Source organism: Pacificimonas sp. ICDLI1SI03 (assembly GCF_054740865.1).
This window is the reverse complement of record NZ_JBSQAU010000002.1, coordinates 565,166-678,123: the sequence shown is the minus strand read 5'-3', so window position 1 is coordinate 678,123 and position 112,958 is coordinate 565,166. Positions and strand designations below refer to the sequence as shown.

At 62.7% G+C, this 112,958-nt stretch carries 115 protein-coding genes, 1 tRNA gene and 1 other RNA gene (2 of these 117 running past the window's edge); 67 read left to right on the top strand and 50 right to left on the bottom strand.

From position 1 onward, the window contains the following. The 11 genes from lysA to ACSMXM_RS15180 all read left to right on the top strand — a co-directional run. Positions 1–1,189: the 3' portion of a diaminopimelate decarboxylase gene (gene lysA, locus ACSMXM_RS15230; protein WP_460317277.1), read on the top strand. It extends 80 nt beyond the left edge of the window; only the last 1,189 of its 1,269 coding nucleotides appear in the window; its start codon lies beyond the left edge, outside the window; the stop codon is at positions 1,187–1,189. After that, the gene (locus ACSMXM_RS15225; protein WP_460317276.1) at positions 1,186–3,552 is read left to right on the top strand and encodes a DUF4175 family protein; all 2,367 of its coding nucleotides are present in this window, start codon (positions 1,186–1,188) and stop codon (positions 3,550–3,552) included. The genes lysA and ACSMXM_RS15225 overlap by 4 nt, the downstream gene beginning before the upstream one ends. After that, positions 3,552–4,424, top strand: a complete 873-nt coding sequence (gene galU, locus ACSMXM_RS15220) for a UTP--glucose-1-phosphate uridylyltransferase GalU (protein WP_460317275.1) — start codon at positions 3,552–3,554, stop codon at positions 4,422–4,424. Before ACSMXM_RS15225 ends, galU begins: the two co-directional genes overlap by 1 nt. Before the next feature lie 7 nt (positions 4,425–4,431). Then, the gene (locus ACSMXM_RS15215; protein ID WP_460317274.1) at positions 4,432–5,184 is read left to right on the top strand and encodes an esterase/lipase family protein; all 753 of its coding nucleotides are present in this window, start codon (positions 4,432–4,434) and stop codon (positions 5,182–5,184) included. Between the two features lie 69 nt (positions 5,185–5,253). Beyond that, positions 5,254–6,519, top strand: coding sequence for a phosphoribosylamine--glycine ligase (gene purD, locus ACSMXM_RS15210; protein WP_460317273.1), 1,266 nt, complete (start codon positions 5,254–5,256; stop codon positions 6,517–6,519). Then, a complete protein-coding gene (locus ACSMXM_RS15205) occupies positions 6,516–8,606 on the top strand; it encodes a S9 family peptidase (protein ID WP_460317272.1) in 2,091 nt (696 codons plus the stop codon). Before purD ends, ACSMXM_RS15205 begins: the two co-directional genes overlap by 4 nt. Before the next feature lie 19 nt (positions 8,607–8,625). Continuing rightward, positions 8,626–9,009 (top strand): acyl-CoA thioesterase, encoded by a 384-nt coding sequence (locus ACSMXM_RS15200; protein WP_460317271.1) that lies wholly within the window; start codon positions 8,626–8,628, stop codon positions 9,007–9,009. 98 nt (positions 9,010–9,107) lie between these two features. Beyond that, the gene (locus ACSMXM_RS15195; RefSeq protein WP_460317270.1) at positions 9,108–10,655 is read left to right on the top strand and encodes a CpaF family protein; all 1,548 of its coding nucleotides are present in this window, start codon (positions 9,108–9,110) and stop codon (positions 10,653–10,655) included. After that, complete coding sequence (locus ACSMXM_RS15190; protein WP_460317269.1) at positions 10,655–10,972, top strand: hypothetical protein; 318 nt, start codon at positions 10,655–10,657, stop codon at positions 10,970–10,972. The genes ACSMXM_RS15195 and ACSMXM_RS15190 overlap by 1 nt, the downstream gene beginning before the upstream one ends. 69 nt (positions 10,973–11,041) lie before the next feature. Next, positions 11,042–11,605, top strand: coding sequence for a hypothetical protein (locus ACSMXM_RS15185; protein ID WP_460317267.1), 564 nt, complete (start codon positions 11,042–11,044; stop codon positions 11,603–11,605). Continuing rightward, on the top strand, positions 11,584–12,504 hold the full coding sequence (locus ACSMXM_RS15180) for a tyrosine recombinase XerC (RefSeq protein WP_460317265.1): 921 nt from the start codon (positions 11,584–11,586) through the stop codon (positions 12,502–12,504). Before ACSMXM_RS15185 ends, ACSMXM_RS15180 begins: the two co-directional genes overlap by 22 nt. A 29-nt stretch (positions 12,505–12,533) precedes the next feature. On the opposite strand, the gene ACSMXM_RS15175 is transcribed toward ACSMXM_RS15180, so the two are convergent. Next, the gene (locus ACSMXM_RS15175) at positions 12,534–13,055 is read right to left on the bottom strand and encodes an SH3 domain-containing protein (RefSeq protein WP_460317263.1); all 522 of its coding nucleotides are present in this window, start codon (positions 13,053–13,055) and stop codon (positions 12,534–12,536) included. Positions 13,056–13,134: 79 nt separating this feature from the next. Between ACSMXM_RS15175 and ACSMXM_RS15170 the strand changes: the two genes are divergently transcribed. The 10 genes from ACSMXM_RS15170 to ACSMXM_RS15125 all read left to right on the top strand — a co-directional run bounded on the left by ACSMXM_RS15170 (position 13,135) and on the right by ACSMXM_RS15125 (position 21,533). Beyond that, positions 13,135–14,130 (top strand): 2-hydroxyacid dehydrogenase, encoded by a 996-nt coding sequence (locus tag ACSMXM_RS15170; protein ID WP_460317621.1) that lies wholly within the window; start codon positions 13,135–13,137, stop codon positions 14,128–14,130. A gap of 159 nt (positions 14,131–14,289) precedes the next feature. Beyond that, positions 14,290–14,622 carry an ArsR/SmtB family transcription factor gene (locus ACSMXM_RS15165; RefSeq protein ID WP_460317262.1) on the top strand — a complete coding sequence of 111 codons (333 nt, stop codon included), beginning with the start codon at positions 14,290–14,292 and terminating at the stop codon, positions 14,620–14,622. Positions 14,623–14,634: 12 nt separating this feature from the next. Next, the gene (arsC, locus tag ACSMXM_RS15160; protein WP_460317261.1) at positions 14,635–15,063 is read left to right on the top strand and encodes an arsenate reductase (glutaredoxin); all 429 of its coding nucleotides are present in this window, start codon (positions 14,635–14,637) and stop codon (positions 15,061–15,063) included. Then, complete coding sequence (locus tag ACSMXM_RS15155; RefSeq protein ID WP_460317260.1) at positions 15,063–16,349, top strand: arsenic transporter; 1,287 nt, start codon at positions 15,063–15,065, stop codon at positions 16,347–16,349. The genes arsC and ACSMXM_RS15155 overlap by 1 nt, the downstream gene beginning before the upstream one ends. Next, positions 16,346–16,669, top strand: a complete 324-nt coding sequence (locus ACSMXM_RS15150) for a YnfA family protein (RefSeq protein ID WP_460317259.1) — start codon at positions 16,346–16,348, stop codon at positions 16,667–16,669. Before ACSMXM_RS15155 ends, ACSMXM_RS15150 begins: the two co-directional genes overlap by 4 nt. 33 nt (positions 16,670–16,702) lie before the next feature. Beyond that, positions 16,703–17,449, top strand: a complete 747-nt coding sequence (arsH, locus tag ACSMXM_RS15145) for an arsenical resistance protein ArsH (protein ID WP_460317258.1) — start codon at positions 16,703–16,705, stop codon at positions 17,447–17,449. 263 nt (positions 17,450–17,712) lie between these two features. Then, complete coding sequence (locus ACSMXM_RS15140; RefSeq protein ID WP_460317257.1) at positions 17,713–18,495, top strand: SDR family NAD(P)-dependent oxidoreductase; 783 nt, start codon at positions 17,713–17,715, stop codon at positions 18,493–18,495. A gap of 243 nt (positions 18,496–18,738) precedes the next feature. Continuing rightward, a complete protein-coding gene (locus ACSMXM_RS15135) occupies positions 18,739–19,308 on the top strand; it encodes a CarD family transcriptional regulator (RefSeq protein WP_460317256.1) in 570 nt (189 codons plus the stop codon). Between the two features lie 209 nt (positions 19,309–19,517). Further along, a tRNA-Leu gene (locus ACSMXM_RS15130) sits at positions 19,518–19,604 on the top strand. Positions 19,605–19,808: 204 nt separating this feature from the next. Further along, on the top strand, positions 19,809–21,533 hold the full coding sequence (locus ACSMXM_RS15125) for an N-acyl-D-amino-acid deacylase family protein (protein ID WP_460317255.1): 1,725 nt from the start codon (positions 19,809–19,811) through the stop codon (positions 21,531–21,533). Positions 21,534–21,568: 35 nt separating this feature from the next. Here the strand turns inward: ACSMXM_RS15125 and ACSMXM_RS15120 are convergent, their stop codons facing one another. Continuing rightward, entirely contained in the window at positions 21,569–22,204 is a 636-nt protein-coding gene (locus ACSMXM_RS15120; protein ID WP_460317254.1) for a TetR/AcrR family transcriptional regulator, read from the bottom strand. 134 nt (positions 22,205–22,338) lie between these two features. Between ACSMXM_RS15120 and ACSMXM_RS15115 the strand changes: the two genes are divergently transcribed. Genes ACSMXM_RS15115 through ACSMXM_RS15100 form a run of 4 tightly spaced genes read left to right on the top strand, consistent with a single transcriptional unit; the run spans position 22,339 to position 27,456 of the window. Continuing rightward, positions 22,339–24,480 (top strand): TonB-dependent receptor, encoded by a 2,142-nt coding sequence (locus ACSMXM_RS15115; protein ID WP_460317253.1) that lies wholly within the window; start codon positions 22,339–22,341, stop codon positions 24,478–24,480. 40 nt (positions 24,481–24,520) lie between these two features. Next, positions 24,521–25,561, top strand: coding sequence for a metallophosphoesterase family protein (locus tag ACSMXM_RS15110; RefSeq protein WP_460317251.1), 1,041 nt, complete (start codon positions 24,521–24,523; stop codon positions 25,559–25,561). A 53-nt stretch (positions 25,562–25,614) separates the two neighbouring features. Then, a complete protein-coding gene (locus tag ACSMXM_RS15105; protein WP_460317250.1) occupies positions 25,615–26,406 on the top strand; it encodes an SDR family NAD(P)-dependent oxidoreductase in 792 nt (263 codons plus the stop codon). Between the two features lie 45 nt (positions 26,407–26,451). Further along, the gene (locus tag ACSMXM_RS15100; RefSeq protein ID WP_460317249.1) at positions 26,452–27,456 is read left to right on the top strand and encodes a 5'/3'-nucleotidase SurE; all 1,005 of its coding nucleotides are present in this window, start codon (positions 26,452–26,454) and stop codon (positions 27,454–27,456) included. Here the strand turns inward: ACSMXM_RS15100 and ACSMXM_RS15095 are convergent. From ACSMXM_RS15095 to ACSMXM_RS15060, 8 genes are all read right to left on the bottom strand, one after another. After that, a complete protein-coding gene (locus ACSMXM_RS15095; protein ID WP_460317247.1) occupies positions 27,449–28,117 on the bottom strand; it encodes a phosphatase PAP2 family protein in 669 nt (222 codons plus the stop codon). The genes ACSMXM_RS15100 and ACSMXM_RS15095 overlap by 8 nt on opposite strands. A 119-nt stretch (positions 28,118–28,236) precedes the next feature. Then, positions 28,237–28,590: a HesB/IscA family protein gene (locus ACSMXM_RS15090; protein ID WP_460317245.1), complete on the bottom strand. Its 354-nt coding sequence runs from the start codon at positions 28,588–28,590 to the stop codon at positions 28,237–28,239. A 38-nt stretch (positions 28,591–28,628) separates the two neighbouring features. Then, entirely contained in the window at positions 28,629–29,168 is a 540-nt protein-coding gene (locus ACSMXM_RS15085) for a DUF59 domain-containing protein (RefSeq protein ID WP_460317243.1), read from the bottom strand. After that, a complete protein-coding gene (locus ACSMXM_RS15080; RefSeq protein WP_460317241.1) occupies positions 29,165–30,388 on the bottom strand; it encodes a cysteine desulfurase in 1,224 nt (407 codons plus the stop codon). Before ACSMXM_RS15080 ends, ACSMXM_RS15085 begins: the two co-directional genes overlap by 4 nt. Further along, positions 30,385–31,497 (bottom strand): SufD family Fe-S cluster assembly protein, encoded by a 1,113-nt coding sequence (locus tag ACSMXM_RS15075; protein WP_460317239.1) that lies wholly within the window; start codon positions 31,495–31,497, stop codon positions 30,385–30,387. Before ACSMXM_RS15075 ends, ACSMXM_RS15080 begins: the two co-directional genes overlap by 4 nt. Then, positions 31,494–32,234, bottom strand: coding sequence for a Fe-S cluster assembly ATPase SufC (gene sufC, locus ACSMXM_RS15070; protein ID WP_460317236.1), 741 nt, complete (start codon positions 32,232–32,234; stop codon positions 31,494–31,496). The genes ACSMXM_RS15075 and sufC overlap by 4 nt, the downstream gene beginning before the upstream one ends. A gap of 51 nt (positions 32,235–32,285) precedes the next feature. Beyond that, a complete protein-coding gene (sufB, locus tag ACSMXM_RS15065; RefSeq protein WP_460317235.1) occupies positions 32,286–33,749 on the bottom strand; it encodes a Fe-S cluster assembly protein SufB in 1,464 nt (487 codons plus the stop codon). Next, entirely contained in the window at positions 33,749–34,195 is a 447-nt protein-coding gene (locus ACSMXM_RS15060) for an SUF system Fe-S cluster assembly regulator (RefSeq protein WP_460317234.1), read from the bottom strand. Before ACSMXM_RS15060 ends, sufB begins: the two co-directional genes overlap by 1 nt. 400 nt (positions 34,196–34,595) lie before the next feature. On the opposite strand from ACSMXM_RS15060, the gene ACSMXM_RS15055 reads away from it, so the two are divergent. From ACSMXM_RS15055 to ACSMXM_RS15045, 3 genes are read left to right on the top strand one after another with little or no spacing between them, the layout of a single operon-like run. Next, positions 34,596–35,465, top strand: a complete 870-nt coding sequence (locus ACSMXM_RS15055; RefSeq protein ID WP_460317233.1) for an AraC family transcriptional regulator — start codon at positions 34,596–34,598, stop codon at positions 35,463–35,465. A 41-nt stretch (positions 35,466–35,506) separates the two neighbouring features. Then, the gene (locus tag ACSMXM_RS15050; RefSeq protein ID WP_460317232.1) at positions 35,507–35,977 is read left to right on the top strand and encodes an acyl-CoA thioesterase; all 471 of its coding nucleotides are present in this window, start codon (positions 35,507–35,509) and stop codon (positions 35,975–35,977) included. A 2-nt stretch (positions 35,978–35,979) separates the two neighbouring features. Further along, complete coding sequence (locus ACSMXM_RS15045) at positions 35,980–36,396, top strand: VOC family protein (RefSeq protein WP_460317620.1); 417 nt, start codon at positions 35,980–35,982, stop codon at positions 36,394–36,396. 13 nt (positions 36,397–36,409) lie between these two features. Here ACSMXM_RS15045 and ACSMXM_RS15040 read toward each other — a convergent pair whose 3' ends face one another. Next, positions 36,410–38,083 (bottom strand): sensor domain-containing diguanylate cyclase, encoded by a 1,674-nt coding sequence (locus tag ACSMXM_RS15040; protein ID WP_460317230.1) that lies wholly within the window; start codon positions 38,081–38,083, stop codon positions 36,410–36,412. Between the two features lie 130 nt (positions 38,084–38,213). Here ACSMXM_RS15040 and gloB point away from each other — a divergent pair, with 130 nt between their 5' ends. From gloB to ACSMXM_RS14990, 10 genes are all read left to right on the top strand, one after another. Beyond that, the gene (gene gloB, locus ACSMXM_RS15035) at positions 38,214–38,942 is read left to right on the top strand and encodes a hydroxyacylglutathione hydrolase (protein WP_460317228.1); all 729 of its coding nucleotides are present in this window, start codon (positions 38,214–38,216) and stop codon (positions 38,940–38,942) included. A 64-nt stretch (positions 38,943–39,006) separates the two neighbouring features. Further along, a complete protein-coding gene (locus tag ACSMXM_RS15030) occupies positions 39,007–40,302 on the top strand; it encodes a sensor domain-containing diguanylate cyclase (protein WP_460317226.1) in 1,296 nt (431 codons plus the stop codon). Between the two features lie 66 nt (positions 40,303–40,368). Then, positions 40,369–42,189: a gamma-glutamyltransferase family protein gene (locus ACSMXM_RS15025; RefSeq protein WP_460317224.1), complete on the top strand. Its 1,821-nt coding sequence runs from the start codon at positions 40,369–40,371 to the stop codon at positions 42,187–42,189. 58 nt (positions 42,190–42,247) lie between these two features. Next, positions 42,248–42,631: a DUF6491 family protein gene (locus ACSMXM_RS15020; protein WP_460317223.1), complete on the top strand. Its 384-nt coding sequence runs from the start codon at positions 42,248–42,250 to the stop codon at positions 42,629–42,631. 52 nt (positions 42,632–42,683) lie between these two features. Continuing rightward, positions 42,684–43,970, top strand: coding sequence for an ActS/PrrB/RegB family redox-sensitive histidine kinase (locus ACSMXM_RS15015; RefSeq protein ID WP_460317221.1), 1,287 nt, complete (start codon positions 42,684–42,686; stop codon positions 43,968–43,970). After that, positions 43,967–44,503 carry an ActR/PrrA/RegA family redox response regulator transcription factor gene (locus ACSMXM_RS15010; RefSeq protein WP_460317220.1) on the top strand — a complete coding sequence of 179 codons (537 nt, stop codon included), beginning with the start codon at positions 43,967–43,969 and terminating at the stop codon, positions 44,501–44,503. Before ACSMXM_RS15015 ends, ACSMXM_RS15010 begins: the two co-directional genes overlap by 4 nt. Positions 44,504–44,564: 61 nt before the next feature. Beyond that, positions 44,565–45,935 (top strand): MATE family efflux transporter, encoded by a 1,371-nt coding sequence (locus tag ACSMXM_RS15005; protein ID WP_460317219.1) that lies wholly within the window; start codon positions 44,565–44,567, stop codon positions 45,933–45,935. Next, positions 45,932–46,417 (top strand): RNA pyrophosphohydrolase, encoded by a 486-nt coding sequence (locus tag ACSMXM_RS15000; protein WP_460317217.1) that lies wholly within the window; start codon positions 45,932–45,934, stop codon positions 46,415–46,417. The genes ACSMXM_RS15005 and ACSMXM_RS15000 overlap by 4 nt, the downstream gene beginning before the upstream one ends. Positions 46,418–46,603: 186 nt before the next feature. Then, the gene (locus tag ACSMXM_RS14995) at positions 46,604–47,932 is read left to right on the top strand and encodes a TrkH family potassium uptake protein (RefSeq protein WP_460317215.1); all 1,329 of its coding nucleotides are present in this window, start codon (positions 46,604–46,606) and stop codon (positions 47,930–47,932) included. Next, complete coding sequence (locus ACSMXM_RS14990; RefSeq protein WP_460317214.1) at positions 47,922–48,581, top strand: potassium channel family protein; 660 nt, start codon at positions 47,922–47,924, stop codon at positions 48,579–48,581. The genes ACSMXM_RS14995 and ACSMXM_RS14990 overlap by 11 nt, the downstream gene beginning before the upstream one ends. Positions 48,582–48,711: 130 nt before the next feature. Here ACSMXM_RS14990 and ACSMXM_RS14985 read toward each other — a convergent pair whose 3' ends face one another. The 14 genes from ACSMXM_RS14985 to ACSMXM_RS14920 all read right to left on the bottom strand — a co-directional run bounded on the left by ACSMXM_RS14985 (position 48,712) and on the right by ACSMXM_RS14920 (position 59,412). Continuing rightward, entirely contained in the window at positions 48,712–49,344 is a 633-nt protein-coding gene (locus ACSMXM_RS14985; protein WP_460317212.1) for a glutathione S-transferase, read from the bottom strand. Further along, a complete protein-coding gene (gene trhO, locus ACSMXM_RS14980) occupies positions 49,337–50,299 on the bottom strand; it encodes an oxygen-dependent tRNA uridine(34) hydroxylase TrhO (RefSeq protein ID WP_460317619.1) in 963 nt (320 codons plus the stop codon). The genes ACSMXM_RS14985 and trhO overlap by 8 nt, the downstream gene beginning before the upstream one ends. 40 nt (positions 50,300–50,339) lie before the next feature. Next, positions 50,340–51,137: a DUF502 domain-containing protein gene (locus tag ACSMXM_RS14975; RefSeq protein ID WP_460317210.1), complete on the bottom strand. Its 798-nt coding sequence runs from the start codon at positions 51,135–51,137 to the stop codon at positions 50,340–50,342. Continuing rightward, positions 51,134–52,189 carry a 3-isopropylmalate dehydrogenase gene (gene leuB / locus ACSMXM_RS14970; RefSeq protein ID WP_460317208.1) on the bottom strand — a complete coding sequence of 352 codons (1,056 nt, stop codon included), beginning with the start codon at positions 52,187–52,189 and terminating at the stop codon, positions 51,134–51,136. Before leuB ends, ACSMXM_RS14975 begins: the two co-directional genes overlap by 4 nt. Next, a complete protein-coding gene (gene leuD, locus ACSMXM_RS14965) occupies positions 52,186–52,791 on the bottom strand; it encodes a 3-isopropylmalate dehydratase small subunit (protein WP_460317206.1) in 606 nt (201 codons plus the stop codon). Before leuD ends, leuB begins: the two co-directional genes overlap by 4 nt. Further along, positions 52,788–54,203 (bottom strand): 3-isopropylmalate dehydratase large subunit, encoded by a 1,416-nt coding sequence (leuC, locus tag ACSMXM_RS14960; RefSeq protein WP_460317204.1) that lies wholly within the window; start codon positions 54,201–54,203, stop codon positions 52,788–52,790. The genes leuD and leuC overlap by 4 nt, the downstream gene beginning before the upstream one ends. A 184-nt stretch (positions 54,204–54,387) precedes the next feature. Next, a complete protein-coding gene (gene rplS, locus ACSMXM_RS14955) occupies positions 54,388–54,786 on the bottom strand; it encodes a 50S ribosomal protein L19 (RefSeq protein WP_460317202.1) in 399 nt (132 codons plus the stop codon). Between the two features lies 1 nt (position 54,787). Further along, complete coding sequence (gene trmD, locus ACSMXM_RS14950) at positions 54,788–55,528, bottom strand: tRNA (guanosine(37)-N1)-methyltransferase TrmD (RefSeq protein WP_460317618.1); 741 nt, start codon at positions 55,526–55,528, stop codon at positions 54,788–54,790. Next, the gene (locus ACSMXM_RS14945) at positions 55,525–55,914 is read right to left on the bottom strand and encodes a PIN domain-containing protein (protein ID WP_460317201.1); all 390 of its coding nucleotides are present in this window, start codon (positions 55,912–55,914) and stop codon (positions 55,525–55,527) included. Before ACSMXM_RS14945 ends, trmD begins: the two co-directional genes overlap by 4 nt. After that, a complete protein-coding gene (locus tag ACSMXM_RS14940) occupies positions 55,904–56,161 on the bottom strand; it encodes an AbrB/MazE/SpoVT family DNA-binding domain-containing protein (protein ID WP_460317200.1) in 258 nt (85 codons plus the stop codon). The genes ACSMXM_RS14945 and ACSMXM_RS14940 overlap by 11 nt, the downstream gene beginning before the upstream one ends. 67 nt (positions 56,162–56,228) lie before the next feature. Beyond that, positions 56,229–57,134 carry a 30S ribosomal protein S6--L-glutamate ligase gene (rimK, locus tag ACSMXM_RS14935; protein ID WP_460317199.1) on the bottom strand — a complete coding sequence of 302 codons (906 nt, stop codon included), beginning with the start codon at positions 57,132–57,134 and terminating at the stop codon, positions 56,229–56,231. After that, positions 57,131–57,595, bottom strand: coding sequence for an ATP-dependent zinc protease family protein (locus ACSMXM_RS14930; protein ID WP_460317197.1), 465 nt, complete (start codon positions 57,593–57,595; stop codon positions 57,131–57,133). Before ACSMXM_RS14930 ends, rimK begins: the two co-directional genes overlap by 4 nt. Positions 57,596–57,637: 42 nt before the next feature. After that, positions 57,638–59,050 (bottom strand): diguanylate cyclase, encoded by a 1,413-nt coding sequence (locus tag ACSMXM_RS14925; protein WP_460317196.1) that lies wholly within the window; start codon positions 59,048–59,050, stop codon positions 57,638–57,640. Next, on the bottom strand, positions 59,050–59,412 hold the full coding sequence (locus tag ACSMXM_RS14920; RefSeq protein ID WP_460317195.1) for a response regulator: 363 nt from the start codon (positions 59,410–59,412) through the stop codon (positions 59,050–59,052). Before ACSMXM_RS14920 ends, ACSMXM_RS14925 begins: the two co-directional genes overlap by 1 nt. A gap of 100 nt (positions 59,413–59,512) precedes the next feature. Here ACSMXM_RS14920 and ACSMXM_RS14915 point away from each other — a divergent pair, with 100 nt between their 5' ends. From ACSMXM_RS14915 to nudC, 7 genes are all read left to right on the top strand, one after another. Further along, positions 59,513–59,803 carry a DUF3572 family protein gene (locus ACSMXM_RS14915; protein WP_460317194.1) on the top strand — a complete coding sequence of 97 codons (291 nt, stop codon included), beginning with the start codon at positions 59,513–59,515 and terminating at the stop codon, positions 59,801–59,803. Next, positions 59,800–60,411 carry an HAD family hydrolase gene (locus ACSMXM_RS14910; RefSeq protein ID WP_460317193.1) on the top strand — a complete coding sequence of 204 codons (612 nt, stop codon included), beginning with the start codon at positions 59,800–59,802 and terminating at the stop codon, positions 60,409–60,411. Before ACSMXM_RS14915 ends, ACSMXM_RS14910 begins: the two co-directional genes overlap by 4 nt. 92 nt (positions 60,412–60,503) lie before the next feature. Further along, the gene (locus ACSMXM_RS14905) at positions 60,504–61,610 is read left to right on the top strand and encodes an S-(hydroxymethyl)glutathione dehydrogenase/class III alcohol dehydrogenase (RefSeq protein ID WP_460317192.1); all 1,107 of its coding nucleotides are present in this window, start codon (positions 60,504–60,506) and stop codon (positions 61,608–61,610) included. 72 nt (positions 61,611–61,682) lie between these two features. Continuing rightward, a complete protein-coding gene (locus ACSMXM_RS14900) occupies positions 61,683–62,060 on the top strand; it encodes a VOC family protein (RefSeq protein WP_460317191.1) in 378 nt (125 codons plus the stop codon). After that, on the top strand, positions 62,039–62,920 hold the full coding sequence (gene purU, locus ACSMXM_RS14895; RefSeq protein WP_460317190.1) for a formyltetrahydrofolate deformylase: 882 nt from the start codon (positions 62,039–62,041) through the stop codon (positions 62,918–62,920). The genes ACSMXM_RS14900 and purU overlap by 22 nt, the downstream gene beginning before the upstream one ends. Before the next feature lie 36 nt (positions 62,921–62,956). After that, on the top strand, positions 62,957–63,790 hold the full coding sequence (gene fghA / locus ACSMXM_RS14890; RefSeq protein ID WP_460317189.1) for an S-formylglutathione hydrolase: 834 nt from the start codon (positions 62,957–62,959) through the stop codon (positions 63,788–63,790). Positions 63,791–63,800: 10 nt separating this feature from the next. Continuing rightward, positions 63,801–64,724, top strand: coding sequence for an NAD(+) diphosphatase (gene nudC, locus ACSMXM_RS14885; RefSeq protein ID WP_460317188.1), 924 nt, complete (start codon positions 63,801–63,803; stop codon positions 64,722–64,724). Between the two features lie 21 nt (positions 64,725–64,745). On the opposite strand, the gene mutS is transcribed toward nudC, so the two are convergent. Then, positions 64,746–67,370 (bottom strand): DNA mismatch repair protein MutS, encoded by a 2,625-nt coding sequence (gene mutS / locus ACSMXM_RS14880; protein ID WP_460317186.1) that lies wholly within the window; start codon positions 67,368–67,370, stop codon positions 64,746–64,748. Between the two features lie 154 nt (positions 67,371–67,524). On the opposite strand from mutS, the gene ACSMXM_RS14875 reads away from it, so the two are divergent. Then, complete coding sequence (locus tag ACSMXM_RS14875) at positions 67,525–68,028, top strand: PepSY domain-containing protein (protein WP_460317185.1); 504 nt, start codon at positions 67,525–67,527, stop codon at positions 68,026–68,028. Positions 68,029–68,128: 100 nt separating this feature from the next. On the opposite strand, the gene ACSMXM_RS14870 is transcribed toward ACSMXM_RS14875, so the two are convergent. Beyond that, entirely contained in the window at positions 68,129–68,416 is a 288-nt protein-coding gene (locus tag ACSMXM_RS14870) for a hypothetical protein (RefSeq protein ID WP_460317184.1), read from the bottom strand. Between the two features lie 126 nt (positions 68,417–68,542). Then, positions 68,543–69,172: a class I SAM-dependent methyltransferase gene (locus ACSMXM_RS14865; RefSeq protein ID WP_460317183.1), complete on the bottom strand. Its 630-nt coding sequence runs from the start codon at positions 69,170–69,172 to the stop codon at positions 68,543–68,545. Positions 69,173–69,541: 369 nt separating this feature from the next. Between ACSMXM_RS14865 and ACSMXM_RS14860 the strand changes: the two genes are divergently transcribed. After that, positions 69,542–71,839: an NADP-dependent malic enzyme gene (locus ACSMXM_RS14860; RefSeq protein WP_460317182.1), complete on the top strand. Its 2,298-nt coding sequence runs from the start codon at positions 69,542–69,544 to the stop codon at positions 71,837–71,839. Positions 71,840–71,966: 127 nt separating this feature from the next. Further along, positions 71,967–72,749, top strand: a complete 783-nt coding sequence (locus ACSMXM_RS14855; protein ID WP_460317181.1) for an alpha/beta hydrolase — start codon at positions 71,967–71,969, stop codon at positions 72,747–72,749. Between the two features lie 4 nt (positions 72,750–72,753). Here ACSMXM_RS14855 and ACSMXM_RS14850 read toward each other — a convergent pair whose 3' ends face one another. Both ACSMXM_RS14850 and ACSMXM_RS14845 read right to left on the bottom strand, forming a co-directional pair. Further along, entirely contained in the window at positions 72,754–73,539 is a 786-nt protein-coding gene (locus ACSMXM_RS14850) for an enoyl-CoA hydratase-related protein (RefSeq protein WP_460317180.1), read from the bottom strand. Positions 73,540–73,560: 21 nt separating this feature from the next. After that, positions 73,561–74,379 (bottom strand): HpcH/HpaI aldolase/citrate lyase family protein, encoded by an 819-nt coding sequence (locus ACSMXM_RS14845; protein WP_460317179.1) that lies wholly within the window; start codon positions 74,377–74,379, stop codon positions 73,561–73,563. Positions 74,380–74,553: 174 nt separating this feature from the next. On the opposite strand from ACSMXM_RS14845, the gene ACSMXM_RS14840 reads away from it, so the two are divergent. Beyond that, positions 74,554–75,531 carry an NAD(P)H-dependent flavin oxidoreductase gene (locus tag ACSMXM_RS14840; RefSeq protein WP_460317178.1) on the top strand — a complete coding sequence of 326 codons (978 nt, stop codon included), beginning with the start codon at positions 74,554–74,556 and terminating at the stop codon, positions 75,529–75,531. A gap of 105 nt (positions 75,532–75,636) precedes the next feature. Here the strand turns inward: ACSMXM_RS14840 and ACSMXM_RS14835 are convergent, their stop codons facing one another. The 4 genes from ACSMXM_RS14835 to ACSMXM_RS14820 form a co-directional block, all read right to left on the bottom strand. Next, on the bottom strand, positions 75,637–76,413 hold the full coding sequence (locus ACSMXM_RS14835; protein ID WP_460317177.1) for an enoyl-CoA hydratase-related protein: 777 nt from the start codon (positions 76,411–76,413) through the stop codon (positions 75,637–75,639). A 38-nt stretch (positions 76,414–76,451) separates the two neighbouring features. Further along, positions 76,452–77,594 carry an acyl-CoA dehydrogenase family protein gene (locus tag ACSMXM_RS14830; RefSeq protein ID WP_460317175.1) on the bottom strand — a complete coding sequence of 381 codons (1,143 nt, stop codon included), beginning with the start codon at positions 77,592–77,594 and terminating at the stop codon, positions 76,452–76,454. A gap of 102 nt (positions 77,595–77,696) precedes the next feature. Then, positions 77,697–79,196, bottom strand: a complete 1,500-nt coding sequence (locus tag ACSMXM_RS14825; protein ID WP_460317174.1) for a CoA-acylating methylmalonate-semialdehyde dehydrogenase — start codon at positions 79,194–79,196, stop codon at positions 77,697–77,699. Between the two features lie 200 nt (positions 79,197–79,396). Further along, positions 79,397–79,867 carry a DoxX family protein gene (locus ACSMXM_RS14820; RefSeq protein ID WP_460317173.1) on the bottom strand — a complete coding sequence of 157 codons (471 nt, stop codon included), beginning with the start codon at positions 79,865–79,867 and terminating at the stop codon, positions 79,397–79,399. A gap of 140 nt (positions 79,868–80,007) precedes the next feature. On the opposite strand from ACSMXM_RS14820, the gene ACSMXM_RS14815 reads away from it, so the two are divergent. The 4 genes from ACSMXM_RS14815 (at position 80,008) to ACSMXM_RS14800 (ending at position 85,350) form a co-directional block, all read left to right on the top strand. Next, the gene (locus ACSMXM_RS14815) at positions 80,008–81,660 is read left to right on the top strand and encodes an EAL domain-containing protein (RefSeq protein WP_460317171.1); all 1,653 of its coding nucleotides are present in this window, start codon (positions 80,008–80,010) and stop codon (positions 81,658–81,660) included. Positions 81,661–81,890: 230 nt separating this feature from the next. Then, positions 81,891–82,316, top strand: coding sequence for a hypothetical protein (locus ACSMXM_RS14810; protein ID WP_460317169.1), 426 nt, complete (start codon positions 81,891–81,893; stop codon positions 82,314–82,316). A gap of 196 nt (positions 82,317–82,512) precedes the next feature. Beyond that, entirely contained in the window at positions 82,513–84,924 is a 2,412-nt protein-coding gene (locus ACSMXM_RS14805) for a tetratricopeptide repeat-containing sensor histidine kinase (protein ID WP_460317167.1), read from the top strand. Positions 84,925–84,969: 45 nt separating this feature from the next. Beyond that, positions 84,970–85,350 (top strand): response regulator, encoded by a 381-nt coding sequence (locus tag ACSMXM_RS14800; RefSeq protein WP_460317165.1) that lies wholly within the window; start codon positions 84,970–84,972, stop codon positions 85,348–85,350. 127 nt (positions 85,351–85,477) lie between these two features. Here the strand turns inward: ACSMXM_RS14800 and ftsH are convergent, their stop codons facing one another. The 4 genes from ftsH to ACSMXM_RS14780 form a co-directional block, all read right to left on the bottom strand. Further along, positions 85,478–87,439 carry an ATP-dependent zinc metalloprotease FtsH gene (ftsH, locus tag ACSMXM_RS14795; protein WP_460317164.1) on the bottom strand — a complete coding sequence of 654 codons (1,962 nt, stop codon included), beginning with the start codon at positions 87,437–87,439 and terminating at the stop codon, positions 85,478–85,480. Between the two features lie 70 nt (positions 87,440–87,509). Further along, on the bottom strand, positions 87,510–88,496 hold the full coding sequence (gene tilS / locus ACSMXM_RS14790; RefSeq protein ID WP_460317163.1) for a tRNA lysidine(34) synthetase TilS: 987 nt from the start codon (positions 88,494–88,496) through the stop codon (positions 87,510–87,512). Further along, a complete protein-coding gene (gene bamD, locus ACSMXM_RS14785; RefSeq protein WP_460317162.1) occupies positions 88,426–89,244 on the bottom strand; it encodes an outer membrane protein assembly factor BamD in 819 nt (272 codons plus the stop codon). The genes tilS and bamD overlap by 71 nt, the downstream gene beginning before the upstream one ends. A 105-nt stretch (positions 89,245–89,349) precedes the next feature. Continuing rightward, the gene (locus ACSMXM_RS14780; RefSeq protein WP_460317161.1) at positions 89,350–90,228 is read right to left on the bottom strand and encodes a helix-turn-helix domain-containing protein; all 879 of its coding nucleotides are present in this window, start codon (positions 90,226–90,228) and stop codon (positions 89,350–89,352) included. Positions 90,229–90,377: 149 nt separating this feature from the next. Here ACSMXM_RS14780 and ACSMXM_RS14775 point away from each other — a divergent pair, with 149 nt between their 5' ends. Genes ACSMXM_RS14775 through tatC form a run of 3 tightly spaced genes read left to right on the top strand, consistent with a single transcriptional unit; the run spans position 90,378 to position 91,930 of the window. Further along, complete coding sequence (locus tag ACSMXM_RS14775; protein WP_460317160.1) at positions 90,378–90,611, top strand: twin-arginine translocase TatA/TatE family subunit; 234 nt, start codon at positions 90,378–90,380, stop codon at positions 90,609–90,611. Between the two features lie 12 nt (positions 90,612–90,623). Beyond that, a complete protein-coding gene (tatB, locus tag ACSMXM_RS14770) occupies positions 90,624–91,133 on the top strand; it encodes a Sec-independent protein translocase protein TatB (RefSeq protein ID WP_460317159.1) in 510 nt (169 codons plus the stop codon). After that, positions 91,130–91,930: a twin-arginine translocase subunit TatC gene (tatC, locus tag ACSMXM_RS14765; protein WP_460317158.1), complete on the top strand. Its 801-nt coding sequence runs from the start codon at positions 91,130–91,132 to the stop codon at positions 91,928–91,930. The genes tatB and tatC overlap by 4 nt, the downstream gene beginning before the upstream one ends. 16 nt (positions 91,931–91,946) lie before the next feature. Here tatC and ccmE read toward each other — a convergent pair whose 3' ends face one another. Beyond that, positions 91,947–92,405, bottom strand: coding sequence for a cytochrome c maturation protein CcmE (ccmE, locus tag ACSMXM_RS14760; protein ID WP_460317157.1), 459 nt, complete (start codon positions 92,403–92,405; stop codon positions 91,947–91,949). A 100-nt stretch (positions 92,406–92,505) separates the two neighbouring features. Next, positions 92,506–93,225 carry a heme ABC transporter permease gene (locus ACSMXM_RS14755; RefSeq protein ID WP_460317156.1) on the bottom strand — a complete coding sequence of 240 codons (720 nt, stop codon included), beginning with the start codon at positions 93,223–93,225 and terminating at the stop codon, positions 92,506–92,508. A gap of 108 nt (positions 93,226–93,333) precedes the next feature. Here ACSMXM_RS14755 and ACSMXM_RS14750 point away from each other — a divergent pair, with 108 nt between their 5' ends. Beyond that, entirely contained in the window at positions 93,334–95,547 is a 2,214-nt protein-coding gene (locus ACSMXM_RS14750) for a M3 family metallopeptidase (RefSeq protein ID WP_460317155.1), read from the top strand. Positions 95,548–95,623: 76 nt separating this feature from the next. Here the strand turns inward: ACSMXM_RS14750 and rnpB are convergent. The 8 genes from rnpB to ACSMXM_RS14710 form a co-directional block, all read right to left on the bottom strand. Further along, positions 95,624–95,983, bottom strand: an RNA gene (rnpB, locus tag ACSMXM_RS14745) — RNase P RNA component class A. Positions 95,984–95,993: 10 nt separating this feature from the next. Beyond that, entirely contained in the window at positions 95,994–96,707 is a 714-nt protein-coding gene (locus tag ACSMXM_RS14740) for an N-acetylmuramoyl-L-alanine amidase (RefSeq protein WP_460317154.1), read from the bottom strand. 1 nt (position 96,708) lies between these two features. Further along, positions 96,709–97,605 (bottom strand): DMT family transporter, encoded by an 897-nt coding sequence (locus ACSMXM_RS14735; protein WP_460317153.1) that lies wholly within the window; start codon positions 97,603–97,605, stop codon positions 96,709–96,711. Positions 97,606–97,700: 95 nt separating this feature from the next. Continuing rightward, complete coding sequence (locus ACSMXM_RS14730) at positions 97,701–98,633, bottom strand: CheR family methyltransferase (RefSeq protein ID WP_460317152.1); 933 nt, start codon at positions 98,631–98,633, stop codon at positions 97,701–97,703. Then, entirely contained in the window at positions 98,630–99,721 is a 1,092-nt protein-coding gene (locus ACSMXM_RS14725; protein ID WP_460317151.1) for a protein-glutamate methylesterase/protein-glutamine glutaminase, read from the bottom strand. Before ACSMXM_RS14725 ends, ACSMXM_RS14730 begins: the two co-directional genes overlap by 4 nt. A gap of 34 nt (positions 99,722–99,755) precedes the next feature. Further along, positions 99,756–100,121, bottom strand: a complete 366-nt coding sequence (locus tag ACSMXM_RS14720) for a response regulator (RefSeq protein WP_460317150.1) — start codon at positions 100,119–100,121, stop codon at positions 99,756–99,758. A 59-nt stretch (positions 100,122–100,180) separates the two neighbouring features. Continuing rightward, positions 100,181–100,618 carry a chemotaxis protein CheW gene (locus tag ACSMXM_RS14715; RefSeq protein ID WP_460317149.1) on the bottom strand — a complete coding sequence of 146 codons (438 nt, stop codon included), beginning with the start codon at positions 100,616–100,618 and terminating at the stop codon, positions 100,181–100,183. After that, a complete protein-coding gene (locus tag ACSMXM_RS14710; protein ID WP_460317147.1) occupies positions 100,615–103,080 on the bottom strand; it encodes a hybrid sensor histidine kinase/response regulator in 2,466 nt (821 codons plus the stop codon). The genes ACSMXM_RS14715 and ACSMXM_RS14710 overlap by 4 nt, the downstream gene beginning before the upstream one ends. Before the next feature lie 138 nt (positions 103,081–103,218). On the opposite strand from ACSMXM_RS14710, the gene ACSMXM_RS14705 reads away from it, so the two are divergent. The 5 genes from ACSMXM_RS14705 to ACSMXM_RS14685 all read left to right on the top strand — a co-directional run bounded on the left by ACSMXM_RS14705 (position 103,219) and on the right by ACSMXM_RS14685 (position 108,591). Further along, on the top strand, positions 103,219–104,337 hold the full coding sequence (locus ACSMXM_RS14705) for an ATP phosphoribosyltransferase regulatory subunit (RefSeq protein ID WP_460317146.1): 1,119 nt from the start codon (positions 103,219–103,221) through the stop codon (positions 104,335–104,337). Then, a complete protein-coding gene (locus ACSMXM_RS14700; protein ID WP_460317145.1) occupies positions 104,334–104,465 on the top strand; it encodes a hypothetical protein in 132 nt (43 codons plus the stop codon). Before ACSMXM_RS14705 ends, ACSMXM_RS14700 begins: the two co-directional genes overlap by 4 nt. A gap of 111 nt (positions 104,466–104,576) precedes the next feature. Further along, on the top strand, positions 104,577–105,866 hold the full coding sequence (locus ACSMXM_RS14695; RefSeq protein WP_460317144.1) for an adenylosuccinate synthase: 1,290 nt from the start codon (positions 104,577–104,579) through the stop codon (positions 105,864–105,866). A gap of 110 nt (positions 105,867–105,976) precedes the next feature. Beyond that, positions 105,977–108,199 carry a catalase/peroxidase HPI gene (gene katG, locus ACSMXM_RS14690; RefSeq protein WP_460317143.1) on the top strand — a complete coding sequence of 741 codons (2,223 nt, stop codon included), beginning with the start codon at positions 105,977–105,979 and terminating at the stop codon, positions 108,197–108,199. 104 nt (positions 108,200–108,303) lie between these two features. Continuing rightward, on the top strand, positions 108,304–108,591 hold the full coding sequence (locus ACSMXM_RS14685) for a hypothetical protein (protein WP_460317142.1): 288 nt from the start codon (positions 108,304–108,306) through the stop codon (positions 108,589–108,591). A 37-nt stretch (positions 108,592–108,628) separates the two neighbouring features. Here the strand turns inward: ACSMXM_RS14685 and ACSMXM_RS14680 are convergent, their stop codons facing one another. Further along, on the bottom strand, positions 108,629–109,120 hold the full coding sequence (locus ACSMXM_RS14680; RefSeq protein WP_460317141.1) for an NAD(P)H-dependent oxidoreductase: 492 nt from the start codon (positions 109,118–109,120) through the stop codon (positions 108,629–108,631). A 151-nt stretch (positions 109,121–109,271) separates the two neighbouring features. Between ACSMXM_RS14680 and ACSMXM_RS14675 the strand changes: the two genes are divergently transcribed. After that, positions 109,272–109,895, top strand: coding sequence for a YbhB/YbcL family Raf kinase inhibitor-like protein (locus tag ACSMXM_RS14675; protein ID WP_460317140.1), 624 nt, complete (start codon positions 109,272–109,274; stop codon positions 109,893–109,895). A 149-nt stretch (positions 109,896–110,044) separates the two neighbouring features. Then, complete coding sequence (locus tag ACSMXM_RS14670) at positions 110,045–110,929, top strand: diacylglycerol/lipid kinase family protein (protein ID WP_460317617.1); 885 nt, start codon at positions 110,045–110,047, stop codon at positions 110,927–110,929. 6 nt (positions 110,930–110,935) lie between these two features. On the opposite strand, the gene ACSMXM_RS14665 is transcribed toward ACSMXM_RS14670, so the two are convergent. Continuing rightward, positions 110,936–111,097 carry a hypothetical protein gene (locus ACSMXM_RS14665; RefSeq protein ID WP_460317139.1) on the bottom strand — a complete coding sequence of 54 codons (162 nt, stop codon included), beginning with the start codon at positions 111,095–111,097 and terminating at the stop codon, positions 110,936–110,938. Between the two features lie 335 nt (positions 111,098–111,432). On the opposite strand from ACSMXM_RS14665, the gene ACSMXM_RS14660 reads away from it, so the two are divergent. The 3 genes from ACSMXM_RS14660 to ACSMXM_RS14650 form a co-directional block, all read left to right on the top strand. Then, positions 111,433–111,558 carry an entericidin A/B family lipoprotein gene (locus tag ACSMXM_RS14660; RefSeq protein WP_460317138.1) on the top strand — a complete coding sequence of 42 codons (126 nt, stop codon included), beginning with the start codon at positions 111,433–111,435 and terminating at the stop codon, positions 111,556–111,558. A gap of 162 nt (positions 111,559–111,720) precedes the next feature. Continuing rightward, the gene (gene mmsB, locus ACSMXM_RS14655) at positions 111,721–112,611 is read left to right on the top strand and encodes a 3-hydroxyisobutyrate dehydrogenase (protein ID WP_460317137.1); all 891 of its coding nucleotides are present in this window, start codon (positions 111,721–111,723) and stop codon (positions 112,609–112,611) included. A gap of 108 nt (positions 112,612–112,719) precedes the next feature. Further along, positions 112,720–112,958: the beginning of a heme lyase CcmF/NrfE family subunit gene (locus ACSMXM_RS14650; RefSeq protein ID WP_460317136.1), read on the top strand. 1,669 nt of this gene lie beyond the right edge of the window; the window shows 239 of its 1,908 coding nt (coding positions 1–239); it begins with the start codon at positions 112,720–112,722; its stop codon lies beyond the right edge, outside the window.

The following is a 112,958-nucleotide window of genomic DNA, read 5'->3' as shown; positions in this document are numbered from 1 at the left end:
CCCCTTCTACTGCTATTCGACGGCAACGCTGCTGCGCCATTATCAGGTGTTTACCTCGGCTCTCGGCGCGCTTCCCGATCCGCTGGTCGCCTATGCCGTGAAGGCGAATCCAAACCAGGCCGTCATTCGCACGCTCGCGCGGGCGGGCGCGGGCGCCGATGTGGTCTCTATCGGCGAGTTGAAGCGTGCGCTGGCCGCAGGCGTTCCAGCGGACCGGATCGTCTTTTCCGGTGTGGGCAAAACAGCAGAGGAAATGCGCGCCGCAATCGATGCGGGCATTTACCAGTTCAACGTCGAATCCCTGCCAGAGGCTGAGCTACTGAGTTCGGTGGCCGTGGAAATGGGCCGGGTGGTGCCCATCGTCTTCCGCGTGAATCCCGATGTCGATGCGATGACGCATGCGAAGATTTCCACCGGCCGGGCGGAAAACAAATTCGGCATCGCCATCGATACCGCCCCGGCTGCATTCGATCTCGCGCGTTCCCTGCCGGGCATCGATGCCCTGGGTGTGGCCGTTCATATCGGCAGCCAGCTGACCAGCCTTGAGCCGCTGGAGCGGGCGTTCGAACGCGTCGGAGAATTGATCGCCCAGCTGCGGGCCGAGGGGCATGACATCAGCCGCGCCGATCTGGGCGGCGGCCTGGGCGTGCCCTATCTGTCGGACCAGCCGGAACCGCCAAGCCCCGCCGAATATGGTGGCATGGTCGCACGCATCACGCGCGACTGGAACGTTCGCCTGACCTTCGAGCCGGGTCGGCTGATCGCCGGCAATGCCGGCATATTGGTCAGCCGGGTCGTCCGGCTGAAGGGCGGGCGGGAGCGTAATTTCCTGATCATCGACGCGGCGATGAACGACCTGATGCGGCCCAGCCTGTACGATGCCTGGCACGATATTCAGGCGGTACGCCAGCCGCAGGGCGATCCGATGGTCGCCGATGTCGTCGGTCCGGTGTGCGAGACGGGCGATACGTTCGCATCGCAACGGACGCTGCCCCAGCTCGACACCGGCGATCTGATGGTGTTCCGAACGGCGGGCGCCTATGGTGCGGCCATGGCCAACAGCTATAATTCCCGCCTGCTGACACCCGAAGTCATGGTCTCCGGCGACCGCTGGGCGATCGTGCGCGAGCGGCCAAGTTACGAGGATCTGATCGGGCAAGACCAACTGCCGGAGTGGCTCTCCGGATGACGGCGGAGGCCCCTCGGGACGGGCCTATCTCTGCGGGACTGTCACCGGCAGCCGCAAGGCGCCTTCCCCTTGCCGGCGCGCTCATCTGGCTGGAGCGGGGGCTGGCGGCCGAATTGGGATGGATCGTCGCGGCGTGGATCGGTTTCGCCGCACTCGCCCTTTTCGGTGCGGCTTCCTGGCTGCCCGGCGAAATGCGTCTGGCTATCGTGGGCGCGTTGATCGTCGGGTCGGTCGGGGGCGCCATTCGATATGCGGCGCGCACGCCGCTGCCGGCGCGGAGCGTCATGCTGGCGCGCCTCGATACCGGCGGGGCCCTGCCACGCGGCACAGTCAGTTTTACAGACTCCGCACCGGTGGGGCTGTCCGACCGGATTGCGGAACAGCTATGGCGCCGTGCGCGCCGCGACGCACTTGCGCGGCAGCCGCGCATCGGCCTGCCGCGCATTCAATTGCCGCCCTATCTGAAATGGTCGCTGATCGGGGCGGCCCTGATTTTGCTGGCGGGTCTGCTGGCGGCCAACCGGACAGCGCCACAGCGGCTCTCGGCGGCCTTCTCGCCCTATGCGGTTCCCGCCACGGACTATGCTTTTCGCGTGGAAATTACGCCACCTGAATATGCTGTCCTGCCTGTGCGCCAGATTGCCCTGCAGGGCGGCGCGACGCGCGAGCTGAGATTGCTGACCGACAGCCAGATCGACGTCTCCTCGACGGGCGCGGCAGCGGAGTGGCAGCTGGTGGACCCGGCCGGCGAATTCATGTCGCTTCCCGCCTCCGTGACGCGTGGCGGACAATGGCGTATCGCGGCCCATGGGCGGACGCTGGCAACGCTGAACGTGGGACTGGCGGCGGACGATGTCCCCGATATCAGGTTCAACGGCTCTCCCGTCAAAACCGCGTCCGGGGCGCTGCGCCTGGGATACAGGCTGGCCGATGATCACGGTCTTTCCGCCCTGTCGCTGCTGGTAGAGGGCGGGGCTGCCGATCCGGTGGTCACCGACCTAAACATGTCCGTCGCGCCGGGAGAGGGGCAATTATTCGCGGATCTGACATCCGACCCGCGCGCGGGCGAACAGGCGCGCCTGACCCTGTTGGCGCGGGATGGCGCGGGCAATGTTGGCCGCTCCCCCGTCATGCTGCTGACGCTGCCGGTACGCAGCTTCGTCGACGAGGTGGCCGCAGAGATCATCGCCGTCCGCAAGGATCTGCTGGAGGGCGCCGACCGCCGGGAGGTTGTCCGACGGCTGACGCGCATCGCGACGCAGCCCGAACGGTTCGACCAGCGCCTCGACACATTCGTCGCGCTGCGGGCGGCGACGTGGCGCCTGCTGCGCGACAGACGCAAATCCGCACGGACGGAAGTCGCCCAGATCCTGTGGGACACGGCGGTCGACCTGGAGGATGGCGGCACCAGCCGCGCCATGAACGACCTCAGGACCGCAATGGAACAGTTGATGAAGCAGGCGGGCACCGCCGACGATTCGACACTCGCCGCACTGACCGAAAGGCTGGAAAGCGCCATGGGCGAATATCTCGCGCGCCAGATCGAGGCGGCCATGGCAGCGGGCGAAACCCCGTCGGCAGAGGCGTTGCAATCCATGGCCGGGATGGCATCCAGCATGGACGCAGGGTTCCTGGATGCGATGATGCAGGATCTGAAGGACCGGCTGGCCGCTGGCGATACAGAGGGGGCGATGCAGGCGCTTTCCAACCTGCGCGGCCTGATGGAATCGATCCAGTTCGGCAGCAGCCCGCCCGACCCGGAGGCGATGGAACGCGCGCAGGCGACAAATGAGCTCGCACAGCAATTGCGCGACGTCGAATCGCAGCAGTCCGCCCTTCGCGAGGAGACCATTGCGGAGGCGGTTCGGCAGATGATCCGTGACGATCCGCAGGCGATGCAGGCGATGGGCACGCGGCAACAAGAGCTGGGAGAGTCCCTCGACCAGATTTCGGGCGCCTTCGCGGAAACAGGCGCGGAGAGCCCGGCAGAGCTTAACGAAGCACGGCAAGCCATGCAGGCGGCGGCGGATGCGCTGGCGGCAGGCGATGCTGCCTCTGCCGCCACCGCGCAAACGCTGGCGCTCGACAAGCTGGCGCAGGCGGGGGAGCAGGCCTCGGCCGCCGCACAGGCCATGGCGCAAGCCGCCGCAGGTGGCCAGATGCAGCCGGGCGGAGACGGCAGCGGCCTCGATCCGCTCGGCCGCCCCGGGCGCGGCTTTGGACAGGGGGAGGTCGACCTGCCGGATGAAAATGCCCTGCGACGTGTGCAGGAAATTCGCGAAATCATCGAGGAACGCGCCGCCGATCCCGCGCGTACCCCTACTGAACGTGCTTATTATCTTAGGCTTTTGAAGAGGTTTTGATGACGTCTCCTCGTCCCGTCCGTACCGCAGTCTTTCCCGTTGCCGGCCTCGGCACCCGCTTCCTTCCCGCCACCAAGGCAATTCCCAAGGAAATGCTGCCGATCGTCGACCGACCGCTGATCCAATATGCCGTGGACGAAGCGCTGGAGGCAGGGATCGAGCAGCTGGTGTTCGTCACCGGACGCGGCAAATCCGCCATCGAGGACCATTTCGACATGGCCTACGAGCTGGAGGATACCATGGAGGCGCGTCAGAAGGACAAGGCGGCACTGGAGGGGACGCGGCTTGCACCTGGTCAGATCGCCTATGTGCGCCAGCAGGAGCCGCTGGGCCTGGGGCACGCCGTCTGGTGCGCACGCAGCGTCGTCGGCAATGAACCCTTCGCCGTCATCCTGCCGGACGAGCTTCTGATCGGCACACCCGGCTGCATGTCGCAGATGATGTCGGCCTATGAAAAGGTCGGCGGCAACATCGTTTGCGCGTTGGAGGTGGCGCGGGAGGAAACGCGCAAATATGGCATCGTCGATCCCGGTAAGACTGACGGCGCGCTGACCGAAGTCAGGGGCCTCGTGGAAAAACCCGATCCGGCTGATGCCCCCTCCAACCTGATGCTGCCGGGTCGCTACATCCTGCAGCCGCAGGTGATGGACATCTTGAAGACGCAGGGCGTCGGTGCGGGCGGCGAGATTCAACTGACCGACGCCATGGCCTCCATGATCGGCACGCAACCCTTCCACGCCTTCACCTTCGACGGGGTGCGCCACGATTGCGGCGACAAGGCGGGCTTCGTGAACGCAACAATAGATCTCGCGCTACAGCGTGAGGATATCGCGCCCGTTATTCGTAGCTTTCTTGCAAAGCTTAATATATGACTCTTTGATGACTGTTGCCCAGCAAATCGTCCGCAAGCGAAAGATCGCTCCTCCCTCGCGGACGCAATATCTGAAAGAAGTCCGCGCGATCGGGGAGTTCGCGCAGTTCCTGCTGAACAACCGCACCGCCAGCCTGCCGCGTGGCGATGGCCATGCGGTGATCGTTTATCCGGGCTTTCTGGCGGCCGACACCACCACCTTCCTTCTGCGCCGCCGCCTGGCGACGCTCGGCTATGACGTGCATGGCTGGGGTCAGGGCCAGAATCTGGGCCTGCGCCGCGACACCCTGCCGGAAATGCGATCGCACCTGATCCGCGTCGCGGAGAGAAGCGGCGGCCCGGTCAGCCTGGTTGGCTGGTCACTCGGTGGCCTTTATGCGCGCGAAGTGGCCAAGCGCCGCCCCGACTGCGTCCGTCTGGTCGTCACGGCCGGCACCCCCTGCATCGGCGACATGCGCGGCAATCACGCCTGGCGGCTGTATGAACGGCTGAACGACCATTGGGTCAACAGCCCGCCCTTGCCGAACGACCTTGAAGAACTGCCGCCCGTGCCGCTGACCAGCATATATACGGACGGTGACGGCATCGTTGCGCCGCAATGCGCCAATATCGGCAATGGCGAGCGGCACGAATCGGTCTGCGTCCGCTCCAGCCATGTCGGCCTTGCCTGGAATCACGAGGTTCTGGCGGTCACCGCCAACCGGCTGGCTCAGCCAAAGGGCAGCTGGACGCCCTATGCGCAAGGGGCGGCCAACGCCTGACGGGCCATCGCGCCCTCTCCTTCTTGCGCCGGGATGACGCGCCCGGCGAACGCAGCTAGAACCCCGCGCATGAACATTCTTTTGATCGGCGGCGGCGGGCGCGAACATGCGCTGGCCTGGAAGCTCGCCCAATCGCCTCTTCTCGACACGCTTTATGCCGCGCCCGGCAATCCCGGTATCGCGGCGGAGGGCGCGCGCTGCGTGGCGCTGGATACGGGCGACCATGATGCCGTTCTCGCCTTCGTGGCAGAACATGATATCGGCCTGACGGTCATTGGCCCGGAACAGCCTCTCGTCGACGGGCTTGCCGACACGCTGCGCAAAACGGGGCGAAAGGTTTTCGGCCCGTCCGCCAGCGCGGCACGGCTGGAGGGGTCGAAGGGCTTCACGAAGGATCTTTGCTCCAAATACGATATCCCGACCGCCGCCTATGGCCGTTTTCGCGCCGCAGCGGAGGCGAAGGATTTCCTGGAACGGCTGACGCCCCCCTACGTCATAAAGGCGGACGGCCTCGCCGCAGGCAAGGGCGTCGTCATCGCCGAAACCCGCGCCGATGCCGACGCCGCCATCGACGACATGCTGGGCGGCCGTTTCGGAGAGGCGGGCGCCGAACTGGTGATCGAGGAATTCCTGGCGGGTGAGGAGGCCAGCTTCTTCGCGCTCTGCGATGGCAAGACCGTCCTTCCCCTTGCGGGCGCGCAGGATCACAAGCGCGTCGGCGACGGCGACACCGGCCCCAATACAGGCGGCATGGGCGCCTATTCGCCCGCCCCGATATTGGACGAGGCGATGCAGGCCCGCGTTCTGGCGGAAATCGTCGAGCCGACGGCCCGCGCCATGGCGGCGGAGGGATCGCCCTTTGTCGGCGTCCTTTATGCCGGCCTGATGATCGGCGCGGACGGACCAAAGCTGATCGAATATAATGCCCGCTTCGGCGACCCGGAATGCCAGGTGCTGATGATGCGGATGAAGTCCGACCTGCTGCCCGCGCTGCTGGCGACCGCCGAGGGACAGCTGGATCATTTCGCCCTGCAATGGTCGGACAATCATGCGATGACCGTCGTGATGGCCGCAGAGGGGTATCCCGGCACGCCGAAGAAGGGCGGCACCATTGCCGGGCTGGATGCGGCAGAGGCGGACGGAGCCAAAATCTTCCATGCCGGTACGACCCTCGGCGATGACGGCGCATTGACGGCAAGCGGCGGCCGCGTCCTCAACATCACGGCGATGGCGCCTACGCTGCGCGCGGCGGCGGACACGGCCTATGCCGCCATCGACCGGATCGAGTGGCAGGATGGCTTCTGGCGCCGTGACATCGGCAAGGCTGCACTATGACCAGCACACCCACCCCGCCCGTCGCGGATCAGCGCCCGCACAGCTTCACTGCTCACGGCATTACCGTCGAGGATCCCTATTTCTGGCTGAAAGATCCGCGCTACCCCAGCGTCGAGGATGCGGATGTGCTCGCCTATCTGAAGGCCGAGAACGAATATTTTGAGGCGGTGATGGCGCCGCACCAGCCCCTGGTCGATGAACTGTTCGCAGAGCTGAAAGCGCGCGTGAAGGAGGATGATTCCTCCGTGCCGCAACGGGACGGCGACTATGAATATTGGTGGGCGTTCGAGGAGGGCGGCCAATATCGCAAATGGTACCGACGCCCGGCGGACGGTGGCGACGCCGCGATCATCCTCGATGAACCCGCACTGGCAGAGGACAAGGAATATTTCCGCCTCGGCGGCCTCGACATCAGCCCGGATGGCCGCCTGATGGCCTATGCAACCGACACCAATGGGTCCGAACGCTACACGCTCAGGGTCCGCGATCTGGTGACCGGCGAGGATCTGCCCGAAATCATCGAAAATTGGCGCTACGGCTTGGTCTGGGCGACCGATTCCGCGTCTTTCCTTTATACCGACGCAGACGAGAACTGGCGTTCCAAGACGGTCTGGCATCACCGGCTGGGCGATGCGCAGAGCACCGACCGCATCGTCTACCGCGAAGAGGACGAGGAATTCGGCGTCGGGCTTGGCCGCAGCCAGAGCCGCGCCTTCGCGATCCTCTCGACCGGCACCAACACGACCAGCGAGATCCGGCTGCTGCCGACCACCGACCTGATGGCGGAACCGGCGCTGGTTTCCGCCCGGCAGGCAGGCCGCGAATATGATCTGGACGAGCGCGGGGGCACGCTGTTCATCCGGGTCAATGACACGCATACGAATTTCCGTATCGTCACCGCGCCCGTCGCCGCCCCCGGTAACTGGACTGAACTGATCGCGGGATCGGACGCGCACTATCTTCGCAGCGTCACCAGTTTCGAAAATCTGCTGGTGATCGAGGAACGTATCGACGGGCTCAGCCAGATTCGCTTGCGCGACTATGATCAGGGGCAGGAACGCCACATCGCCTTTCCAGAGGCGAGCTATGACGCCGGTCTGGGCAACAATCCGGAATATCATGTCGACAGGTTGCGGCTGTCCTATGACAGCATGATCACCCCCGCGACCGTCTATGATTACGACATTGCCGACGGGACGCTGGACGCTCTCAAAACCCAGGAAATCCCCTCCGGTTACGACGCGTCGCAATACCGCACCGAACGGTTGATGGCGCCGGCACGCGATGGCACGCTGGTGCCCGTATCCGTCGTCTATCGTCATGATTTTCCGCGCGATGGCAGTCGTCCGCTGCACCTTTATGCCTATGGTGCCTATGGCTATGCGGTCCCGCCGGGCTTCGCCGCCAGCCGCCTCAGCCTGCTGGACCGGGGCTATGCCTTTGCCATAGCCCACATCCGCGGCGGCGACGATCTCGGCTATCAATGGTATCTGGATGGCAAGCTGAACGAGCGCACCAACAGCTTCAACGATTTCGTCGATGTCGGGCGCTTTCTGGCGAAAGAGGGCTACAGTTCAGCGGGCAGGATCGTCGCGTCGGGCGGCAGCGCTGGGGGCGAGCTGATGGGCGCCGTCATCAACCAGGCGCCCGAACTGTTCGGCGCGGTCGCAGCGCATGTTCCCTTCGTCGACGTGCTCAACACCATGCTGGACGCCGATCTGCCGCTGACGCCCGGCGAATGGCAGGAATGGGGAAATCCGATCGAGGATGCGGAGGCGTTCCGCCTGATCCAGTCCTATTCGCCCTATGATCAGGTAAGGGCACAGGATTATCCGCCCCTACTGGTGACGGCCGGCCTCAACGACCCGCGCGTGACCTATTGGGAGCCTGCGAAATGGGTCGCAAAGCTGCGCGAGGTGAAAACCGACGACAATATCCTGTTGCTGAAAACCAATATGGGCGCCGGCCATGGCGGCAAGTCAGGGCGCTTCGAATCCTTGCGTGAAAAGGCAGAGGAGATCGCGTTTTTCCTGACATTCAACCGCGGTGAGAAGGAAGAATTCCGCTCCGGCGCGGCCAGTTCCTAGTCGCATGGCCACCTTCACCATGACAAGGACCGCGGAACCCGTCGATATTGACGAGTTGGGCCACGTGAACAATGCGGTCTACGTTCGCTGGATCCAGGATGTCGCCACCGCGCACTGGTTCAGCGCGGCGCCTGCCGAAATCGCCGAGAAATATGTGTGGGTCGTCGTCCGGCACGAGATCGACTATCGCGCCCCGACCGTCGCCGGGGAAACCGTGACCCTGGCCACCTGGGTCGGCAGCCCAAAGGGCGCGCGCTTCGACCGCTTCGTTGAGGTCAGGGGCGCGGATGCAAGGGTTCGCGTTGCGGCGCGCACTTTCTGGGCAATGCTGGACCGCAATAACATGCGCCCGCTCCGCATCGGGCCGGACATCACCCGGCATTTTGGCGACGGTGCGATCTGATGGGGGGGCGCCCCTGATTAGGGTTTCGGCAACTTCGCCACGTTAGGGGCAAAATCTCCACCGGTACGCACGGGGCGTGTCGCTGACGGGGATTGGGCATGAGCGGATTCGGCAAGAGGTCGGGATCGATTGGCGCCGGCATAGGGGCAGGCCGCAAGGGCAATTTCGGTCAGGCCGCCCCCATGCACAGTCATGGCAATGCCGCCCTGAAGATGGAGCCGGAGGACGATCCGGAATTCGAAGAAGCGCCGGTGCCTGAACCTGCGCCCGCCGCCACAGTTCCGCAGACAGATATGGCCGTCAATCCCGTCCATCAGGCGATGGAACGGCTGGAGGCTCGTGGCCGCGCGCCCGCCGACAATGCGCGCAGCACGCAGGGCGGTTTCGAACAGGCAATCTACCGCATCAAGGAACAGGTCATGCCGCGCCTTCTGGAGCGCATCGACCCAGAGGCGGCGGCAGCACTTTCAAAGGCTGAATTGTCGGACGAATTCACACCGATCACGACCGAAGTGCTGGCGGAACTCAGATTGACGCTCAACCGGCGCGAACAGATCGCGCTGGAGAAGGTGCTGATCGACGAATTGCTGGGCCTTGGCCCGCTGGAAGAGTTGCTGGCCGATTCAAAGGTGACCGACATCATGGTCAACGGTCCGGACCAGACCTATGTCGAGCGCGATGGCAAGCTGACCCTCGCCCCCATTTCCTTCCGCGACGAGGAACATCTGCATCAGATTGCCCAGCGCATCGTCAACCGCGTGGGACGCCGCGTCGACCAGACGACACCGCTGGCGGATGCGCGGCTGGAGGATGGCTCGCGCGTCAACGTGATCCTTCCCCCGCTCAGCCTGAAGGGCACGGCGATTTCCATCCGGAAATTTTCCGAAAAGCCGATCACTCTGGAAAATCTGCGCGACTGGGGCGCGATGAGCGATGCCATGTGCACCGTGTTGAAGGTCATGGCGGCCAGCCGCTTCAACATCATCATTTCGGGCGGCACGGGGTCGGGCAAGACCACCATGCTGAACGCATTGTCGAAAATGATCGATCCCGGCGAACGTGTCATCACGATCGAGGATGCTGCGGAGCTGCGGCTTCAGCAGCCGCACGTCCTGCCTCTGGAAACGCGGCCAGCGAACCTTGAGGGGAAGGGCGCGATCACCATTCGCGACCTTGTCATCAACTCCCTGCGTATGCGCCCCGACCGCGTCATCCTGGGCGAAATTCGCGGGCAGGAATGCTTCGACCTGCTCGCCGCCATGAACACCGGCCATGACGGTTCCATGTGTACGATCCACGCCAACAGCCCGCGTGAATGCCTCGGCCGCATGGAAAACATGGTTTTGATGAGCGATATCAAGATCCCCAAGGAAGCGATTACGCGGCAGATCGCCGATTCCGTCGACGTGGTGGTGCAGGTGAAGCGCCTGCGCGACGGCTCCCGCCGCTGTACCTCAATAACAGAGGTGTGCGGCATGGAAGGGCCAGTCATCGTGACGCAGGAATTGTTCCGTTTTCACTATCTGGACGAGGACGATAATGGCCGCATCATCGGCGAATATCGCTCCTCCGGATTGCGGCCACACGCGACCGAAAAGGCAAAGGCCTTCGGTTTCGAAAAACCCCTTTTGGAGGCATGCCTGTAATGGATATCCAAAGCGAAGATGCCCGCGTCGCCACCGCCGACGCTTTTGACGAAATGACAATGCCCACCATAATCGCGGAAAGCGTCGGCGCACCAAAGACGCTGCGCAAACGGCCCATCCGCACCAAGAAAAAGGAAGAGGTCGAATTCGTCTTGGAGGACGGCACCAACCTGACCGGCTTTATCTTCCTTAGCCTGGACGAGCGCGTGCTGGATTGCCTCAACGACAGCAGGCCTTTCTTTCCCTTCCTGACGGAGGATGGCGAAATGCTGCTGCTGGCAAAGAACCGCATCGCGGTCTGCCGTCCGCTCAGCTAATATCATTTAATCAAGCGGTAAGCCTGTTCGCTCGCAAGCCCTTAAATCTGTCATGGCAGAAGGGGACGCATGAACATCATCGATTTCAACAGCCACGCCCGCCGCATCATCGCCGACAGGTCGGCCACCTTGGTCCAGACGAACCAGGCACTTTACGAATATGCGACCGGCGCACTCGGCGTGCAGGAGGCGGCGCAGGCCGCATCCCTGTCGCTCATATCCGCGCCCGACCTCGCTGGCGTTATCCGCACCGTAACGCAGCAATGGCCGTCGGAACTCGATATCGACATGGTCGGCCTCGCCCTCGTCGCGCATGACGAGGCATTCCGCGCAGGACCGGAGGGCATACAGCGTTTGCCCGCGCGCCGCGTACGCGCCTGGGCACAGGGCGGAGAAGGCGTCCACCTGCGCGCGGTCGAGGGGGCGACACAGCTTTTCGGCGATACGGGCGAGGGCGTAAAGACGGTTGGCGTCGCGCCGCTCACCCTGCCCCGCCCCCTGGGTCTTGGCATTCTTGCCTTCGGTTCGCTGCGCGCCTCACCGCCCTCGGCCATGGACGATTCCGGCTTATTGGACTTTCTCGCGGCGGCTGTTTCGCGCAAGCTCACCTCATGTCTGACACAGGTGCATTAGCGACAAGCGCAAAGGAACTGGTGGTGGACTGGTGCGCCGCGCTGGAACATGCCGAGCGGCGCTCACCGCACACGCTGCGCGCCTATCGCGCAACGCTGTTGCGGTTCCTGTCCTTCCTGACCGGGCATTTCGGGGCGCCGGTGACGGGGTCTACATTGGCAGGTGTCGAGCTTTCCGATCTGCGCGCCTATCTGTCGCATCGGCGGGCGCACGCGCTCTCCAATCGAAGTGCCGCGCGAGAGGTGGCGGCGCTGCGCTCCTTCTTTCGCTGGACAAAACGCGCGCGCGGTATCCAGTGCGCCGCCATTTCGGGCCTTTCGACGCCCAAGGCGAAGCAGCGCGTTCCGCGGCCCGTGGCGCCAGCAGAGGCGAAGGACCTTGCCGCCGTACCCGACGACGCCTCCTGGACGCAGAAGCGGGATGCTGCGGTTCTCATGCTGCTTTACGGGGCCGGCCTGCGTATCGCGGAGGCGCTGTCACTTACCCCCGCCGCCCTGGGGGGCGAGACAATCCGCATCACCGGCAAACGGCAAAAGGTGCGGCAAGTGCCGCTGCTGGCGCAGGTGGCGGACGCAATCGCCCTTTATCGCGAATCCTGCCCCTTCACCCTGTCGCCGCATGATCCCCTGTTTCGCGGCACGCGCGGCGGGGCGCTTTCGCCCGGGGTGGTGCGAAAGAACATGCGAAGCGCGCGCATTGCTCTCGGCCTGCCGGACACGGCGACGCCGCATGCCCTTCGGCACAGCTTTGCTACCCACCTGCTCGCCCGCGGCGCGGACCTGCGCGCCATTCAGGAACTGCTGGGACATGCCAGCCTGTCCTCCACGCAGGTCTATACAGAGGTCGACGCCGCGCACCTGCTGGACGTTTATCGCAATGCCCACCCCCGCGCCGAATGATCGCGCGGGCGTGGGGCAGCACAGCGCGGTCAGTTGATTTCCTCGTCCTTATAGACGCCCCACAGGTCCAGATTCTTGACGAATCCCGCGCGCCCGTCGACCTGCACCCGGCACCAGCCTGATTCGCACAACTGTACCCTGACGATCACCCCCGGCTCCGCCCGCCAGACCGGCGGCGCATCCAGCTCGGGTCGCGCCCGCGCCGTCGTGACCTTGCCGACGATCATGCCGGTGCGCGCACCTGACAGCAGCGCCTTGTCCATCCAGCCTTCCTGGCCATCCGGATCGCGAACCTTTCGGTGGATACCCCATTCGTCGACCACCTCCAGCGGCAGCCCTTCGCGCACGTACATCCATTTCGCCGGATAGTCGCGGCCCGGCCCGGCGCGCATGCGCGCCTCATTTGTTCCCAGCGATACAAAACGCGGGATGGGCAGCCCGGATCGTCCCCGTTCGGCCTCCACCGACTGGCCAAAGGCAGGGGCGGGGTCGACGGGCAACAGCGAGAGGAGCAGCAAAGCGGCCAGCGAATATTTCAGCATGCCGCGCATTGTGGATTTCTGTGCGAGTGCCCGCAAGGGGGAAAGCCGTGCGCTTGACCGGCGGCAGGCTGCGACGTACCCGTTCCCCATGCCAGCACAGCGTCCCGCCCGCCCCAAACTGTTCGTTACACGCCGCCTGCCGGATGCGACGGAATCCCGCATGAACGAGCTGTTCGAGGCGGTACTGCGCGACCAAGACACCCCTCTATCGCGAGAAGAAATGGTCGCCGGCCTGCACGATTGCGACGTATTTGTCCCCACCGTGACGGACGAGATCGATGCAGACCTGATCGCCGCGGCGGGCGACCGGGTGAAGCTGATTGCGAATTTTGGCGTCGGCGTCGATCATATCGACCTGGCCGCCGCGCACGCCCGCGGCATTCCCGTCACCAATACGCCGGGCGTTTTGACCGACGATACCGCCGACATGACCATGGCCCTGCTGCTTGCGACCGTCCGCCGCATGCGCGTGGGCGAGGCAAGCCTGCGCGATGGCTCCTGGAGCGGCTGGGCGCCCACGTCGCTGCGCGGCACGCGTATCGGTGGAAAGTCGCTGGGCATCGTCGGCATGGGCCGCATCGGGCGTGCCGTCGCGCTGAGGGCACGAACCTTTGGCATGAAGGTGCATTACCACAATCGCCACCGCCTTCCCGATACGGTGGAGGGCCAGCTTGGCGCGACCTGGTGGGACGACCTCGACGCCATGCTTCCTGAAGTCGACATTGTTTCCATCCATTGTCCGCTGACGCCGGAAACGGATGGCCTGTTCGATGCGACGCGGCTCGCGCGGCTGCGGGAACATGTCTATCTGATCAACACCGCGCGCGGAGAGATTGTCGACGAAGCGGCCCTCGCCGCCGCTCTAGCTTCGGGCAAGCTGGCAGGCGCAGGCCTGGATGTATTCGCCGACGAACCGAACGTGCCCGACGCGCTGAAGGCGCTGGATAGCGTCACCCTGCTGCCGCACATGGGCTCCGCCACGTTCGAGGGACGACAGCAAATGGGCGAGAAGGTCATCACCAATATCCGCGCCTGGTCCGACGGCCACCGCCCACCCGATCAGGTTCTGGAGGGCTGGGCCTAAGCCGCCGCAGGTAGATCGCGGCAAACAGGCACCACCGCGCCGGGGCAATTGCCACCTGACGTCCCTGGCCCGCCCCGCCTCCACAAAAGCCTCACCTGCACACAAGCCTCGCCTCCACAAAGACCTCGCCTCACATCACATATCCGTTATGCTGGATATATGGAAACCGAATCGGCCATTTCCGCCCTCGCGGCGCTGGCGCAGGCGACTCGCCTCGATACATTCCGTTTGCTTGTGCGCCACGAACCGGATGGCCTGGCCGCAGGGGAAATCGCGCGCCAGCTCGACGTGCCGCAGAACACCATGTCGTCGCACCTCGGCATCCTTGCCCGTGCCGGTCTGGTACTGTCCGAGCGCCACAGCCGCTCCATCGTCTATCGCGCCGACATTGACGGGCTGCGCGCGCTCACCCTGTTTCTCGTAAAGGATTGCTGCGCCGGATCGCCGGATCTGTGCGCGCCCCTTCTCGCCGAACTCGCCCCCTCCTGTTGATAAGGATGCATCATGGCCGTCGATATCGTTATCTATCACAACCCGGAATGCGGCACGTCCCGCAATACGCTGGCACTGATCCGCAATGCAGGGATCGAGCCCCATGTCGTCGAATATCTGAAAACGCCGCCCGCGCGCGCCCTGCTGGTTGACTTGATGGCCCGTGCAGAGATCTCGCCCCGCCACCTGCTGCGGGAAAAGGGGACACCCTATGCCGAACTGGGCCTCGATGACGCCTCCCTGTCCGACGATGCCTTGGTCGACGCCATGATGGCGCACCCGATCCTGATCAATCGCCCTCTTGTCGTATCCCCTCTCGGCGTGGCGCTTTGCCGCCCGTCAGAGGCTGTGCTGGACCTGCTGCCCACGGGCCAGCTCGGCGCCTTTACGAAGGAGGACGGCGAGCTGGTCGTGGATGATTCTGGCCAGCGCGTCGCCTGATGCTGCTCGCGCTCGCGATCTTCATTGCCACGATCACGCTCGTCATATGGCAGCCTCGCGGTCTGGGCATCGGATGGAGCGCACTTGGCGGCGCCGGCCTGGCGTTGCTTCTGGATGTTGTTTCCCTGTCCGACATCCCCGTGGTGTGGGATATCGTCTGGAATGCAACGGGCGCGTTCATCGCGATCATCGTGATCAGCCTTGTTCTGGACAAGGCGGGATTCTTCGAATGGGCCGCCCTGCATGTCGCCCGCTGGGGGCGCGGCAATGGGCGCGCCCTGTTCGTGTTGGTCGTTCTCCTGGGCGCCGCCGTCTCGGCCCTGTTCGCCAATGACGGTGCCGCCCTCATTCTGACGCCCATCGTCATCGCCATGCTGCGGGCGCTGGGCTATGATCAGAAGGGGACGCTGGCCTTTGTCATGGCCGCCGGCTTCATCGCCGACACCGCCAGCCTGCCGCTCGTCGTTTCCAATTTGGTCAATATCGTGTCCGCCGATTTCTTCGATATCGGCTTCGGCGAATATGCATTGGTTATGGTGCCGGTCGATCTGGTCTCCATTGTCGCCACGCTGGGCATGTTGATGCTGCTTTTCCGGCGCGACATTCCGGGGGCCTATGATGCCGGACGGCTTCCCGCTCCGCGGGAGGCAATCAAGGACATCGCCACCTTCCGCGCCGGCTGGGTCGTCCTCGGCTTGCTGCTTGCGGGCTTTTTCCTACTGGAACCTGTCGGCGTCCCGGTCAGCGCGGTTGCCGCGGTCGGCGCCATCCTGTTGCTGATCATCGCTTCGCGCGGCCATGTCGTGCAACCGGCCAGGGTGCTGCGCGGCGCACCGTGGCAGATCGTGCTGTTTTCGCTCGGCATGTATCTGGTCGTCTATGGCCTGCGAAATGCGGGAATGACGGACCAATTGGCCGTCCTTCTCGACCTCACTGCCCGGGGCGGGGTATGGGGCGCGGCCTTGGGAACGGGCTTCATCTCTGCCATCCTTTCCTCGGTCATGAACAATTTGCCGACCGTTCTGGTGGGCGCACTTTCCATTGAGGGCGCGCATGCCACGGGCGCGGTCAGGGACGCGATGATCTATGCCAATGTCATCGGCTGCGACCTCGGCCCGAAAATGACACCGATCGGATCGCTCGCTACCCTGTTGTGGCTCCACGTTCTCCGCGAAAAGGGGATACGAATTGGCTGGGGCTATTATTTCAAGGTGGGGGTGACGTTGACGATCCCCGTTCTCCTCACGACGCTGGCAGCGCTTGCCCTCAGGATATCGCTCGGATGACGGCGCTTCTCTACATTGGCGCGGCACTTGCCGAAATCGCCGGCTGTTTCGCCTTCTGGGCGTGGCTGCGTCTTGGGAAGTCGGTCCTCTGGCTGATCCCCGGAATCGCCTCCCTCATCCTCTTCGCCTGGCTGCTGGCGCGCGTGGACAGCGCTGCGGCGGGCCGCGCCTACGCCGCCTATGGTGGGGTTTATATCTGCGCGTCGCTGCTGTGGCTGTGGAGCGTGGAGGGGGTGCGCCCCGATCGCTGGGACGTGGCCGGCGCTGCCCTGTGCCTGATCGGCGCCAGCGTCATCCTGCTGGGGCCTCGAACCGCCTGACGTACATTATTCGATCTGCACTGGACGCCCTTCATGCCTCTCCGCGACCTTCCCGATCCGGCCCATCTGCCGGCGCTCGACCCCGCTTTCGTGCACCGGCGACCGGCGCTGGACCTGGGATCGGACCAGCACCCCCCGCGCATCCTGTTGCTGTATGGCTCGCTGAGGGAGCGGTCCTTTTCCCGCCTTGCGGTAGAGGAGGCCGCCCGCCTGTTGCAGCTGTTCGGGGCGGAGACGCGGATATTCGACCCCTCCACCCTACCCCTGCCCGATCAGGTCGCCGGTGACGATCATCCCGCCGTTCATGAACTGCGCGATCTTTCCATGTGGTCGGAGGGGCAGGTCTGGTGCAGCCCCGAACGCCATGGCCAGATAACCGGCATCATGAAGACCCAGATCGACCATTTGCCGTTGGAAATGCGCGGCATGCGCCCGACGCAGGGGCGCACGCTGGCCGTCATGCAGGTGTCTGGCGGGTCGCAGTCGTTCAACGCCGTCAACACGTTGCGCCTGCTCGGTCGCTGGATGCGGATGTTCACCATCCCCAACCAGTCCTCCGTTGCGATGGCCTATAAGGAATTTGACGAGGATGGCCGCATGGCACCGTCCAGCTATTATGACCGGATCGTCGATGTGATGGAGGAACTGGTGCGCTTCACCGTCCTGCTGCGTCCGCACGCGGGACAGTTGGTCGACCGCTATTCCGAACGCAAACAGGCTGGAATTCTCGTGGATCGCGACACCGATTTGTCCAGCATTGCGATTGCCCCGCAGGGCTGAACAGCTCCGCGATGTGCGGATCGCACTTGCACAATAGGATTCGCCATGAGACAAACCGTATCTCGAAATTATATAATGATTCCTCGCGCACGGGCGCGCGCATGCGCGCTGTGTGTATGTTTCCGTCCGGTTCGCCGGTGTCCGGTTTGGGTTGCCGGCCCCCGCCAGACCTCTAGGACGAACGCGCCTATTGAAATGTCGAAGGGGCGCAATGCGGCGCCTCCGTCTAATGGTCGCGCCAGACCGAATTGCAGGAGAAGATTATGAAGCTGGAAGGTTTGTCCGCCGTTGTCACTGGTGGGGCATCGGGCCTTGGCCTCGCCACGGCCACACTGCTCGCCCAGAACGGCGTGAAGGTCGCCATTTTCGACATGAACGAAGAAACCGGGCAGGCCGCCGCGTCCGAACACGGCTTCACCTTCTGCAATGTCAACGTAACCTCTGACGACAGCGTCGATGCGGGCTTTGAGCAGGCGCGCGCGGCCAATGGCCAGGAACGTATCCTCGTAAACTGCGCCGGTACGGCGAACGGCATCAAGACGGCCAGCCGGTCAAAGACGGACGGCGCGATCAAGCATTTCCCGCTCGATGCGTTCAATACCATCATCCAGATCAACCTGATCGGCACGTTCCGCTGCATCGCGAAGTCCGCCGCCGGCATGATGACGCTCGACCCGATGGGCGAACACGGCGAGCGCGGCGCGATCGTCAATACGGCGTCAGTGGCGGCAGAGGACGGCCAGATGGGCCAGGCCGCCTATTCCGCATCGAAGGGCGGCGTCGTCGGCATGACACTGCCCATCGCGCGCGACCTGATGGGGGAGGGTATTCGCGTCAACACGATCCTGCCCGGCATTTTCAACACGCCGTTGATGCAGGGCATGCCCCAGCATGTGAACGACGCGCTCGCCGCCTCGGTCCCGTTTCCGAAACGCCTCGGCGATCCGCAGGAATATGCCAGCCTGGCAGTGGAAATGTGCCGCAACTCCTACTTCAACGGCGAGGATGTACGCCTGGACGGTGCGATCCGCATGGCACCGCGATAAAGCGACGGCCTGCGACGACGCATCATTGGCGGCATAGTAGCGCGCGGCGCAAATTTATGTTATAATCCTGACACAATCGGGGCTTCCCGTACGTAACTCAGATATATGGTCCCCTCTGCCGCAGCCTGCGCGGCAGTCGAGACATTGTGACAATCAGAGCAGGCATCTCGCATGTGAGCCCCTGCCATTGGCGCCCCCTGTTCGGGACGCCGGCGCAGATTCGGCCCTGCGACAGGAGTGAACATGGCAGCTAAAAAATCCTCGTCTCTCAACTTTTCCTCTGGCGATTTCGTCGTCTATCCAAAACACGGCGTGGGCCGTGTCATGGAAATACAAAGGACGGAAATCGCAGGCGAAGCGCTGGAACTCTACGTTCTGCGGTTCGAAAAGGAGAAAATGACCCTTCGCGTTCCCACGCTGAAGGCGGAAACCGTCGGCATGCGCAAATTGTCCAGCCAGGCGACGCTCGCCGATGCCATGACCACGCTGAAGGGCAAGCCCAAGGTGAAGCGTACCATGTGGTCGCGGCGCGCGCAGGAATATGAGGCGAAGATCAATTCGGGCGACCTCGTGTCCATCGCCGAGGTTGTGCGCGACCTGCACCGTGCGGAGGATCAGCCGGAACAATCCTATTCCGAACGGCAAATCTTCGAGGCTGCCATCGGCCGTCTCGCCCGCGAACTCGCCGCGCTCGAAGGCACGAACGAGGACGAGGCACAGGAAAAGATCGTCGGCGTCCTGGTGAAAAAGGCCGCTGCCGCGGCAAAGGTCGCCAAGACAGCGCAGATAGAGGATCAGGCAGAAGCTGCCTGATCGACACCCACTGGGCGGTTGACAGCAGGGGCAAATGCCCTGCCCCGACCTGCCGCCCAGTGACCGCGCACCTGCGGTTTTGATTTATGCCTATAAATCAAGGATTTGCCGCTTTCGTAATTTCGCACGCACCATGCTTGCGGGGTAGCGGCATGGCTGCTAAGTGGCGGCGCTTCGGATGGCCTTCGGCGCCATCCGCCATCACGCGTGCGGTCGTGGCGGAATTGGTAGACGCGCAACGTTGAGGTCGTTGTGGGCGAAAGCCCGTGGAAGTTCGAGTCTTCTCGACCGCACCACATGGATGTCTTTGGCTCGCCTGAACTGCCGTGAGCCATCTTTCAATCAGGCAGCGATATCCAGGCCGGGGGAAATTGCCCCCGCTAATGACCTCGCGCCCGGTGCCCCCCAGCAATTTTGGGATATTTGCAGTCAACAGCGGCGGCGCCTATCCTTCACATATCAGCGGACCCTAGAGCCCGCGTGTCAGGGGAGAGAGAGCATTGTCCGAGTTCGACTTGGTGCTGCGTGGCGGAACGATCGTGGACGGCAGCGGCGAGCGGCCCTTCATTGGCGACGTCGCAATCCTGGCCGGTCGTATTGCCGCCATTGGCGTTGTGGAAGGGACCGGCACACGCGAAATCGATGCCGCCCGACGGCTGGTGACCCCCGGCTTCGTCGACGTTCACACGCATTATGACGGACAGGCGATCTGGTCCGACCGGCTGAACCCTTCGTCTGCCCATGGCGTGACCACGGTGGTCACGGGCAATTGTGGCGTGGGCTTCGCCCCCTGCCGCCCGCAGGATCACGATCTGCTGATCAACGTGATGGAGGGTGTCGAGGACATTCCCGGTGTCGTGATGGCAGAGGGGCTGAAGTGGGACTGGGAGACATTTCCCGAATTCCTCGATGCGCTCGACGGTCGCAGTCGCGACATCGACATGGCGGTCTATCTGCCGCACAGTCCGCTGCGCGTTTATGTGATGGGCGACCGCGGGGCGCGGCGGGAGGCGGCGACTCCCGACGATCTGTCGCGAATGCGGATGATCGCGAGGGAAGCGATAGAGGCCGGCGCGCTGGGCTTCGCGACGTCGCGTACCTTTTTCCATCGGACCGCAGCCGGCGATGCCATTCCCAGCTTCGACTCTTCACAGGCGGAACTAGAGGAGATTGCGATGGGAATGGCCGATGCCGGTGGCGGCGTCATGCAGGCAGTGCTCGATGTTCCCAACCATAGCTGGGTCGAGGAACTGAAAGGTATTCAGGCCATCATCGAGAAGTCCGGTAGACCCGCGACGTTTACCCTTGCCGCACCGAATTCCGGGCCGCCCATGTGGCTGCCGGTCATGGACATTCTGGACCAGGCGCAGGCAAGTGGGCAGCCGCTGACGGCTCAGGTTTTCCCGCGGCCCATCGGCATGATCGCCGGACTGGCTCTTTCCACGAATCCGTTCAGCTTTTGCCCCAGCTTTCGCCCGCTCGATGGGCTCCCGCTCGACCAAAAAGTGGCTGCGATGCGCGATCCCGCCACGCGCGCGGCGATCATCGGAGAGGCGCCGGTGGACGGCCACCCCTTAGGTGCAATGGCCCGGAACTGGGACTGGATTTTTCCGCTGCGCGACCCGCCGGAATATGAACCCTCGGCAGACGAAAGCGTGGCCGCGCGTGCGAAGGCAGCGGGCATTACGCCCCAGGAAATCGCCTATGACATGCTGCTGGAGGATGACGGCAGGGCCATGCTCTATATCGCGCTTGGCAATTTCCACGACAACAGGCTGGATGTCGTCAAGACGATGATGGACCATCCCAATGCCATTCTGGGACTTGGCGACGGCGGCGCGCATTATGGTGTGATTTGCGACGCCAGCTATCCCACCTTCATGCTCTCCTATTGGGCGCGGGATCGGCAGGGTGAGCAAGTGCCGATCGAACGTGCCGTCAAGATGCTGGCCCGCGATCCTGCCCATGCTGTGGGGCTGCTCGACCGGGGTTTGATTTCCGTAGGGTTAAAGGGCGACCTGAACGTCATCGATCTTGAGCGGATGCAACTTCACAAGCCGGAAATCCGCCATGACCTACCCGCCGGAGGGCGCAGACTGGATCAGCGCGCAACGGGATATGACTATACCATCGTGTCCGGCGAGGTGATCGCTGAGCATGACCAGCCAACCAATGCCCGCCCGGGGAAACTGGTGCGCGGCGCACAGCAGGCGCCGACCGCATAGACTGGCGCGGGGGCAGGGCCGCCCTCCGCTCAGGATCAACGGCGAACAGCGGCAAGGGTCAACGCACGAAGCAGGTCGCGAAAGTCCGACAGTTCTTTTGGATCGGCGCAATCATAGCGGCGCGACGCGCCAAACTGGTTGGCGTTGCAGACGTAGTAGAGAATGCTGCTGCCGACAGTGTTGAGCAAATGCACCGGCGGGATCGCACGGAATTGCCCTGCCGCAATTCCCTCGCTCACGATCCTCTCGATATCCAGCAGTGTCGTCTCGGAAAACTCAACCGGGTCTTGGGCGCGGGGTGCGATATCGGCGACATTCCGTTGAATGATGCGCGCTGCCGTCGGCCGGTCGACCATGAAATCGAGCCAGCAATCAAAGAGCGCCAATAGCTGCGCGAGCGGGTCGTCGGCAGGCGCCACCCTGTCAATTGTGGCTTCGTGGAGCGCCGAGAAGATGCTCGCCTCGACTTCGTCGTACAGCACCTGCTTGCTGGGAAAATAATAGACGATGGACGGGCGGCGGATGCCGACCGCAAGGGCGACATCCTCCAGACGCGCACTCGCAAAACCCACCTCGGCAAACAGGGTTTCCGCCGCCGCCAGGATCGACCGGCGCGTGGCCTCCCCGCGTTCCTGCCGTGCCGGAGGCCGTTCTGCATCTGCCACACCCATTGGCCATCCTTTCGATCATCGCGCCGTCACGAGCCACTATAGCAAAACAAAAAACTTGAAAACTACCGTCATGTAGGTAGAATTAGAATCAGCAGGGGACGGGAGATCCCTTCGACATCTTGAGGGGGACGCTAATGCGCTCGACGAATTTCACACTCACATCAGTAAGTTTGCTCCTGTGTTCGGCCGGGACGGCCATAGTCGCCGCTTCCCCCGCCATGGCGCAGGCGCAGCCGGTAACATCCACCGCCTCACCCGGAACGGAGGGGCTGACGGAAATCGTGGTGACCGCCCAGCGGCGCGAAGAATCGCTTCAGGATGCCGAGGTTTCCGTTCTTGCCTTCGATGAAGACGATATTGAGGCGAAGGGTCTCTATGACATCACGGACCTGGACAATTTCGCACCCGCGCTGGAGGTCACGCCACATCCGAACAGTACCGGGACCGCGCAGATTTTCATTCGCGGCGTGGGTCTGAACGAGGATCAGATCACACAAGACCCGAGTGTCGCGACCTATCTGGACGGGGTCTATCTCGGCCGTTCGCAGGGCCTCGCCAACGATCTCGCCGATATTGCCCGTATCGAGGTTCTGCGCGGGCCGCAGGGCACGCTTTACGGTCGCAACGCCACTGGCGGCGCGGTGAATTTCATTACCGTGGCACCAGAACTGGAAGAGCTTGGCGTTCGCCAGCAGGTCACATTGGGCAGCCGCGATCTCCTCCGCCTGAAGACATCGGTCAATATTCCCCTCGGGCAGACCGCGGCAGCGCGTCTCACCTATCTGAAGGTCGAGCAGGACGGCTTCATCGATAATGTCGGCACGGGAGTAGAGCGTTTCGGTGATCGCGATCGGCAGGGTTGGCGGGCGGACCTTTTGTGGGAGCCGACGCCCGACCTCAGCCTGCGTTATTCCTATGACCACTCAGAGCTGGACGACACGCCGGGATTCATCGGCCGTGTTCCCCTTTATCCGGAAACTGCCCCCCTTCCTGAGGAAGGAAGCGAATTCGTTTCCGGTCTTCAGCGGAACAAGGTGCGGGCCGATGGCCACACGCTGCTAGCAGAGTGGAGCATCAACCCCTCGACCACCTTCAAGTCCATCACTTCATTCCGTGATCTGGAGACATTCCAGAACCAGAATTATCTGGCGGGTGTCCTCGGACCATTCCCTCTCTTCGTCACGGCGGACGACGTAAACCAAGAGCAGTTCAGCCAAGAACTTCAAATTCTTGGGGATTTCGGTCCCGCGTTCGAATATGTCGTCGGCGCCTATTATTTCGAAGAGCAGGCGGAAAATGTCGATAATCTGGAAGATCAGCTGCAGGAGACTGACAATAGCTCCTACGCGCTTTTTGCCCAGGGCACGTACACGCCGCCAATCCTCGACGAACGTCTTCACCTGACGCTGGGACTGCGCTGGTCACAGGATGATCGTTATGCCTTTCTGAGCGAGGACGGCGTTTCGGCAGACGGGGATGAGAGTTTTTCAAATCTAAGCCCCACATTTATCGCTGCCTACGATGTGACGGATGACGTAAATCTCTACGGCAAGATCGCCGCTGGATATAAAACAGGTGGATTCAACACTCGCGCCAGCTCGCTTGCGCGCTTTTCCGACGGTTTCGATGAAGAGACGCTCACCGCGTATGAAATCGGATTGAAATCGGAATTCTGGGATCGGCGCGCGCGGTTCAACCTTGCCGCATTCTATTCGGATTATACTGATATTCAGGTCAATGTTCAGTCGGTCGCCAACGACCCGACCGTGACCGACGTGCTGAATGCGGGCAAGGCCAGGATCAAGGGGGTCGAGGCCGACCTGACGCTGGCGCCCGGGGCCGGACTGGAGGCGAGCCTCAGCTATGCCTATCTCGACCCCGAATATGTTGAGATCATCGATGCGGCCGGCGTCGATGTCTCGTCGGGGTTTCGCTTCATCAATAGCCCGGCGCACAGCTTCAGCGGCAACATCAGCTATACGCTGCCGCCCACGCCGATCGGCGATCTGCGTGCAGACCTAACTTATTCCTGGCGGGATGAGCAGTTTGCGAGCAGCACGGTCAATCGCGGCGAACTGATCATCGACAATTACGGCCTGCTCGGCGCGCGCCTGTCTCTTTCGGAAATACCGGGCCTCAATGGCGTTCGTGCGGCGCTCTGGGGACGCAACCTGACCGATGAAGTCTATTATCTGGCTCATTTCAGCCTTGGCGTTCCCGCCGCATATTTCGGCGAGCCGCGTACATTCGGGGTGGACCTGTTCTTCGACTTCTAGGGGGCTGCAGATCTTACACCGGATGAAGGGACTCAGGCCCATGCAAAGACGCATCGGTTTCATCTCGCTCGGCGCCGTCTTGCTTGCCCTGCCAGGATGCGCCGCGGGTGGCACGCCGGAAGGGAGCGGCCTGGCCACACATCTGGTCGCCGGCAACGACCTTCCCGTGACCGAGACACCGCTGGTCCAGGATGACGGGCGGCTTCGCTTCGTTATCGTGGGCGATCGCACGGGGGGCCATCGGCCCGGCATATTCAGTCGCGCCATGCAGCAGATCAATCTGCTGCAACCCGAATTCGTGATCAGTGTCGGCGATCATATCGAAGGCTACACGGAAGACACGGCGGAGATCGATCGCCGATGGGACGAGGTCGAGGCGTCCATCGACACGCTCGAAATGCCTTTCTTTCACGTCGTCGGCAATCACGATATCAGCAATCCGCCGATGCAGGAGATATGGCGCCGCCGCCTGGGGCGGCACTATTACCACTTCCTCTACAAGGGCGTGCTGTTCATCGCCCTCAATACCGAAGACCCCCCGCCCTCCGGCAATGAGCGGCGAAAGCTGGCCAGCATGGCGGACCCGGAGGATCTGAAGCGGGTCTTTGCCGCGATGCAGGGCGACCCTGACGCCGCCGCGGCGCTCTTCTCCGGCGAGCCCCGTCTGGGGGAGCTTGCAAAGAAACTTGCCGGCTCCGAACGCATAGGCATCAGCCAGGCGCAATTGGATTATGTCGCAGAGGCGTTGGCGCAAAACCCCGACCCCCGATGGACGTTCGTCCTGATGCATCGTCCGGCATGGCGGACCAATTCGCCTGAGTTCGCTAGGATCGAGGCCATGCTTGAGGGGCGGCCTTACACCGTGCTGGCGGGCCATTATCATTCCTACGCCTACGAGCAACGGCTGGGGCGCGATTACATCATAACCGGAACTACCGGTGGCACACAGCAGGCCAATCCGGACAGCTCCGGCACAATGGATCACGTCATACAGGTGACGATGACCGAAGATGGCCCACGCATGGCCAACATCACACTTGACGGACTTTCCGGCAAGGAGGGTCCGCAGCAGACGGAATAAGCCCAGGGTGCCCCGCGCCCAACTCCCATTCAATTTCCATGAAAGACACGCCATTGCCCCCCATTTCCACCGACCTCCGCCCGCATCTTGCATCGCCGTCGACTGCAGTCATCGTCACGGGCGCAGCGTCCGGCATCGGACTCGCCTCTGCGCGGGCGGTGGCGGCGGTCGGGCGGCCGGTGGCATTATGGGACATTAACGGCACGGCCGCCGAGGCCGCCGCTTCGGAAATAGCGAAAGAATTCGGAGTGCCCACCTGCGTCGCAACTGTCGATCTGCGGGATGTAGCGGCCATTGGCCCGGCGCTGGAGCAAGCGCGGCAGGCGCTGCCGGCGATCGGCGGCCTGGTGCACGCGGCGGGCGTCGTCGATACCGGGTCGCTTGAGGGGATCACGGCGGACAATTGGGACGCGGGGATCAACGTGCACCTGCGGGCGCTGGCCCTCCTCGTACAGGCCATGTTGCCGGACCTGTCGGCCAATCCCGGTTCGGCGGTCGTGGCCATCGCGTCGATAAATGCCACGCTGGGGAATGCGACCAATCCCATCTACTCTGCGGCAAAGGGCGGTATGCTCTCGCTCGTGCGGTCGCTGGCCGACCGGCTGGCGCATGATGGTGTGCGCATAAATTCCCTTTCGCCGGGCATGATCGCGACGCCCATGATGCAGCCGACGCTCGACCATTTGCCAAAGGGGCAATTGGAGCGCCGCGTGCTGATGGAACGCATGGGGGAGCCGGAGGAGATTGGTCGCGTCTCGCGCTTCCTGCTATCCGACGAAGCGAGCTTTATCACCGCGGCGGAAATCGTCGTCGACGGCGGCAATATCTCGTCGCAGCGCCAATAGTCCGGCATGATCAGACACGCGACCCCCAGCTAAAGGAAATCGACAATGCGCATTCCCGGCATCGCAATGGCCGCCACCGTGGCCCTCCTCGTCCTGCAACCCTCGGCGGCGGCGGCGCGGAATATCATCCTTACCAATGACGATGGCCTGACGGGCAATGTCGTTGCGCTCTATCGCGCCTTGAAGGATCAGGGGCATGACGTGATCGTGTCCGTTCCCTGCAAGAACCAGAGCGGCATGGGTGCGGCGCTGCATATCGGCCGGGCGCTTGCCCCGCTGCAGGAGGACTGCCGCAACCAGGCCGCCCGTGCAGGTGACCCCGGTGCGGGTCCGGTGACGCACGCCGACTATGCGGGCGGTGATTTCTACTATGTGGACGGGACGCCTGTCATGGCCCTGCTCTACGGCCTCGATGTCGTGGCGGACCGGCGCTGGGACGCTCAGCCCCACCTGGTCCTTTCAGGCCCCAATGAGGGGCAGAATGTCGGCGCGATCGTCCTGAGTTCCGGCACGGTCAGCAATGCCCAGTTCGCAGCGATGCGCGGATTGCCCGCCATTGCCCTCAGCGGCGGCGCCGAAAGCCCCGGCGCGCAGGATCTGGTGACGCCACATTCTGAGGAGGTTGCGCGCCATTCGGTCAAATTGCTTCAGGCGCTTGAGGTCAATGCGGGCAGCGGTCCTTTGATGCCAACGGGCATCGCTCTCAATGTGAATTTTCCGGATGATCTGACAGATGCCGAATGGAAGCTCACGCGTCTCGGCACCTATAACGCCTATAATGTTGGCTTCACCGACAATCTGGCAGAGGCGGCATCGCCGACGATGGTGGAGATGGCCCGCGAGCGCGGCATCGAGGTGCCCCCGCTTCCGGGTGTCAGCTTCGAATTCAACGATACGGAGCCCGCGTCGGACCAGCTTGACGACGAATCCATCGTGTACCGCCAGAATGTCGCCATCAGTCCGATGCAGGCGGGTTATGCCCTATCGCCCGACGGCGAAACATGGCTCCGCTGGCAATTGGGCGACCTGCTGGCCAAGGATCTCAATTAGCAGCGGATGCCGCCCCGACGGCCCCTCTGCCGGATTCAACTTCGGGTATCGCGGCAGTGACCGCCCGGCCGGTCATCTTAACGACGGCCTCGGCCACTACGCCGATCATCAGTCCCGCGGCTACGTCCGATGGATAGTGGGAGCAGCGGGGGATCTGGGCGAGCGCAACTGCGCCAGCTGTAGATATGGCAAGGGTCTCATATTCGGGGTATTCCGTCGACAGCGCGCGCGCGACGGCGATTGACCCTGCGCTGTGTCCGGATGGAAAACTGGACCTTGCCTTACTGGTGTCTCGCCCGGCGTAGGGCTTATGATCCTTCTCCGTCGCAGCACTGTTTGGGCGGGATCGTATGATCCTGTGCTTGATAAAGGTTTTCGCATGCGTGGCGACTTCGTGGGCGATCAACATGCGCACACCGGCACGCAGCATGCGGCGATCACCGCGTATCAGGCCCAAAACGGCAGTTCCGCCCGACAAGATCCGTAATTGGGGCTGGTCGCCGATCTGGCTGCACCAGGCCAGAGCCTTTACGGGCGCGCTGCTGCGATAGGGCAAGGCAAGTTCGCATACCCTCCTGTCGATTTCCAGCAGTGGCTCCGCTACGTCCTGAAGGTCTTTATCTTCAAGATCTTTGCCTTCAGTGTCTTTGTCATCGCTCATGTTCGATAGAACGGCGATCCGGCGGAATTGTGCCACTGAAAGCAGAACATTGGCTAGGATATGGGCCGGGGCGGAACTGCTCGCTGCCCGGCGGCTGACCCGGCAAATTTATGCGGCGTTTATACCGTGAAGCTTTCCCCGCACCCGCACATGCCCTTCGCATTTGGATTTTCGAACGTGAAGCCGGCGGTGAAATCATCCTCCTGCCAGTCCATGCGGCTGCCGATCAGGTACAGGAGCGATGGACCGTCCACATACAGTACGCCGGCGGGTGTCTCGACCTTCTCGTCGGCAGGCTCAGGCGTTTCGACATAATCGATGGAATAGGCGAGGCCGGAACAGCCGCGACGCGGCGTCGACAGACGCACGCCGGAAGTACCCTCCGGGGCGTCCTTCATCAATTCCTCGATGCGCGCCACCGCACCCTCTGTCAGGGTGATGGGGGCGGGACGTTCGCGAACCTTAGTGGCCATAATTTCCTCCTCGGTCGAAGCATCGCTTCGGTCGACCGTTAAAGCATTCCCAGTTCGAGCTTTGCCTCGTCCGACATCTTTGCCGGATCCCAGGGCGGATCCCAGACCAGATTGACCTCTGCACTACCGACGCCGGGAACGGCGCCCGTGCGGATTTCGACTTCTGCAGGCATCGACTCTGCCACCGGGCAATGCGGGGTGGTCAGCGTCATGGTGACGACGGCGTGATCGTCGACGATTTCAATGCCGTAGATCAGACCCAGATCGTAGATGTTGACGGGAATTTCGGGATCGTAGATCTCGCGCAGCGTTTCGACGACCGCTTCGTAAAGCTCGCCGCCGGGCGCGCCCTTCACCGGGGTATTGGGCTGCGATTTCAGGAAACCGTCCAGATAATCCTTGCCGCGCTCACCGTCCTTGTCGCCGTCCTTGTCCTTGTCCTTGTCCTTGCCCCGATCCGGGCCGTCGAACATGGGACTGGCGGCACGGTTCGTGGATTGCAGCGCCGGGTCCATGAAATCGTCCATCGGTCCAGGCGCCATGGGACGCTCGCGATCCTTCTGCTGCTGTTCACTCATCCGAAAATCCTTTGTACGCGCTCCAGGCCGGCCACGAGCTTCTCGACATCTTCCGGCCCCGAATAAATGCCGAAACTGGCGCGGGCCGTGGCGGGTACGCCCAGCACGCGCATCAGGGGCTGGCAACAATGATGCCCGGCACGGATCGCCACCTGTTCCTCGTCCAATATGGTGGCGATGTCGTGCGGATGAACCCCCTGCATGGTAAAACTGACAATGCCGGTGCCGTCTTCGGGACCGTGGAGCGTCAGCGAATTGATCGCGCGCAGCGCCTCCCTTGCCTGCATGGCAAGCGACCGCTCGTGCGCGTCGATGACATCCAGGCCGATGGAGTCGACATAATCGATGGCCGCATGCAGTCCGACGGCGCCGACGATATGCGGCGTGCCCGCCTCGAACCGACCGGGCGGCGGGGCAAAGGTGGACCCTTCGAAGGTCACCTCCTCGATCATCGATCCGCCGCCCTGATAGGGGGGCATGGTCTGCAATATGTCGCCCCGCGCCCACAGCACGCCGATTCCCGTGGGGCCGTACAGCTTGTGGCCGGAGAAGGTGTAGAAATCTGCGTCCAGCGCCTGCACATCCACCGGCAGGCGCGGTGCCGCCTGGCACCCGTCCACCAGCAGCTTTGCACCCACCGCATGGGCGGCGTCAGCTATTGGTTTCAGGTCGGTGATGCCGCCCAGCACGTTCGACACATGGGTTACGGCCACGATCTTCGTCCGGTCGGTAAGCAGATCGGCCAGGGCGTCCGTGTCGATGCGCCGGTCCGCCGTCAGCGGCGCCACATCGATGTGGGCGCCAACCCGCTCCGCCAGCAATTGCCACGGCACGATGTTGGAATGATGTTCCAGCGCGGAAATCAGGATGCGGTCGCCCCGCCCCACATTGGCGCTGCCCCAGCTATAGGCGACCAGATTGATCGCCTCCGTCGCGCCGCGCACAAAAACGCACTCGCTGGCAGTGGGGGCATTGATGAAGCGGGCCACGCGCTCCCGCGCCGCCTCATACCGCTCCGTCATGGTGGCGGACCGGGCATAGACGCCGCGGTGAACGGTGGCATATTCCTCGCCATAGGCACGGGTAATCGCGTCGATGACGATACCCGGCTTTTGCGCCGTCGCGGCCGAATCGAGATAGGACCAGCCCGGCGCCAGGCCGGGAAAATCGGCGCGATGGCTGCCACCCGTCGCAGGCGCTATGGCGGCGACGGGTGTCACTTCACGCGTCCCAGCGCCGCGCGGGCATCCGCGCCAAGCACCTCCCGCAACTCCGCATTTTCAACGGCTTCAAACGCGTCCGCGACAAAGGCTTCGGTCAACAGGTTACGCGCCTCGCTGGACGGAATGCCCCGACTGGCAAGATAGAACAGCGCATTCTTGTCCAACTCGCCGACGGTGGCGCCATGGGCACATTTCACGTCATCGGCGAAAATTTCCAATTCCGGCTTTGCGTTCACCGTCGCCGTCCTGTCCAGCAGCAGGGCCTTCACATCTTCATTGGCGTCGGTCTGCTGCGCGCCCCGCGCGACCTCTATGCGCCCGGCAAAGCTGGCCTGTGCCCGGTCGCCCGCCACCGTACGCCAGGTCTGGCCGCTCGTGCCGCCAACGCCCTCGTGGCGAATGCGGCCGACAATGTCGAACACCTGCTTGCCGCCGGCAACCATCGTGCCATCGACATGGGCATCGGCCTCGTCGCCCAGGGTCAGTGCATATTCGCTGCGGACGGAGGCGGCATTGGCGATCATGCTGATTGATCCGTAATGCGCCGCCGTTTCCAGCGCGCCCGTCACGCTTTCCGTCCAGACGCCGCCCTGTTGCAGGACACGAACCGCACGCCTGACCCTGCCGCGCATGCCGACATTCGCTGTGACGGCGACATTGGTCCAGCAATCCCCGCCGCCGACATAGGTCTCGACAACGCGAATCGCCTCGCCCGCCGGACAGTCATAATGCAGGTCCAGATGCGCCTGACCGCCGCTTGCGAAGTGAATCAGATGCACACGCTCTCCGGGCCGAGCGGTTACGCGGACGGCGCTGTGCCGCGCGGCAAGCGCGCCCAGCGGCCCGCGTTCGGGCGCGTGCGCTTCGGCCTCGGTCGTGACATGACCCGGCGTCGACCCCTGATCGATGAAATGGCCATCGACGAAGATCAGCAAGGGGCCGTCATGGTCCGGGATCAGGTAGGGCGCGGCATCGGGCACCGCATCATTGGCGGCATCGCGCGGGGATGCGTCCAGCGCAGCCTGAATCGCGCTCAGATCGGACCAGCGCCAATCCTCGTGCCGCTTCGGAAAGCCAAGCTCTTCAAGGCGTACGGGCAGGCTCAAGCTGCAATCCCCACATAGCCTTCGCGCTCCAGTTCGGCGGCAAGTTCCGGCCCGCCGGAACGGGTGATGCGGCCGTCCTGCAGCACATGGATGCGGTCGGGCTTCACATAGTCCAGCAGACGCTGATAATGCGTGATCAGCAGGAACGACCGGCGCGGATCGCGCATACGGTTGATGCCGTTCGCCACCACACGCAGCGCGTCGATGTCCAGACCTGAATCCGTCTCATCCAGCAGCGCCAGTTTCGGCTGCAGCAGCGCCATCTGCACCATTTCGTTGCGCTTCTTCTCGCCGCCGGAAAAGCCGACGTTCACGCCGCGCTTCATGTGATCCATGCTCAGGTCGAAGGCTTCCGCCTCGTCCCGCGCGGTCCGCATGAAATCGCCCGCCGAAACGGTATCTTCACCTCGGCTGGTGCGCTGCGCGTTCAGGGCGGTACGCAGGAAATTCAGATTGGAAACACCCGGAATCTCGACAGGATATTGCAGGCCCAGGAACAGCCCGGCCGCCGCGCGCTCGTGCGGGTCCATTGTGAACAGATCCCTGCCGTCCAGGGTGGCGGTGCCGTCCGTCACCTCATATCCGGCGCGTCCCGCCAGAACATAGGACAGGGTCGATTTCCCCGACCCGTTCGGCCCCATAATGGCGTGAACCTCCCCATCGGGCAGGTCGAGCGAAAGCCCCTTGATGATCGGCTTGTCGCCGACGGAGGCGTAGAGATTGTCTATCTTAAGCATATCAGTTCCTGCTCCCCTCCGCGTGGAGGGCATCATATAAATTCGTGACGATCACCCCACGGCCCCTTCCAGGGAAATCCCCAGCAGCTTCTGGGCTTCAACGGCGAATTCCATGGGCAGCTGCTGCAGCACTTCCTTGGCAAAGCCATTGACGATCAGGGCCACGGCCTCTTCCTCGTCCAGACCGCGCGACTGGGCGTAGAACATCTGATCGTCGCTGATCTTGCTGGTCGTCGCCTCGTGCTCAATCTGCGCTGAGGGGTTCTTCACCTCGATATAGGGCACGGTGTGGGCGCCGCTGTCCGACCCCAGCAGCAGGCTGTCGCACTGCGTGAAGTTGCGGACATTCTCGGCGGACGGTCCCACGCGGACCAGGCCGCGATAGGTATTGTCGCTCTTTCCCGCGCTGATGCCCTTCGAGATGATGGTGGAGCGGGTGTTCGCCCCCAGGTGGATCATCTTCGTGCCGGTATCCGCCTGCTGGTAATTATTGGTCAGTGCGACGGAATAGAATTCGCCGACCGACGATTCGCCGGACAGGACGCAGCTGGGATATTTCCAGGTAACAGCACTGCCGGTTTCGACCTGCGTCCATGAAATCTTCGACCGGTCGCCTTTGCAATGGCCGCGCTTCGTGACGAAATTATAGATGCCGCCCTTGCCGTTCTCGTCGCCCGGATACCAGTTCTGGACGGTGGAATATTTGATCTCAGCATCGTCGAAGGCGACCAGTTCCACGACCGCCGCATGCAGCTGGTTTTCGTCGCGCATCGGCGCGGTGCACCCCTCAAGGTAGGAGACATAGCTGCCCTTGTCGGCGACGATCAGCGTGCGTTCGAACTGGCCGGTATTTTCCGCATTGATGCGGAAATAGGTGCTCAGCTCCATGGGACAGCGCACCCCCTCCGGGATGTAAACGAATGTGCCGTCGGAAAAGACCGCGCAGTTCAACGTGGCGAAGTAATTGTCGCGCTGCGGCACGACCGATCCCAGATATTTGCGTACCAGATCAGGGTATTCGCGGATCGCCTCCGATATCGACAGGAAGATGACGCCCGCCTTCGACAATTCCTCGCGGAACGTGGTGGCGACGGAAACACTGTCGAACACGGCATCGACGGCAACCTTGCGCGCGCCCTCGACATTGGCGAGCACCTTCTGTTCCTCGATGGGAATGCCCAGCTTCTCATATGTGTCGCGGATCGCCGGATCCAGATCGTCTAGACTGTCCAGCTTTGGCCGAGCTTTCGGCTCGGCATAATAATAGGCATCCTGATAATCGATGGGATCCATCTTCAGCTTGGCCCAGTCGGGGGTCTCCATCTTCTCCCACATGCGAAAGGCCTTCAGCCGCCAGTCCAGCATCCACTGCGGCTCGCCCTTCTTCAGGGAGATGTAGCGGACGGTATCTTCGCTGAGGCCCTTGGGCGCCATTTCGGATTCGACGTCGCTGGAGAAGCCCCATTTATATTTTGAGGCGTCCTTGGCGAGGGCGATGGTTTCGGCATCTGCCATCAGGCGGGTTCCTTGAGTCTGGATTCATGCGCCGTCACCGGCGCGGGAAGCTGGGCGAGGTCGGCAAGGCTGACGTCGCTGAGCGCGCCCCTTACCTTCCGGTTGATCAGCGTCCAGTGCGGCTTCATCCGGCACTGGGATCCGATTGCGCAATCGTCCGCACCTTCGTGCAGACACTGCGTCAGGCCGATGGGACCATCGACTGCCTCAACGATCTCGGTCAGCCGGATGGCACCTGGCGGTCGCGAAAGGCTGACGCCGCCCAGGGCGCCACGGGCCGACGCCAGCAATCCCGCGCGCGCCAGCAGAACCGTCAGCTTTGCGGCGGTCGGGGCGGGAATGCCCGTATCGGCGGCAAGAGCCGCGGCGCTGACACGCGTCTCGCTTTCGGCCAGCCGCACCATGGCGACGACCGCATAATCGGCGAGATTTGACAGGCGTAACATCAATTCGGACCTTTCCGGTCCTCTTTATATTGGAGCCGCCGTGACGCTTTCAACCCGCGCTCCGAACAGCCCCGCTGCATGTGACGCGCTTGCCCGGCAAGGCAGGGGGTGGGAACAGTAGAAAATTGCGAACAAGGTCGAAAAATTGTCGGTTTTGTACAATTAGGACGGCCGTGGAAAGACTATGTATCGCTGGGACTGGATCGTTGGCGGGTACGCTGGTACGCAACTCGCACGTCACGCAAGCCAACAAGAACGCACGCCTGCGATCCACGAAGCGTACGGGATGATATGTCGGCAGCTCCCGCATCTCATCCCGTACTGACTTCGTGACGCCTCCTTTATGAATTAGGCGACTCGCCAGCGCAAGGGCGCCACCTTATACGGCACGGCATCGTCCATGCGGCCGGGGGGGTCTGTTCTGTCGATCATCGACATGCGCTTTTACGAGCCCGCGCCGGACCTGCGCGGGCTAATATCGAAATACTACGTCCTGGATTTCGACGTCCCGCGTCTGTCGGACATTATTCAGACGGAGGCGACCAATATTCGCTTCGCGCTGGGCGGCAGCTATCGCATGGCGCTGGCGGGTGCGGACATCGCCTGTAGCGGCGCGACGATGTTCGGTCCGCGCACGCAGCCGCTCAGCATGACCGCAACGGGCCCGGGTCGCGCGCTGGGCGTCGGCGTCCTTCCCATGGGCATGCAGGCCATTGCCGGGTTTTCCGCGCGCGAACTGACGGACAAGATTATCCCGCTTGCAGATGTGCTGGGCGCCGCCGCGGTCGAGGCGCAGGATCGAATGCTTCACGCCCCCGACGACCAGACCCTGATCCGGATTGCCGACGCCTTCTTCCGCGCCGCCTGGCGCCGCCGACCCGACCGCGCCGCCCTGTTCCAGCAGGCAGTAGCAGCATGGCTGAAGGATTGCGACGATCCCCAGATCGACGATCTGGTATCCACGTGTGACCTCAGCGCGCGGCAGGTGGAACGGCTGACGGCACGCTATTTCGGCATGTCGCCAAAGCTTCTTGCGCGGCAGGGGCGGGTCCTGCGCGCGGCCGCGAAATTGCGCCTCGCGCCGGATCTGTCGTGGACCGACGCGGCGGGGGCAGGCTTTTTCGATCAGTCCCACTTCATTCGCGATTTCCGGGCATTTGTCGGCATGACCCCCACTGAGTTCCGCCAGAACAAGGCACCCGCAACCAGCGCCGGCCTAAGGGCGCGCACGCGCGAGCGGCTGATCTCTCCCCTGTCGCTGCTCAGCTAGCCCGCCATGACAAGGCGGGGGCGATAGGATACACGCCCGGCATGGCCCGCTCCGACTTCCGTTTCAGATTTCCGCTGCGCGTTCGCTATGCCGAATGCGATATGCAGGGCATCGTCTTCAATTCGCGCTACCTGGAATATCTCGATGTCGGCGTGACCGAATATTGGCGCGCCGTCGGCGCCACTGCGGAAAATTGGGGCGCGGAGGATTGGCGCAATTTCGATTTCCATGTGGCACGCAACCTCATCGACTACCGCAAGCCGCTATTGCTGGACGAGACGTTCGATATCTGTTTGCGGGCGGACAGGATCGGTACCACATCAATGTCTCTGACCTGGGAAATCCACGGGCATGCAGAGGGCGACGATCAGGACGATCTGAGGGTTGAGGGCGCGCAGGTGTGCGTCCATGTAGCCACGGCCCGCGGCGCACCGGCGCCGGTGCCCGCCCAGGTGATAGAGATGTTTTCAGCCTATGAAGGGCGCGAACTGCAACGAAAGGCGGCAGCATGAGCATGAAATATCTGCACACCATGGTCCGCGTGTCCGATCTGGACGCGTCGATCCGCTTCTACGAACTGCTGGGATTGAAGGAGATGCGGCGCAAGGATGTGCCGCAGGGCCGCTTCACGCTCGTCTTCATGGCCGCCCCGGACGATGCGGGTGGAGAGGTCGAGCTGACCTATAATTGGGACCCCGAAACCTATGATGGCGGCCGTAATTTCGGCCATCTCGCCTATGCCGTCGACGATATTTACGACAGCTGCCAGCGCCTGATGGATGCGGGTGTCACCATCAACCGACCACCGCACGACGGCCGCATGGCATTTGTTCGATCACCCGACGGAATTTCCGTGGAACTGCTGCAGGCCGGCAACGCCCTTCCCCCGAAGGAACCCTGGGCGTCGATGCCAAACACTGGCAGCTGGTAGCCGGTCGCGGCGCTCAGGCCGCCATCGCCTGCTCCTTGGCGGAGGAGACGTTTTCTTCCGCCATGCAAGACCGGTCCCTGCCCTCCCGCTTCGCGCGGTAAAGAGCCACGTCCGCGCGGGCGAGAATGGCCGACAATGGCTCCTGATTCGCCGCGGCAATGCCGGCGCTGACGGTCAGGCGATTCTTCAATTCCGGCACAGCCAGATCGGCGCCGCGCGAGATCCTTTCGCGCAGCCGGTCGACTTGCTCCTTCGCTGCGCCCGGGCTGGCGCCCCGTAGCGCGAGCGCGAACTCCTCTCCACCCAGGCGACAGGCAATCAACCGGCGCCCGGCGGCGGCGCGCAATATTCCCGCAACGGCGGTCAGTGCGTCATCCCCGACCCTGTGCCCGTACGTGTCGTTCACTGCCTTGAAATGGTCGATGTCCAGAATGACGACAATGTCCGGCCCCCATCTGGCGCATTCACGCTCAAAGGCGCGGCGGTTCATCAGGCCAGTCAGACCATCCGTATGGGCCAGATGGTCCAGTTGCGCTTCGCGTGCCTCTGCCTTGTCCCTCTGCCGGCGCATCGTCAGGAACCGGTCCGCAACCCCCAGAGACGTCACGACCGCCTCTATGACCAAAGCGAAATACAGCCCCATCTCGGCGTCGGCGCTCTGTTCCACATGGCCGGTATATCTCAGCAGCCGCTCTAGGCTGGTCAGGACGATCCCGAGACTGGACAGGAAAATGAACTGTGCGGCGCGACTGCCGCGCCACAACGCGATACCGATCGTCACAACGTAAAGCGCCAGCCATGGGACGAAGGAATAATACCACCAGATGCGGCCCGTCACGCGCGCCCAGTCGCCGGTGTGCAGGGTTACAATGGTCGCGATGCACAATAGCGGCAAGATAATCTGCAGAAGCCGGCATACCCATTGCGGGATTTTTCCAGCCTCCGTGAAGTGGATCGCGAACATGCTGGCGCTGGCGACACCCAGAACGAACGCCCAATTGTTCAAATGCCATCGCGTCAGCAGCGGCAGATCGGGAAAGATCATGAAAATCAGGCCGCTTGAGGAGAGCGCATAGGTCGCGACGCTTACCACCATCAGGCCGTGCCAGATGATAAAACGCTCTCGCAGCACCGTAAAGAAGGCGCCATTGAAAAGCAGTGGCAATACGATCAGCCCCAGAATGAAAGCCAGGGCCATTCCCCGCTTGAAGCGCAGATCGGCAAGGTCGGTTCTGCCCTGCAGCGAGCCGGCGGAAAATATCGTCAGGGAGCGGGGGCGCTCCACCCCGACGACCAGACCGGTCAGCGGCGCGTCGTGCGGCGGCAACGCAAACGCCATCCTGACGGCGGGAACCCAGCTGCTGGCGGCGACATCAGGGCCATAGCTGATCGTTCGCCTCGTTCCGTCCGCATAGCTGGCGATCAGCGTCAATTCGTCGAACGCGCTCGGGTCGGTGACGTAGAACAGCTCATCATCCGGCAAGGAATCGAACGCGCCGGTCGCATTGGCCCAGACCATTGGCGACTGGTCGGTAAACCGGTCCGCGCCGCAATTGGCGCCGCCGCTTCCCCTGCCATCGTCGCGGCCTTGCCACCGTTCAGGGGCGGGGGGCGGCGCATCCGCCGACAGGCCGATCGTGCAGAATTCCAATTGCACGCCCTCTTGCGCGGCGGCAGGCGCAGACACGGCGGCAAGGAATGCAAGAATGAAGGCGACGAACGTACGAATTAGTAGGAATTCCCCAAGCCCGTCCGCTATTCCATAAGGCCGTTTCGGAACGGTTAACGGGGCCGCGCGAACCTGCTATGCTGCGGCCATGCTAGATATCGTCCAGATCCCCGTACTCAATGATAATTATGTCTACCTGGTCCATGATCCGGACAGTGGCGAGACAGCCGTCATCGACCCGGCGGTTGCCGGTCCCGTCCTGACGGAGGCGGAGCGGCGCGGCTGGCGGATCACCCAGATTCTCAATACGCACTGGCATCCCGACCATGTCGGCGGCAATCAGGAGATAAAGGACGCCACCGGCTGCCATATCACCGGCCCCCGGGGCGAGCAGGAAAAGATTACCGGCATCGACCGCGCCGTGGTCGAGGGGGAAGAGGTCAGCATCGGCAAGCATCTGGGCTGCGTTATAGATGTGCCCGGCCACACTGCCGGCCATAACGCCTATTATTTCGCGGATGAGGGTGTCCTGTTCTGCGGTGACACGCTGTTCGCCATGGGCTGCGGTAAATTGTTCGAGGGCACACCCGCCGACATGTTCGACAGTCTGCGCAAGTTTGCCGCCCTGCCCCCCGCGACGCAGGTCTATTGCGCGCATGAATATACCGAAGCGAACGGGCGCTTTGCGCTGACCGCAGAACCCGGCAATGATGCGCTGGCGCGCCGCCAGTCAGAAGTGGTCGCACAGCGCGAAAAGGGGATTCCCACCGTCCCTTCGACCATCGAGGCAGAGCTGAAGACCAATCCGTTCTTGCGGGCACGTTCTGCGAAGGAGCTGGGCGAACGCCGTGCGGCCAAGGACGCCTTCGCCGGTTGACGCGGTAATAAATTCCTAAGCCCTGCATATTAGGCTGAGCCTATCGCAGTTTGGGTTCAGCTATTTGAAAATCCTGGTTTACATGGTGGCGCTTCTCCACCTGATCGGCCTTGTGGGCGATCCGGCGTCTGCCGCTGCCTTGTCGAATCACGTCCACGCCGCAAGCTGGGGCGCGATTCTGACGGGGATGCTGTGGGGGATCGTCATCATCCCGATTTTCTATGCGATGAGCTTCTATGTCGTCCTCAGGGAGCGGTTTTTGCTGCTGCTCAGCGCCCGGGCGTTCAGCAATATCGTCTTCATCTTCGGGATGTCCGCATTCGTCATAGACGGATTGCCGGCCCCGGACAGCCCGGCGCGATATTGGGCGACCCTTTGGGGTTTTAACATTCTCGTCGCCCTCGCCGGCCCGTTCCTGAAGGCATATCTGGAGCCGGGATGCGTCGACCGCTGGGTTAATTGGGCGCTCTGCCTCATCTTTCCCTTCGTCATCGCAAAGACGATCGTTCAGCCGCTCTGGACGCCGGGCAGCACAGCGGCAGCGCTCTCCTCGCTTCTTTACGTTCCGGTACTTGGGGTCATTGTGTTCGCGCTTGGGCAGGCCTTTCGGCGCGGCAGCCGCGCGGCAACTTTCCAAATCGTTGGCTGGGCCCCGCTGATCCTCGTCTGTACCGAGATTTTGCTGCGCGGAATCTTTGGATTTGCCAGGCCGCCCGGAATCGATATCGCCATATTGGGTGCCACGGCCTTTGAATTCTGCGTCGGCGCCGTCGGCGTCGCCGATCGCTTTTACCGCCTGCGGCAGGAACGCGACGAGGCGCACGAGCGTGCGGACGCTGCCGACCGTTTGGCACGAACCGATCCGTTAACGGGCATCGCGAACCGCCGCGCGCTCGAACAGCGCTATGCCTGGGCGCTTGAGCAAAACGAAACGGTGGCGGCCGTCGCCGTCTTCGACCTGGATTATTTCAAGCGGATCAATGACCGCCATGGGCACGATGTCGGCGATGATGTTTTGCGAACCGTAGCACGTACGCTGGGGGAAGAGGGCGGACTAACGGCCAGAATGGGAGGGGAGGAGTTTGCCCTGCTGGTCTTTACCGGGGACCCCGAGGTGACGGCGGAGGCCGCACGTCAGCGCATTCCTGTTCGCGTTGCCGAAAAAGTACCCGGGCTCTCCCTGCCCGTTACGGCAAGTCTGGGCCTGGCACGCGTCGTTCGCGGCGAACCCCTGCGCGAGGCGCTGCGCCGTGCGGACGAACATCTTTATATCGCGAAGCGTGAAGGCCGTAATTGCGGTCGCTGGTCGACCCCGCCCATACCACAGCAGGTGGCAGCGGCAGTCCGCGCCGCCGCCTGAACCCTTCCCCGCAGCCACACTCTCCCTTAGGGGTGTGTGGATCTGAAATTGGGGGAGTTCCAAATCATGCGTCCCGTCGCCGCCGTGCTTGCCGCCATTCTTGCCACCGCATCGCCGGCACTGGCGCAGCCCACACCGCCGCAGCGCGCGTCGGAGGATCCGTCCGTACAGCCGCCCCGGAAAGACCAGGGCGATCGCAATACCGGGCATGAGGGGAAGACACGGTCCGCCGTTCTGGGTCGGCATGGCATGGCCGCAACCAGCCAGCCGCTGGCGACGCAGATCGCGCTCGACGTTCTGAAGCAGGGTGGCAGTGCCGCCGATGCGGCGATTGCCGCCAACGCGGCGCTGGGCCTGATGGAACCGACCGGAAACGGCATGGGCGGCGATCTGTTCGCCATCGTCTGGTCGCCCACCGAGAAAAAGCTCTATGGCCTGAACGCGTCCGGTCGCGCGCCCCTTGGGCAGACGCTGGAACAGCTTCGCGCCGCCTCCGCACAGGCAGGCGATGCGAACGATATTCCCGATTGGGGATGGCGCAGCGTCACAATTCCCGGCGCCGTATCCGGCTGGGGCATGCTGCACGAAAAGTTCGGCAAATTGCCGCTGGCGGACGATCTGGCCCCCGCCATTCGCTATGCCGAGGAGGGTTTCCCGGTTTCAGAGCTGATCTCCTACTATTGGCGCTCGACCATGGAGCAGTTTCAGCGGCTCAGCGACGAGGGCATCGTCGAGGATGGCGAGAATTGGAAAACGCTCTACGCGGTGAACGGCGTCGGCCCGCAGGAGGGGGAGATTTTCCGCAATCCCGACCTCGCCCGCACCCTCCGCACAATTGCTGAGGAAGGCACCGACGCATTCTACAAGGGCGAACTCGCCGAGGACATGGCCGCCTATCTGGAACGGATCGGTGGTCCGCATCGCAAGGTCGACTTCGAACGCCACACCGCCAATTGGGTCGAGCCGGTCAGCGTCAATTATCGCGGCTATGATGTGTGGGAACTGCCACCCAATGGTCAGGGCATCGCCGCACTGCAGATGCTGAACCTCCTGGAACCCTATGATCTTGCCTCCATGGGGCGGGATTCCGACGAATTCTGGCACCTGATGATCGAGGCTAAGAAACTCGCCTTTGCCGACCGGGCGAAATATTATGCCGATCCCGATTTTGCGCAGACCCCCGTCGAATGGCTGCTGTCCGATGAATATGCGGAGGAGCGTGGCAAGCTGATCGGTGCGCGTGCCGCCGAATCCGTCGAAGGCGGTCGCCTGCCCGGCGATCTGGAGGCGGCGGACACCATCTATATGACAGTCGCCGACAGTGACGGCATGATGGTCAGCCTGATCCAGTCCAATTATCGCGGCATGGGGTCTGGCCTCGTGCCGGATGACGGAGAGGGGAATACTCTGGGCTTCATGTTTCAGGACCGCGGCACGCAATTCGCGCTCGATCCTGAACATCCCAATGCCTATGCGCCGGGCAAGCGCCCGTTCCACACGATCATCCCGGCCTTTCTGACGAAAGATGGCGAGCCGCTAATGTCGTTCGGCCTGATGGGCGGCGCGATGCAACCGCAGGGGCATGCGCAGATCGTCGTCAACATGATCGACATGGGTCTGGACGTGCAGGCTGCGGGCGATGTGGCGCGCTTTCAGCATATTGGCGGTCTGGAACCCACCGGCCTTGGCGACCTCAACGACGACGTGGTTGAGGTCGAATCCGGCATATCGCAGGAGGTCGTGCGGGCCCTCCAGGCGCGTGGCCATCAGGTAAAATATGCCGTCGGCGAATTTGGCGGCTATCAGGCCATTTGGCGCGACCCGGAAACCGGCGTTTATTGGGGCGCCAGCGAAATGCGCAAGGATGGCCACGCGGCGGGATATTGAAACCAGGGGGCGCTGTCGTACGTACAGTCAGGGGGGAGCCTGATCAGGGAGAGTTACCATGAAACTGCCCGTTATCACTGCAATTGCTACCCTTGCTCTGGCCGGCTGCGCCGCCAGCACCCCTTCCGCCGATTCCGAACCACAGGATCCGCGCCTCACCGCCGCCGCGACGGGGGAGCCAATCAACTGCGTCAATCTTCGCGATATCGACCGGACAGAGCCGCTGGACGCGCGCAACATCCTGTTCGTCATGCGGGGCAGCAGGGTCTATCGCAACGAACTGCCCACCAGTTGCCCGCCCTCCGCGCGGGACGATGCGTTCAGCTATCGCACCCCCAGCAACCAGATCTGTTCCGGGGAAATTCTTACCTTCTTCGAACCGGCAAATAATTTTCCCACCGGCTCCTGCGCGCTCGGCCAGTTCACGCCGATAGAGGAATGATGCGCCATGCCTAACCGCACGGGCGGCGGGTCGGCCGGCACCGAATAGCGGCGTGATACACCGCACGCCTCTGTCCGTTCCCGAAACCCTTGGACGGCCCGGCATCCGGGTAAGGACGCTGATCGTCATTCGTTGGATGGCGATTGGCGGACAGGTCCTGACGATGCTGATTGTCGCGGCAGGGCTTGGGTTCGAATTTTCCTATCTGGGTGCGGCGGCGGCGGTGCTGGCCTCGGTCATCCTCAATCTCAGCCTCTATGCCCTCTATTCGCGAAAGGCGCGGCTGGTGGGGACGGAGGCGCTCGCCCACCTAGGCTTCGATCTCGTTCAACTTGGTGTGCTGCTGTTCCTGACCGGCGGCATCGGCAATCCGTTCGCGGTCCTGATGATCGTACCGGTCGTTATTTCCGCGACCCTGTTGTCCCCCCGCGCCACGGGCATCCTGACTGCGATTGCCGTGGCCATCCTGGTCGTGGAGTGGAAATGGGCACGTCCCCTCCCGTGGAACGGGGCGCCACCGGAAATGCCGGGGCTACTGCAGGCCGCGACTTTCTCCGCGCTCGCCTTCACCATCATGTTTATCGCCCTTTATGTCCTGCGGGTCTCGCTGGAGGCGCGCCGCTGGCAACAGGCATTGGTGACGACCCAGGCCGTTCTGGAGCGGGAAACAAAAATGTCCGCGCTGGGCGCGCTTGCGGCGGCCGCCGCGCATGAACTTGGCGGCCCCCTCGGCACGATCACGCTCATTGCAAAGGATCTGGATAATGAACTGTCCGGCGACCCCGATTTCGGCGCCGACATCGCCCTTCTGGTGCGAGAGGCGGAGCGCTGTCGCAGCATCCTGACCGGCATCGCACAAAGATCTGAGGCGGAGGCGCCCTTTCCAGAGCTTCCGCTCGGCACCCTGCTGCACGAGGTCGCGCACGGCTTTGCGGACGCGCGTGTGCCCGTCCGGGTTGCCCGTGCAGCCACGCCTCTGCCTACCGTCGAAAGGTCGTCCGAACTGCTGCACGGCCTTTTGAACCTGGTGGATAATGCAGTACGCTTCGCCCGCGCAGAGGTCGTATTGGCGGCCACGGCGGACACGGAAAGGCTGGCGATCCACATAGAAGATGACGGTCCGGGGTTTCCGGCCGACATATTGCCGCATCTGGGCGAACCTTATCCCGGTCCGTCGCGTTCCAGAAGCGGGGGCACGGGGCTGGGTATCTTTATTGCCACGACGCTTCTGGAGCGGACCGGCGCGCGGGTACGGTTCTGGAATCGGGCGCGGGGCGGCGGCCGCGTCGAAATCAGCTGGCCGACGGTCGAGCCACAGGAATTGGAGACGATCACATGACGGAAACCCAGAACGGCACCCTGCTGCTGGTCGATGATGACAATAGCTTCCGTCAGCGGCTGGAGCTGACCTTGTCGAGGCGCGGCTATGAGGTTCTGTCCGCCGCGGGCATTGCCGAGGCGCGCGCGCTCGCCGCCCGTAATCGTCCCACCCATGCCGTTCTCGACATGCGGCTACAGGATGGCAGCGGCCTGGATCTGGTCAGCGAATTGCGCGCGGCAAATCCGACGATCCGCATCGTCATGCTGACGGGATATGGCAATCTCGCGACCGCTGTTGCGGCGGTAAAGGCGGGCGCGGTCGATTATCTCGCAAAGCCCGCCGATCCCGACGACATCATAAAGGCGCTGGCCGCCAATTCCGGCGACAAGCCCGCCCCGCCAGAGGATCCCATGTCCGCCGACCGGGTGCGGTGGGAACATATTCAGCGCGTGTACGAGCTGTGCGACCGCAACGTGTCGGAAACCGCCCGCAGGCTGAAAATGCACCGGCGCACGCTGCAGCGCATCCTCGCCAAACGCTCCCCGCAATAATCTTCGCGGGGGACGCGGGGAGGTTGCACAGGCGCGCCCTTCGGGGTCATGAGGCATCCCGATGACTACGCCCGCCGCCGATCCCGCCCCCAGCTCCGCCGGGCCGACCGTCTATCGGGTTGACGCGCGCCCGATCTGGGCGATCGCATTGCCGGCGATGGCAACCAATGTCGCCACCGCCCTGATCGGCATTGGCGACATGTGGATCGTCGGACGGCTGCAGGATGTCGCCGCACAAGGCGCCGTCGACGTTGGCGCAAAGCTGTTTGCGCTGCTGTTCACGGTCATGAACTTTCTAAAAACGGGCACGACCGGCCTCGTTGCGCAGGACCGGGGCGCAGACCCCGGACAGGCCGCGACGCTGATCCGCGCCCTGATCGTCGGCCTGGTGCTGGCGGTCGTCCTGCTGCTGTTGAAACCGTTGGTTGTACCGTTCGGCATCAGCGCGCTGGGGGCAGAGGGCGCGGTCGCGCGCGCGGCGCGGATCTATATCGACATCCGCTATTGGTCGGCACCCGCCTTCTTCGCCAATCTGGCGCTGCTGGGGCTGCTGGTCGGGCGGCGGCAGGTGCGTGCCGCGCTCGTCATAGAGGTGCTCTATAATCTCACGAATATCGGCCTTGGCCTGCTCTTCGTGCTGGCGCTCGATCTTGGTATCGCGGGCATCGCCTGGTCCAGCCTGATTGCAGAATATGGCAAGTTCATCGGCACGGCCCTGTTTGTCATGCGCGGGGAAACCGTCCGCCATCTGGCATCCACCTTCACGGCGGGCGGCGCACTCGCCTGGGCGCGCTTCCGGCCGCTACTGGCGCTGAACGGCGACCTGTTCCTGCGCTCGCTGATCCTTGCCGTCGCCATGGCGGCGCTGACCCGCGCGGGCGCGGGCATCGGGCCGGTGGCGCTGGCGGCGAACGGCATCATCTTTCAGCTGTTCATATTTTCCGCCCTGCTGATCGACGGATTCGAAAATGCCGCGCAGGTGCTGAATGGCGAAGCGTTCGGCGCCCGCGACCGGCAGGGGTTCTTCACGACCATGCGCGCGATCCTGTGGCGCGGCCTGGGCGTCGCGGCCCTTTTGTCGCTGGCATTCCTCGTCCTCGCCAACCCCATCCTGGCCAGCTTTGCCGCCACCCCCGCCGTGGCACGGTTCGCGCAGGACCATGCCATCTGGCTGGCAGTGATCCCGCTGGCCGGTGTCGTCAGCTTTACGCTGGACGGGGTGTTCGTCGGCGCAAGTTGGACCCGCGCGATGATGGTGGGGATGATCGGCGCCGCCATCTGCTATGCGCTGGCGCTGTGGCTGACGCAGCCGCTGGGCAATCATGGTCTATGGCTGTCCTTCACCCTGTTCCTGCTGGCGCGGGCGGCATTTCAGGCGTTGCAGATTCCATGGCTTGCGAGGCGCAGCTTCGCGGCTAGTGTCGCGCCATGAACGATCCCCAACATCCCAGCGGCCTGCCCTATCGCCCCTGCGTCGGCATCATGTTGCTGAACGCCGACAATCAGGTCTTCACCGCAAAGCGCATCGATAACCCCGCCGATTACTGGCAAATGCCACAGGGCGGCATTGACGAGGGCGAGGATGCCCGCACCGCCGCCCTGCGAGAGCTGGAGGAGGAAACCGGCATCGCCCCCACCTCCGTCGAGATCATGGCCAAAAGCGCGGGCGTGCTGCACTATAATTTGCCGGACGAGCTGGTCGGCAAGATGTGGAAGGGGCGCTATTGCGGCCAGCGGCAGACATGGTTCGCCATGCGTTTCCTGGGCAGCGACGAAGAGATCGACATCGCCACGGCACATCCCGAATTTTCCCACTGGCGCTGGGCAGACCCAGCCACCCTGCCGCACAAGATCGTCCCCTTCAAAACAGACCTGTACCGCGCCGTCCTGCAGGAGTTTTCCGGGCTTTTGTAGGTGCGTACGTCCCGGTGATGACAAGCTCGCGTTGAGATAAGCGGGGACGCGGGCGCCCTATCCCGCGGTTTATAACTGCATTCGGATACGGTGCTTAGATATAGCCCGCACGACCAAAATCGGGACGCCATTGCTCCCTAATAGGGTGTCCTTGCTCATTCCCGACTCACAAGGCATTAGGCGTCCATGAAGGCCCTGCGCAATCCTATCAGACTCATTCCGGTCCTTTTTCTTCTAGCAATCGCCATCGGAACGGCTGTCCTCAGCCTGCCCTTTGCAACTGCTGATGGCACAGTAGCGCCATTCCCCACCACCCTGTTCACTGCGGCTTCTGCAGTGTCGGTCACCGGGTTGATCGTCGTCGATACTCCGACCTATTGGTCGGCTTTTGGGCAAGCGGCTATCTTGCCGATGTTCCAGATCGGCGGGCTGGGAATCATGACTGCCGCAACCCTGTTCGGTCTGATGGCCGGGCGCGGCTTTGGGCTGCGGGACCGGATGGCTACCCAAGTCGAACGAAACAGACTTGAGACTGGGGATGCACTCTCGGTTCTTAAACTGGTGTTCCTTATCACCATGGTCGCAGAGGCGGTGGTCGCCGCCATCCTCGCCATACGCATGGCCAGCTTCTATGAAATGCCTTGGGGAAACGCAGTCTGGCACGGCGTCTTTCACTCGGTCAGCGCGTTCAACAATGCTGGCTTCTCAAGTCATTCGGACAGCGTCATGGGGTATCAAGCGGACCCGTTGATCCTTTGGCCAATCATGCTGTCGGTCATTCTCACCGCTTTGGGTTTTCCCGTGATGCAGGATCTGAGGGACAAGCGCTTTCGCTGGCACCGCTGGTCGCTGCACACGAAGATCACGATCAGCGGCACCGCCGCTTTGTTGCTGATCGGGTTTGTCGCCATACTTGCTATGGAGTGGAGCAACGCTGCGACGCTCGGCCCAATGCCGTTGGGGACAAAAATCCTCAACGCCGCATTTCATTCGGTCATGCCGCGCACCGCCGGATTTAACAGCATGAATGTGGGCGCGTTTCGCGATCAGACTCTGATGCTCAATTATCTGCTAATGTTTGTCGGCGGCGGCAGCGCTGGCACCGCTGGCGGCATCAAGATCACCTCCTTCGTGGTTCTGTTTGCTATCGTCTTGTCTGAGGTGCTCAACCGCCGCGATGCGGGTCTGTTCAATCGTCGGTTCGGTAGTGAAATTGAACGTCAGGCACTGTCGGTTACCGTGCTGGCAGCAACGCTGATCTTTACCGCCACCATCTTCATCGCATCTGTCAGCGCGCTGCCGCTGGTTGAAATCCTGTTCGAATGCATTTCCGCTTTCGCCACGGTCGGCCTCTCAACTGGCATTACTGCCGAACTGCCACCCAGTGCACAGATTGTGCTGGTCATCCTGATGTTCGTTGGCCGGGTCGGAACCATTACTGTCGCGACCGCCCTCGCCACTGGACGGCCGCAGCGCGCCTATCGCCATCCCAAGGAGAATGTCATTGTCGGCTAAAAAACGGAAACCCGTTCTCGTTGTAGGGCTTGGCCGCTTTGGCGGTGCCGTTGCGCGCACGCTAGAGAATATGGGGCACGAGGTTCTGGGCGCTGATTGCGATCCTAAGCTTGTGCAGGAGTATGTCGCGGATTTGACGAAGGTGGTGCAGGCCGATTGCACAGATAGTGCAACCCTACGGCAGCTCGGCGCGGCTGAATTCGAAGCGGCTGTTGTAGCCATCGGCACCGATATCGAAGCGAGCGTGCTGACCGTTCTGGCTTTGGCCGATCTCGGACTTACCAATATCTGGGCCAAGGCGACCAACGAGAAGCACGCCCGTATCCTTGAGCGCATCGGCGCGGCCCACGTCGTTTTCCCCGAACAGAGAATGGGCGAACGCGTGGCCCATCTGCTCAACGAACGCTTGCTCGACTTTATTGCCTTTGGCGACGAGTTCGCCATCGCACGGCTTGTCGCACCGGAACCGATCGTGGGCCTGCCCCTGATCACCAGCGAATGCCGCAAGCGCTTTGACGTGACCGTGGTAGGGGTAAAGCGCGCCGGAGAGGCCTTCATTCACGCCGTTCCCGACACGCTGATCTTCCCCGATGACGAGTTGGTCGTCTCCGGTCGGATCAATGATATTGAACGTTTTGCTGCATTCTAACGATGTACTTTCGACGGCGCTTTCCGAGCGGAAGTGCAAAAAGGCGCACGGCAGGTCGTTTCATCCAAATAGCCTTGAAGAGGGCTCGACATTCACCCTGTTGCGCGTTGGATTAAATACCCGCCGTACTCTAGCTTCCGGGAAAAATCACCCGTTCGTCACCGGGCGCCCATTGCGGGTGTTTTACCATTGCGCGCTTGAACAGGTCGGAGGCGAGGTGGCGGGCTAGCCATGCCTGTACGCGTGGAATGGGCTGGGCGGCGAACCAGTCGCGGTCGGTATGGGCGAATTGGCGGATGAAGGGGAACAGCGCCACGTCGGTCATCCGCACCGCATCGCCGTGCAGATTGCCTTGCCCCTCCAGCCGGCGTTCCAGAACCTTGAGCAGGGACAGCCCCGCCGCCCGGTGTTCCTGGGGGTCGCTGTCATGGCGATTGGGGTATTTATAGCGGTCCAGATGATGCTTGAACGGGCCGTCATTGGCGGCGATCAGCTCTGCATCATTGCCGGACAGCCAGTCATCCGGATCATTCTGCGCCAGCGCATGATGCATGATGGCCAGGCTTTCATCGACCACCTGCCCCCCGGCAAGGACCAGCGTCGGCACGGTCCCCTTGGCAGAGGCCTGCAGCATGGCCTCCGGCTTGTCGCTCAGCTTCACTTCTCGCAATTCGCTAACGATGCCGGCCACCAGCAGCGCCATACGCGCGCGCATGGCATAGGGGCAGCGGCGAAAACTGTAGAGGACGGGCAGGTCACTCATCGGCGGCGTGCTCCACCCGGCCAACATGCGCCTCGCCGCGCGCCCGCGCCAGCTTCACCTGCCGCTCCCGCTCCCGATATGCCTGCCGCTGCGCCTCTGTACGGGTGGCGTGGCAGTGCGCGCAGCTGACCCCCTCCTCGTACAGGGGCGATTCCAGATCCCGCGGCGCCAGTGGCAAGCGGCAGGCGCGGCACAGGCTGTGCGTGCCGGGCGACAGGCCATGGCCGACGGCGACACGTTCGTCGAACACGAAACATTCGCCCTGCCAGCGGCTCTCCTCCTCGGGCACGTCCTCCAGATATTTCAGGATGCCGCCGTCCAGATGATAGACCTCTTCGACGCCCTCCGCCTTCAGGAACGCCGTCGCCTTTTCACAGCGGATGCCGCCGGTGCAGAACATGGCGATCTTCGGCGTGCCTTCGCCCAGCAGGCCGTCCCGCTGTGCGCGAAACCATTCGGGAAAATCGCGAAAGCTGGCCGTCTGCGGATCGACCGCCCCGGCAAAACTGCCGATCCGCACTTCATAATCGTTGCGCGTGTCGATCAGGATCGTATCCGGCTGGGCGATCAGGGCGTTCCAGTCGCGCGCCGAGACATAGGTGCCGGCACCGGTCAGCGGATCGATCCCCGGCTGGCCCATGGTGACAATTTCCTGCTTCACCCTGACCTTCATGCGGTGAAACGGCATCTCCGCCGCCGTCGACATCTTGATATTGGCGGCCGCGCATCCGGGCAGCGCGCGAATATGATCGAGCACGCGGTCGATGGCTGCCGCCCGCCCCGCAATGGTGCCGTTGACCCCCTCCGCCGCCAGCAAGATGGTCCCGCGCACTCCCTCTTCCCGGCACATCGAGGCCAGGGGATCGCGCAGCGCCGCCGGATCGGCAAAGGGCGCAAAGCAGTAAAGCGCGGCGACGGCGATCGCGGCGTCGGTTTCCGAAGCGGGTTGCGGCATCATCCGGTCCATCTTGGCCCTGCAGGCCGCCTTGGCAAGGTCAGGCGTTCGGGTTCGTCGGCGCGGGTGGCGCATTGGGTGACGCATTGGGTGACGGCGAAGGCGCAGATGGCGCACCGGCAAGACCCGCTGGGGGCGATGCAGGCGGAATCTTCAGTTCAGCAGGCATGACCGTCCCGACCGAAATATAGAATTTCAGCAGGTCGTCGACCGCCAGACCCTCTACCTCGATAATGCTCTCACGGGGAACGAGTGTCAGAAAGCCCGTCATCGGCAGGGGCGCTGACGGGATATAGACCAGCCGGCGTTCTTCCCCACCGACCCACACCGGCTCCGATGTCGGCAACAGCGCCAGCGCATCCGTGCCATTGGGGCCACCAAAGCGCACCGCCACGGGACGCATATCGGCCAGTTCGTTCTCCTCGCGCAGGCCGATCATGCGGGTGATACGGCTGATCGGGCGATAAATGCCGCCGATCACGGGCACGCGGTCCATCCAGCCGTCGATACGTTCCTGCATGCTTTTCTTCGCGCGCGTCTGAAACAGCCGTCCGATCGCCCATATGCCCACCACGACCAGCGCCAGCAGAACCCAGATGCCAAACGCCGTCTCGCCAAAGATCAGGCTGGATCCGCCGGTCAACGCGGACCCGAAAATGCTCTCCTCACCGAACAGGGCGGCGATCTGGCGGATCAGCCAGTCGAGAATGACCAGCGTCAGAATGAAGGGGGCAAGAAACAGCAAACCCGTCAGGAATGTGCCGAGCGCCTTGTCGAATATCCGCTTCCAGCGCTCCATGTCGGGATTGCCGGGCGAAGGGGGGACCTTATCGTTCACAATGACTGAACGATGGCCGCTCCCATTTGTGCCGTCGTGGCGGTGCCGCCGATGTCCGCCGTGCGGGTGCCGCTGTCGATGGCACTCTCCACCGCCTTCTCGATCCGCGTCGCCATTGCCTCATCGTCCAGACTATAGCGGAATGCCATCGCCAGGCTCAGGATCGCGGCAGAGGGATTGGCCAGGCCCTGTCCGGCAATATCGGGTGCGCTGCCATGGATCGGTTCGTAAAGGCCCGGCTTCCCCGCCTCGCCCAGCGCCGCGGACGGCAGAAGGCCCAGCGATCCCGTCAGCATCGCGGCCTCGTCGGACAGCAGATCGCCGAACAGATTGTCCGTCAGGATGGTGTCGAACTGCTTCGGATTTTTCACCAATTGCATGGCGCAATTGTCGGCCAGCATGTGGCTCAGTTCTATATCGGAATAATCCTCCGCATGCAGGCGCGTCACTTCCTCGCGCCACAGCAGTCCCGCCTCCATGACGTTAGACTTCTCGACGGAACAGACGCGGCCGCCCCGCTGGCGCGCCGTTTCGAACGCGGTGCGCGCCACCCGGCGGATTTCCTCCGTCGTATAGACATGGCTGTTGAGCCCGCGCCGCCCGCCATCCGGCAGATCCTCGATCCCGCGCGGCTGGCCGAAATAGACGCCGCCGACCAGTTCGCGCACGAACATGATGTCCAGCCCCTCGACCAGTTCGCGCTTCAGACTGCTTGCATCGGCCAGTGCCGGGAAACAGCGTGCGGGGCGCAGATTGGCATAGACGTTCATGGCCGCGCGTAGCTTCAGCAGGCCCGCCTCAGGCCGGGTATCGAAGGATTGCGCGGCCCATTGCGGCCCGCCGACCGCACCCATCAGAACGGCATCGGCTGCCTGAGCGCGCACCAGCGTCTCGTCGCTGACCGGTACGCCTTCTGTATCGATGCCGATACCGCCGAACAAAGCCTCCGACACGTCGATGTCCAGCGCCAGTGCGTCCAGCACCTTATGGACCTCGCCAATGACTTCAGGACCGATTCCATCTCCGGGAAGGAGGAGAAGTGTTTTGGTCATGCGGCTACTCCGGCTGCCCCGCCGATCCAGGGCTGATGTTCGGTCAGGCGCGCCTCATAGCTGTCGATGGAGGGCGCCATGGCCTCTGTCAGGCCGATTTCGTCCAGGCCATTCAGCAGGCAATGTTTGCGAAAGGGGTCCACCTCGAACGTAAAGCGGTCCTGAAAAGGGGTCGTGACCGTCTGCGTTTCCAGGTCGATGGTGATTTCGTCCGTCTCCGCCACTTCCATCAGGCGGTCGACCTGATCCTGCGGCAATTCGACCAGCAGCATGCCGTTCTTGAAGGCATTGCCGGAAAAAATATCGGCGAAACTGGGCGCGATAACGGCGCGAAACCCCATATCGCCGAGTGCCCAGGGCGCATGTTCGCGGCTGGAACCGCAACCGAAATTGTCGCCCGCGATCAGGATTGGCGCGCGGGCATAGCGCGGCTGATCGAAAATATTGTCCGGGTCGTTCGCCCGAATGCTTTCGAAAGCGCCGGCCCCCAGCCCCGTGCGCGTTACGGATTTCAGGAACTTCGCCGGGATGATGACGTCGGTATCGACATTCTCGACACCGAATGGGACGGCAACGCCCGTCAACATGGTGAAAGGGGTCATCGCATCATCTCCCTGACGTCGGTGATCCTGCCCGTCACCGCCGCCGCGGCCGCCATGGCGGGTGACATCAGATGCGTGCGCGCGCCAGGCCCCTGCCTGCCGACGAAATTGCGGTTGCTGGTAGAGGCACATCGTTCGCCCGGCGGTACCTTGTCCGGGTTCATGCCCAGGCAGGCGGAACAGCCCGGCTCCCGCCATTCAAATCCCGCCTCCAGGAATATGCGGTCCAGCCCCTCTTCCTCTGCCTGCGCCTTCACCCGGCCGGAACCGGGAACGACCATCACCTGTACGACACCCTCCGCCTTGCGCTTGCCGCGCACCACCTCTGCGGCCGCGCGCAGATCCTCAATACGGCCATTGGTGCAACTGCCCAGAAACACATGCTGGATGGGAATATCGGCCAGGCGCGTGCCCGGCGTCAGGCCCAGATAGTCCAGCGACTTCGCAGCAGCGGTGCGCTTACCGGCATCGGCGAAACTGGCAGGATCGGGAATGGCGTCCGTCACCGCCAGCACGTCCTCCGGGCTGGTACCCCACGTCACCTGCGGCGCGATGTCGTCGGCGTGTAGCACGATTTCCCTGTCGAAGTGCGCGCCCTCATCCGTGGGCAGGGTGCGCCAATAGGCGAGCGCGCGGTCCCAATCATCGCCCTTCGGCGCGCGGTCGCGACCCTCTACATAGGCAAAGGTCGTTTCGTCGGGCGCCACCAGACCGGCACGTGCGCCGCCTTCTATCGCCATGTTGCAGACCGTCATCCGGCCCTCCATCGACATGTCGCGGAACACGGAACCACGATATTCGATGACATGGCCAGTGCCGCCGCCTGTGCCCGTCCGGCCGATAATGGCCAGCGTCACATCCTTAGGCGTTACCCCGAAGCCCAGCGTTCCCTCGACGGTCACGCTCATGGTTTTCGGCTGACGCAGCAACAGGGTTTGCGTCGCCAGCACATGTTCCACCTCGCTGGTGCCGATGCCAAAGGCCAGCGCGCCGAACGCGCCATGCGTCGCCGTGTGGCTGTCGCCGCAAACCACCGTGGTGCCGGGCAGGGTAAAGCCCTGTTCGGGACCGATGATATGCACGATGCCCTGGTCGCGCGCTGTCATTTCAATATGTTCGATGCCGAATTGCGCGCAATTTTCTTTCAGCAGGGCGACCTGTTTCGCACTGGCCGGATCGGCGATGGGGCCTGAGCGGTCGGTGGTCGGGACGTTATGATCGGGCACCGCCAGCGTCAGGTCGGGCCGCCGGACGCCACGGCCCGCCAGCCTCAGGCTTTCGAATGCCTGCGGCGTCGTCACCTCGTGGATCAGATGCCGGTCGATATAGATGAGACAGGTGCCGTCGTCCCGGCGTTCGACGGTGTGGGCGTCCCAGATCTTCTCAAAGAGCGTGCGCGGTTTTGATGCCATGCGCCGCTAGTGACGAATCCGCGAGGGCGAATCAAGAATGGACAGCGGAAAAACACCCGGCCACTCGGAGTATTGCTCCGCTGAAATAATTTAAGGCCTGGTAATCGGTTGATTACCAGGCCTTAATTCAGAACCAAAATGGTTTTGCAGCAACTCTTCTGGCGGCTGCAAACTTTTCGATGGCTTAATCTTGCGCTTCTGCCGCGCTGCCCGGCTTCTTCTGATCCAGGCGGCGCTCCGCGATACGCGCGGACTTACCGCTGCGGCCACGCAGATAGTACAGCTTCGCACGGCGCACGATGCCGCGGCGCTTTACCTCGATGGAATCGATATTCGGGCTGTAAAGCGGGAAAACGCGCTCGACGCCTTCGCCGAACGACACTTTGCGCATGGTGAAATTGGAATTGATGCCGCGATTCGAACGCGCGATCACGACGCCCTCGAAATACTGGATACGGCGGCGTTCGCCCTCGACGACGCGCACACCCACGCGCAGCGTGTCGCCGGACTTGAAATCGGGGATTTCGCGGGCCGCAGCCATTTTCGCGACCTGCTCGGCATTGATCTGTTGGATGAGATTCATCTCATTCGTCTTTCTTCTCACGCCGCACACCAGAGGGCGATCGAACCCGAACGTCCGGATGACGCTCCCAAAGGTCCGGCCGCCTTAGCCGTGTCAATTCGCGGGCAGCATCATTGCGCCACGCCGCGATGCGCGCATGATCCCCCGATCGCAGCACTTCAGGGATCGTGCGCCCTTCCCACTCCTGTGGTCGGGTATAGTGCGGATATTCGAGGAGACCGTTTTCGAACGATTCGTCCTCGCCGCTCAAGGCCGCGCCCATTACGCCGGGGATCAGGCGAATGCAAGCATCCAGCAGCACCATGGCGCCCAGTTCACCGCCGGACAATATATAGTCGCCAATGCTGATTTCCTCGATCTCGCGCGCATCGAGCAAGCGCTGGTCCACCCCCTCGAAACGACCGCACAGGATGGTGGCACCGGGGCCAGCGGCCAGATCGCGCACCCGCGCCTGCGTCAGCGGAGCGCCGCGCGGCGACATATAGATCAGCGGCGCATCCGGCTGCTGTGCGCGGGCATGGTCGACCGCGCGGCCCAGCACATCCGCCCGTAGCACCATGCCCGCGCCGCCGCCTGCCGGGGTATCGTCGACACTGCGATGCCTGTCCTCGGCGAAGTCGCGTATCTGGACAGTATCTAACGACCACCGCCCCTCGTCCAGCGCCCGCCCCGCCAGGGACGTGCCCAGCGGCCCGGGAAACATCTCCGGGTAGAGGGTCAGGATTTGAGCTTGAAAAATCAGACGGTCCAATCTTCAAGAAGCAACTCGTCGCTTCGAAAAAAATCCCTGCTGTTCTTGGAAATCAATGTCGCCTCCTCGGCTAGGGCGTGCGCAGCAATCAGGTGATCGAGCGTTCCGCGCTTCAGCGGCAGGCGAGCATAGGCATGGGCGACATCGACACCAATCGAGCGGACGGGCACTTGCCGAATGAAACGATCGAGCATCTCCATCGGAGGTCCCTTTCCCTGCCGGACCCCGTAAAGAATTTCCGCATAAACCGCCGCAGAAATACCAATCTGAAAGGGCTGGCATTGCTGAACCCGGTTTGCCAAGGCCGGAAATTCGTTTCGGAATAGATAGATGCAGCTATTGGTGTCGAGGTGGAATTTGGGCCGTTCAAAACTCATCCGGTTCGTCCCAGGCTCTCGGCTGCTTCAGCAAGGGGCGGTCTTCGGGACGTACGGGCCGCATATCCGGCGCGCATCCAACGATGCCGGTTAGATCGATATTCTTCGCAAGCTCGACAATGTGGATGCCCTTGTCGTCCTTGATGATCTGAATCTGAGTATCCGGCTCGATGCCAAGCGCCTTTGGAAGTCGAACAGCCGTGGAATTGCCGGACTTAAAGGTCTTGCTGTTGATATGAAGCGTCATTTGCCTGTCGCCAATGAAAGTATGCACACCATGTATATACCTTCACGCGCCCGCCGACAATATAAACCTACCCCTTCCCCTTGGTACGCGTCTTTCCGGCCTTCGCATTAGCGGCGATGTAATCGATGATCATGCCGGCAATATCCTTGCCGGTCGCGCCCTCGATCCCCTCCAGACCCGGGGAGGAATTCACCTCCATGATGACCGGCCCATGGTTCGACCGCAGCATGTCGACGCCGCAGACGTTCAGGCCCATTTTCGCCGCCGCCCGCACGGCGGTGGAGCGTTCCTCTGGCGTGATCTTCACGGTCGCAGCGCTGCCGCCCCTATGCAGGTTGGAGCGGAAATCCCCCTCTGCGCCTGTGCGCTTCATTGATCCCACGACCTTGCCGCCGACGACAAAGGCGCGGATGTCGGTGGAGCCGGCCTCCTTGATGAATTCCTGTACCAGGATGTTGACGTTGGCGCCGCGGAATGCCTCGATGACGGAGCGGGCGGAACGGTCGGTGTCGCCCAGAACAACGCCGATACCCTGGGTCCCTTCGAGCAGCTTGATGACGACGGGCGCACCGCCTGCGATCTTCAGCACCTCCTCCGTCGCCTTCGGATCGTGGGCGAAGGCGGTCACGGGCAGGCCCAGCCCCGCGCGCGCCAATATCTGCATGGAACGCAGCTTGTCGCGGCTGCGGCCGATGGCGACGCTTTCGTTCAGCGGCCAGACGCCCATCATTTCGAACTGACGCAGAACGGCCAGGCCATATTGCGTGATGGACGCGCCGATGCGGGGAATGACGGCGTCATAACCGGTCAGTTTCTCGCCATTATAGAACGCCTCCGGCCGGTGGGAGGTGATGTTCATATAAACGCGCAGCGTATTGACGATGTCGAGCGTATGGCCGCGCTTTTCCGCCGCCTCCACCAATCGCCTGTGCGAGTAGAGGTTCGGATTGCGGGCGAGCATCAGCAGTTTCACGAGACCGGATCCTTTGGAGGACGCTGGCCCTGCAGCCAGGATTTGGAGACATCGACATTAAATCGACGCAGCAGCGCGGTCCGGCCGACCAGCATCGCATAACCCATTTGCGACCGATTCGAGAGTGTTACTTCTGCAGAGAACGTCTTTTCTCCAATCCGCAGGCGCGTATGGATGAAAAAGCGCTTCTGCGTTTCGCCGTTCGAGCTGGTCACGCTTTTCACACCGGCAAGGGGGGCCTCAACCCGGTGTGCCGGGCGCCCCTTTCGCGCGGGAACCGTGAAGCGCACCCAATCCTCTCCATTGACTTCGTAATGGTGCAGGCGGGTCGCGTGTAAAGAGGATGTCCGTGCGCCGGTATCCACCTTCGCGCGGACGAACGGAATGCCAAGGTCGGGGAAGGCGACATATTCGCGCCAGCCCACGAGCGGCCGGGTCTTCAAAGGGAGCGTCATTGTCATGGATCCGCGCTTACTACCGAAGCGTGGCCGGGGATATCGGCTTTACCGTTCGTTTGCCAGGTGGAAGCCCGCCCCCATGTCTCCGCTCCAGCCGGCGTCACCATCACCGTCCCGGTCTGTCTCCGTCCTGTTTCGCCCGGCATATTTCGCAGCATAAAGTGCGCGGTCGGCGCGCGCGATCAGGCTGTTCAGGTCGCCGCCCGGCGTCAGGGTGGCCACGCCGGCACTGGTTGTCATCCTGACGCACTGGCCGTTTGCGTCGATTTCCGCTTTCTCGATCAGGCGGCGGATGCGCTCTGCGGCCTGCCAAGCCTCTTCCGGGCCGATGGAAGGCAGGATGATGGCGAATTCCTCGCCGCCAAATCGCGCGGCGACGTCGACGCCGCGCACGTTCGCCGCGATCATATCGGCAATCCGGCGCAGGACGATGTCGCCCGCAGTGTGGCCGTAATCGTCATTCACCCGCTTGAACCTGTCCAGGTCCAGCAGGATCAATGACAGAGGCGTGCCGTCGGCCGCTGCCGTCATGCACATCGTTTCCAGCTGGCTGGTCAGATAATGGCGGTTGAACAGGCCCGTGACGGCATCGGTGGTCGCCAGTCGCAGCGACAGATGGACATTGCCGCGCAGTCGTTCGGCAAACATCCGCCGCCGCAACAGCGTGCGGACACGTGCCTCGATCTCACGGTGGCTGGCGGGCAAGCGGACACAGTCGCCCGCACCCAAGTCGAACGCACGCACGATCGGGGCGACCCGGTCCTCGGTCGCGGCGGCCAGGATCGGGATGTCGCGTGTCGCCGGATTTCCGCGCAGCCGCGCCAGCAGCTCCAGACCGCCGCGTTCCTGGGCAGAGATCGGCAGCGCCACCAGGTCGATATGCATCTTGCATATGGTGTCGAGCGCGTCGTCCATCGGCAATGTCCGTACTTCGCCAAATGTCACCAGTTGCGCCTTCAAAGCCGTCAGCAGCGCGGAGCCATTGTCGATCAATGCGACGGTCCGGTCCCGCTCGCCGCTCAGTTGCGCTGCAAATGGCACGACGGAACCGGACACGTCTTCCGGGCCGGACAATTCGTCAAACATGAATTTCTGCCGCAGGACGGATCGGACGCGCGCGATCAGCTCGGCGGCGTTGATCGGCTTCGTGATGAAATCGTCGGCGCCTGCGGCCAGCCCCTCCGCCCTCGCCTCAGGGTCGGAAATCGCGGTGACGAGAATTACCGGCAACAGCCGCGTCTCGCTCAGCGCCTTCAGGCGGCGGCACACGCAATAGCCGTTCTGATCCGGCATCATGATGTCCAGCAGCACCAGATCGAACTGTTCGCGCGCGGCAAGCTCCAGGGCTTCCTCGCCGCTACCCGCCGTCACGACGTCATAAAACTCCTCCTCCAGGATCGCCTGGAGCAGCATGATATTTGTCGGCATATCGTCGACGATCAGGATTCGTGCAGTCATTAGGTATAAGTACGAACGATATCTATGAAACGACCCACGGAAATGGGTTTTGCGATGTAAGCTTCACACCCGCCCGCCTTCATCCGCTCCTCATCGCCCTTCATGGCAAAGGCGGTGACGGCGACAACGGGAATGTCGGACAGCGCCGAATCGGCCTTCAGCCACCCGGTCACTTCCAGTCCGGAAACTTCCGGCAGTTGAATATCCATCAGGATCAGATCGGGACGGCGTTCGCGCACCATGTCCAGCACGCGGCGTCCGTCACGTGTCTGCATGGTATCATAGCCGTGCGCGCCCAACAGGTCGCAAAACAGCTTCATGTTGAGATCATTATCCTCGACGACCAGGACTGTTTTTGTCATTTATCCTATCGCCCTTCCTGTGGACTTTCCTATACGACATTTCACTAAGGCGCGCACCGCCTTTCGCAGAAACTTCATCACCATTAGCAGGCCGACCTGAATGAACCCCTTCCCCGACGTTCAGACTGAAGCCAGCCACGGGCGCGTTCAAGCTGCGGAGATGCTTGCTATCGCCGCTATAACACATATCGCCGCGAATGAGGCGCTGTTGGGACGCTTCATCGATTTGTCGGGAATTTCCATCCCGCAATTGAAGGCGGGTCTGGACAAGGCGCCGGTGCAACGCGCTGCTCTCGATTTCCTTGCGAATCACGAACCCGACCTGATTGCGTGCGCCGAATCGATGGATGTGACCCCGGCGCAGCTTATTTCCGCGCGGGACCGGCTGTGAAACCGCTGCTGATCTCCGACTGCGACGAAGTTCTGGTCGGCTTCCTGGCGCCGTTCACCGAACATCTGGACGAGGTCCACGCCATGTCGCTGGAACTGAACAGCTTCGCCCTTTCCGGCAATATCCGCCGAAAGCACGACGAGAGCGTCGTTGCGGACGAGCATGTGGGGCACCTGCTGAACGATTTCTTTCAGGATGGCATGCACCGCCAGCTGGAGGCACCCGGCGCGGCAGAGGCACTCAGCGCGCTGTCATCTCTCTACGATATCGTCATCCTCACCAATATCGAGGACAGCTTTCAAGCGGCGCGGCGCGAACAGCTGCGTACACTCGGCATGGATTACGAGGTTTATTGCAACCGGGGGCCGAAGGGTCCGGCGCTGAAACGGCTACTGGAACAGCACGGCAATCCTCCGGCGGTGTTTATCGACGATCTGCCGCCGCACCATGAAAGCGTGAAGGCGGAGGTGCCGCACGTTCACTGCATTCACATGGTCGCGGATGCGCGGCTGCAGCAGCTATTGCCGCCTGCAAAGGCCGCCGATGCCCGCATCGACAATTGGCCGGAGGCGCGTCGCTATCTTGAGGATCTCGCGCCACGGCTTTAGCTTCCCTTCGGGGTCTTGCGATGGTTACCGGCACACCATAGGTTCGCCATTCTCCGACGCCGTAAACGCCATAATTCAGGAGCAGTCTTGCTGTGAAATCACGCGCCGCCGTCGCATTCGAAGCTAAAAAACCCCTCGAAATCGTGGAAATCGACCTTGAGGGGCCCAAAGCGGGCGAAGTCCTCGTCGAACTGAAGGCGACCGGCCTTTGCCATACCGACGCCTACACGCTGGACGGGCTCGATTCCGAAGGAAAGTTTCCCGTCGTTCTCGGGCATGAGGGCGCGGGCATCGTGCGAGAGGTTGGCCCCGGCGTCACCTCCGTCGCTCCCGACGACCATGTCATCCCGCTCTATACGCCGGAATGCGGTCGTTGCCGCGAATGCACCAGCGGCAAGACGAACCTCTGCTCCGCGATTCGCGCTACCCAGGGGAAGGGCGTCATGCCCGACGGCACAAGCCGCATGTCGTATAAGGGTGAAACGCTCTACCACTATATGGGCTGCTCGACCTTTTCGAACTTCATCGTCCTGCCTGAAATCTCGGTCGCGAAGATGCGCTCCGACGCCCCCTTCGACACCAGCTGTTATGTCGGCTGCGGCGTAACCACCGGCGTCGGCGCGGTCGTCAACACCGCGAAGGTCGAACCTGGCTCTTCCGTCGTCGTCTTTGGCCTCGGCGGCATTGGTCTCAACGTCATCCAGGGCGCCCGGCTGGCGGGCGCCAGCCGCATTGTCGGCGTCGACCTCAATCCCGACAGAGAGGAATGGGGCCGCAAATTCGGCATGACCGATTTCGTCAATCCAAAGGATGTCGGCGATGTCACCGCCCATCTGGTCGAAATGCTGGACGGCGGCGCGGACTACAGCTTTGAATGCATCGGCAATGTCGATGTGATGCGACAGGCGCTGGAATGCTGCCATCGCGGATGGGGCACCAGCGTCATCATTGGCGTGGCCCCGGCCGGCGCGGAAATTTCCACGCGCCCGTTCCAGCTTGTGACCGGCCGCAACTGGATCGGCACGGCGTTCGGCGGCGCCAAGGGCCGCACCGACGTGCCGAAGATCGTCGACTGGTACATGAACGGCCAGATCGAAATCGATCCGATGATCACCCACCGGCTCAGCCTGGAGGACATTAATAAGGGCTTCGACATGATGCACGCCGGCGAAAGCATCAGGAGCGTGGTCGTCTACTGATCCGCATGCTAGCGAGACCGGGCCGCGCGCACGCCGCCGCAGCGCCGAATGCACCATGCAGGAGACGATGATATGTTCAGCCACATGATGGTCGGGTCGAATGACCTCGATCGCTCGAAAACCTTTTACGACGCCCTTTTCGCTGCACTTGGCGGAAAGCCGGGCGTGATGGATCCGAAGGGCCGCCTGATCTACATGCACGGCGGCGCGGTATTTCTGGTCACGAAGCCAATCGACGGTGAAGCTGCGACGCCGGGCAATGGCATGACGATCGGATTTTCGGTCGACAGCGAACCGCAGGGCGATGCCTGGCACAAGGCCGGCGTCGAAGCGGGCGGCACCGCGATCGAGGATCCTCCCGGCATCCGGGAAAGCGATATTGCCCGGCTCTACCTTGCCTATCTGCGCGATCCCGACGGCAATAAGCTGTGCGCGCTGAAACGCATGTGAAGCAGGAAAATTCGTACATATTGCTGTTTAGCTGCGACGATCGAACGGGGATCGTCGCAGCCGTTTCCGGTGCGCTTGCGGACCATGACGGCTTCATTCTCGACAGCCAGCAATATGCCGACCTGGACAGTGGCCGCTTCTTCATGCGCGTGGAATTCCAGGCCGGGGGGCCGGGCTTTCCCGATGCGGAAACACTGGCGGCCCTGCTGGCGCCCATTGCCGAACGCTTCGGCTGGGAATGGTCGCTGACCCCGTCTGAAAACCTGCCCCGCGCGGTCGTAGCCGTATCGCAGGGCATGCACTGCCTGAACGACCTTCTCCACCGTCAGCGGGCAGGAACGCTTGGCATGCGGATCGCCGCCATCGTTTCCAACCATGAAACCGCGCGCTCTCTCGCAGAATGGCACGGCGTGCCGTTCCATTATTTGCCGGTCAGGAACGAAGACCGCCCAGCGCAGGAGGCGGCGATTCGCGACGTCATCGCATCTGAGGGCGCGGATTATCTGGTGCTGGCCCGCTATATGCAGATCCTGTCGGACGACATGGCGGCACGTCTGCGCGGACGCTGCATCAATATCCACCACAGTTTCCTGCCCAGTTTCAAGGGCGCGCGCCCCTATCATCAGGCGCACGACCGGGGCGTGAAGCTGATCGGCGCCACGGCGCATTTCGTCACCGCCGACCTGGATGAGGGGCCGATCATCGAACAGGCGGTCGAGCGCGTCGATCACCGCCTGTCAGCCGACGACCTCGCCCGCATTGGCCGCGATACGGAGGCGCAGGTGCTGGCGCGGGCAGTCGACTGGGTGGGACGCCGCCGCGTGCTGATGAACGGCACGCGCACCGTGGTCTTTAGATAAGGACCGCCCGGGCGCGGTCATACGGAAGGAACAGACATGGAAACCGTTTCAACCTGGAAGGCGCATGGCGGCACGCAGGGCGTCTATCGCCACCGTTCGACGAGTACGGGCACGGATATGGACTTCGCCGTCTTCGTGCCGCCGCACGAAAAGGGGCAGAAACTGCCGGTGCTATGGTATCTGTCGGGCCTGACCTGCACCCATGCCAATGTCATGGAAAAGGGCGAATATCGCGCCGCATGCGCGGAACATGGCATCATCCTGGTGGCGCCCGATACCAGCCCGCGCGGCGACGACGTCGCCGATGCGGACAGCTACGATATGGGCAAGGGCGCGGGTTTCTATCTGGACGCGACGCAAGAGCCCTGGGCGCCGCATTACCGCATGCGGACCTATGTAGAGCAGGAACTGCCCGCCCTGATTGCCGACGTCTTTCCGGTCGACATGGACCGGCAATCTATTTTCGGCCATTCGATGGGGGGCCATGGCGCCCTCACCATAGGCCTTAGAAACCCGGATCGCTTTCGCTCGATCAGCGCCTTTTCGCCGGTCGTCACCACCATTGGCTCGCCCTGGGGGCAAAAGGCCCTGACTGCCTATCTGGGCGCCGACGAGGCAGCGTGGCGGCCCTACGACACCTGCGCCCTGATTGCCGACGGCGCGCGCCATCCGCATCTGCTGGTCGATCAGGGGGGTGACGACGACTTCCTTGAGGAGCAGTTGAAAACCGGCGTGCTGCGTGACGTCTGCGCGGAGGTTGGGCAGGACATCAGCATCAATCTGCGCCCCGGCTACGATCACAGCTATTATTTCATTTCGACCTTCATGGCGGAACATGTCCGCTGGCATGCGGAGCGTCTGGCGCAGTAAGGCCGCATCGATGGCCGATTTCTTCACCCGTTCCTTCACGCCTGCCGCGACGGGTTTCTGCGGCTCCCGAATCGACCGGGCGGATCACATGCGGCGCGATCCACAGGCAGTCGCCGCCGCGCGCATGCATCCTGGCGCGCGCTGGCTGCCCTTTGATACGTTAAGGCCGCTGCTGGCGGACGGTGCGCTCCTGTGGATTGGCAGGGCGCAGATCCCCGCCGATGCGCTGGAGGTTTTTCTCGGTCTGGAGGACGGCGCTCCGCGCTTTGCCATTGCGCTACCCGCAGGGGGTACAGAGAGTCTGACAAGCGGAAATCCTGCGGCAGAGGCGCAAGATGCCCGCGGCGCGGCCATAACGCTGCCCGCGGATCAAGCGGCTATCGTCGCGCATGGCCGCTCCTTGATCGACTGGCATCAGCGGCATGGCTTCTGCGCCAATTGCGGTGCGCCGACGGACATCGCAAAGGCCGGCTATGCACGCGCCTGCGCCCGCGATCGCGGCGGCTGCGGCGCCGAACATTTTCCACGCACTGACCCCGTCGTCATCATGCTGGCGATAGACGGCGACAAATGCCTTCTGGGTCGCCAACCCAGTTTCCCCGCCCGCTTCATGTCCGCACTCGCCGGCTTCGTCGAACCGGGCGAATCGATTGAGGAGGCTGTACGACGCGAACTGCATGAGGAGGCGGGGATTCGCACCGCCCGCGTCACCTATATCGCCAGCCAGCCCTGGCCCTTTCCCTCCAGCCTGATGATCGGCGCCTTTGCCGAGGCGGTCACGACGGACATTCACCTCGATCAGGACGAGCTTGAGGAGGCACGCTGGTTCACGCGGGCAGAGGTGGCGGCGGTCCTGTCAGGCGACGGCCCGTTCCTGACCCCGCCCCCTATGGCCATCGCCTGGACGCTGATGAAGACCTGGGTCGACGCCTGACGCAATGTCGTCGCAGGCGCCTTAATCCGCCGCCATTCCCTTCAGCTCGTAAAGCAGTTCCAGCGCAGCGCGCGGACTCAGCTCGTCGGGACGCACATCCTCCAGCCGCTGCCGCAGGAGGTCCACTGCCTCTGCCTTCGGCTTCGCCTCCGCGAAGAGGGGGAGGTCCGACAGGCCCGCCGCAATCCCGCCGGTCGCTTCGCGCCGGTCCTCCAGCTTTGCCAGCACTTCCGCCGCGCGAGTCGTGGCGCGCAGGGGCAGCCCGGCCAGCCGCGCGACCGCCAGGCCATAGCTCTTGTCCGCCGCCCCCTCGATCACCTCGTGCAAAAAGACGAGGTCGCCTTTCCATTCCCGCACCTTCACCGTCGCCAGGCGCAGCGCCGTCAGCCGCCCCTCCAGCGCCGTCAGTTCGTGATAGTGCGATGCGAACAGACAGCGCGCCTTCAGATCGTCATGCACGGATTCCAGTACCGCCCATGCAATCGCCAGACCGTCATAGGTCGATGTGCCGCGCCCCACCTCGTCCAGGATCACCAGCGACCGCTCCGTCGCCTGATTCAGGATCGCCGCCGTCTCCACCATTTCCACCATGAAGGTGGAGCGCCCCTCCGCCAGATTATCGGATGCACCCACCCGGCTGAACAGGCGGTCGATGGCGCCGATATGCGCAGCCTTCGCAGGGACGAAAGACCCCGCCTGCGCCATGATCGCGATCAGAGCGTTCTGCCGCAGGAAGGTGGATTTGCCGGCCATGTTCGGCCCGGTCACCAGCCAGACATGGCCGTCGCGTTCCAGTGTGCAGTCATTGGCGACGAAAGCGCCCGATTTCATCGCCGCCTCCACGACGGGATGGCGACCGTGCCGGATGGTGAAGGCATGGCCATCGTCGACCGTTGGCCGGACCCAGTCCCGCCCCGCCGCCAGTTCCGCCAGCGCCGACGCCACGTCCAGCCGCGCCAGCGCCGCGCCCGTCGCCTCGATCTCGTCGGCATGGGCAAGAACGGTCTCGCGCAATTCCGCGAAATGCTTCGCCTCCAGCGACAGGGCCTGCGACTGCGCCTGCGCGATCCGCGTCGCCAGACCCGCCAGATCCTCGGAATTGAACCGCACCGCGTTCGCCAGCGTCTGCCGGTGCGCAAAGGGGCTGTCCGCCTTCATCATGCCATCCGCATGTTTGGGCGCGACCTCGATGAAATATCCCAGCACGTTGTTATGCTTGATGCGTAACTTATCCACTCCTGTGGCTGTGCGGTATTCCGCCTCCAGCGCGGCGATGTGGCGGCGGGCGTCCTTTGCCAGGCTGCGATGCTCGTCCAGTGTGTGGTCGTGCCCCTCGGCGATGAAGCCGCCTTCATTGGCGTTCATCCCCGGCTCCGGCACCAGCGCCCGGCTCAGCACATCGACCAGTTCGCCATGCGGTCCAATGGCCCGCAGCAGATCACCCAGCAGCGGTGGTGGCCCCAGCAGCGTCGCCGCCTTCAGCATTTCGCGCACCGCATCCGCCGTCCCCAGCCCATCGCGGATCAGGCCCAGGTCGCGCGGCGATCCCCGCCCCGCCGCCAGCCGCCCCAGCGCGCGCGCCAGATCCGGCACTGATTTCAGCCGCTCGCGCAGCCGTTCGCGCACTTCGCCGCCGGCATGGAATGCCGCCACCAGATCCAGCCGCGCGGCAATGGCCTTTGGTTCGGTCAGCGGCGCGGACAGGTCGGCGGCCAATTGCCGCGCGCCCGGCGCCGTCACCGTCGCGTCCAGACAGGCGGTCAGCGATCCCTTGCGCTCCCCCTTTGCGGTGCGCGCGATCTCCAGGCTTTCGCGCGTTGCCGCATCGATCGCCATATGGCCGCCCGGCAATTGCCGCACCGGCGCGCGCAGGCGCGGCACGGCGGCCATTTGCGTTGTCTGCAAATAGGACAGCAGCGCCCCCGCCGCGGCAATCTCAGCACGGGAAAAATCGCCCAACCCCTCCAGTACGCCGACGTCGAACCGCGCCTTCAGCGCCGCCTCGCCCTGCCTGCTGTCGAAATCCGCACGCGGCAGCGGCGTCAGCGGCCAGTCGCCCGCCACGTCCATCCCCTCCGGAATGATCAGCTCGGCCGGGTCCAGCCGCGCCAGTTCGGCGGGCAGCGCGGCGTCCGTCACAGGCGCGGTCCAGAAGCCGCCTGCCGACATGTCGCACCAGGCAAGCGCCTTTGTACCCCCTGCCTCCGCCAGCGCCGCCAGATGGTTCGCCGCCCGCGCATCGAGGAGAGCCTCCTCGGTCAGCGTACCGGGCGTTACCACGCGCACGATTTCCCGCTTCACGACCGATTTCGCGCCGCGCTTCTTCGCTTCTGCCGGGCTTTCCACCTGTTCGGCGATGGCGACGCGGAAGCCACGCTGGATCAGGCGCGCCAGATAGCTTTCCGCCGAATGCACGGGCACGCCGCACATGGGGATATCCGCCCCTTCATGCTGCCCCCGCTTCGTCAGCGCGATGTCCAGCGCCGCCGCCGCCCGCACCGCATCGTCAAAGAACAGCTCGAAAAAGTCGCCCATGCGAAAGAACAGCAACGCCTCCGCACCCGCCTCTTCCTTGATGGACAGATACTGCGCCATCATGGGGGAAACGGCGGGGGGAGCGGTGGCAGCGGGCATGATGCGCGTCATAAAGCGCGCGGTCGCCAGCGTCATCCATTGACATGCATGAAGTAAAAATACTGCCCGGCAGGGAACTTTTCGCCTATTCGCCTCTTCATTTCATTATAATTATAAACAAATCAAATATTTTTCGGGTAGAACAAAATACCCAAGGAGACATGCCATGCAGAAACCAATTATCGCATTTGCCGCTTTAGCCATCGCAGCCCCTCTTTCCGCCCAGACTGGCGGCGACATGATGGATCTTAGTGAGGTCGTCGCGGCTGCTGAAAGTTCGTCTTCCGCTCATGCAATGGAGGCCGAACTTGAGGGTTACAAGGGACAGTTAGCGTATGAAGTCGAGCTTGTTGGTGATGGCAAGATCACAACCATGTACGTCGACGCCAGAACCGGCGCGACCCTGGGCACGGAAGAGCCCCGCCTTGAAAATGCGTGGCGCGATATATTCGACCGTGAAATGAAGATGTTCGCCGATCTAAATCAGCCACTCGCGCCCCGCATCGCTGCCGTTGAGAAGGAAACCAAGGGCAAGGTTCGTGAAGTCAGCTACGACGTAGAGGGCGGCATCCCCGTCCTTGAAATGGAGGTCGATACACCCACCGGCACGGCAGAGTGGAAGATCGACGCCCGCGACGGCTCGCGCCTGCCCGCGGGATTCGACGATTAATTCGCGCCGGACAGCAGGTTCCGCGACAGCGGCCAGCGCGCCTTCATCGGTGGGGCGGGTTGCTGTCGCTGTTCAATCTGATCCGCCAGACACCGGCAGGCTATCTAACGGCACACAGCGCTGCGGAACTGGTGACCACACCCAGTGCGCGCGGATCGTTCCAGTCGCGAACATGGTCGATCAGCCGGTTGACGGTCAGCCCCTTGCCCTCACCGCGCACCGTATCAGCAAAGCGGGCAATGCCGCGTATCTGGCCGACCGACAGATCGTCCGCCCAGATTTCCGCCATGCAAGAGGCGATGCGTGTCGGAATACCAGCATCCGTCAGCCCCGCCTCCACGCGCCGCTCCACCCCGGTCGCACATCCGGCCACTACAACCGCCAGCACAGCAACTCCCGCAAATCTTCCCAAAATAGCCCGCATGTCATTTCCCGTTCAGACGTCGAAAACAGACGAACGCGCTAATCCTTGGATGGTTCGCTCGGAGCTGTCCCGGTTTGTCATCTTCGCCCGCTAATCACTCAAGGGTCTGCGCGCGGTAATTGTCAGCCACGGTCCCCGACCACCTTCATATCCGCCGCCGACATATTCGATGATAGATTCGATTTCCCAATGTCCCGACGCGCGGTACGCCTCGATCAGATCGCTGCGGCCCAAATAGTTGAAATACCTGCCAAGGGCATCTCTCCCGGCAGTGCCGCCGCCTTTGTAATTCGCAAAATGTAAACCGCCCGGTTTCAGCGCCGCGAGAACGCGACCCAGCACACCGGGTAGGGCGGATCGGGGGACGTGAAGGAGGCTCGCATTCGCCCAAACGGCGTCATAAGCGGCGCGGGCGGTCAGTTCGTCGAAACGCATGACCCGGACGGGGCGCTTCAGCCGCGCTTCCGCTCGGGCAGCAATCGCGGGTGTTCCATCCGTCGGATAAACATCGAACCCCCGCGCGGCCATCGCCTCGGCATCCCTGCCCCCGCCGCAGCCAAGTTCTAGGACGCGGGCGCCTGCAGGCAGAGCCCGCATGAAACCGTCAAGCCATCGACTGATCCCGCCCCTGCCGCTTGCGACGTATACCGGCGCTTCGATCTCATAGAAATCTAGGGTTGGTTGGTCTGCGCCAGTGGGATAATCGATCGCATCGCTCATCTTGCTAAGTAACCTCTTTCGGCGCGATGCTTCAATCCAGGGACACTGCTAACCCCCGTCAACCTGCACCTTATCGGCAAGCACCGGCAACTAGCTCGCTCCGCCGCCAATGCGTCCTTCCCTAATAGGATCTCATCGGCGACACTGGCCATATGAGACACTCTTCGACCGGTTATGACCCGATTTTGATCCCCCCTCATACCACGGGGGCGTCAGTCCGCTTATGCTCCAAAAAACCCAATGTTTTCTCGCGCGCGCGCGCACGGGCGCGCGCTGTGTGTGCGGTTTGTCCGGTTCGGACATGTGCGCTTGCCCCATGCGCGGCGTTCCGCCATGGCGTTCGCGAATGATTAGCATGAAGGCGCGAGCATGACCGAGAAGAAGGATACGGGCGGCAAGCCCGCAGACATTGGCGGATCGTCGGTGAAGTTTTCCGATTCCGAGGCGCTGCGTTTTCACTCGCATCCGCGCCCCGGGAAGATCGAGATCGTCGCGTCGAAGCCCATGGCGACACAGCGCGACCTCAGCTTGGCCTATTCGCCCGGCGTTGCCGTTCCCGTGCAGGCCATCGCTGACGATCCGCAGGCGGCGTATGATTATACCGCGAAAGGCAATCTGGTGGCGGTCATCTCGAACGGAACGGCCATTCTGGGGATGGGCAATCTGGGGGCGCTCGCCTCAAAGCCGGTGATGGAGGGGAAGGCCGTCCTCTTCAAACGCTTTGCCGACGTCGATTCGATCGACATCGAACTCGATACCGAGGATGTCGACGCCTTTTGCAATGCCGTAAAGCTGATGGAGCCCAGCTTTGGCGGCATCAACCTTGAGGATATCGGCAGCCCCGAATGTTTCGAGATCGAGGCGCGGCTGCGCGACGAGATGAACATTCCCGTCATGCACGACGACCAGCATGGCACCGCGATCATTTCCGCCGCCGGCCTGCTGAACGCGCTGGAACTGACGAAGCGCAAGCTTGAGGAGATCAAGATCGTCGTTAACGGCGCCGGTGCCGCCGCCATCGCCTGTGCGGAACTGTTCATCGCCATGGGCGTCGACCGGCAGAATGTGCGCATGTGCGACAGGGAGGGGGTCATCCACCGGGGACGCACCGGCCTGGGACAGATGAAGTCGGCCTATGCGATCGAAACCGACGAACGTTCCCTGCGCGACGCGCTGAAGGATGCCGATGTGTTCGTCGGCCTTTCGGTCGGCGGCGCGGTCCAACAGGACGACATATTGCTGATGGCGGATCAGCCGGTCATCTTCGCCATGGCCAATCCCATCCCCGAAATCCTGCCGGAACTGGTGCGAGAGGTGCGCCCCGATGCGATCATCGCCACCGGGCGTTCGGATTATCCGAACCAGGTCAACAATGTCCTCGGCTTTCCCTACATCTTCCGCGGGGCACTCGATGTGCGCGCCACCACGATCAACGAGGAAATGAAGATCGCCGCTGCGCGTGCGCTCGCCAATCTGGCGAAGGAGGCGGTGCCGGATGAGGTGGCCGCCGCCTATGGCAAGCAATTGTCCTTTGGCCCGGATTACATCATCCCCGCCCCCTTCGATCCGCGGCTGATCGAGGCCGTGCCCTTTGCCGTTGCAAAGGCCGCCATGGATTCCGGCGTCGCGCAGCGTCCCATCATCGATGAGGAGGCGTACCGCGTCGAGCTGCGCTCGCGACTGAATCCCACCACCGCCGTCCTCGAACAAAGCTTCAACGCCGCGCGCGCCGCGCCGAAGCGCATCGTCTTTGCCGAGGGTGAGGAGGAGGTCGTGCTGCGCGCGGCGCTGACCATCAAGTCGCAGGGCTATGGCACCCCCGTTCTCGTCGGCCGCACGGAAAAGGTACACGAACGGCTGAAGGCACTCGGCATCGACGATCCCGACATGTTCGAAATCCAGAATAGCCGCGTCAGCCCGCTCGTCCCCGGCATGGTCGAACATCTTTATCGCCGGCAACAGCGCAATGGCGCGCTGCACCGCGATATTCAGCGCTACGTCAATCAGGACCGCAACATATTCGGCGCGCTGCTGGTCGCGCTGGGCCATGGCGACGTGCTGGTAACGGGCGTGACGCGCCATTTTACCCAGGCGCTGAACCAGGTCAGCCAGGTCATCGACCCCAGCCCGAAACATTCGCCCTTCGGCATTCACGTCGTCGTGGGGCGGCATGAAACCTACATGATCGCCGATACGACGGTGACCGAACGCCCCAATGCGGAGCAACTGGCCGACTATGCGGAACAGACGGCGGCCGTGACGCGCCGCATGGGTCGCACGCCCCGCGTCGCCTTTCTCAGCTATTCCAATTTCGGCAATCCGCCGGGTGAGATCATCGACGAGGTGCGCGAGGCGGTAAAGCTGCTCGACCAGCGCCGCGTCGGCTTCGAATATGAGGGGGAAATGTCCGCCGACGTCGCGCTGAACCCGGACATGGCCACGCTCTATCCGTTCAGCCGCCTGACCGGCCCCGCCAATGTCCTCATCATGCCGGGCCTGCACAGCGCCAACATATCCGCCAAATTGCTGAAGGAGCTGGGCGGCGGCCGCGTTTTCGGCCCCCTGCTGATGGGCATGGCCCGACCGGTACAGATCGTCCCCATGACATCGGGCGCGACCGACATCGTCACCATGGCCGTCCTAGCGGCCAGCGGCGTCACGGACTGAGCCCCACCGCCCCGCGCCGTCGCGAACTCGCCGCACGATCTCGACAGGGGCAGGCGGGACTGGCAGGGTCGGGCCATCGTCCTGTCCCGAAATGGGGCGATGGTACTGGTTCAGGGTAGAGATCAAGATGACGAAACCGCCGCTTTTCTTCGTTCATGGCATGTGGGCAACGCCGAAGATGTGGGACGAAATGGCCGCGCATTTCCGCGCCCGGGGCCACGTCGTGCACACCCCCGCGCTCCCCTTTCACGAACGCGACGCGCAAGGCCCCATCCCCGACCCGCTGCTCGCCAGCGTCAGCATCGGCGACTATGTCGACTCGCTCGTCGCAGCGGCCCGCGATGTGGGGGAGGCGCCGGTCATCATCGGCCACTCGATGGGCGGGATGCTGGCGCAACGACTGGCGGAGGAAATCGGCGCCCGCGGCCTCGTCCTGCTGTCGCCTGCCCCGACCGCCTCCACAAGTCGCATCGCCCTGGCGCCGCTGCGGACGACCTTTGGCGTTACGAAAAATGTGCGCGGCAAATGGTGGAAATCCCCGACGCTCATCGACGAAGAACATGCGCGCTGGGGTATTTTCAACGAGGTGCCGGAGGATGATATTCGCCAGGCGCTGGAAGAAATGGTGTGGGATTCGGGCCGCGTTCTCTATCAGATATCCATGCCGTTCACGGATCAGGCGAAGGGCTCCGCCGTCGAATATGACCGCCTGGGCATGCCCGCGCTCGTCATGGTCGGCGACCGCGACCGCATTACCCCCGTCGCCATCGCTCGTGCGACCGCCCGCTCCTTGCGCGGAGAGGTCGACTATGTCGAACTGGACGGCGTCGGCCACTGGCTCTTTCACCAGCCGGTCGCCGATAAGGTCATGCAGCGGATGGAGGAATTCCTGACCCGCTTCGACGGCTGAGCGATCAGGAGAAGCTGGGTTTCCGCTTTTCCTGGATCGCCATCACCGCCTCTAGATGGTCGGGGGATTTTTGCAGCACCCCCTGCAACAGCGCGGCATGTTCCAGATTGGCATCCAGCGCGGTGGCGCGCGCATCCAGCATCAGCCGCTTCGCCTTTCGCAGCGCGGCCGGCGGCTGCGCCGCGATGGTGGCGGCGATCTGACCCGCCCGGTCCAACAGCTCGCCGTCCGGCACCACTTCCGTAACGAGACCCCAATCCAAGGCCTTTTTTGCGCCCACCGCCTCGGACGTCAGCAACATATGCATGGCGCGGGGCAGGCCGATCGTCCTGGGCAACAGCCACGCACCGCCATCGCCGGGAATCAGGCCGACCCGGACAAAGCTTTCGGCGAAACTGGCGCTTTCGCCGCAGATCCTGATGTCGCACATCGTCGCCAGGTCGCATCCCGCGCCGATGGCATGGCCATTGACCGCCGCGATGATGGGAACGTTCAGCCGTTCAAAGGTCTGCGGGATGCGCTGAATACCTGTGCGGTACCATTCGGCGATCTCCAGCGCGCTGTTCTCTTCGCTGATCTTGCGGATCTCATTCAGATTGCCGCCAGCGGAAAAGCCCTTCCCCGCCCCGGTCAGCACCACGCAGGAAACGGCATCATCCTCATCCGCCCGCTGCAGCGCCTCGATCAGAGCAGGTACGACGTCATCCGACAGCGCATTGCGCGTTTCCGGCCGGTTCAGTGTGATATGGGCAATTCGGTCGGCATTTTCGTAAAGTACGGCGTCGGTCATGATGCTCTCCGTCAGATCTCTTTAGTCGGCCAGGCGCACGATCCGCTCCGCTTCGGAAAGGTGCAGGCGTTCGGTCATCCTGCCATCCACCTTCAGGACGCCTGCCCCCGGCTCTGCGGCAAAGGCGGCGATCACGGCACGGGCATGGGCAAGCTCCTCCCCGGTGGGCGAAAAGGCGCGGGTGGCGGCTTCGATCTGACTGGGGTGGATCAGCGTCTTGCCGTCGAATCCCAATGCCGCACCCTCGGCGCATTCCGCAGCCAGCCCTTCCCCGTCGGCAATATCGTTCCAGACGCCGTCGAGCGCGGTCTTGCCCTCCGCACGGGCGGCAAGGACGATCAGTTGCAGCGCAGTCTGGAACGCGGCGCGACCCGGCGCGATCCTCGCCCGCATTTCCTTGGCCAGATCGTTAATCCCCACCACGAGCGTTTCCACGCGGGTCGCGGCGATTTCCGCAAGGTTCTGAATGGCGCGCGGCGTCTCGATCATCGCCCAGACCGGCGTAGTGCCGCACATGGCATCGGCGATCTGAAACCCGCTTTCCACCTTCGGCAGCAGGATGGCATCGGGGCGGGCCTCCGTCGCGGCGGCAATGTCCTCAGCACCCCAGGGCGTGTCGAGCCCGTTGACGCGAATGACGATCTCGCACTTTCCGTAATCGCCGGCGTACACGGCCTCTGTCACCATGTCGCGTGCCACCGCCTTCTGATCGGGCGCCACCGCATCCTCCAGATCGAAGATCAGCACATCGGCATCCAGTGTCTTTGCCTTTTCAAGGGCGCGGGCATTCGATCCCGGCATATAAAGCGCGGATCGTCTCTTGCGGTATTCGGGCTTCATTACGCTGACCTTTTCGGGGGGCTGTTGGTTGGCTGCGGCCTCTCTAAAGCGGGGCAGGAAGTATCGGCAAGGGACTGTGGCCGGCTCGCGGGCTTCCCTCGCCGCTATTGACTGCTAATCCTGTCACCCACCGCCGTACGAACCCCGTACGAACATGGTTCAGAAGGGCTATTCATGAAGACGCGCATTACAGAGCTGTTCGGCATCCAGCATCCGATCATTCAGGGCGGCATGCACTATGTCGGCTTTGCGGAACTGGCCGCCGCCGTGTCCAATGCAGGTGGACTGGGTATCATCACCGCGCTGACGCAGGGATCGCCGGAGGCGTTGGCGAAGGAGATCGCACGCTGCCGCGAAATGACGGACAAGCCGTTCGGCGTGAACCTGACCTTCCTGCCCGCCTTCAGCGAGCCGCCCTATCCGGAATATATCGACGCGATCATATCGGGCGGCATCACGGCGGTCGAAACGGCGGGCCGCAACCCCGAGGAGCACCTGCCCCGGCTGAAAGAGGCCGGCATCAAGGTCATTCACAAATGCACCTCTGTCCGTCATTCGCTGAAGGCGCAGTCGATCGGTTGCGACGCGGTGTCGGTCGACGGGTTCGAATGCGGCGGCCATCCCGGCGAGGACGACGTGCCGAACATGATCCTTCTGCCGCGCGCGGCGGACGAACTGGACATCCCCTTCGTCGCATCCGGTGGCCAGGCCGATGCACGATCTCTGGTCGCCAGCCTCGCCTTGGGCGCGGAGGGGATCAATATGGGCACCCGCTTCATCGCCACGAAGGAAGCGCCGGTGCACGAAAACGTGAAGCAGGCGATCCTGGCGGCCAGCGAACTCGATACACGGCTCGTCATGCGGCCGCTTCGCAATACGGAGCGCGTGCTGCAAAATGACAGCGTCGACGAAATCCTCGCGATCGAACGCGAAAAGGGCGCCGACCTCAAGATCACCGACATTCTGGAGCAAGTGGCGGGCGTCTATCCCGCAATCATGAAGGAAGGCCGGATGGATGCTGGTGCATGGAGTTGCGGCATGGTGGCGGGCCTAGTCTACGACATTCCCACCGTCGGCGAACTGATCGACCGCATCATGAAAGACGCAGACACGATCATCCGCAAGCGGCTGGAGGGGCTGCTGGCGGAATAAAGGGCAGGCAAACCTGCCCGTTATTCCGCGCACGCGGGAGCGGGGAGCAGGGGTGTTAGACTGGAAGGGCACAAGAAATGCCCCTCCCGGCAAAGCCGCTGAAGACTAGCGGCCCTTGAACTCGCCCTTCCGCTTTTCGGCGAACGCCGTCATTCCCTCTTTCTGGTCCTCGGTGCCGAACAAACCGTGGAAGACGCGGCGCTCATAATTGATGCCTTGGGCCAGCGTCATTTCATAGGCGACATTGACCGCTTCCTTTGCGGCGATGGCGGCCAGCGGCGGCATGGCCGCAATCGCGTCCGCCATTTTCATTGCCTCGGCCACCAGGTCCTCTGCCGGAACGATTTTCGCGACCAGGCCGGAGGCTTCCGCCTCTTCGGCCTTCATGTTGCGGCCGGTCAGGATCATTTCCATCGCCTTGGCCTTGCCGATCGCGTGGGTCAGCCTCTGCGACCCGCCCATCCCGGGGATCACGCCCAACTTGATTTCCGGCTGTCCAAAGACGGCACTGTCGGCGGCGATCAGGATGTCGGACATCATCGCGACCTCACATCCGCCGCCCAGCGCATAGCCCGCCACTGCGGCGATCCACGGCTTGCGGGTGCGGGTAACGTCCTCCCAGCCTGAGAAATAGTTGGAGCCGTACATCTCGCCGAATGACTGGCTGGCCATTTCCTTGATATCGGCGCCCGCCGCGAATGCCTTTTCGTTGCCCGTAAGGACGAGGCACCGCTGGCTGTCATCAGCATCATAAGCGCGGAAAGCGTTCGTCAGATCGGCAAGGACGGCGCTCGACAGCGCGTTCAGAGCCTTGGGCCGGTCAAAAGTGATCAGCGTGACGGCGCCCTGTTGTTCGACCTTGATGGTTTCGTAGGTGCTCATGATTTCTCCCGCATGGCGAAAAGGTGGAGGGTACGCCGCTATTGCCGCAGCAGATCGCGGCCGACGATCATACGCATGACCTGGTTCGTGCCCTCCAGAATGGAGTGCACCCGCAGATCGCGCCAGAAACGTTCGATGGGATAATCCTGCAGATAGCCATAGCCACCGAACAATTGCAGGGCGTCGTTGACGATCTTCGAGCCATTATCGGTTGCCAGGCGCTTTGCCATGGCGGCGAACCGCGTCTTGTCAGGGGCGTTCTCGGTAACTTTTGCCGCCGCCATGTAAAGCAGCGCGCGCGACGCCTGCAGGTCGGTTTCCATGTCGGCCAGCATGAACTGCGTATTTTGGAAATCGGCGATTGGCTGTCCGAATTGGTGACGTTCCTTGGTATAGGCGACGGCCTCGTCCAGACAGCGTTGTGCACCGCCGAGGGAACAGGCCCCGATATTCAGGCGCCCGCCATCGAGGCCCATCATGGCGATGCGGAATCCCTCGCCCTCGGCACCGATGCGGTTCTCGACGGGAACGCGGACATCCTCGAACGTCACCATGCGCGTCGGCTGTGAATGCCAGCCGAGCTTCTTTTCATTCGCGCCAAAGGAGACGCCGGGCATGTCCTTTTCAACGACAAGGCAGCTGATGCCCTTCGGCCCGGCCTCGCCCGTGCGGACCATGCAGACATAAACCTCGTTCTCGCCGGCGCCGGAAATGAACTGCTTTGAACCGTTCAGCACATAATGGTCGCCGTCCAGCTTTGCCGTCGTCTTCAGGGCGGCGGCGTCCGAACCCGATCCGGGTTCCGTCAGGCAATAGCTGGCGATGCGGTCGCAGATGACCAGGTCGGGCAGATATTTCGCCTTCACCTCTGCGCCGCCAAAACGATCGATCATCCATGACGCCATATTGTGAATAGAGATGAACGCACTGGTCGAGGGGCAGCCATAGGCCATCGCCTCCATGATCAGCGCCGATTCCAGCCGCCCGAGGCCAATCCCGCCCGAATCCTCGCTGACATAGATCGCGCCGAATCCCAGCTCCGCCGCCTCCTTCACCACATCGCGGGGGAAAATATGCTTCTCGTCCCATTCGGCGGCATGAGGGGTGATCCGATCGGCAGTAAATTTCTGCGCCATCTCCTGGATGGCGCGCTGATCGTCGGTCAGGTCGAACTGGGTCATGGCGAAGATCCTATCATGGCTTCGGCGTCCGCCTCCACCCGCCATTCGGACGGGCGGGCGGGGCGGGCGATTATCTCATCCGGGTCTGGGCGGGCGTACCGCTCACCCCATGGTCGGGATGACGAAGACGTTTTCGTCCCCGACGCCCGAGCCGTCCGGCCAACGCTGCGTTACGGTCTTCAGCTTGGTCCAGAAGCGGACGCCCTCCATGCCGTGCTGGCCGTGATCGCCAAAGGCGCTGCGCTTCCAACCGCCAAAGCTGTGATAGGCGACCGGTACAGGGATCGGCACGTTGATGCCGACCATGCCCACATCGACGCGCTGCGCGAATTCGCGGGCCGCATGGCCGTTGCGCGTAAATATCGCGACGCCATTGCCATATTGATGCTTTGAGGGGAGGGCGAGCGCCTCCTCGAACGATTCGGCGCGGACAATCTGCAGGACGGGACCGAAGATCTCTTCCTTATAGCTTTGCATCTCTGGCCTCACATGATCGAACAGGCTGGGCCCCATGAAGAAGCCCTTTTCGTGGCCCTGCATGGAAAAGCCCCGGCCGTCGACGACCAGTTCGGCCCCCTCGTCGACACCGGTCTTGATCCAGTTCTCGACGCGCGTGCGGTGTTCCGCCGTAACGACCGGGCCATAATCGGCATCCGGGTCGTTCGAAACGCCGACGCGCAGCTTCTCGATGGCGGGCAGCATCGCCTCGCGCAGTTCGTTGGCGGTCTGTTCGCCCACCGGCACCACGACCGGCAGGGCCATGCAGCGTTCGCCGGCGCTGCCAAAGGCGGCGCCGGACAGATCGTTGACCACCTGATCAAGGTCGGCATCCGGCAGAACGATGCCGTGGTTCTTGGCGCCGCCCATGGCCTGCACGCGCTTGCCGTTCTCGACGCCGCGCTTGTAGACATAATGCGCGATGTCGCTGGACCCGACAAAGCTGACGCCGGAAATATCGGGGTGGTCAAGGATGGCGTCGACCATTTCCTTGTCGCCATTCACCACCTGCAAAATACCCTCCGGCGCGCCGGCCTCCAGGAACAGTTCGGCAAGCCGCATGGGAACGCTGGGGTCGCGCTCGGACGGCTTGATGATCATGGCATTGCCGACCGCGACGCTGACGCCGAACATCCACATCGGGATCATGGCGGGAAAGTTGAACGGCGTGATGCCCGCGCCGATGCCGAGCGGCTGACGCATCGAATACACGTCGATTCCCGGCCCTGCACCCTGGGTATATTCGCCCTTCAGGACGTGGGGGATACCGCAGGCGAATTCGATCACGTCCAGGCCGCGCTGCACGTCGCCGCGCGCATCGGCAACAACCTTGCCATGTTCGGAGGACAAGAGCTCGGCGAGCTCATCCATGCGGCTTTCGACAAGGCGCTTATATTCGAACATGATGCGCGCCCGTTTTTGCGGGTTCGTCGCCGCCCAGGCCGGCTGCGCCGCTTTGGCGAGCTCAACGGCGCGATCGAGGTCCGCAGGGGTCCCGAGTTCGACCTGCGCCTGCACCTCTCCTGTCGAGGGATTGAAGATGTCTTTCTTGCGCGTTCCGCCGGATACGCGGCCGCCGCCGATCAAATGCTCAACAATTCGCATATTATACCTCCGTGAAATAATCGTTCATGCAAGAATCAGATAAGAAGTCAACAAACGGAGTCTCCTGGGTGCGGACTCGTCCTGTTCGCCGGGGAAAATGCCACGCCCGGGTCAGCGTACGGCCCCTCATACCAGCGGCTAATGACAAGGCAAAATAGAAGCCGCGAGCGCGAAAGAGGCACACGACGCTGCTGGGCAGGTCAGCGGCTGTGCAAATTGGTATCCATTGCCCACGCCTTTCTGCGCAGTGGCCAATCGACGATGTTCCCCGCGAACAGGGCCCACCAGACAAAGACCGGCTGGAACAGCAGGCGCGGCCCGTGATATTCCCAGCCCAATTGCGTGCCGCCAATCGAAATGCCGTCGAGCGCGTGCTTTATGTTCGCAGGGTAGACGGCGACGGCATAGGTGGCCAGCATCCATCCGGCGACGCGACGCAGCCGCGGTGTCATCATCATCAACGCGCCCGCTATTTCCCAGATTCCCGTCACAAGAATAACCTGTCGCGGGAACGGCACCCAACCGGGCATGATCGGCAAGAATGTGCCGGGGTCGCGAATATGGGCAGTGCCGACAAACAGATAAATTGCGATCAGCGTCCAGCGCAGGATCGTGCGAAGAATGGGGCGGGTCGGCTGCATGTCGATGTACAATTCATCGCAGAATTCCACCTGACCTGCCAGCCGTGCCGGGCTGATGCGACCATGGCGCCTCTGCAGTCACCAAGCAGTTCACTAGCTCCCCCCGACATTTTTGGGAGGGAAACAGGCTCTACCAATCATTAACTAACGCCGGGGTATCGGGAGTCGGGATGGCCCAGTCTCCGCCCCTTCCGCGCGGGAAACTAGCGTTTCCGCTGGCGCTCAACGCATCCACGGTCGTGGCGGCAATGGGCGGCGCCTCAACCATGACGATGGGTCTGGCTGTTGCTGCCGGACTGGCGCTGCTTTGGGCATCTCATAGTTCGAGAACCCGCAGCCTTGGCTGGAACCCGGCACCATTGCTGGGACACAGGCTGCATTATCAGGCGTGGCTGGATGCCAGGAACGGCGCGCTGGCCGCCATCGACATTGTCGGGGACGGCGAGGCGGCGGCATCACCGGCCGCGCTTCTGACACGCGCACTTGCCGAAGGCTTGCCAAGCGATTCGCTTATGATCGGTGTACCGGTTTCCGCGGCGCAGCTGCGCGATACAAAGGCGATCGCCACCTGGCTGGAGGAGATGGAGGGCATTGCGGACCGCGTCAGCCTGCTTATTCCGGCTTTCGCAGCCACCCGTCGCGCCCAATGCCGCAAATCACTAGCGCTGATCCGCAATGCCGGGGTCGCGATCCGCTTTACCGGAAGGGGACGCAGGCGGCATGGCGACAACGTTATGCTGGCAGGCACCATGGCGCAGGACCGGCTGATCGTGGAAACCGAGGCGGCTCATCGCGGCGGCGGCCATGTATATGTAGGTGGCATCTCGACAAATGGCGCAGAACAAATGGCGCTGCAGGCCGGCTGTGACTTTGTATCCGGGTCTTATTATTTCCCCGTTATGAACGCGCAGCAGCTTGGTGCCATGCTGCCTGCGTCGCTCAGGCACTCAGCCGCACCGGAACAGCCGAACCGTCGCAAGCCTGTCGGCGGAGTGCTGATCAGCCGCGAAGACCGCCGCCTGATGAATGATCTGCGCGCCGGCTTCGATAATGGCGAGGTGTCGCTGCACTATCAGCCAAAGATGAAATGCCGCACCAATGAAGTTGACAGTGCAGAAGCTCTGATCAGGTGGCAGCATCCAGAACGCGGCGCCGTAGGGCCGGCGCACTTTATTCCGTTGTCCGAACGCAATGGCGACATCGTAGACCTGACATGGTGGACGCTTGAGCGCGCGGCAACGGATCAGAAAAACTTGATCGAACAGGGTATTCCGCTCGACATCAGCATCAATATTTCCGCCGGGCTAATCTCTGATCCTAATTTCATTTCAGAGGCAATTCGTCGCCTGGAAAGGCGGGCCGGTACGATCGCATTCGAAATCACCGAGACAGCGATCATCGACGACCCAACGGCTGCACTCGCTGGGCTCGCCCGCCTCGTGGAAGCGGGCATCGACCTCAGCATCGATGATTATGGCGCCGGCATGTCATCCCTCACCTACTTGAAGCGGGTACCGGCAAAAGAACTGAAGATAGACCGACTGTTCAGTGCCGAGCTTACCAAGAGCCACAATGACCCTATGCTTATGCGATCCTCGATAGATCTTGCGCATGGCCTTGGCATGGAAGTCACCGCAGAAGGAATAGAAACGCAGGCTGCACTCGCACTTCTGCGGGTCATGGGCTGTGACAGGGTACAGGGTTATCTGACTGGAAAACCCATGCCGCTGGCCGAATTCGCGCACTATGTTCGCAATCGCGAACATCTAACCGCGCTCGATGCTGCGCCTCTAGGATTCCGGCCCGCCGCCAACTTTTGGTAGCGCGCCGACGGCGCCTGCGAATCGCTTCCTGATTCGCTCCGAATTTAACCATTTTTAGCGCGCGATTCTCTGAATCGAAAACTCTGCGGCGGCCACAATTTGCGTGACCGTACCAGAAACAACTTCCGCTTCAACATCTTGCCGCACGTAAAGAGTTGCGAAGAACGCCCTTGCATTTCTTGCCGTTAACAGGTTAAAAAACTATTAACCACAACGGGAGCCTTCTCATCATGCGTAGTGTAAAGTATTTTGCCGCCCTCGCCGCCACCGCCCTCATGGCAACTGGCGCTGCTGCTTACGGCGACATCATTCCACTGAACGCTAAGGGCTATGGTGACATCATCCCGCTGACCGCTGAAGGTTACGGCGACATCATCCCCCTGACCGCCGAAGGTTATGGCGACATCATCCCGCTGACCGCCGAAGGTTATGGCGACATCATCCCGCTGACCGCCGAAGGTTATGGCGACATCATCCCGCTGACCGCCGAAGGTTACGGCGACATCATCCCCCTGACCGCCGAAGGTTATGGCGACATCATCCCGCTGACCGCCGAAGGTTACGGCGACATCATCCCGCTGACCGCCGAAGGTTATGGCGACATCATTCCGCTGACGGCTGAAGGTTATGGCGACATCATCCCGCTCAACGCGTAACGCTTTATTTGTTTTGAACGGCTAAGGGCACTTCGGTGCCCTTTTTCGTTTCTGCCTTTAAAGTTTTTCCCTCCCTGAAGGGCGGAGCGGATCTATGATTTGCGGGAGGGGATTATTTCCTCGTTATAACCAGAACCTGCTGAGGGGCGGTATATCCTTCAGGGCCCTTGGGCTGTGCTTGGTCCTTGCTGTCCTCATGCTGACCTTCCCCGCTTCCGCACGAGCACAGTCGCCAAGCGAACTGGAAGCGCAGCTGGATACGCTCTCCGACCAGGTTCGGCTTGATCCTGGCAATGTGCAGGTACGGATCGAGCGGCTAAAGCCGCAACTGAACATGATCGATGACGCGGCCACCCGCGAATATCTCTTGGGCATTGCAGAACGCGTTGAAGGTACTGCGCTCGTTTCACTGAACAGAAACAGCGAAGCGGAGCCGCTCTTGCTTTCTGCACGCAGCCGATTGCAACGCCTGTCCGCCGATGATGACCAGACAGGCCAGGCGCTTCTTGCGCTTGCAGTGTTACGCTACCGGCAGTCGAAAATGGAGGAGGCCCTCCCACTTGCGTTGAGGGCGCATGACATATTGCGGGATGCCGGCGACGAGCGGGCTCAGGCGAATGCGCTTCTTCTGATCGGCGGCCTTTATCGCGACGCGCGCGATTATGAACGGACCCTGCGATATTATCGCGACGCCGACGAGGCATTCAGTGGCGATCCCATGATGCGGCTGGCGGCGGCGAACAACCGTGCGCTGGTCTTTCGCGAAACGAAGCAGACCGAAGAGGCGATCACGGAATTTCGTCAGGCCCTCTCCATTGCGCAGGGCCTTGGTAACGAGCTCCTGCAGTCGCGGATCCTGACCAATATTGCGGCCACTTATGCAGAAGCGGGCGATCTGGAAGCGGCAAAGCGGGAAGCCCTTCGCGCAGATGCGCTGACCAACAGACCGGAAAATGCCGGCTGGCGACCCTTTGTGATCGGTACGGAGGCGCAAATTCTGGCAAAGGAGGGTCGCTACAAGGAGGCAGCGGCGGCGCTCGATGCGGTTTTCCGGGATCGTGATATCGCAAACACTGAGGCGGCGTTTCGGGATTTCCACGCGATCGCCAGTGAGGTCTATAGTCAAACAGGCCGCCCGCGGGACGCGTTCATACATTTGCAGGCGCTAAAGCGTCTGGACGACCTGGCGGCGCAAATCTCTGCGTCTGCCAATAATGCCATTCTTGCCGCTCAATTCGATTTCGCCGGACAGGAAGTGCGAATTGCAAATCTGCGCAATCAGCAACTGGAATCGCAGGTCGAGCGAGAACGCGAACGGGCCATCGTCAGTCGGAACACCGCCTTCGGAGTCGTCCTGGGCGCCGCCATCATCATCACGCTTACGCTCTTTGCCCTTTATAACGTTCGCAGACGTCGCGAGGAAGTTAGCCGGATCAACGAAACGCTGAAGGAAACCAACGCCGATCTGACAAAGGCGTTGAATGCCAAGAGCGAATTTCTTGCCACCACCAGCCACGAAATCCGCACACCGCTCAACGGCGTTCTCGGTATGACGCAGATCATGCTGGCCGACCGCAAACTGGATCCGATGGTGCGCGAGCGGGTCGAACTGGTGCATGGCGCGGGCAATACCATGAAGGCGATCGTCGACGACATTCTGGACGTCGCGAAAATGGAAACCGGCACGGTCGCACTACGAAGCGAGCCGTTCAACTTGCGCTCCGCCCTGTCCGAGGTTGCTCGGATTTTCGAGGATACGGCACGCAGCAAAGGCCTCGACTGGCGCGTCGACCTGAACGATTGCCCGGAAAAGGCAATTGGCGACGAACAGAGGGTCCGCCAGATCGTGCTCAACCTGATCTCCAATGGCGTGAAATTTACCAATGAAGGGCATATCCGCCTTCATGCCGCGCCATCGGCGGATGACCCTGACGTGCTGCACATCTGCGTCAGCGATACCGGGATCGGCATTCCAGAGGATCAGCAGGCATCCGTATTTTCCCCGTTCCATCAGGTCGACAGTACGCGCACCCGCGCATTTTCGGGCACCGGCCTTGGCCTCACCATCTGCCGCGAACTCGTTAACGCCATGTCGGGGGAATTGAACCTGCAAAGTCAGGAGGGAGAGGGAAGCCGCTTCGACCTGCTGCTGCCGCTTTCATTGCAAGAGGCAAACCCTTCTGGCGCGAAGGAGGCCTCGGCACCGGGCACCGATCCGAAGCAAAGGGCGGTGCTATACGCCCCCAACGCGCTCGTCGAAATGATCGCCACCCGCGCACTTGGCACGCAGGCGGGTAGGCTTACCATCGAACAGGACTTCGATACTGCGCTAAATACTGCGAAGGAAACCTCGACCCTTTTGCTGGCATTCGGGACGACCGGAACCTTGGAACAAATCGCAGCGTTGCAGCGTTTGCACGCTGATTACCCCAACATTGCAATAGCGGCGGCAGGATGGCCGAAGGACGCGACGACCACTCCAGAAGAGCTTTGCGGTGCCTATGTCACGGAAGTTCCAGCAATGGCCAAGCTGGTGGAGAAGCTGAAGGCACCGGGTTTCAGCGCCGAACCGATTGCGGAACTATCAACGCCGGTAAATTCGAATTAACCAATTCCGTGCAAGAAGGGGGCACCGGACCACGCAAGGAACCCGATGCGCGTATTGTTCATAGAAGATGACGAGCTGAATCGACGCATTGTCGAGGACATGCTGCATGTTGGGGGCGCGGAAATGGTCGGCGCGGAGGATGCTGCGGCGGGCCTCCTTCGTTTCGATCAGGAGAATTTCGATATCGTCCTCGTCGATTTGCGCATGCCGGGCATTGACGGGTTTGAAACGATCCGACGAATCCGTGCCCGGGACGACGCCAAGGCATCGCTACCGATCGTAGTGGTAACTGCGGACACCGGCACGACGATCAGGGAAGATTGCCTGCAATGCGGTGCCGACGCGGTGCTGCTGAAGCCTGTCGCAATGCGCGAACTGTTCGAAACCATCGCCGACATCGTCGTCACCAAAGCTGCAAGTGACTGACAAACCGCAAAAGCGGTGACGTCGGCGTAACCCTATATACTGCGGCTACCGAAATAATTGGATGTCCGTGCCGCATATATGGCGCGGTCGGATCCGCCATAAAGCGGACCCGACCGCCTGCTAGTTCTTAGGCGCCCTCGGGCAGAGCGCCGCCCGCCTCGCGCCCGCCTCGGCTGGCGCGATTACCCGATTTTGGGATTGCGCTGGCGCCGGTGGCGTTGCCGACGGTGCGCGGCTTCAGCCCGTCGGAACGGTCCAAATCCTCACCCTTCAGCACCCGGTCGATCTCTTCGCCGGACAAGGTTTCATACTCCATCAGCGCGCCTGCCAGCAGGTGCAGCTGGTCCTCATGACCCTTCAGCACCTCGTTCGCGCGGCGCAGGCCCCGTTCGACGATGGCCTTTACCTCGGCATCGATCAGCTGCGCCGTCGCCTCCGACACATTCTTCGTCTGCGACAATTGCTGACCCAGGAACACTTCCTGCTGATTCTCCGTCAGCATGACGGGCCCGACCTTGTCGGACATGCCCCATTGGGTCACCATGTTGCGGGCAAGATCGGTCGCATATTGAATATCCCCCGACGCACCGGAGGAGACCTTGTCATAGCCGAAGATGATCTCTTCGGCGACACGTCCGCCCATGGCGACGGCAAGGTTCGCATGCATCTTGTCACGGTGATAGCTGTATTCGTCCCGTTCCGGCAGGCGCATCACCATACCCAGTGCGCGACCGCGCGGGATGATCGTGGCCTTGTGAATGGGGTCGGACGCCGGCTCGTGCAGACTGACGAGCGCATGGCCGGCCTCGTGATAGGCCGTCATTTTCTTTTCGTCGTCGGTCATCACCATCGACTTGCGTTCGGAGCCCATCATGACCTTGTCCTTGGCCGCCTCGAACTGGGCCATGCCGACCAGGCGCTTGCCTTCACGCGCCGCCAGCAGCGCCGCCTCGTTCACGAGGTTGGCAAGATCGGCACCCGAAAATCCGGGCGTCCCGCGGGCAATGACCCGCGCCACGACGTCAGGGGCCAGCGGCACCTTCTTCATGTGCACTTCCAGGATCTTCTCACGGCCTTCGATGTCCGGACGCGGCACGACAACCTGACGGTCGAACCGGCCCGGCCGCAACAGGGCGGGGTCCAGCACGTCGGGGCGGTTTGTCGCCGCGACGATGATGATGCCCTCATTGGCGTCGAAGCCGTCCATTTCGACCAGAAGCTGGTTCAGCGTCTGCTCACGCTCATCATTGCCACCGCCAAGGCCCGCACCGCGCGAACGACCGACGGCATCGATTTCGTCGATGAAGATAATGCAGGGCGCGGATTTCTTCGCCTGTTCGAACATATCGCGCACGCGCGACGCGCCGACACCGACGAACATCTCAACGAAATCAGAGCCGGATATGGAGAAGAACGGAACTTCAGCTTCGCCCGCGATCGCGCGCGCCAGCAGCGTCTTGCCGGTACCCGGCGAGCCGACCAGCAGCGCGCCCTTCGGGATCTTGCCGCCAAGACGGGCGAATTTTGACGGGTCCTTCAGGAAATCGACGATCTCCTGCAATTCCTCGCGCGCCTCATCGATACCGGCGACGTCGTCAAAGGTCACACGGCCGGATTTCTCCGTCAGCATCTTGGCCCGCGACTTGCCAAAACCCATGGCGCCCTTGCCCGCGCCGTTCTGCATCTGGCGCATGAAGAAGATCCAGATGCCGATCAGCAGCAGCATGGGCAGCATGTTGATCAGGATCGCGCCAAGCAGGCTGCGTCCCTCTGCCGGCTGCGCATTGAACGTCACACCCTTCGATTCCAGGCGCGCGACAAGGCCGGGGTCGTCCGGGGCATAGGTGACGAATTGCTGACCATTGGTCATGGCACCCGACAATTCCTGTCCCTGAATTTCCACCTGCTCTACGGCGCCATCCTCCACCTTCTGAAGGAAGTCGGAATAGGCGATCACGCTCTGGTCGCTGCGGGCGCCGCCGCCGGAGAACATCGACACCGCGACGATCAGGCCGAGGACGATCACAGCCCAGATGGCGAGATTCTTCGCCCAGGGGGTCTGCGGCTTCTTTTCCTTATTGTCGCTCATGTGACGGGTGTCCTCAGTATCGTCTTCGCGTCATAGATAGGTAGTCGCGCGCTATCACCAATAGGTTCCTTCATTCGGACCACAGAGTCCAGCGTGCCCCGCCCCGCCCACGCAGGCCCGACAGTTGCGCCGTGCCGCCGGAATCGAGCCGCTCCATGAAGTCCACGAGTGCAGGACCGCGCGGAACAGGCGCCCGCAGCGCGGCAAAGGCGCGCAGGAGCATGCGGCGGCGCAGTTCCGATGGGAGGTCTGCTATATCCAGGCTTAAATAGCGCTCCCGCCCCTCCGACGAGCCTTCAACGCTACGGCTCTGGAATGCCAGTTCTGCCGCCCAGTCCAGTGCTGCATCCGCATCTGCCAGATGGGCAGCACTCGCCGCCAGCCGCGCCGCATCCAGCTGCACCTCATTCAGCAGGGCACGGTATCGCGTGCGATCATAGGCTGGATCGCGATTGGACGGATCCTCCCGCACGGCAAACCCGGCCGTCGCGGCGGCCGCATGCAGGGTATCGCTGGTCAGATGCAGACATGGCCGCAGCAGGGTCACATCTGCCGACAGCCGCCGTTGCGCGCGAATGCCGCTCAACCCCGCGACGCCGCTTCCCCGTGACAGCCGCATCAGAACGGTTTCGGCCTGGTCGTCCAAATGATGCGCGGTCAATAAATAGGGAATTGCGCTGTGCTCACATGCATCCGTCAGTGCGCGGTAGCGCTGACGGCGCGCTTCGGCCTGGCGGTTGGCAGCAGGCGGCGCACCGCCCCAGTCCAGTCGCAACACCCGGCAGCCGACCCCCTGCTGCGCGCAGATCGCCTCCACATGGGCGGCATCGGCGGCGCTGTCGGTACGCAAAGCGTGATCGACGGTAAGGACGGTCAGACGCTCGCGCTGATCATGCAGCGCCAGGGCCAGCATGCCCAGGCTATCGCCGCCGCCGGAGACGGCCAGCGCCAGCGGCCCATGGGTGGGCAGCGCCAGCGCGGGGTAATCAGGAACAGTCAGCTTCCAGCCGCGCTTCGACGACACCGGCAGCGACTTCGTCGGATAGTTTACCGGCATATTCGTCCTCCAGCCGGTCATAGGCCTGGCAGGCCTGCGTCGTGCGGGGCGGATCAATCTGCATCAAGGCCTTCCCCACCCATAACAGGCTGTCGGCGGCCCGCGCGCCTTCGCGGCGATCCTGATAATTGTTCAGGAAGGCCTGCACTGCCTGAACCGGCTGATCCTGAGCCAGCAGGGAACGGCCCATCCAATAGCCCGCGTTGGAGGCGCGCTCATGCGTCGCGTGATCCTCAAGGAACGTCTCGAAAGCGGCCTGCGCGGCGGCAAAATCCTCGTCCGTATAAAGCGCGTAGGCCGCCTCATATTGCGCCGTGGCGTCGTCGGATGGCGCGTCCGTCAAACCGTCAAGCCCCGTACCGCCATTTCCTTCCAGCTCGCTAATGCGGAACTTCATGTCGTTTTCGAAACGCGTGAAATTCTCTTCCATCTGGCGAAGCTTGAAGCTGTTTTCCTCCATTTGGCCGGTCAGCGTCTGCATCTGAGCCTCCAGGGCGTCGATCCGCTCCGTTAGGACAGCCGAGGGCGTTGCGGCAGGTACGCCGAAGCCATCCGGATTTGCGGTCGGCGCAGTGACTTCGGGCTCGAAGAAACGATCGTCTGCCCCCGGAAATACCTTCCGCTGAACGGCGCGGACTTCCTTCTCCAGATTGTTCAGGCGCCGGTCCAGCGTATCGACCGTCTGGGCCATTACCGGCGCGGCCAAGAGGGTCGCGCCAAGCGCTGCTAGGATGATCGTACGCTTCATGATTAGGTCGGCTCCCATATGGTTCAGGGGCGGGAATGTGGGGGATGTTAGCTGAAGCTACGCTGAAACATGATCAGATTCACCCGTACCTTCCGCAATTTCCTGCTATTCGGAAGGCGTGGTGGCGCCTTCTCCCTGTGCGGATGTGAAGGCCACAAGACCCTCCGGGGTCAGTGTTACCGGCCCAACGACGCTACCCGGCGCGCCGATCTTCGGAATGGCCGTACCGCCCACCGTAATGTCCAGGACGCCGGCATTTCCGGCGCGCAGGATCAGATTCGCTCGTCCCTGCGGCACCTGAAAGCTCTCGCCGGGTGCCAGCACGCGTTCAAACAGGCGCTCATTGGTTTCGGAATCCATAACGCGCATCCACGCGCCGTCCGATGCACTGGCATTGGCCGTGATGACGATCTCGCCCTGTGGCACGGCGGGTTCCGGCGCGGTGGCGGCGGGCGGCTGCGCGGCCGGGGGGACAACGGCAGGCGGGGGAACCGGGGCGGCCACGTCGGCGACCACCGGGTCGAATTCGGCGTCAACAGCTTCCTCGCCGCCGAACCAGCCCGCGCCCCATGCCATCGCGATCAGGATGAAAAGTCCGACCAGAATCAGCCCCAGGAACACCGCACCCCGAGGTGGCGCACGGCGTTCGTCGATCGGCTCCATCATGGCGACGCGCGGCTCTCGCGTCACCATGTGCGTTTCGTTTCGGAACTGCGCACTCGCCTCGTTCGGGTCCAGGCCGACGGCGCGGGCATAATTCTTTACGAATCCGATCGTATAGGGCAGCGCCGGAAGTTCTTCGTGCCGGCCCTCCTCGATCGCGGCGAGGTGACGCATGGGGACGCGCGTTTGCGCAGCGATATCGGCGAGTTCGCGCCCCTGCTCCAGCCTGGCGGACATCAATATCTGACCGATATGCCCGTCGGCGCGCTGGCTGGGCACTGCTTCCTGCATGCCTTCAGCGGGTCTGTCGATATCGTCCATTAGTCGCGGCGGTCCCTAAAAAAAGCAACATATCTCTAGTCGCGCACGGGGAACGTCCCGTCAATGGTTTGCAGGCGGCGGTTCGGGCCCCTATTATAGACGCGAACGCACCGTGATTTCGGTGTGACGTGATTCTGTGGAGAAAGATCATGGGCGGTCTCAGCATCTGGCACTGGCTCATCGTGGCAATCGTGATCATGCTGTTGTTCGGCAAGGGCCGGATTTCGGACATGATGGGCGATCTTGCGAAGGGAATTACCAGCTTCAAGAAGGGCCTGGCGGAAGACGAGCATGATTCCACCCCGCCTAAGCAGGTGGAATCGCGGTCTGCGTCCAGCGCGCCCGTTACCCCCGCGCCGGTAAGCGACCACAAAAACAATTAAGCGAGCGAGACAATGCCGTTCTTCGATCTCGGCTCCATGGAGCTGCTGCTGATCGGCATTGTCGCCCTGATCGTGGTCGGGCCGAAGGACCTGCCGAAGCTTATGCGCGCGGCGGGGCAGGCCATGAACAAGGTCCGGGGCGCCGCCCGCCATTTCAAATCAGGCATCGACGAAATGGTCCGCCAGTCGGAGCTGGATGAGATGCAGAAGAAATGGGACGCCCATAACAAGGCGATCATGGCGGATTCTTCTGCGTCCGAAAAGGCGAAATCCGGCGATTTCGCCGCCGATTCGGTACCGGCTGAGGCGCCGAACAATACGCGGCCCAATGAAGAGTATGTGCCGGTCGAAAGACCCTCCGCGAACGGCGCCGCTCGCGCCCCCGGCGTGAAACCGGCAAAAGCATCCCCCTCTACTGCAGCTGACAACGCTGCCCCTGCCCCTGCCCCTGCGCCGGCACCCTCGCAAACGTCGTCCTCGACGACGCCATCCTCGACGACGGATCGGACTGCTGGATCATGAGCGATTCCTCGGAAGCCGATGAGCTCGACGCGTCGAAAGCCCCGCTTCTAGAACATCTGATCGAACTCAGAACGCGGTTGCTCTGGTCGGTTGGCGCGTTCCTGATCGCCTTCTTCCTGGCGTTCAGCCAGGCAAAGTGGCTGATCTCCTTCATCGCCCAACCCCTCAGGATCGCCTATGAGCGAATCGGCCAGCCGGATCAGGCGCTGATCTACACGAAACTGTACGAGGCTTTCTTCACCGAGGTAAAGGTGTCGATGTTCGCTGCCTTCCTGATCGCGTTTCCGGTGATCGCGAATCAGATCTGGCGCTTCATCGCGCCGGGACTGTATCGCAATGAAAAGCGCGCGATGCTCCCCTTCCTGATCATGACACCAGTGCTGTTCTTTTCGGGCGCGGCGCTGGCCTATTTCGCGGTCATGCCGACCGTCTACACATTCCTGCTGAGTTTTCAGGGTGAAACCGGCGGTGTCGCCCTGACGGCGCTTCCCGCCGTGGGCGATTATCTCAGTTTCGCGATGAGCCTGATCTTTGCATTCGGCGCCTGTTTTCTGGTGCCCGTTGCCCTGATGCTGCTGGCGCGGGTCGGCATCATCAATGTCGATCAATTGGTGTCATGGCGCCGCTATGCCATCGTCATTGCATTCGTCATTTCGGCGCTCGTCACGCCGCCCGACATCATCAGCCAGTTCATGCTCGCCGTCCCGATGATCATCCTCTACGAAGGCTCGATCATCGCCATCCGCTTTACGCAAAAGCGCGAGGCAAAGGCTCAGGCACTAGCCGCCCTCGATTAGATTTAATGCCGGATGGTTAGGGGGCGGGCGGAACAGCGCGCGCCTTGGCCTTCGCTTCGGCCTTTGCCACGGCATCGGCCACTTCTGGTGGCATGTAATTTTCGTCGTGCTTGGCGAGCAGGGTGTCGGCGGCGAAGGTGCCGTCGGCCTGCATGCGCCCATCGACGATCACGCCCTGCCCTTCGCGAAACAGATCCGGGACCAGACCGGCATAGCGCACTGGCACGCTTTCCAACCGGTCGGTTACCCGGAAGCTGATCGAGACACCGTCCGGCTGCCGCTCCACACTGCCCTCCTCGACCAGGCCGCCCAGGCGAATGGCCTGACCCGGCGTGACAGGCGCTTCGGCAAGATCCGCCGGTGCATAGAAATAGGACGCCCCTTCGCGCATGGCGGGCATGGCGAGCAGGGCGGCGACAACCAACGCCGCGACGGCGGCACCTGCCAGCAGCAGACGTTGATGCTTCGGCTTCATTTTTCGGCCCTTCGCATCGCCAGATACGCCCACAGCACCAGTCCGCCAATGCCGATCACGGTCACCAGATAAGCCGCCAGTATGAAATCCGCCTGCTCCGTCATGCCGAAGCCGCCAGTCGCGCGGCACGCGCCGCACGCTTTCGCAGCGCGATGACCGTCCGCATGCGCATGAGGACGATGCCCGCCATCAGCAACAGAAAGCCGGTGGCACTGGTCAGAAGCGGCCACAACATGCTGCCATCGATGCTGGAGCCGGTGACGGTGATCGAAGCGGGCTGATGCAGCGTATTCCACCATTCGACGCTGAACTTGATGATGGGCAGATTGACCAGCCCCACCAGCGCCAGAACAGAGGCCATCTTCGCGCCTCGCGACGGCTCATCGTGGGCGTGCATCAAAACAATGATGCCCAGATACAGGAAAAACAGCACCAGGACCGAGGTTAGTCGCCCGTCCCACACCCAATATGTGCCCCAGGTCGGTCGCCCCCACAAGGAACCCGTTATCAGGCACAGGGCGGCAAAGGTGGCACCGACCGGCGCCAGCGCCTGCAGCGCGACCTCCGCCAGCGGGTGTTTCCACACCAGTGCGGAAAAGGCGGCAATGCCCAGCCCCAGATAGCCGCCCATGGCAAGCCATGCCATCGGCACATGGACATACAGCATCCGCACGCTTTCCCCCTGCAGATAGTCAGCAGGTGCGCGAAACAGCCCCCAGTACAGCCCGGCGCACAGGATCAGAAGCCCGCTCCAGAATGTCCATCCGGTCAGCGGCTTCGCGATCCTTAGAAAACGAGCAGGGTTTGCGTAGCGGTGCATCTTGCCGTGCGAAATAGCATGCAAACGCTATTTTGCGAGTCGCCACCGCAAGAGAAATAGATGCAACGCGGGTTGGCAGGGGACGCAAACAACGCCATTTAACCGTACATGAAGACATTCAACACGAAAAAACCCTCGCTTGTCCGCACCTTCTGCCTGACGGGAGCGGCCGCCATGGCGCTGTCCGCCTGTGCGACATCATCCTCCAACAATGCCGCCCCGGGCGCCGCCAGCGACGCCCAGATGGAAACGAGTTTCAACATGACCGAACCGCATGACGTCCTTCTGGCCGAATGGGAGGGCTCCAATGGCGGTCTGCCACCCTTCGACCTCGCCGATCCTGAAAACCCTACCCTGTTCCGCCCCGCCTTTGATGAGGGGATCGCTCGCCTGAACGCAGATATGGAACGAATTGCGCAGAATCCGGAGGCGCCGACATTCCAGAACACGATCGTCGAAATGGAAAAGGCGGGCCGCGAACTCGACCGTCTTGGAACGGTTTTCTTCACGCTGGTATCCAGCCGCAATACGCCCGAGATTCAAGAAGTCGCCAGCGTGGTTCAGCCGCAGCTGACTACGGCTTATAATGCCATCAGTTTCAACGATGCGCTGTTTGCGCGCGTGAAGGCGGTTTACGACGCCCGCAATTCGTCCGGCCTTTCGCCGGAACAAATCCGCCTGACCGAAAAGAACTATGACGATTTCGTCCGCGCCGGTGCCGCGCTGGACGATGGCCCGCAGGCACGCGTCGGAGAGATCAATGAACGCCTGTCCGCGCTGTTCAATGATTTTTCCAACCGCGTTCTGGCCGACGAGGGCAAGTTGATCACCGTTGGCGAGCAGGCGGTGGCCTCGCTTCCCGCCGCGTTGCGGGCCAGCTTCGCAGCTCAGGCAAAGGATGCGGGCCAGTCGGGTTTCGCCGTCCCCAATACGCGGTCGTCGGTCGATCCCTTCCTGACCTTCTCCGATGATCGCGCCGCCCGCGAGGCGGTCTGGCGCGCCTTCGTCAATCGCGGCGACAATGGCGATGAAAACGACACCAATGCGCTGATCGCCGAAATCGTGAAGCTGCGTGCCGAGCGCGCAAAACTGCTGGGTTTCGAAAGCCACGCGCATTACCGTATGGCCGACACCATGGCGAAGACGCCGGATCAGGCCATGGACCTGATGATGCGCGTGTGGACGCCCGCCGTTGCCCGCGTCGGCGAAGAGGTCGCCGATATGCAGGCCCTCGCCAATGCCGAGGGCGCCGGTATCACGATAGAGCCCTGGGATTATCGCTATTATGCGGAGAAGGTTCGCAAGGACCGCTATGCGCTCGATCAGAACGAATTCAAAAACTATTTCGAACTGAACAACATGATTGCTGCCAGCTATTATATGGCAGACAGGCTGTACGGATTTCAGTTTGAGGAGGTGACCGGTACCGTTCCCACCTTCCATCCCGATGTGCGCGTCTATCACGTCACGAACAAGGACGGCAGCCATGCCGGTTACCTATATCGCGACGATTATGCGCGCGCGCAAAAACGGTCCGGCGCCTGGCAGTCGACGTACAGGGCACAGCAGCATATCGATGGGCAGAAGGTCCATCCCATCGTGTCGAACAATAATAATTTCACCGAGGGTGCCGACGGCGAACCGACGCTGATCAGCCTGGACGATGCGGAAACCCTGTTCCACGAATTCGGCCACGCGCTTCACGCCCTGTCGAACAATGTGGAATATCCGGGGCTGGGCGGCACGCCGCGTGACTTCGTGGAATTCCCCAGCCAGGTTCATGAAAACTGGGTGCTGACGCCGGAAGTCCTCGACCAATATGCCCGCCACTACCAGACCGGCGAAAAAATGCCGCAGGAGCTGATCGACAAGCTGAACGCCGCGCGCACCTTCAACCAGGGCTTCGCCACGGTTGAATATCTGGCGGACGCCATCGTCGACATGCAACTGCACATGAACCCGAACCCGCCGGCCGATTTCGACGCCGACCGGTTCGAGCGGGAGGCATTGGAAGAACTCGGCATGCCAGACGAGATTGTGCTGCGGCATCGTCTGCCGCACTTCAGCCATCTATTCTCCTCGGACGCCTATTCCGCTGGCTATTACAGCTATTTGTGGTCCGACGTGATGGCATCCGACGCCTGGTCGGCCTTCGAGGAAGCAGGCTCGCCCTGGGACCCGGCCACGGCCCGGAAGTTCCAGTCCATCATTCTCGCGACGGGCGACGCAATCCCGCGTGACGAGGCCTATCGGGAATTCCGCGGGCGCGATCCAGAGGTGGATGCGTTGCTGAAAAATCGCGGCTTCCCCACGGGCGAATAGGCCGCAGCGGTTACAGCCCGCCGGGCCCTCCGGCCACGCATATTGCTTGGAGCCGGGAGCCTGGCGCCAGCGCGTGAATGCCAGAGGGTCTGTAAGCCGGGTTCTGTAATCGGCGATCATTCATCTAGGGGCGCGGTTACCCGCGCCCTCCAGCAACCAACCCGGGCGACGGGCCGAAACCAGGCCCATATGCCGCCCCTATTCGGTCTTGCTCCCGGTGGGGTTTACCATGCGGGCGACGTTGCCGCCGCCCCGGTGCGCTCTTACCGCACCCTTTCACCCTTACCCCCGCGCCAATGGCCGGGGGCGGTTTCCTTTCTGTGGCACTGTCCCTGGGGTCGCCCCCGCCGGGCGTTACCCGGCACCGTGGTTTCGTGGAGCCCGGACTTTCCTCGGCACAATTTCACAATTGCAACGCGATCGCCCGACCCTCTGGCCGGCCCGGCTTAGGTCCGGGGGAAGTGGTTGCCAAGCACGAGATCATCAGGCTCGTAACTGCGAAGCAGCGCCAGCAGGATCGCCCGCGTCTCCACATCGATGTCCCCTTCGTGCAGGGCGGGGCGCCACCGGCGCTGAAAGGCGCTGACGCTCATGCGCGGAACACGCGTTTCATAGCCGAAGCGCCGCAGCGCTGTCAGCGTGCCGATGTCCGCCCATTTGGGATCGATACCGGGCTCCGGCCGCGCCTCGGCCAGTCCCGCCGCCGCCAGGCGTTCCCACGGGAACAGTTCGCCGGGGTCGATCTTGCGGTCTGGGGCGACATCGGAATGACCGACGACATTGCGCGGCTCGATGTCATGCCGGGCCAGAATACCCTTCATCAGTTCCTGCAGAGCCACCATCTGCGGTTCAGGAAATTCCGTGTAACCGTGGTCATGCCCCGGATTGGCCAGTTCGATGCCGATGCTGGCGGAATTCACATCCCTGATGCCCCGCCAATAGGCGCGGCCCGCATGCCAGGCGCGATCCGCCTCCGCCACCAGCCGCATGACGGTACCATCCTCGGCAATCAGATAGTGGGAGGATACGCCCGCGTCGGGGTCGCGCAGGCGCGCCAGCGCGGCAGCGGCGCTTTCCATGCCGGTATAGTGGATCACGCAGATCGACACTTTTTCTCGCCGCTCGTCGAAATTGGGCGAGGGGCTGTCGATGATGTCCATGCTATCTTCGTCCCCGCGAGATGATTTCCTCGGTCAGCTCTGGCTGCTTCTGTGCGCTGCGCCATGTGATGATGGCGACGCCCGCGAAACTTACAAGGGCACCCGTGATCAGACCGGCGGACACAGGCGTGTCAAAGAACAGCACCGCGAAAAATGCGGAAATCAGCGGCGTCGGCAGGGTCAGCGGCACGATCGTCGACACCTCATATTGCTGCAACAGCCAGCTCATCCCCGCATGACCGATCAGGGAGGAGAAGATCGCCGAGAAACCGACCCACCCCCAGATGGAAAGCGGCACATCCGACACATCCGCAAACGCGCCCGGTTCGAAAACAAGCGACAGACCGCCCAGGACCGGCACGCTGATCAGCGCCAGCCAGCCGTGAATATTCATCACGTTGACACCCTTCAGCTGCCGGAACAGCAGCGACCCGGTGGCCCATAGCAGCGATGCCATGACGGTCAGGCCGACGCCGCGCCACTCCTGCAGAATTGCCGGGTCGAAGCCCATGATGGCCACACCCAGAAAGGCCAGCGCGACACCCGCGATGCGGATCCACTTGATCCGCTCGCGCAGGAAAATGACGGCCATGATCAGGCTGAACGGCGCGCCCAGCTGGCCTGCAATGGCCAGCGCTGCGACATTTTCGGTAACCGCCATCGACAAATTGACCAGCGTCATGAACCCGGCCCCCGCGACCAGGCCAGTCGCGGCGATCTTCCGCATCTGGCCGGGTACCCAGCGGATGAAGGGCAGGCAGACGATCAGCGCAATTAGGTAGCGAAACGTGACGGCGGCCAGCGGGTCGATCGCGTCCACCGCCAGCTTCACCGCGATGATGTTAAGCGCCCAGCACAAATCTATGAACAGGATAAAGGCAAGGTGGAGCGGCCGCATGCAGGGGACCTAGATGCTGCGATGCAATATGGGAATGGAAAACCCCATGCATGTGCCGACGGGGCAGTCATGCAATTGCCTGGATATGGCGGCAATCAATGTGTCGCAGGCGGCGCTCGCAGAAAGGCGGCCTCGGCGCGTTCTTTCTCATTGAATTCACCGGATGGCTGGATCTCGACGGCAGACGGCGCATCGCCCAGCACCGGCGCATAGAAGCCGCGACAGGCGGGATGTTGTACGAACAGGTCGGCATAACCGAACAGGGTTTCTGCCGCGCCGATGATCAGGACGCCATCATCCGCGAGCGCGCGGCGCAGCATCTGGATCGCCTGCGCCTTTTCCTCAGCTGCCAGGTACATGAGGACGTTGCGGGCGAAAATAATATCGAATTTCCCGGTCCGTCCGGGCGCCACAGGGGGCGGCTGAAGCAGGCTGCGGCGTTCGAACCTGATGCTGTCGCGCACCTCCTTCGACACGATCCATTTGTCTGCATCCTGGGTGAAATGCCGCAGCAGCCGGTGGATCGACAGGCCGCGCTGCACCTCGAACTGGGAATATTCGCCTTTTTCGGCGCGCATGACGGCCGCATGGGAAATATCGCTGGCCAGAAGGTCGATGCGCCAACCCTGCCAGTCCGCCTGTTGCTCGATCAGTTGCATGGCGAGTGAATAGGGCTCCTGCCCCCCTGCGCAGGCCGCCGACCAGATGGAAAGATGCCGTCGTGCCGCCCGTGCGCCGCGCAAGCCCGGATAGACGGTGGCCTCCAGTTCGGTGAAGGGTGTGCGGTCGCGGAAGAAAAAGCTCTCATGGTTCAGCATCGCCTCCACCACGTGCCGTTCCAGCACATGACGATGAGGTGCGCTCACCAGCCTTTCCGCCAGCGCGTCGAGGGTCGCGCATCCTTCCCGCGCCATAATATCGCTTAGCCGCGCGGTCAGCAGATAGGATTTCTCGGGACTGAATTTCAGTCCGGCATTGCGCCGCAACACCTGCTCGAAAACCGGAAAACTTGCAGGCGGCACTGTCATGGAAATTCCAATAGGCTGGCAAGCTCGACTGTCAGGTGATCAAGGGGCAGAACCTCGTTCGCCAGTCCCGCCTTGGCGATGGCCCCCGGCATTCCCCACACTACTGAAGTCCGCGCGTCCTGGACCAGAATGGCGGCGCCCGCCTCTTTCATCCGCCGCGCGCCCGCCAGCCCGTCGCTTCCCATCCCGGTCAGCACGATGCCAAGTGCGGCCTTCCCCCAGCCGTCGGCAAGGGAACGGAACAGCGGGTTGACGGAGGGGCGGCAGAAATTTTCGGGCGCGTCGTTGGAAAGTGAAATAATGGCCGAACCGTCCAGGTACCGGCGCGCGGACATATGGGAATTGCCCGGCGCGACGTATATCCGCCCGGGCGCCAGCTGTTCGCCATCGACCGCTTCGGCAGCGGGAATATCGGTCAGCCGCGTCAGATGTTCCGCCAGAATCGCGGTGAACATGGGCGGCATGTGCTGCGTGATCAGGATCGGTACGGGCGGTGGATTGCGAAGTCCCTGAAGCAGCGCGAATAACGCCCTCGGTCCTCCCGTCGAGGCGCCGATGCCGACGATGGCGGGACGCTTCAATGGGGTTCTGGCCCTCTCTGGCCGCACAGGCCCGTCGATTGCCACACGCGGCACCGTCACATCCACCCTGGTCCCCAGTGCCAGAACCTTGCGTATCAGCTCGTCGCGAAAGGCGGGTGCCCCCTGGCCTGCCCAGCCGGAATCCGGCTTTGCCAGCGTGTCGACCGCGCCTGCCCGCAGCGCATCTATCGAGATGCGTGCATTGCGGCGAGAGAGGGTGGACACCATCACGACCTTCGCCCGTGGCGCCAGGGCAAGCAGTTGCGGCAGAACTTCTATACCGCTCATGCGCGGCATTTCTATGTCCAGCAGGATGACGTCGGGTCGCGCGGCGACCACTTCCGCCAGGGCCTCCTCGCCATTTCTGGCCATGCAGGCAATCTGAACGCCTGCTTCCCCCAACCAGCGCGCCATCAGGGCGCGGCTGACGCCGGAATCATCCACCAGCATCACGCGCGGGTGCGCCGACTCCGCAAGGCGGGCCTTGCCGGGCGCAGGAAGGGTCACCGCCTCCCACCTCCCCGGCACAGGAGAGGGAAGGTCAGGCGAGACCAACCTGGTTCAGCTTTGCCGCGATGATGTCGCGATCAAACGGCTTCATGATATATTCGTCCGCGCCTGCCTCTATGGCGGCGCGGATATGCGACATATCGTTTTCCGTGGTGCAGAAAATCACGGTTGGCCGCTTCTCAGTATCACGAGCCCGCAGATTTTCCAGGAATTGCATCCCACCCATCACGGGCATGTTCCAGTCCAGAAAGATGACATCCGGCATCTCCGTGCCGCAAAAATCCAGTGCTTCCTGACCATCGCATGCTTCCTCGACCTCAAGGTTGAAGTCCTCCAGAATTCTTCGGGCAACTTTCCTGATTACCTTGGAATCATCGACGATCAGACAACTACGCATGTACAAAATCCCAAATAGACACTCGATGACATGGGTAACGCTGACAAGTTGCCCCCGCGTTAAGCAGCCATGAAAAATCGGTCCGGCGTAATAATCTTTCCGATGTCCAGTTCGACCAGCAGCCCCCCCTCCCTCTGGACGATGCACGACGAAACCTGACGCCAGCGTTCGTCCAGGGTGGCGGGACACCGCCGACAGTCCGCCGCATCGACATTGATCACTTCGTCGACGGCGTCCACGATCAGGCCGAATGAATCGCCGCCAATAGAGACCACCACACATTTCGGCCGCACCCCCTGCGGCGCGGGGGGCATGCCTAGCCGGGTCCTCAGGTCGATGGCGGTAACCACATGGCCGCGCAGGTTCATCACGCCGGCAATCCAGGGCGCGGCAAGCGGGACCCTCGTTACCCTGCCCAGCCGCACGACATCCTCGACCGTGCCGACATCGATGCCGATTTCGGTGTCGCCCAACATCATCGTGACCAATTGCGTCATGCCGCCTTGTCCTTTCGGCTCATGCTAGATTCCACCAGTGTCAGCAGTCGGCGGCGATCCAGCTTGGTGACGTAGCGGTCAAAGCCTGCCAGCAGGCCCGCATCCATGTCGTCCTGCTCCGCCGGGGACGACAGCGCTAGCAGGGGCAGTTTCGTCCACTCGCCCCCAGCCCGAATGGCGCGTGCGAAGTCCATGCCGTTCTTTCCGGGCATCTCAATATCGGACAGGATCAGGTCGAACGGCTCCCCCGCGTCGCGCAGAGACAGCGCCTCGTCTACGCTTGCGGCCGACGTCACGTCATAGCCTGCCCGATCCAGAAGCGGCGTCAGCATATTCCGAAAAAACGGGCTGTCGTCAACGATCAGCACCCTGCCGCCCTTACCGGCACGCGGCGGTCCGCTCCTGCCGCCATAGCGTTCGTACAGCAGGTACGAAACATCGATAACTTCCGTCGCCTGGCCGTCGATCACCGCGCTGCCCAGCACCGCCGGATCATCAGACGTCATATCCAGCGCCAAATGCGCGTCGACGATGTCGACGACCTCATCGACCGCCAGTGCCACGGTCTCGTCGCGACTGGCAAATACCAGCGCCGTCTGCCGCCCGCCGTCAGGTGGCGCATAGGGGGCTGCCATATCGATCAGCCGAACCAGGCTTTCGCGCAGCTGCACGACGTGGTCGCGGCCCGACCGCTCTATCCGGTCATGCTCGATATCCTCGATGCGCGACACCAGGGCCAGGGGCACCGCGCGCGGGTGCGGCTGTCCCCCGGCACGGAACACCAGCATGGCATCCTTGGCCAGCGCCGCCTCGCAGACCCCCTCTTCATTCTCCTCGGGTTCCTCGATCGCGCTGTCGCCCAGATGTTCTGCCAGCCCGGTAACATCCAGAATCATGATGACTTCGCCATCGCCCAGAATGGCATTGCCGGAATAGACGCCCAATGCCGACAATGGCCGCGAAACCGGCTTGATCACCAGTTCCTCGGTATCGAAAATCGTGTCGACCAAAATGCCGAACTGGGTGCCGCCACCGCGTATCACCAGGACGTGATCGCTGTCGGTCCCCCCGGTCTGCAGCACCTCCCCCAGATGGAGAAGCGGCAATAACCGGCCACGAAGCCTCAGGACCGGCACGGGCCCCGCCATTTCGATGCGATGGCCGCCATGGTCGCCCGTCCGCACCAATTCCGCCACGGCCATTTGCGGCACGGCAAAACGCGCCTCCCCCACCCCAACGATCAGGGCGGGCATGATCGCCAGCGTCAGCGGCACGCGGATCGAAAAGCGCGTTCCCTTGCCAGGGCTGGAGTCGACCTCGATTGTGCCACTCATCCTTTCGATATTCGCGCGCACCACATCCATGCCGACGCCCCGGCCCGATACTTGCGTGATTTCGGCGGCCGTCGACATTCCCGGCGCAAAGATCAGGCGTGCCAGCTGCGCCTCGGTCGCGGCGGCTGCCTCAGCGGGCGACATCTGTCCCCTTTCCACCGCCTTTTCGCGCAAACGCCCGAAATTCAGGCCCCGCCCATCGTCGGACAAGGTGAGGGTAATATGCCCACCTTCCTGCACGGCCGTCAGCCTGATGGTACCCCTCGGCGACTTCCCCTGCATGCTTCGTTCCGATGGCGTTTCCAGGCCATGGTCTGCGGCATTCCGTACCATGTGGGCCAGCGGATCCTTGATCAGCTCCAGCATCTGGCGGTCCAGTTCCGTGTCGCCGCCTTCCAGTTCCAGGTCGATTTCCTTACCCAGATCGACGCTCAACTGCCGGACAATACGGGGCAGCAGGTTCCAGGCACCGGAAATAGGCTGCATTCGCGTTCGCATGACACTGTCCTGCAAACGGCTGATCTGCGCGCTCAGCCGCTGCAGCGGCAGGTCCAAATCGGTCGATCCCGTGGCCCGGCGCTCCTGGATCAGCTGGTTGCGGGTCAGGACCAGTTCCGAAACGCTGGTCATCAGCTCTTCCAGCAGGGTCACCGACACGCGGATCGACTGGTTCGCCATGGACCCTTCATCCCTGCTCGCGGCGATATCTCCCGCATTTCCGGTGGCCTCCGGGTTTGGCGCGCAAAGGGTTTCTCCGCGCGACAGACGGTCCAGCCGCTCGATCAGCTTCCCATCGTGGCCTTCAGGCTCCTTACCGTCCACGCCTATGCTATGTGTGATTTGCCGGATGGTATCGATGGCGGACAATGTTTCAGTGACGATGGCGGCGTTCGCCTGCAATTCGCCGTCGCGCAGCTTTCCCAACAGCGTTTCCGCCGCATGCGCCACCCGCTCCAGCCGCGGCAAGGCGATAAAGCCGCACGACCCCTTTACGGTGTGAACCAGCCGGAAAATATTGGCCAGAACCTCGGCATCGGATGGATCGCGCTCGAACCGCACCAGTTCGTTCGCCACGATCTGCAGGTTTTCTGCTGTCTCCGACAGAAATTCAGGAAGAAGGTCATCCATCGCGTACAAGGGCCTCTGGCTCGATCAACCTGAAACCTGCACGCCGTCTAGTTAAGGACGGGTTAGGCGCCAGAGCGCGGATCGGGGCTGCGCCGAAGCTGTGGGAATTCCGTGCGCGCTGGGCTAGAGCGCTCCGCCATGACAACCCAATCCCCCATCTCCCGCGGACTATTGCCCGAGGGGTTTCACGATCGCCTGGCCCCAAAAGCGGCTGCGGCCGAGCGCCTGGTGCGGACCCTATCCGATTCGATCAGCGCCCACGGCTATGACCGTATCCAGCCGCCGCTTGCGGAATTCGAGGAAAGCCTCGTCGGGCGACTGTCCGACGGCGGCGCGCAGGATCTGCTGCGTCTGATCGATCCGCTGTCGCAGCGCACGCTGGCGATCCGGTCCGATATCACGCCGCAGGCAGGCCGTATCGCCGCCACCCGCCTCGCCCATCGCGCGCGTCCGTTGCGGCTGTCCTATGCCGGACCCGTCCTGCGCGTGCGCCCGCCGCAGGTGGGGGCGGAGCGGGAAATGATGCAGGTCGGAGCCGAACTGATCGGCGCCGATACCGTCGCCGCCGCCGGCGAGGTGCTGGGCGTCGCGCTGGAGGCATTGACGGCTGCCGGCTGCACCGGCCTTTCCGTCGATCTGACGCTGCCGTCGCTGGTGGGGGAGCTTGCCGCATCGGACTGGCCGGTCGAGAATCTGGCCGCCGTTCAGGCAGCGCTCGATGGCAAGGACCAGGGCGCTCTGGCGGCAGCCGGCGGCACGGCCTATGCCCCACTGATCGATGCCGCAGGGCCGGTAAAGCCCGCCATATCGGCGCTTAGGCGGGCGGGCATGGGACCGCTGTTCGACCGGCGCATCGATGCCGCCGAAATTCTGGCATCCGGCGCCTGCGCCGTGGCCAACGTCACGCTTGACCCGACGGAACGGCGCGGCTTCGAATTTCAGACATGGCTGGGGTTCAGCCTGTTTGCCGATGGCGTCCCGGGTGAGATCGGTCGCGGCGGGACATATAAGGTCGTCCATCCCGACGGGCATGAGGAAGCCGCCGTCGGCGTTTCGCTTTACACCGATTCGCTGGTGCAGGCAGATTTTGCGGGCGCGACGACACAGCGGATATTCCTGCCGCTCGGCACGGACGCTGACACCGGACGGACTCTACGTGCGGAGGGGTGGGTTACCGTCGCGGCGCTGTCCGATGCGGACCGGGCAGAGGCGCTGGGCTGTACGCACCGCTGGGATGGCAAGGCCGTGGCCCTGTGACGGAGGAGGAAGCAAGGGACCTGCGCGCCACGGCGCAGCGTGCCAGCTCCTTCGCCACGGTCGCCCTGTTTATGGCAACGATGGCGCTTGCGCTTGCCATCCTTGGCCTGTTCATGCCGATCCGTTAAGGCGCAGGCCCTTCGGTCACCTTCCCCCACGCGCCGGAATGCCGCGGCACCGCCGGATAGTGTAACAATTCACCAAGACGTTCTTCTTTTGCGATCAGGACATTTCAGACCATGACCAACGTAACCGTTATTGGCGCACAATGGGGCGATGAGGGCAAGGGCAAGATCGTCGACTGGCTGGCGGCCCGTGCCGACGTCGTCGTCCGCTTCCAGGGCGGCCATAATGCCGGCCATACGCTGGTGGTGGACGGAAAGGTCTACAAGCTCAGCCTGCTGCCCTCCGGCATCGTGCGCGGTACCCTGTCGGTTATCGGCAATGGCGTCGTCCTCGACCCCTGGGCGCTGGTGCGAGAAATGGAGACGCTGCGTGAACAGGGCGTGACCATCACGCCCGCGCAATTGCGGCTCAGTGAAACCTGCCCCCTCATCCTGCCATTTCACCGCGACCTCGACGGGCTGCGAGAGGATGCGTCGGGGGAGGGCAAGATCGGCACCACCCGGCGCGGCATCGGTCCCGCCTATGAGGACAAGGCCGGACGCCGCGCGCTGCGCGTCTGCGATCTGCGCGACCTCGCCCGTGTCGGCCCACAGCTTGACCGGATAGAGGCGCACCATAATGCCCTGCGCGCCGGGTTTGGCGTCGATCCCATAGATCGGGCCGAGCTGGTCGCGGAACTGGAGAAGATCGCCGAACAGGTCCTCCCCTTCGCCGGTCCCGTCTGGCGCGACCTGAACGAAGCCCGCCTGCAGGGAAAGCGCATCCTGTTCGAGGGCGCGCAGGGTGTCCTCCTCGACGTCGATCACGGCACCTATCCGTTCGTCACCAGCTCCAACACCGTCTCGGGCACGGCAGCTTCCGGGTCCGGCCTTGGCCCCAGCGCGGCGGGTTATGTGCTCGGCATCGTAAAGGCGTATACCACGCGCGTCGGTTCCGGCCCGTTCCCAACCGAGCTGGAGGATGCAACGGGCCAGAAACTCGGCGAGCGCGGTCATGAATTCGGCACGGTCACCGGGCGGCGTCGCCGTTGCGGCTGGTTCGATGCGGCGCTGGTGCGGCAGTCGATCGCCATATCGGGCGTCGCGGGCATGGCGCTGACGAAGCTCGACGTGCTCGACACGTTCGAGACGCTGCGCATCTGCACCGGCTACCGCGTGGATGGCGTCGAATATGATTATCTGCCCGCCGGTGCGCAGGCGCAGCTTGCTGCCGAACCGATCTATGAGGAGTTTCAGGGGTGGGAGGGGACGACCGCCGGCGCGCGGTCCTGGACCGACCTGCCTGCTCAGGCGGTGAAATATGTGAAGCGCATCGAGGAACTGGTCGGCTGTCCCGTGGCGCTGGTCTCTACCAGCCCGGAGCGCGACGACACGATCCTGGTGACCGACCCCTTCGCGGCATAGCGCCCTCTCCTGATCGACTTTCTGGTTCTCATTGAGCAAGAAAACTCGTTTCCGGTATTTCGGGATCGGGGGTACTCTCGCTCGACTGAAAGAACCTGGGAGAGGAAGTCATGGACGCCCGCACGAACGATCCGCTGGAATGTCCGGTAAAGAAGCCCGCAGCAAAGCGCGCACTTCTGGGCCGTACCAACCGCGACTGGTGGCCCAATCAATTGTCGCTCGACATATTGCACCAGAAGGGCATTTCCGGCGACCCGATGGGCGACGACTTCAACTATGCCGAAGCGTTCAAATCCCTCGACTATGACGCGGTCAAGCGTGACCTGACTGCATTGATGACCGACAGCCAGCCGTGGTGGCCGGCCGATTACGGACATTATGGCCCCTTCTTCATACGCATGGCCTGGCACTCGGCAGGAACGTATCGCACGGGCGACGGGCGCGGCGGCGCGGGTTCGGGCCAGCAGCGCTTCGCCCCGCTGAACAGCTGGCCGGACAATGCCAATCTGGACAAGGCGCGCCGCCTGCTATGGCCGGTGAAGCAGAAATATGGCGCGAAGCTCAGCTGGGCCGACCTGATGATCATGGCGGGCAATGTCGCCATTGAATCCATGGGCGGACCCGTGTTCGGCTTTGGCGGCGGACGCGCCGACGTCTGGGAACCGGAAAAGGATATTTACTGGGGCACGGAGGAGGAATGGGTCGGCCAGGGCGCCGAAACCCGCATCCAGCCTGACAAGGACGTCGTGCTCGAAGATCCGCTGGCTGCGATCCAGATGGGCCTGATCTACGTCAACCCAGAGGGGCCGGGCGGCGATCCGGATCCGCTCGGCTCGGGCCGCGACATTCGCGAAACCTTCAAGCGCATGGGCATGAATGACGAGGAGACCGTCGCTCTGACGGCGGGCGGGCACACGTTCGGCAAATGCCACGGTGCAGGCGACGCCTCCCTGGTCGGCGCAGAGCCAGAGGGATCCGACATCGCACAGCAGGGCCTCGGCTGGCAAAGCGGCCATGAAAGCGGCATTGGCGATCATACGATAACCAGCGGCCTTGAGGGCGCATGGACACCGACCCCCATCAAATGGGACATGAGCTATTTCGCCATGCTGCTGGACCATGAATATGAACTGGTCACCAGCCCCGCGGGCGCCAAGCAATGGCAACCCGTCGGCAATCCAGAGGAGACGCTGGCACCAAAGGCGCACACGCCTGGCGTAAAGGTGCCGACCATGATGACGACGGCCGACATGGCGATGAAGATGGACCCGGAATATCGCAAGATTTCCGAACGCTTCCGCGATAATCCCGATGAATTCGCCGATGTCTTCGCGCGCGCATGGTTCAAACTGTGCCACCGCGACATGGGGCCGAAGGCTCGTTACCTCGGCCCTGAAGTCCCCGCAGAGGACCTGATCTGGCAGGACCCCATCCCGCAGGCCGACTATGCGCAGATCGACGATGGCGACGTCGGGCAGCTAAAGTCAAAGCTGCTCGACTCCGGCCTCAGCGTTGCGGAACTGGTGACCACCGCCTGGGCCTCCGCCTCCACCTATCGCGGGTCCGATCATCGCGGCGGCGCCAATGGCGCGCGCATCCGGCTGGCCCCGCAAAAGGATTGGGAGGTCAACCAGCCCGAACAGCTGTCCCGCGTTCTTGGCGTCTTGGAAAAGATCAAGGCTGATTTCAACGGCAGCGCGTCGGGCGGCAAGAAGGTCAGCATCGCCGACCTGATCGTGCTGGGCGGCAGCGCGGCCATTGAAAAGGCGGCGAAGGACGCTGGCCACGACATCAGCGTTCCGTTCACGCCGGGCCGCACCGACGCCAGCCAGGAGCAGACCGATATCGAAGGTTTCGAGGTTCTGGAGCCAAAGGCGGACGGTTTTCGCAACTATCTGAGCACGAAGCATAGCGTTCCTACGGAGGAACTGCTGGTCGATCGCGCGCAATTGCTGGGACTCAGCGCCCCGGCAATGACTGCACTAGTCGGCGGCTTGCGGGTCCTGGGTGTCAATCATGATGGACGGCCACACGGCGTCCTGACCGATCGGCCAGGCCAATTGACCAACGATTTCTTCGTTAACCTGCTCGACATGGGCATGGCATGGAAAGAAGTCGACGACAGCGGCGATGAAGTGTTCACCGGCACCGACCGCCACAGCGATGAGCAGAAATGGACGGCGACCCGTACCGACCTCGTGTTCGGATCCAATTCGCAACTGCGCGCCATTTCAGAGGTCTATGCGGCCCATGATGCAAAGGAGACGTTCGTTCGGAACTTCGTGGCCGCATGGGTTCAGGTCATGAACGCCGACCGCTTCGACCTGGTCTGAGCTCATTACATGTCCCTACCGGCCTGCTCGACAAGGCCGGGGGGACAGGTTTCCCGCCGCGGCGCCCCCCGCGTCGCGGCGATGAAGCCGGGGAGGAGAGACATATGCATCTTCGCGACATCGACACGCTCGATGCGACCCGAACCTATTGGGTACCTGCTGTCGTCGCGCCAGCACGACATTGGGGCGGCATGCCCACCTGCCGCAAGGGCGCGCGTTTCATGGCTGACCGCCGCACGCTGCAGCCCAGCAGGGACGCGTTCGAGGCCTTCGACAGCAAGGCGAGCTGCCTGCAATGGATCATGCGCCACCGCGCCGAACTGAACCGAAACATCGCGGGCGCGCAGGTACATGCCGTCGCGCTCGACGAATGGGTTCTCGGCCTCGCCTGAGGAGCGGTCGCGCCGCGATCGGCCGGGAACGCCGACCCTAGAACACGCCCATGGAGAGGCCCGCCGCCATCGCCTGGCCAAGCTCTGCGCACCGTGCCAATTCCCCGCCCTCTATCTGCTTTTCCGCCAGAATCTCCTCGGGCGTCTGCGCGGACACATTGACGATCAGGGCATCCTGCACCGGTTTCAGCCGCCAGCCCTTCGCGATGCGGGCGGTCTGCCGCGCGCAATTCTCTCCGTCGGATCCCGCACACACCATCTGCGCATAGGGGCGCCCTTCGATGCGGCCCAGTACGGGATAATAGCAGCGGTCGTAAAAATCCTTCATCAACCCGGCAATCGCCGCCAGATTTTCCGGGGCAGCGAAGATATAGCCATCCGCCGACAGCAGGTCGTCGGGGCCGGCATCCACAGCTTGTTTCAATATCGTCTCGACGTGCGCTTCGTCCCGCGCAGCCTCAGCGGCCGCCTCCGCCATCTGCCGGGTGCCTCCGGTGCGTGAATGATAGATGATCGACAGCCTGGTCACCGGCCCGCAGCCTAGCGAGCTCTCCCCCGGATGCAAAAACCGGTACACGAAGCGAACTTATCCCCGCCGCCTGCGTTGCCAGATCGAACCGGAATACCGGCAAACCCGCCCGTTCCTTCTGGCGGGAATCAGGTAAGGGAAAGGCTGCAAGATGTTAGAACATATTCCGCATTGGCTCGGATCGGCTCTCGGCAATGTCCGCGCGGGACATAATAAGCTGACCATCGTGCAGGAGGATATGGAGCTGGGCGACGTCGATATCGAACTGTCCAGCCCTGCATTTGCCATGAACCAGCCGATGCCCCTGCGCTACACTGCTGATGGAGAAGGAATCTCGCCGCCGCTTTCCTGGGAACATGTCCCACCCGGAACGCAAAGCCTTGCCCTCATTGTCGAGGATGCCGATTCGCCATCGCCGCAGCCTTTGGTGCATGCCATTTATTGGAATTTGCCCTCGTCCGAACGCTATCTGGCCGAAGGCGCGATTCGGGAGGATGGGCGCGGCAGCCTCGATGGCCGCGACGTGGGACGCAATTCCTATCTTGTGGAGGGATGGTTGCCGCCCGACCCGCCCACCGGCCATGGCCCGCACGATTATGTCTTTCAATTGTTCGCGCTGAAAGACACGCCGGACCTTGGCGAGACGCCGGGGCGCAGCGCGTTTGTCAGTGCGATCAAGGGCCGCATTCTCGGGGCCGGCATTCTTGTCGGCACCTATGAGCGCGGGGCGAAGGAAAGGGTTTCTTCCGACGTCGCGACGATGGCACCGGCGTAACGACGCCATAAGGCGGCGCGGCGTTCGATCTGCAACGCCGCCTTCGTTTCTCATTGGGGTGGCACTGTTTTCGTGTTCGCTGAACGCCCCAACGGTTAAGAGGGCGCCTCACCCTTTGCGCCGCCCCCGCGGCATGGACAGGATTCGCCATTTCCCCATCCCCTCGCCTCGGCCTGATCGTCAACGCGCATAGCCGCAAGGGCGCCGACATGTTTTTGCATGCAAAGGAGGCATTGCAGGCGGCGGGCGCCACGCTCGTATTTGCAGAGGCGGTACCACGCCCGGACCGGATTTCGGCGGCGATCGACACGGCCATCGCGAAAGGGGCGACGCGGCTCGTCATAGGCGGGGGCGACGGGACCATCTCTTCTTCTGCAAAGCAGATCGCGGACGCTGGCGTCGAAATGTCCATGCTGCCGCTGGGGACCGCGAACAGCTTTGCGCGCACCATCGAAATGCCGCTGGATGTGGAGGGCGCCTGCCGGATGGCCGTCACCGGCAATGTTCATCTGGTGGACCTCGGCAGGCTCGGCGATCATTATTTCACCAACGCCGCCGCCATCGGCCTGCCGGCGGAAATCGGTCGCACCGTCCCCGACGGGCTGAAACGCATATTCGGTCGCCTCGCTTATCTGCTTTGGGCGATTTATAAGCTGATAAAATTCAAGGGGTTCACGTGTACTGTCGACGATGGAACGGGCAAAAGATCATATGAGGTCGTAGAGGTACGCATCGCCAATGGCCGGTACCTGGGCGGTCTGATCGCGGTACCGGACGCCGATCCGGAAGATCACAGATTGACGGTCCAACTGGTACGCGGTGTCAGCGGCTGGCAGTTGGCCCATGCCTGGGCCCATATGGCAACGGGCGATGCCCCCCAGGCTGGCGAAGTCACCGAGCTGATCGCAAAAAGATTCGAGATCGTGACCGACCCGCCGCAACCGGTATCTATTGACGGAGAGGTACTTGCTCAAACGCCGACATTGGTTGGCCTGGCTCCGGGCGTGCTGAAACTTGTGGTCCCGGCTGCATAGCGCCCGTCAGTTCCAGCTGGTTTTCGAATCCGGAGGCGTACCCTTCTCATCATTCGTAACGTCGTTCAGCGTTTTGCCGGGCGCGGCCTCTTCCTTCTTCAATTCGTCGCTTTTTGGCGCCTTTTTCTGCACCTTGTCCTGGGGAGGCGTTTTCGGGGGTTTGGCCATGGCTCGCTCTCGCTTCCGTTCTCGTTTCGCGAAATCAACCGCCGAAGCCGGGCGCCGTTCCGTCGGCCGCTGTCACAGTATCTTCATGCAAAAAAAGGTCGGCGCTGGGAACCCGTCCCTGGAAGGGGCGTTGATGGGGGCAGATAGCGAATGACACCCCCCGCTCTCGCTATCTCACCCACGAGGCCCGATCCAGCGCCACCCCCCCCCCAACGGCCCTGGATCGGGCTTCACCTTATTACACACAGTGCGAATTCGCCGGAACCGATTGGTTCGGACGATGGTTCTGGTGAACGAGGACAGCGGGACTGTTCCTGGGAAGAAGGAGTATCGAGATGCGTAAACTTACGATCGTAGCCCTGGCCACGCTTGGCCTGGCACTCACAGCGTGCAACACTGTCAAAGGCGCTGGCGAGGATGTAAAATCCGTTGGCGAAGCCGGCGAAGACGTCATCGACTGATTTAGCCGATTTTTTCGATGAACGGCGTCGCCCTCGGGCGGCGCCGTTTTTCGTTCGCGCTGTTGAAATTTTCGTTCGTTCGCTTGTAAATATCCCACACCCCTTGTGCCGGTCCGCCGCGCTTGCGAGAGGGCGGCGCAACATAGAATTTGGGAGCAGGCCATGAATATCGCCTTTATCGGACTCGGAAACATGGGCGGCGGTATGGCCGCCAATCTGGTCAAGGCATCGCACGATGTACGCGCCTTCGATCTCAGCGAAGAGGCGCTGTCCCGTGCGGAATCTGCGGGCTGCACCCGTGCCGCCTCCGTTGCTGAGGCTGTGGCCGCCGCGGACGCCGTCGTCACGATGCTACCGGCGGGCACCCATGTTGCCGCGGTTTACGGGAACGAGGTTTTCGATTCAGCCGCAAAAAACACGCTACTGATCGACTGTTCCACCATCGACGTCGCCACCGCCCGCGCCGTGGGCGAAGATGCAAAGTCGCGCGGCTTTGCCATGGTCGACGCCCCCGTCTCCGGCGGCATCTCCGCTGCGTCGGCAGGAACGCTGACATTCATGGTCGGCGGGGAAAAGGAGGCATTCGACCGCGCAGAACCGATCCTGTCGGCGATGGGAAAGGCGGTCATCCATGCCGGGGATATCGGCAATGGCCAGGCGGCGAAGATCTGCAACAACATGCTGCTGGGCGCCACGATGGCCGCCACGTCGGAAACGCTCGCCCTTGCCGAAAAGCTCGGCCTCGATCCGCAGACCTTCTATGACATTGCCAGCGTCTCGTCGGGTCAAAGCTGGTCGCTGACATCATATTGCCCGCTGCCCGGCGTCGGCCCGCAGAGTCCGGCCGATAATGACTATCAGGGCGGGTTTGCCGCCGCACTGATGCTGAAGGACCTGAAGCTGGCGGCGGATGCGGCGCGTACCGCCGACGCCGCCGTGCCCATGGGCGGCCTTGCCGGCTCGCTCTACCAGATGCTGGTCTCGGCGGGCGAAGGCGGGCGCGACTTTTCCGCGATCATCGAAATGCTGCGCGGGAAGACCGCCGCCCGCTAGGGCGCGTCGTCTCCGCGCCGCATTTTTCGGCCTCGTTCGGTTATTTTGTCTCATTTCGGCGCTCGGCGCTGCCGTTCGGCGTCTTAGCCTGCTAAGCGCACGCCCGACATGATCCCGGAACTTGGACATTTGGCCCTGTGGCTCGCTGCGGCGCTCGCGCTGATGCAGCTTGTCGGCGGTGAAGTCAGCCTGCGTCGGCGCGATGACGACGCCGCGCTGCGGCTGCTGGTGCCCGCCGCGATCGTGCAGGCTGCCCTTTGCCTCGTTGCCTTTGGCGCGCTGATCTACTGTTTCGCGGTTTCCGATTTCTCCGTGCAGTTGGTTGCCACGAACAGCCACACCATGAA

Bases quoted from the DNA above. Each gene is read 5' to 3' on its own strand.
- ACSMXM_RS15170 (WP_460317621.1), top strand. From the start codon at position 13,135: ATGCCAGCACAGCGTCCCGCCCGCCCCAAACTGTTCGTTACACGCCGC.
- arsH (WP_460317258.1), top strand. From the start codon at position 16,703: ATGCCTCTCCGCGACCTTCCCGATCCGGCCCATCTGCCGGCGCTCGAC.
- ACSMXM_RS14800 (WP_460317165.1), top strand. From the start codon at position 84,970: ATGCGCGTATTGTTCATAGAAGATGACGAGCTGAATCGACGCATTGTC.
- ACSMXM_RS15120 (WP_460317254.1), bottom strand. From the start codon at position 22,204: ATGGGTGTGGCAGATGCAGAACGGCCTCCGGCACGGCAGGAACGCGGG.
- ACSMXM_RS15010 (WP_460317220.1), top strand. From the start codon at position 43,967: ATGACGGAAACCCAGAACGGCACCCTGCTGCTGGTCGATGATGACAAT.
- galU (WP_460317275.1), top strand. From the start codon at position 3,552: ATGACGTCTCCTCGTCCCGTCCGTACCGCAGTCTTTCCCGTTGCCGGC.
- ACSMXM_RS15005 (WP_460317219.1), top strand. From the start codon at position 44,565: ATGACTACGCCCGCCGCCGATCCCGCCCCCAGCTCCGCCGGGCCGACC.
- ACSMXM_RS15140 (WP_460317257.1), top strand. From the start codon at position 17,713: ATGAAGCTGGAAGGTTTGTCCGCCGTTGTCACTGGTGGGGCATCGGGC.
- ACSMXM_RS14705 (WP_460317146.1), top strand. From the start codon at position 103,219: ATGACAACCCAATCCCCCATCTCCCGCGGACTATTGCCCGAGGGGTTT.
- ACSMXM_RS15180 (WP_460317265.1), top strand. From the start codon at position 11,584: ATGTCTGACACAGGTGCATTAGCGACAAGCGCAAAGGAACTGGTGGTG.
- ACSMXM_RS15055 (WP_460317233.1), top strand. From the start codon at position 34,596: ATGCGGCCGGGGGGGTCTGTTCTGTCGATCATCGACATGCGCTTTTAC.
- ACSMXM_RS14840 (WP_460317178.1), top strand. From the start codon at position 74,554: ATGAAGACGCGCATTACAGAGCTGTTCGGCATCCAGCATCCGATCATT.
- ACSMXM_RS14995 (WP_460317215.1), top strand. From the start codon at position 46,604: ATGAAGGCCCTGCGCAATCCTATCAGACTCATTCCGGTCCTTTTTCTT.
- ACSMXM_RS14755 (WP_460317156.1), bottom strand. From the start codon at position 93,225: ATGCACCGCTACGCAAACCCTGCTCGTTTTCTAAGGATCGCGAAGCCG.
- katG (WP_460317143.1), top strand. From the start codon at position 105,977: ATGGACGCCCGCACGAACGATCCGCTGGAATGTCCGGTAAAGAAGCCC.
- ACSMXM_RS15100 (WP_460317249.1), top strand. From the start codon at position 26,452: ATGCGCATTCCCGGCATCGCAATGGCCGCCACCGTGGCCCTCCTCGTC.
- ACSMXM_RS15205 (WP_460317272.1), top strand. From the start codon at position 6,516: ATGACCAGCACACCCACCCCGCCCGTCGCGGATCAGCGCCCGCACAGC.
- leuC (WP_460317204.1), bottom strand. From the start codon at position 54,203: ATGGCATCAAAACCGCGCACGCTCTTTGAGAAGATCTGGGACGCCCAC.
- ACSMXM_RS15000 (WP_460317217.1), top strand. From the start codon at position 45,932: ATGAACGATCCCCAACATCCCAGCGGCCTGCCCTATCGCCCCTGCGTC.
- ACSMXM_RS14775 (WP_460317160.1), top strand. From the start codon at position 90,378: ATGGGCGGTCTCAGCATCTGGCACTGGCTCATCGTGGCAATCGTGATC.
- ACSMXM_RS15150 (WP_460317259.1), top strand. From the start codon at position 16,346: ATGACGGCGCTTCTCTACATTGGCGCGGCACTTGCCGAAATCGCCGGC.
- ACSMXM_RS15165 (WP_460317262.1), top strand. From the start codon at position 14,290: ATGGAAACCGAATCGGCCATTTCCGCCCTCGCGGCGCTGGCGCAGGCG.
- ACSMXM_RS15050 (WP_460317232.1), top strand. From the start codon at position 35,507: ATGGCCCGCTCCGACTTCCGTTTCAGATTTCCGCTGCGCGTTCGCTAT.
- ACSMXM_RS14985 (WP_460317212.1), bottom strand. From the start codon at position 49,344: ATGAGTGACCTGCCCGTCCTCTACAGTTTTCGCCGCTGCCCCTATGCC.
- ACSMXM_RS14825 (WP_460317174.1), bottom strand. From the start codon at position 79,196: ATGCGAATTGTTGAGCATTTGATCGGCGGCGGCCGCGTATCCGGCGGA.
- ACSMXM_RS14865 (WP_460317183.1), bottom strand. From the start codon at position 69,172: ATGAGCGATGCGATCGATTATCCCACTGGCGCAGACCAACCAACCCTA.
- ACSMXM_RS15225 (WP_460317276.1), top strand. From the start codon at position 1,186: ATGACGGCGGAGGCCCCTCGGGACGGGCCTATCTCTGCGGGACTGTCA.
- ACSMXM_RS14805 (WP_460317167.1), top strand. From the start codon at position 82,513: ATGCTGACCTTCCCCGCTTCCGCACGAGCACAGTCGCCAAGCGAACTG.
- ACSMXM_RS15020 (WP_460317223.1), top strand. From the start codon at position 42,248: ATGAAACTGCCCGTTATCACTGCAATTGCTACCCTTGCTCTGGCCGGC.
- ACSMXM_RS14815 (WP_460317171.1), top strand. From the start codon at position 80,008: ATGGCCCAGTCTCCGCCCCTTCCGCGCGGGAAACTAGCGTTTCCGCTG.
- ACSMXM_RS14715 (WP_460317149.1), bottom strand. From the start codon at position 100,618: ATGACGCAATTGGTCACGATGATGTTGGGCGACACCGAAATCGGCATC.
- ACSMXM_RS14810 (WP_460317169.1), top strand. From the start codon at position 81,891: ATGCGTAGTGTAAAGTATTTTGCCGCCCTCGCCGCCACCGCCCTCATG.
- ACSMXM_RS15195 (WP_460317270.1), top strand. From the start codon at position 9,108: ATGAGCGGATTCGGCAAGAGGTCGGGATCGATTGGCGCCGGCATAGGG.
- ACSMXM_RS15115 (WP_460317253.1), top strand. From the start codon at position 22,339: ATGCGCTCGACGAATTTCACACTCACATCAGTAAGTTTGCTCCTGTGT.
- mmsB (WP_460317137.1), top strand. From the start codon at position 111,721: ATGAATATCGCCTTTATCGGACTCGGAAACATGGGCGGCGGTATGGCC.
- rplS (WP_460317202.1), bottom strand. From the start codon at position 54,786: ATGAATCTCATCCAACAGATCAATGCCGAGCAGGTCGCGAAAATGGCT.
- ACSMXM_RS14660 (WP_460317138.1), top strand. From the start codon at position 111,433: ATGCGTAAACTTACGATCGTAGCCCTGGCCACGCTTGGCCTGGCACTC.
- purD (WP_460317273.1), top strand. From the start codon at position 5,254: ATGAACATTCTTTTGATCGGCGGCGGCGGGCGCGAACATGCGCTGGCC.
- nudC (WP_460317188.1), top strand. From the start codon at position 63,801: ATGGCCGATTTCTTCACCCGTTCCTTCACGCCTGCCGCGACGGGTTTC.
- ACSMXM_RS14940 (WP_460317200.1), bottom strand. From the start codon at position 56,161: ATGACGCTTCATATCAACAGCAAGACCTTTAAGTCCGGCAATTCCACG.
- ACSMXM_RS14860 (WP_460317182.1), top strand. From the start codon at position 69,542: ATGACCGAGAAGAAGGATACGGGCGGCAAGCCCGCAGACATTGGCGGA.
- sufC (WP_460317236.1), bottom strand. From the start codon at position 32,234: ATGCTTAAGATAGACAATCTCTACGCCTCCGTCGGCGACAAGCCGATC.
- ACSMXM_RS15095 (WP_460317247.1), bottom strand. From the start codon at position 28,117: ATGAGCGATGACAAAGACACTGAAGGCAAAGATCTTGAAGATAAAGAC.
- ACSMXM_RS14750 (WP_460317155.1), top strand. From the start codon at position 93,334: ATGAAGACATTCAACACGAAAAAACCCTCGCTTGTCCGCACCTTCTGC.
- ACSMXM_RS14685 (WP_460317142.1), top strand. From the start codon at position 108,304: ATGCATCTTCGCGACATCGACACGCTCGATGCGACCCGAACCTATTGG.
- ACSMXM_RS15090 (WP_460317245.1), bottom strand. From the start codon at position 28,590: ATGGCCACTAAGGTTCGCGAACGTCCCGCCCCCATCACCCTGACAGAG.
- ACSMXM_RS15215 (WP_460317274.1), top strand. From the start codon at position 4,432: ATGACTGTTGCCCAGCAAATCGTCCGCAAGCGAAAGATCGCTCCTCCC.
- ACSMXM_RS14850 (WP_460317180.1), bottom strand. From the start codon at position 73,539: ATGACCGACGCCGTACTTTACGAAAATGCCGACCGAATTGCCCATATC.
- ACSMXM_RS15200 (WP_460317271.1), top strand. From the start codon at position 8,626: ATGACAAGGACCGCGGAACCCGTCGATATTGACGAGTTGGGCCACGTG.
- tatC (WP_460317158.1), top strand. From the start codon at position 91,130: ATGAGCGATTCCTCGGAAGCCGATGAGCTCGACGCGTCGAAAGCCCCG.
- ACSMXM_RS14740 (WP_460317154.1), bottom strand. From the start codon at position 96,707: ATGGACATCATCGACAGCCCCTCGCCCAATTTCGACGAGCGGCGAGAA.
- ACSMXM_RS14780 (WP_460317161.1), bottom strand. From the start codon at position 90,228: ATGGACGATATCGACAGACCCGCTGAAGGCATGCAGGAAGCAGTGCCC.
- trhO (WP_460317619.1), bottom strand. From the start codon at position 50,299: ATGCCGCAACCCGCTTCGGAAACCGACGCCGCGATCGCCGTCGCCGCG.
- bamD (WP_460317162.1), bottom strand. From the start codon at position 89,244: ATGAAGCGTACGATCATCCTAGCAGCGCTTGGCGCGACCCTCTTGGCC.
- ACSMXM_RS14920 (WP_460317195.1), bottom strand. From the start codon at position 59,412: ATGACAAAAACAGTCCTGGTCGTCGAGGATAATGATCTCAACATGAAG.
- ACSMXM_RS14925 (WP_460317196.1), bottom strand. From the start codon at position 59,050: ATGACTGCACGAATCCTGATCGTCGACGATATGCCGACAAATATCATG.
- ACSMXM_RS14675 (WP_460317140.1), top strand. From the start codon at position 109,272: ATGTTAGAACATATTCCGCATTGGCTCGGATCGGCTCTCGGCAATGTC.
- ACSMXM_RS14665 (WP_460317139.1), bottom strand. From the start codon at position 111,097: ATGGCCAAACCCCCGAAAACGCCTCCCCAGGACAAGGTGCAGAAAAAG.
- fghA (WP_460317189.1), top strand. From the start codon at position 62,957: ATGGAAACCGTTTCAACCTGGAAGGCGCATGGCGGCACGCAGGGCGTC.
- leuD (WP_460317206.1), bottom strand. From the start codon at position 52,791: ATGACCCCTTTCACCATGTTGACGGGCGTTGCCGTCCCATTCGGTGTC.
- sufB (WP_460317235.1), bottom strand. From the start codon at position 33,749: ATGGCAGATGCCGAAACCATCGCCCTCGCCAAGGACGCCTCAAAATAT.
- arsC (WP_460317261.1), top strand. From the start codon at position 14,635: ATGGCCGTCGATATCGTTATCTATCACAACCCGGAATGCGGCACGTCC.
- ACSMXM_RS15025 (WP_460317224.1), top strand. From the start codon at position 40,369: ATGCGTCCCGTCGCCGCCGTGCTTGCCGCCATTCTTGCCACCGCATCG.
- ACSMXM_RS15135 (WP_460317256.1), top strand. From the start codon at position 18,739: ATGGCAGCTAAAAAATCCTCGTCTCTCAACTTTTCCTCTGGCGATTTC.
- ACSMXM_RS14730 (WP_460317152.1), bottom strand. From the start codon at position 98,633: ATGACAGTGCCGCCTGCAAGTTTTCCGGTTTTCGAGCAGGTGTTGCGG.
- ACSMXM_RS14835 (WP_460317177.1), bottom strand. From the start codon at position 76,413: ATGAGCACCTACGAAACCATCAAGGTCGAACAACAGGGCGCCGTCACG.
- ACSMXM_RS14735 (WP_460317153.1), bottom strand. From the start codon at position 97,605: ATGCGGCCGCTCCACCTTGCCTTTATCCTGTTCATAGATTTGTGCTGG.
- ACSMXM_RS14855 (WP_460317181.1), top strand. From the start codon at position 71,967: ATGACGAAACCGCCGCTTTTCTTCGTTCATGGCATGTGGGCAACGCCG.
- ACSMXM_RS14900 (WP_460317191.1), top strand. From the start codon at position 61,683: ATGTTCAGCCACATGATGGTCGGGTCGAATGACCTCGATCGCTCGAAA.
- ACSMXM_RS14945 (WP_460317201.1), bottom strand. From the start codon at position 55,914: ATGAGTTTTGAACGGCCCAAATTCCACCTCGACACCAATAGCTGCATC.
- ACSMXM_RS15085 (WP_460317243.1), bottom strand. From the start codon at position 29,168: ATGAGTGAACAGCAGCAGAAGGATCGCGAGCGTCCCATGGCGCCTGGA.
- ACSMXM_RS14830 (WP_460317175.1), bottom strand. From the start codon at position 77,594: ATGACCCAGTTCGACCTGACCGACGATCAGCGCGCCATCCAGGAGATG.
- ACSMXM_RS15190 (WP_460317269.1), top strand. From the start codon at position 10,655: ATGGATATCCAAAGCGAAGATGCCCGCGTCGCCACCGCCGACGCTTTT.
- leuB (WP_460317208.1), bottom strand. From the start codon at position 52,189: ATGACCAAAACACTTCTCCTCCTTCCCGGAGATGGAATCGGTCCTGAA.
- ACSMXM_RS15045 (WP_460317620.1), top strand. From the start codon at position 35,980: ATGAAATATCTGCACACCATGGTCCGCGTGTCCGATCTGGACGCGTCG.
- gloB (WP_460317228.1), top strand. From the start codon at position 38,214: ATGCTAGATATCGTCCAGATCCCCGTACTCAATGATAATTATGTCTAC.
- ccmE (WP_460317157.1), bottom strand. From the start codon at position 92,405: ATGAAGCCGAAGCATCAACGTCTGCTGCTGGCAGGTGCCGCCGTCGCG.
- ACSMXM_RS15185 (WP_460317267.1), top strand. From the start codon at position 11,042: ATGAACATCATCGATTTCAACAGCCACGCCCGCCGCATCATCGCCGAC.
- ACSMXM_RS14695 (WP_460317144.1), top strand. From the start codon at position 104,577: ATGACCAACGTAACCGTTATTGGCGCACAATGGGGCGATGAGGGCAAG.
- ACSMXM_RS14710 (WP_460317147.1), bottom strand. From the start codon at position 103,080: ATGGATGACCTTCTTCCTGAATTTCTGTCGGAGACAGCAGAAAACCTG.
- tatB (WP_460317159.1), top strand. From the start codon at position 90,624: ATGCCGTTCTTCGATCTCGGCTCCATGGAGCTGCTGCTGATCGGCATT.
- ACSMXM_RS14930 (WP_460317197.1), bottom strand. From the start codon at position 57,595: ATGACAATGACGCTCCCTTTGAAGACCCGGCCGCTCGTGGGCTGGCGC.
- ACSMXM_RS14845 (WP_460317179.1), bottom strand. From the start codon at position 74,379: ATGAAGCCCGAATACCGCAAGAGACGATCCGCGCTTTATATGCCGGGA.
- ACSMXM_RS15155 (WP_460317260.1), top strand. From the start codon at position 15,063: ATGCTGCTCGCGCTCGCGATCTTCATTGCCACGATCACGCTCGTCATA.
- ftsH (WP_460317164.1), bottom strand. From the start codon at position 87,439: ATGAGCGACAATAAGGAAAAGAAGCCGCAGACCCCCTGGGCGAAGAAT.
- tilS (WP_460317163.1), bottom strand. From the start codon at position 88,496: ATGCCGGTAAACTATCCGACGAAGTCGCTGCCGGTGTCGTCGAAGCGC.
- ACSMXM_RS15060 (WP_460317234.1), bottom strand. From the start codon at position 34,195: ATGTTACGCCTGTCAAATCTCGCCGATTATGCGGTCGTCGCCATGGTG.
- ACSMXM_RS15175 (WP_460317263.1), bottom strand. From the start codon at position 13,055: ATGCGCGGCATGCTGAAATATTCGCTGGCCGCTTTGCTGCTCCTCTCG.
- mutS (WP_460317186.1), bottom strand. From the start codon at position 67,370: ATGACGCGCATCATGCCCGCTGCCACCGCTCCCCCCGCCGTTTCCCCC.
- ACSMXM_RS15110 (WP_460317251.1), top strand. From the start codon at position 24,521: ATGCAAAGACGCATCGGTTTCATCTCGCTCGGCGCCGTCTTGCTTGCC.
- ACSMXM_RS14915 (WP_460317194.1), top strand. From the start codon at position 59,513: ATGAACCCCTTCCCCGACGTTCAGACTGAAGCCAGCCACGGGCGCGTT.
- ACSMXM_RS14720 (WP_460317150.1), bottom strand. From the start codon at position 100,121: ATGCGTAGTTGTCTGATCGTCGATGATTCCAAGGTAATCAGGAAAGTT.
- ACSMXM_RS14875 (WP_460317185.1), top strand. From the start codon at position 67,525: ATGCAGAAACCAATTATCGCATTTGCCGCTTTAGCCATCGCAGCCCCT.